This is a genomic window from Flavobacteriales bacterium, from assembly GCA_020635795.1.
GTDB lineage: Bacteria > Bacteroidota > Bacteroidia > Flavobacteriales_E > Vicingaceae > Vicingus.
Window position 1 is genome coordinate 1,347,964 of record JACJZD010000001.1, and the last position, 115,343, is coordinate 1,463,306.

At 33.3% G+C, this 115,343-nt stretch carries 108 protein-coding genes and 1 pseudogene (2 of these 109 only partly in view); 69 read left to right on the forward strand and 40 right to left on the reverse strand.

Going from position 1 to position 115,343, the window contains the following annotated elements; all coding sequences use genetic code 11:
- The 3 genes from H6589_05930 to H6589_05940 form a co-directional block, all read left to right on the forward strand.
- On the forward strand, window positions 1-441 hold the end of the coding sequence (locus H6589_05930; protein MCB9174128.1) for a patatin-like phospholipase family protein. Its footprint begins 1,674 nt before the window's first position; only the last 441 of its 2,115 coding nucleotides appear in the window; its start codon lies off the left edge, out of view; it ends in the stop codon at window positions 439-441.
- 84 nt (window positions 442-525) lie between these two features.
- Window positions 526-1,569, forward strand: a complete 1,044-nt coding sequence (locus H6589_05935) for an iron ABC transporter permease (GenBank protein MCB9174129.1) — start codon at window positions 526-528, stop codon at window positions 1,567-1,569.
- The gene (locus H6589_05940; protein MCB9174130.1) at window positions 1,569-2,336 is read left to right on the forward strand and encodes an ABC transporter ATP-binding protein; all 768 of its coding nucleotides are present in this window, start codon (window positions 1,569-1,571) and stop codon (window positions 2,334-2,336) included. The genes H6589_05935 and H6589_05940 overlap by 1 nt, the downstream gene beginning before the upstream one ends.
- A gap of 6 nt (window positions 2,337-2,342) precedes the next feature.
- Here the strand turns inward: H6589_05940 and H6589_05945 are convergent, their stop codons facing one another.
- On the reverse strand, window positions 2,343-2,993 hold the full coding sequence (locus tag H6589_05945) for a response regulator transcription factor (protein ID MCB9174131.1): 651 nt from the start codon (window positions 2,991-2,993) through the stop codon (window positions 2,343-2,345).
- A 41-nt stretch (window positions 2,994-3,034) separates the two neighbouring features.
- Entirely contained in the window at window positions 3,035-6,679 is a 3,645-nt protein-coding gene (locus H6589_05950; protein ID MCB9174132.1) for a PAS domain S-box protein, read from the reverse strand.
- 231 nt (window positions 6,680-6,910) lie between these two features.
- On the opposite strand from H6589_05950, the gene H6589_05955 reads away from it, so the two are divergent.
- Window positions 6,911-7,864 carry a methionyl-tRNA formyltransferase gene (locus H6589_05955; GenBank protein ID MCB9174133.1) on the forward strand — a complete coding sequence of 318 codons (954 nt, stop codon included), beginning with the start codon at window positions 6,911-6,913 and terminating at the stop codon, window positions 7,862-7,864.
- 9 nt (window positions 7,865-7,873) lie between these two features.
- Window positions 7,874-9,121, forward strand: a complete 1,248-nt coding sequence (locus H6589_05960) for an MFS transporter (protein ID MCB9174134.1) — start codon at window positions 7,874-7,876, stop codon at window positions 9,119-9,121.
- Here the strand turns inward: H6589_05960 and H6589_05965 are convergent.
- Complete coding sequence (locus H6589_05965; GenBank protein MCB9174135.1) at window positions 9,118-10,140, reverse strand: COX15/CtaA family protein; 1,023 nt, start codon at window positions 10,138-10,140, stop codon at window positions 9,118-9,120. The genes H6589_05960 and H6589_05965 overlap by 4 nt on opposite strands.
- Window positions 10,141-10,235: 95 nt before the next feature.
- Here H6589_05965 and H6589_05970 point away from each other — a divergent pair, with 95 nt between their 5' ends.
- Window positions 10,236-10,877, forward strand: coding sequence for a hypothetical protein (locus H6589_05970; GenBank protein ID MCB9174136.1), 642 nt, complete (start codon window positions 10,236-10,238; stop codon window positions 10,875-10,877).
- Entirely contained in the window at window positions 10,871-11,437 is a 567-nt protein-coding gene (locus H6589_05975) for a hypothetical protein (protein ID MCB9174137.1), read from the forward strand. The genes H6589_05970 and H6589_05975 overlap by 7 nt, the downstream gene beginning before the upstream one ends.
- On the opposite strand, the gene H6589_05980 is transcribed toward H6589_05975, so the two are convergent.
- Window positions 11,434-11,913, reverse strand: a complete 480-nt coding sequence (locus H6589_05980) for a heavy-metal-associated domain-containing protein (protein MCB9174138.1) — start codon at window positions 11,911-11,913, stop codon at window positions 11,434-11,436. The genes H6589_05975 and H6589_05980 overlap by 4 nt on opposite strands.
- 1 nt (window position 11,914) lies before the next feature.
- Window positions 11,915-12,118 (reverse strand): heavy-metal-associated domain-containing protein, encoded by a 204-nt coding sequence (locus H6589_05985; GenBank protein ID MCB9174139.1) that lies wholly within the window; start codon window positions 12,116-12,118, stop codon window positions 11,915-11,917.
- A gap of 67 nt (window positions 12,119-12,185) precedes the next feature.
- On the opposite strand from H6589_05985, the gene H6589_05990 reads away from it, so the two are divergent.
- The 8 genes from H6589_05990 (at window position 12,186) to H6589_06025 (ending at window position 22,303) form a co-directional block, all read left to right on the forward strand.
- Window positions 12,186-13,073 (forward strand): DMT family transporter, encoded by an 888-nt coding sequence (locus H6589_05990; protein ID MCB9174140.1) that lies wholly within the window; start codon window positions 12,186-12,188, stop codon window positions 13,071-13,073.
- A gap of 73 nt (window positions 13,074-13,146) precedes the next feature.
- Entirely contained in the window at window positions 13,147-15,105 is a 1,959-nt protein-coding gene (locus H6589_05995; GenBank protein MCB9174141.1) for a gliding motility-associated C-terminal domain-containing protein, read from the forward strand.
- 160 nt (window positions 15,106-15,265) lie between these two features.
- Window positions 15,266-16,930, forward strand: a complete 1,665-nt coding sequence (locus H6589_06000; GenBank protein MCB9174142.1) for a CTP synthase — start codon at window positions 15,266-15,268, stop codon at window positions 16,928-16,930.
- A gap of 52 nt (window positions 16,931-16,982) precedes the next feature.
- Complete coding sequence (gene yidC / locus H6589_06005; protein MCB9174143.1) at window positions 16,983-18,932, forward strand: membrane protein insertase YidC; 1,950 nt, start codon at window positions 16,983-16,985, stop codon at window positions 18,930-18,932.
- Window positions 18,932-19,411 carry a hypothetical protein gene (locus H6589_06010; GenBank protein ID MCB9174144.1) on the forward strand — a complete coding sequence of 160 codons (480 nt, stop codon included), beginning with the start codon at window positions 18,932-18,934 and terminating at the stop codon, window positions 19,409-19,411. Before yidC ends, H6589_06010 begins: the two co-directional genes overlap by 1 nt.
- A gap of 28 nt (window positions 19,412-19,439) precedes the next feature.
- A complete protein-coding gene (locus H6589_06015; GenBank protein ID MCB9174145.1) occupies window positions 19,440-20,561 on the forward strand; it encodes a hypothetical protein in 1,122 nt (373 codons plus the stop codon).
- Between the two features lie 51 nt (window positions 20,562-20,612).
- Window positions 20,613-21,815: an aminopeptidase gene (locus H6589_06020; GenBank protein ID MCB9174146.1), complete on the forward strand. Its 1,203-nt coding sequence runs from the start codon at window positions 20,613-20,615 to the stop codon at window positions 21,813-21,815.
- Between the two features lie 23 nt (window positions 21,816-21,838).
- Window positions 21,839-22,303 carry a hypothetical protein gene (locus H6589_06025; GenBank protein MCB9174147.1) on the forward strand — a complete coding sequence of 155 codons (465 nt, stop codon included), beginning with the start codon at window positions 21,839-21,841 and terminating at the stop codon, window positions 22,301-22,303.
- 67 nt (window positions 22,304-22,370) lie between these two features.
- On the opposite strand, the gene H6589_06030 is transcribed toward H6589_06025, so the two are convergent.
- Window positions 22,371-23,618: an aminotransferase class I/II-fold pyridoxal phosphate-dependent enzyme gene (locus H6589_06030; GenBank protein MCB9174148.1), complete on the reverse strand. Its 1,248-nt coding sequence runs from the start codon at window positions 23,616-23,618 to the stop codon at window positions 22,371-22,373.
- A gap of 142 nt (window positions 23,619-23,760) precedes the next feature.
- Between H6589_06030 and H6589_06035 the strand changes: the two genes are divergently transcribed.
- The 6 genes from H6589_06035 to H6589_06060 all read left to right on the forward strand — a co-directional run bounded on the left by H6589_06035 (window position 23,761) and on the right by H6589_06060 (window position 29,216).
- On the forward strand, window positions 23,761-24,525 hold the full coding sequence (locus tag H6589_06035; protein MCB9174149.1) for a TSUP family transporter: 765 nt from the start codon (window positions 23,761-23,763) through the stop codon (window positions 24,523-24,525).
- A gap of 32 nt (window positions 24,526-24,557) precedes the next feature.
- On the forward strand, window positions 24,558-24,755 hold the full coding sequence (locus H6589_06040) for a YwbE family protein (protein MCB9174150.1): 198 nt from the start codon (window positions 24,558-24,560) through the stop codon (window positions 24,753-24,755).
- Window positions 24,755-25,003: a DUF1456 family protein gene (locus tag H6589_06045; protein ID MCB9174151.1), complete on the forward strand. Its 249-nt coding sequence runs from the start codon at window positions 24,755-24,757 to the stop codon at window positions 25,001-25,003. The genes H6589_06040 and H6589_06045 overlap by 1 nt, the downstream gene beginning before the upstream one ends.
- Window positions 25,003-25,956: a 23S rRNA (adenine(1618)-N(6))-methyltransferase RlmF gene (gene rlmF, locus H6589_06050; GenBank protein ID MCB9174152.1), complete on the forward strand. Its 954-nt coding sequence runs from the start codon at window positions 25,003-25,005 to the stop codon at window positions 25,954-25,956. The genes H6589_06045 and rlmF overlap by 1 nt, the downstream gene beginning before the upstream one ends.
- A gap of 64 nt (window positions 25,957-26,020) precedes the next feature.
- Entirely contained in the window at window positions 26,021-26,911 is an 891-nt protein-coding gene (locus H6589_06055) for a peptidoglycan DD-metalloendopeptidase family protein (protein ID MCB9174153.1), read from the forward strand.
- A 7-nt stretch (window positions 26,912-26,918) separates the two neighbouring features.
- The gene (locus H6589_06060; GenBank protein MCB9174154.1) at window positions 26,919-29,216 is read left to right on the forward strand and encodes a DNA topoisomerase 3; all 2,298 of its coding nucleotides are present in this window, start codon (window positions 26,919-26,921) and stop codon (window positions 29,214-29,216) included.
- A 205-nt stretch (window positions 29,217-29,421) separates the two neighbouring features.
- On the opposite strand, the gene H6589_06065 is transcribed toward H6589_06060, so the two are convergent.
- The 7 genes and pseudogenes from H6589_06065 to H6589_06095 form a co-directional block, all read right to left on the reverse strand.
- A complete protein-coding gene (locus tag H6589_06065) occupies window positions 29,422-31,083 on the reverse strand; it encodes a type I restriction-modification system subunit M (protein ID MCB9174155.1) in 1,662 nt (553 codons plus the stop codon).
- Window positions 31,080-32,285 (reverse strand): AAA family ATPase, encoded by a 1,206-nt coding sequence (locus H6589_06070; protein ID MCB9174156.1) that lies wholly within the window; start codon window positions 32,283-32,285, stop codon window positions 31,080-31,082. The genes H6589_06065 and H6589_06070 overlap by 4 nt, the downstream gene beginning before the upstream one ends.
- Before the next feature lie 3 nt (window positions 32,286-32,288).
- On the reverse strand, window positions 32,289-33,512 hold the full coding sequence (locus H6589_06075) for a restriction endonuclease subunit S (GenBank protein ID MCB9174157.1): 1,224 nt from the start codon (window positions 33,510-33,512) through the stop codon (window positions 32,289-32,291).
- Window positions 33,505-36,507, reverse strand: a pseudogene (locus H6589_06080) (type I restriction endonuclease subunit R). The gene H6589_06075 and the pseudogene H6589_06080 overlap by 8 nt, the downstream one beginning before the upstream one ends.
- Before the next feature lie 33 nt (window positions 36,508-36,540).
- Window positions 36,541-37,932: a tRNA uridine-5-carboxymethylaminomethyl(34) synthesis GTPase MnmE gene (mnmE, locus tag H6589_06085; protein MCB9174158.1), complete on the reverse strand. Its 1,392-nt coding sequence runs from the start codon at window positions 37,930-37,932 to the stop codon at window positions 36,541-36,543.
- A gap of 92 nt (window positions 37,933-38,024) precedes the next feature.
- Window positions 38,025-38,375, reverse strand: a complete 351-nt coding sequence (locus tag H6589_06090) for a DUF3276 family protein (GenBank protein MCB9174159.1) — start codon at window positions 38,373-38,375, stop codon at window positions 38,025-38,027.
- Between the two features lie 99 nt (window positions 38,376-38,474).
- Entirely contained in the window at window positions 38,475-39,488 is a 1,014-nt protein-coding gene (locus tag H6589_06095) for an FAD:protein FMN transferase (GenBank protein ID MCB9174160.1), read from the reverse strand.
- Between the two features lie 55 nt (window positions 39,489-39,543).
- On the opposite strand from H6589_06095, the gene H6589_06100 reads away from it, so the two are divergent.
- Entirely contained in the window at window positions 39,544-40,125 is a 582-nt protein-coding gene (locus H6589_06100) for a peptide deformylase (GenBank protein ID MCB9174161.1), read from the forward strand.
- Window positions 40,126-40,134: 9 nt separating this feature from the next.
- Window positions 40,135-40,704 (forward strand): tetratricopeptide repeat protein, encoded by a 570-nt coding sequence (locus tag H6589_06105; protein MCB9174162.1) that lies wholly within the window; start codon window positions 40,135-40,137, stop codon window positions 40,702-40,704.
- 33 nt (window positions 40,705-40,737) lie between these two features.
- Here H6589_06105 and H6589_06110 read toward each other — a convergent pair whose 3' ends face one another.
- The 3 genes from H6589_06110 to H6589_06120 form a co-directional block, all read right to left on the reverse strand.
- Window positions 40,738-41,574, reverse strand: coding sequence for a GntR family transcriptional regulator (locus tag H6589_06110; GenBank protein MCB9174163.1), 837 nt, complete (start codon window positions 41,572-41,574; stop codon window positions 40,738-40,740).
- Window positions 41,575-41,711: 137 nt separating this feature from the next.
- A complete protein-coding gene (locus H6589_06115) occupies window positions 41,712-43,733 on the reverse strand; it encodes a PD40 domain-containing protein (GenBank protein ID MCB9174164.1) in 2,022 nt (673 codons plus the stop codon).
- Window positions 43,688-44,269 carry a 7-carboxy-7-deazaguanine synthase QueE gene (locus H6589_06120; GenBank protein ID MCB9174165.1) on the reverse strand — a complete coding sequence of 194 codons (582 nt, stop codon included), beginning with the start codon at window positions 44,267-44,269 and terminating at the stop codon, window positions 43,688-43,690. The genes H6589_06115 and H6589_06120 overlap by 46 nt, the downstream gene beginning before the upstream one ends.
- Before the next feature lie 123 nt (window positions 44,270-44,392).
- Between H6589_06120 and H6589_06125 the strand changes: the two genes are divergently transcribed.
- Window positions 44,393-44,938 (forward strand): hypothetical protein, encoded by a 546-nt coding sequence (locus H6589_06125; GenBank protein MCB9174166.1) that lies wholly within the window; start codon window positions 44,393-44,395, stop codon window positions 44,936-44,938.
- Between the two features lies 1 nt (window position 44,939).
- Here the strand turns inward: H6589_06125 and H6589_06130 are convergent, their stop codons facing one another.
- Complete coding sequence (locus H6589_06130) at window positions 44,940-45,815, reverse strand: hypothetical protein (protein ID MCB9174167.1); 876 nt, start codon at window positions 45,813-45,815, stop codon at window positions 44,940-44,942.
- Between the two features lie 108 nt (window positions 45,816-45,923).
- Between H6589_06130 and H6589_06135 the strand changes: the two genes are divergently transcribed.
- Complete coding sequence (locus H6589_06135) at window positions 45,924-46,661, forward strand: shikimate dehydrogenase (GenBank protein ID MCB9174168.1); 738 nt, start codon at window positions 45,924-45,926, stop codon at window positions 46,659-46,661.
- A 6-nt stretch (window positions 46,662-46,667) separates the two neighbouring features.
- Here H6589_06135 and H6589_06140 read toward each other — a convergent pair whose 3' ends face one another.
- On the reverse strand, window positions 46,668-49,133 hold the full coding sequence (locus H6589_06140) for a TonB-dependent receptor (GenBank protein ID MCB9174169.1): 2,466 nt from the start codon (window positions 49,131-49,133) through the stop codon (window positions 46,668-46,670).
- A gap of 169 nt (window positions 49,134-49,302) precedes the next feature.
- Here H6589_06140 and H6589_06145 point away from each other — a divergent pair, with 169 nt between their 5' ends.
- The 8 genes from H6589_06145 (at window position 49,303) to H6589_06180 (ending at window position 56,999) form a co-directional block, all read left to right on the forward strand.
- Entirely contained in the window at window positions 49,303-51,012 is a 1,710-nt protein-coding gene (locus tag H6589_06145) for a M61 family metallopeptidase (GenBank protein ID MCB9174170.1), read from the forward strand.
- Between the two features lie 182 nt (window positions 51,013-51,194).
- The gene (locus H6589_06150; GenBank protein ID MCB9174171.1) at window positions 51,195-51,632 is read left to right on the forward strand and encodes a hypothetical protein; all 438 of its coding nucleotides are present in this window, start codon (window positions 51,195-51,197) and stop codon (window positions 51,630-51,632) included.
- A gap of 61 nt (window positions 51,633-51,693) precedes the next feature.
- Window positions 51,694-52,035, forward strand: coding sequence for a hypothetical protein (locus tag H6589_06155; protein MCB9174172.1), 342 nt, complete (start codon window positions 51,694-51,696; stop codon window positions 52,033-52,035).
- Between the two features lie 11 nt (window positions 52,036-52,046).
- Entirely contained in the window at window positions 52,047-52,403 is a 357-nt protein-coding gene (locus H6589_06160) for a hypothetical protein (GenBank protein ID MCB9174173.1), read from the forward strand.
- A 95-nt stretch (window positions 52,404-52,498) separates the two neighbouring features.
- Window positions 52,499-53,236 carry a tRNA pseudouridine(38-40) synthase TruA gene (truA, locus tag H6589_06165; GenBank protein ID MCB9174174.1) on the forward strand — a complete coding sequence of 246 codons (738 nt, stop codon included), beginning with the start codon at window positions 52,499-52,501 and terminating at the stop codon, window positions 53,234-53,236.
- A gap of 65 nt (window positions 53,237-53,301) precedes the next feature.
- The gene (locus H6589_06170; GenBank protein MCB9174175.1) at window positions 53,302-55,011 is read left to right on the forward strand and encodes an ABC transporter ATP-binding protein; all 1,710 of its coding nucleotides are present in this window, start codon (window positions 53,302-53,304) and stop codon (window positions 55,009-55,011) included.
- Between the two features lie 27 nt (window positions 55,012-55,038).
- On the forward strand, window positions 55,039-56,499 hold the full coding sequence (locus H6589_06175) for a hypothetical protein (protein ID MCB9174176.1): 1,461 nt from the start codon (window positions 55,039-55,041) through the stop codon (window positions 56,497-56,499).
- A 92-nt stretch (window positions 56,500-56,591) separates the two neighbouring features.
- Window positions 56,592-56,999 carry a hypothetical protein gene (locus H6589_06180; protein MCB9174177.1) on the forward strand — a complete coding sequence of 136 codons (408 nt, stop codon included), beginning with the start codon at window positions 56,592-56,594 and terminating at the stop codon, window positions 56,997-56,999.
- Between the two features lie 19 nt (window positions 57,000-57,018).
- Here the strand turns inward: H6589_06180 and H6589_06185 are convergent, their stop codons facing one another.
- Window positions 57,019-58,077 carry an acyl-CoA reductase gene (locus H6589_06185; protein ID MCB9174178.1) on the reverse strand — a complete coding sequence of 353 codons (1,059 nt, stop codon included), beginning with the start codon at window positions 58,075-58,077 and terminating at the stop codon, window positions 57,019-57,021.
- A gap of 45 nt (window positions 58,078-58,122) precedes the next feature.
- On the opposite strand from H6589_06185, the gene H6589_06190 reads away from it, so the two are divergent.
- Together H6589_06190 and H6589_06195 are read left to right on the forward strand one after the other, a co-directional pair.
- Complete coding sequence (locus H6589_06190; protein MCB9174179.1) at window positions 58,123-58,470, forward strand: 4Fe-4S dicluster domain-containing protein; 348 nt, start codon at window positions 58,123-58,125, stop codon at window positions 58,468-58,470.
- 67 nt (window positions 58,471-58,537) lie between these two features.
- Entirely contained in the window at window positions 58,538-59,395 is an 858-nt protein-coding gene (locus tag H6589_06195; GenBank protein MCB9174180.1) for a hypothetical protein, read from the forward strand.
- Here the strand turns inward: H6589_06195 and H6589_06200 are convergent.
- A complete protein-coding gene (locus H6589_06200) occupies window positions 59,384-60,295 on the reverse strand; it encodes a TIGR01777 family protein (GenBank protein MCB9174181.1) in 912 nt (303 codons plus the stop codon). The two genes, H6589_06195 and H6589_06200, sit on opposite strands and share 12 nt — an antisense overlap.
- Window positions 60,285-60,815: an isopentenyl-diphosphate Delta-isomerase gene (gene idi / locus H6589_06205; GenBank protein MCB9174182.1), complete on the reverse strand. Its 531-nt coding sequence runs from the start codon at window positions 60,813-60,815 to the stop codon at window positions 60,285-60,287. The genes H6589_06200 and idi overlap by 11 nt, the downstream gene beginning before the upstream one ends.
- A gap of 208 nt (window positions 60,816-61,023) precedes the next feature.
- Between idi and H6589_06210 the strand changes: the two genes are divergently transcribed.
- The 8 genes from H6589_06210 (at window position 61,024) to H6589_06245 (ending at window position 68,995) form a co-directional block, all read left to right on the forward strand.
- Complete coding sequence (locus H6589_06210) at window positions 61,024-62,790, forward strand: hypothetical protein (protein ID MCB9174183.1); 1,767 nt, start codon at window positions 61,024-61,026, stop codon at window positions 62,788-62,790.
- A gap of 4 nt (window positions 62,791-62,794) precedes the next feature.
- Window positions 62,795-64,357, forward strand: a complete 1,563-nt coding sequence (locus H6589_06215; protein ID MCB9174184.1) for an ABC transporter permease — start codon at window positions 62,795-62,797, stop codon at window positions 64,355-64,357.
- A 9-nt stretch (window positions 64,358-64,366) separates the two neighbouring features.
- Window positions 64,367-65,710 carry an ABC transporter permease gene (locus H6589_06220; GenBank protein ID MCB9174185.1) on the forward strand — a complete coding sequence of 448 codons (1,344 nt, stop codon included), beginning with the start codon at window positions 64,367-64,369 and terminating at the stop codon, window positions 65,708-65,710.
- Window positions 65,711-65,871: 161 nt separating this feature from the next.
- Window positions 65,872-66,846, forward strand: coding sequence for a S9 family peptidase (locus tag H6589_06225; protein MCB9174186.1), 975 nt, complete (start codon window positions 65,872-65,874; stop codon window positions 66,844-66,846).
- 109 nt (window positions 66,847-66,955) lie between these two features.
- Entirely contained in the window at window positions 66,956-67,405 is a 450-nt protein-coding gene (locus tag H6589_06230) for a MarR family transcriptional regulator (GenBank protein MCB9174187.1), read from the forward strand.
- Window positions 67,406-67,458: 53 nt separating this feature from the next.
- Entirely contained in the window at window positions 67,459-68,214 is a 756-nt protein-coding gene (locus H6589_06235) for a pirin family protein (GenBank protein ID MCB9174188.1), read from the forward strand.
- Between the two features lie 55 nt (window positions 68,215-68,269).
- Window positions 68,270-68,503 carry a CDGSH iron-sulfur domain-containing protein gene (locus H6589_06240; protein ID MCB9174189.1) on the forward strand — a complete coding sequence of 78 codons (234 nt, stop codon included), beginning with the start codon at window positions 68,270-68,272 and terminating at the stop codon, window positions 68,501-68,503.
- An 18-nt stretch (window positions 68,504-68,521) separates the two neighbouring features.
- Window positions 68,522-68,995: a DUF4293 domain-containing protein gene (locus tag H6589_06245; protein ID MCB9174190.1), complete on the forward strand. Its 474-nt coding sequence runs from the start codon at window positions 68,522-68,524 to the stop codon at window positions 68,993-68,995.
- On the opposite strand, the gene H6589_06250 is transcribed toward H6589_06245, so the two are convergent.
- Window positions 68,987-69,610: a WbqC family protein gene (locus tag H6589_06250; protein ID MCB9174191.1), complete on the reverse strand. Its 624-nt coding sequence runs from the start codon at window positions 69,608-69,610 to the stop codon at window positions 68,987-68,989. The genes H6589_06245 and H6589_06250 overlap by 9 nt on opposite strands.
- An 81-nt stretch (window positions 69,611-69,691) precedes the next feature.
- On the opposite strand from H6589_06250, the gene H6589_06255 reads away from it, so the two are divergent.
- The gene (locus H6589_06255; protein ID MCB9174192.1) at window positions 69,692-71,035 is read left to right on the forward strand and encodes a hypothetical protein; all 1,344 of its coding nucleotides are present in this window, start codon (window positions 69,692-69,694) and stop codon (window positions 71,033-71,035) included.
- Between the two features lie 400 nt (window positions 71,036-71,435).
- Here H6589_06255 and H6589_06260 read toward each other — a convergent pair whose 3' ends face one another.
- Window positions 71,436-71,606 carry a hypothetical protein gene (locus H6589_06260; protein MCB9174193.1) on the reverse strand — a complete coding sequence of 57 codons (171 nt, stop codon included), beginning with the start codon at window positions 71,604-71,606 and terminating at the stop codon, window positions 71,436-71,438.
- A gap of 259 nt (window positions 71,607-71,865) precedes the next feature.
- On the opposite strand from H6589_06260, the gene H6589_06265 reads away from it, so the two are divergent.
- The 3 genes from H6589_06265 (at window position 71,866) to H6589_06275 (ending at window position 76,286) form a co-directional block, all read left to right on the forward strand.
- Window positions 71,866-72,423, forward strand: a complete 558-nt coding sequence (locus tag H6589_06265) for a cell envelope integrity protein TolA (GenBank protein MCB9174194.1) — start codon at window positions 71,866-71,868, stop codon at window positions 72,421-72,423.
- A 21-nt stretch (window positions 72,424-72,444) separates the two neighbouring features.
- Window positions 72,445-73,668, forward strand: a complete 1,224-nt coding sequence (locus tag H6589_06270; GenBank protein ID MCB9174195.1) for a 4-hydroxy-3-methylbut-2-enyl diphosphate reductase — start codon at window positions 72,445-72,447, stop codon at window positions 73,666-73,668.
- Window positions 73,669-73,802: 134 nt separating this feature from the next.
- Window positions 73,803-76,286: a carboxypeptidase-like regulatory domain-containing protein gene (locus H6589_06275; GenBank protein ID MCB9174196.1), complete on the forward strand. Its 2,484-nt coding sequence runs from the start codon at window positions 73,803-73,805 to the stop codon at window positions 76,284-76,286.
- A 64-nt stretch (window positions 76,287-76,350) separates the two neighbouring features.
- Here the strand turns inward: H6589_06275 and H6589_06280 are convergent, their stop codons facing one another.
- Both H6589_06280 and H6589_06285 read right to left on the reverse strand, forming a co-directional pair.
- Window positions 76,351-78,957 carry a T9SS type A sorting domain-containing protein gene (locus H6589_06280; GenBank protein ID MCB9174197.1) on the reverse strand — a complete coding sequence of 869 codons (2,607 nt, stop codon included), beginning with the start codon at window positions 78,955-78,957 and terminating at the stop codon, window positions 76,351-76,353.
- Between the two features lie 236 nt (window positions 78,958-79,193).
- Window positions 79,194-79,610, reverse strand: coding sequence for a hypothetical protein (locus H6589_06285; protein MCB9174198.1), 417 nt, complete (start codon window positions 79,608-79,610; stop codon window positions 79,194-79,196).
- Between the two features lie 273 nt (window positions 79,611-79,883).
- On the opposite strand from H6589_06285, the gene H6589_06290 reads away from it, so the two are divergent.
- The 8 genes from H6589_06290 (at window position 79,884) to H6589_06325 (ending at window position 87,124) form a co-directional block, all read left to right on the forward strand.
- On the forward strand, window positions 79,884-81,263 hold the full coding sequence (locus H6589_06290; protein ID MCB9174199.1) for a tryptophanase: 1,380 nt from the start codon (window positions 79,884-79,886) through the stop codon (window positions 81,261-81,263).
- A 129-nt stretch (window positions 81,264-81,392) separates the two neighbouring features.
- Window positions 81,393-83,333 carry a threonine--tRNA ligase gene (thrS, locus tag H6589_06295; protein ID MCB9174200.1) on the forward strand — a complete coding sequence of 647 codons (1,941 nt, stop codon included), beginning with the start codon at window positions 81,393-81,395 and terminating at the stop codon, window positions 83,331-83,333.
- 68 nt (window positions 83,334-83,401) lie between these two features.
- On the forward strand, window positions 83,402-83,899 hold the full coding sequence (locus tag H6589_06300) for a translation initiation factor IF-3 (GenBank protein ID MCB9174201.1): 498 nt from the start codon (window positions 83,402-83,404) through the stop codon (window positions 83,897-83,899).
- A gap of 22 nt (window positions 83,900-83,921) precedes the next feature.
- Window positions 83,922-84,116, forward strand: coding sequence for a 50S ribosomal protein L35 (rpmI, locus tag H6589_06305; GenBank protein ID MCB9174202.1), 195 nt, complete (start codon window positions 83,922-83,924; stop codon window positions 84,114-84,116).
- A gap of 126 nt (window positions 84,117-84,242) precedes the next feature.
- Complete coding sequence (gene rplT, locus H6589_06310; GenBank protein MCB9174203.1) at window positions 84,243-84,587, forward strand: 50S ribosomal protein L20; 345 nt, start codon at window positions 84,243-84,245, stop codon at window positions 84,585-84,587.
- A gap of 172 nt (window positions 84,588-84,759) precedes the next feature.
- The gene (locus tag H6589_06315) at window positions 84,760-85,680 is read left to right on the forward strand and encodes a DNA adenine methylase (protein ID MCB9174204.1); all 921 of its coding nucleotides are present in this window, start codon (window positions 84,760-84,762) and stop codon (window positions 85,678-85,680) included.
- Window positions 85,655-86,554: a type II restriction endonuclease gene (locus H6589_06320; GenBank protein MCB9174205.1), complete on the forward strand. Its 900-nt coding sequence runs from the start codon at window positions 85,655-85,657 to the stop codon at window positions 86,552-86,554. Before H6589_06315 ends, H6589_06320 begins: the two co-directional genes overlap by 26 nt.
- 36 nt (window positions 86,555-86,590) lie before the next feature.
- Window positions 86,591-87,124, forward strand: coding sequence for a hypothetical protein (locus tag H6589_06325; protein ID MCB9174206.1), 534 nt, complete (start codon window positions 86,591-86,593; stop codon window positions 87,122-87,124).
- A gap of 27 nt (window positions 87,125-87,151) precedes the next feature.
- Here H6589_06325 and H6589_06330 read toward each other — a convergent pair whose 3' ends face one another.
- Window positions 87,152-87,364 (reverse strand): helix-turn-helix transcriptional regulator, encoded by a 213-nt coding sequence (locus H6589_06330; protein ID MCB9174207.1) that lies wholly within the window; start codon window positions 87,362-87,364, stop codon window positions 87,152-87,154.
- Window positions 87,365-87,438: 74 nt separating this feature from the next.
- Here H6589_06330 and H6589_06335 point away from each other — a divergent pair, with 74 nt between their 5' ends.
- Both H6589_06335 and H6589_06340 read left to right on the forward strand, forming a co-directional pair.
- Complete coding sequence (locus tag H6589_06335) at window positions 87,439-87,693, forward strand: hypothetical protein (GenBank protein ID MCB9174208.1); 255 nt, start codon at window positions 87,439-87,441, stop codon at window positions 87,691-87,693.
- Window positions 87,686-88,567: a site-specific DNA-methyltransferase gene (locus H6589_06340; protein ID MCB9174209.1), complete on the forward strand. Its 882-nt coding sequence runs from the start codon at window positions 87,686-87,688 to the stop codon at window positions 88,565-88,567. Before H6589_06335 ends, H6589_06340 begins: the two co-directional genes overlap by 8 nt.
- Window positions 88,568-88,594: 27 nt before the next feature.
- Here H6589_06340 and H6589_06345 read toward each other — a convergent pair whose 3' ends face one another.
- The 3 genes from H6589_06345 to ruvX are packed head-to-tail and all read right to left on the reverse strand — an operon-like array spanning window position 88,595 to window position 91,147.
- Window positions 88,595-90,232: an ABC-F family ATP-binding cassette domain-containing protein gene (locus tag H6589_06345; protein MCB9174210.1), complete on the reverse strand. Its 1,638-nt coding sequence runs from the start codon at window positions 90,230-90,232 to the stop codon at window positions 88,595-88,597.
- 40 nt (window positions 90,233-90,272) lie between these two features.
- Window positions 90,273-90,713 (reverse strand): DUF4442 domain-containing protein, encoded by a 441-nt coding sequence (locus H6589_06350; protein MCB9174211.1) that lies wholly within the window; start codon window positions 90,711-90,713, stop codon window positions 90,273-90,275.
- A gap of 8 nt (window positions 90,714-90,721) precedes the next feature.
- Window positions 90,722-91,147: a Holliday junction resolvase RuvX gene (gene ruvX, locus H6589_06355; protein MCB9174212.1), complete on the reverse strand. Its 426-nt coding sequence runs from the start codon at window positions 91,145-91,147 to the stop codon at window positions 90,722-90,724.
- A 311-nt stretch (window positions 91,148-91,458) separates the two neighbouring features.
- On the opposite strand from ruvX, the gene H6589_06360 reads away from it, so the two are divergent.
- Together H6589_06360 and H6589_06365 are read left to right on the forward strand one after the other, a co-directional pair.
- Window positions 91,459-92,673 carry a bifunctional 3,4-dihydroxy-2-butanone-4-phosphate synthase/GTP cyclohydrolase II gene (locus tag H6589_06360; protein MCB9174213.1) on the forward strand — a complete coding sequence of 405 codons (1,215 nt, stop codon included), beginning with the start codon at window positions 91,459-91,461 and terminating at the stop codon, window positions 92,671-92,673.
- A gap of 2 nt (window positions 92,674-92,675) precedes the next feature.
- A complete protein-coding gene (locus H6589_06365) occupies window positions 92,676-93,398 on the forward strand; it encodes a YebC/PmpR family DNA-binding transcriptional regulator (GenBank protein ID MCB9174214.1) in 723 nt (240 codons plus the stop codon).
- 100 nt (window positions 93,399-93,498) lie between these two features.
- Here the strand turns inward: H6589_06365 and H6589_06370 are convergent, their stop codons facing one another.
- Entirely contained in the window at window positions 93,499-93,945 is a 447-nt protein-coding gene (locus H6589_06370; protein ID MCB9174215.1) for a 3-oxoacyl-ACP synthase, read from the reverse strand.
- 37 nt (window positions 93,946-93,982) lie between these two features.
- Here H6589_06370 and H6589_06375 point away from each other — a divergent pair, with 37 nt between their 5' ends.
- Window positions 93,983-96,394 carry a TonB-dependent receptor gene (locus H6589_06375; protein ID MCB9174216.1) on the forward strand — a complete coding sequence of 804 codons (2,412 nt, stop codon included), beginning with the start codon at window positions 93,983-93,985 and terminating at the stop codon, window positions 96,392-96,394.
- Here H6589_06375 and H6589_06380 read toward each other — a convergent pair whose 3' ends face one another.
- Complete coding sequence (locus tag H6589_06380) at window positions 96,395-97,348, reverse strand: phosphoribosylaminoimidazolesuccinocarboxamide synthase (GenBank protein ID MCB9174217.1); 954 nt, start codon at window positions 97,346-97,348, stop codon at window positions 96,395-96,397.
- A gap of 135 nt (window positions 97,349-97,483) precedes the next feature.
- Between H6589_06380 and H6589_06385 the strand changes: the two genes are divergently transcribed.
- Window positions 97,484-98,596, forward strand: a complete 1,113-nt coding sequence (locus H6589_06385; protein ID MCB9174218.1) for a DEAD/DEAH box helicase — start codon at window positions 97,484-97,486, stop codon at window positions 98,594-98,596.
- Between the two features lie 8 nt (window positions 98,597-98,604).
- On the opposite strand, the gene H6589_06390 is transcribed toward H6589_06385, so the two are convergent.
- From H6589_06390 to htpG, 7 genes are all read right to left on the reverse strand, one after another.
- Window positions 98,605-98,823 carry a hypothetical protein gene (locus tag H6589_06390; GenBank protein MCB9174219.1) on the reverse strand — a complete coding sequence of 73 codons (219 nt, stop codon included), beginning with the start codon at window positions 98,821-98,823 and terminating at the stop codon, window positions 98,605-98,607.
- A 144-nt stretch (window positions 98,824-98,967) separates the two neighbouring features.
- Complete coding sequence (locus H6589_06395) at window positions 98,968-99,351, reverse strand: DUF302 domain-containing protein (GenBank protein MCB9174220.1); 384 nt, start codon at window positions 99,349-99,351, stop codon at window positions 98,968-98,970.
- 2 nt (window positions 99,352-99,353) lie between these two features.
- Window positions 99,354-99,836, reverse strand: coding sequence for a hypothetical protein (locus H6589_06400; GenBank protein MCB9174221.1), 483 nt, complete (start codon window positions 99,834-99,836; stop codon window positions 99,354-99,356).
- Between the two features lie 38 nt (window positions 99,837-99,874).
- Window positions 99,875-100,663 carry a TPM domain-containing protein gene (locus H6589_06405; GenBank protein ID MCB9174222.1) on the reverse strand — a complete coding sequence of 263 codons (789 nt, stop codon included), beginning with the start codon at window positions 100,661-100,663 and terminating at the stop codon, window positions 99,875-99,877.
- A gap of 87 nt (window positions 100,664-100,750) precedes the next feature.
- Complete coding sequence (locus tag H6589_06410; protein MCB9174223.1) at window positions 100,751-101,188, reverse strand: TPM domain-containing protein; 438 nt, start codon at window positions 101,186-101,188, stop codon at window positions 100,751-100,753.
- A 93-nt stretch (window positions 101,189-101,281) separates the two neighbouring features.
- Window positions 101,282-101,872, reverse strand: a complete 591-nt coding sequence (locus tag H6589_06415) for a LemA family protein (GenBank protein MCB9174224.1) — start codon at window positions 101,870-101,872, stop codon at window positions 101,282-101,284.
- Window positions 101,873-101,983: 111 nt separating this feature from the next.
- On the reverse strand, window positions 101,984-103,876 hold the full coding sequence (htpG, locus tag H6589_06420; protein MCB9174225.1) for a molecular chaperone HtpG: 1,893 nt from the start codon (window positions 103,874-103,876) through the stop codon (window positions 101,984-101,986).
- A gap of 221 nt (window positions 103,877-104,097) precedes the next feature.
- Here htpG and H6589_06425 point away from each other — a divergent pair, with 221 nt between their 5' ends.
- Window positions 104,098-104,703: a hypothetical protein gene (locus tag H6589_06425; GenBank protein ID MCB9174226.1), complete on the forward strand. Its 606-nt coding sequence runs from the start codon at window positions 104,098-104,100 to the stop codon at window positions 104,701-104,703.
- On the opposite strand, the gene H6589_06430 is transcribed toward H6589_06425, so the two are convergent.
- The gene (locus H6589_06430) at window positions 104,660-105,385 is read right to left on the reverse strand and encodes an RNA methyltransferase (GenBank protein MCB9174227.1); all 726 of its coding nucleotides are present in this window, start codon (window positions 105,383-105,385) and stop codon (window positions 104,660-104,662) included. The two genes, H6589_06425 and H6589_06430, sit on opposite strands and share 44 nt — an antisense overlap.
- A complete protein-coding gene (locus H6589_06435; GenBank protein MCB9174228.1) occupies window positions 105,385-107,487 on the reverse strand; it encodes an OmpA family protein in 2,103 nt (700 codons plus the stop codon). The genes H6589_06430 and H6589_06435 overlap by 1 nt, the downstream gene beginning before the upstream one ends.
- Window positions 107,488-107,614: 127 nt before the next feature.
- On the opposite strand from H6589_06435, the gene H6589_06440 reads away from it, so the two are divergent.
- From H6589_06440 to H6589_06470, 7 genes are all read left to right on the forward strand, one after another.
- Complete coding sequence (locus tag H6589_06440; protein MCB9174229.1) at window positions 107,615-109,864, forward strand: BamA/TamA family outer membrane protein; 2,250 nt, start codon at window positions 107,615-107,617, stop codon at window positions 109,862-109,864.
- Window positions 109,865-109,954: 90 nt separating this feature from the next.
- On the forward strand, window positions 109,955-111,022 hold the full coding sequence (gene fbaA / locus H6589_06445) for a class II fructose-bisphosphate aldolase (GenBank protein ID MCB9174230.1): 1,068 nt from the start codon (window positions 109,955-109,957) through the stop codon (window positions 111,020-111,022).
- Window positions 111,023-111,071: 49 nt separating this feature from the next.
- A complete protein-coding gene (locus H6589_06450; protein MCB9174231.1) occupies window positions 111,072-111,431 on the forward strand; it encodes a four helix bundle protein in 360 nt (119 codons plus the stop codon).
- 58 nt (window positions 111,432-111,489) lie between these two features.
- Window positions 111,490-112,335 (forward strand): acetyl-CoA carboxylase carboxyltransferase subunit beta, encoded by an 846-nt coding sequence (locus H6589_06455; GenBank protein ID MCB9174232.1) that lies wholly within the window; start codon window positions 111,490-111,492, stop codon window positions 112,333-112,335.
- Window positions 112,336-112,581: 246 nt separating this feature from the next.
- On the forward strand, window positions 112,582-113,163 hold the full coding sequence (locus H6589_06460) for a hypothetical protein (protein ID MCB9174233.1): 582 nt from the start codon (window positions 112,582-112,584) through the stop codon (window positions 113,161-113,163).
- A complete protein-coding gene (locus H6589_06465; protein MCB9174234.1) occupies window positions 113,160-114,143 on the forward strand; it encodes a nucleotidyl transferase AbiEii/AbiGii toxin family protein in 984 nt (327 codons plus the stop codon). Before H6589_06460 ends, H6589_06465 begins: the two co-directional genes overlap by 4 nt.
- Before the next feature lie 9 nt (window positions 114,144-114,152).
- A protein-coding gene (locus H6589_06470) for an N-6 DNA methylase (protein ID MCB9174235.1) crosses the window boundary here: on the forward strand, window positions 114,153-115,343 show its 5' portion. Its footprint extends 588 nt past the window's final position; only the first 1,191 of its 1,779 coding nucleotides appear in the window; it begins with the start codon at window positions 114,153-114,155; the stop codon falls past the right edge of the window.

Below are 115,343 nucleotides of genomic sequence, written 5' to 3' on the forward strand. Positions count from 1 at the left end.
CAAATAAATGTATTAGATGCAGGTTTACGTGATAATTATGGCTCGTTAACTACTTATAAATACATCCATACTTTTAAAGATTGGATAGATAAAAACACCAGTGGTGTTATCATTTTAACTTTTAGAGATAAACAAAAGGCACATGTTATTGATAACAATCCTCTGCAATCGGTTATTGAATCTATTAGTTTACCAATTGGTAGTCTTTACAGTAACCTGTTTGTTATGCAAGATTATGGTTTAGATGATATGATGCAATACTTGAGTGATGACGTAAATCAATCCATTGACATTATTGATTTTGAACTCGACAATTCAAATGATGTGATTTCGTTAAGTTGGCATTTAACTGCAAAAGAGAAACAAAAAGTAATGAATTCAATGGATTCAAAAAACAACCAAAAATCGACCGTTCGTCTACTTAAATTATTAGAAGAATAAACTTCTTCTTAATCCATTATTACTTCATTATTTTTTCAGTAAAAAATTGAATAATTTGGCTTTTTATTCTTTTTACCTATTTCAATGTTTAAAATCTTAAGTAGAAATAAATTGCTGATGTTTTCTTTATTGATTTCATCGGTTGTTTTGTTTCTGTTAGATTTATTTCTAGGCTCTGTTCAAATCCCATTTCAATCAATTATAAATATTTTAACGAATAGTGGTACTGAAAAAGAAAGTTGGCAAATTATTGTGCTTAATAGCAGACTACCTAAAGCTCTTGCAGCTATTTTGTGTGGTTCGGCATTATCTGTTAGCGGACTACAAATGCAAACATTGTTCAGGAACCCTCTTGCTGGTCCGTACATTTTAGGCATAAGTTCTGGTGCTGGTTTAGGTGTTGCCATATTTATTATGGGTTTGTCAGTTTTAGGAATTTCCGTTTCCTCCCTTCATTTCTTTGGTAGTTATGGGTTAATTGTATTTTCATTTTTAGGCTCTTTAATGGTTTTACTCCTATTACTTGCATCCATATACCGAATTAAAGATATGATGACTGTATTGATACTTGGAATAATGTTAGGAAGTATTATTACTTCATTTATAGCCATTATACAATATTTTAGTTATGATAGTCAGTTAAAATCGTTTGTTATGTGGACTATGGGGGATTTAAGCTCTATCAACCTAAATCAAATTTTAATCATTACACCTATTCTTTTTTTAGGTTTGGGTTGGTCGTATGTAATTTCTAAGCAATTGAATCTCTATCTTTTAGGAGAAGATTACGCTAAAACAATAGGCTTAAATGTTCGGAGATTTCAATTAAACGTGGTAATAATTACGGCATTACTTACTGGTGTTGTAACTGCTTATTGTGGTCCAATTGGTTTTATTGGTATTATCGTTCCTCACTTGGCTCGCTTACTTGGAAAAACTTCTAACCATAAAATTTTAATACCATTCTCCATTTTAATAGGAGTAAATGTGTTGCTTTTTGCAGATATTGTTTCTGTTTTACCTAATTCCGAAATGGTTTTACCAATAAATGCTATTTCATCATTTATTGGTATTCCAATAATTATTTGGATAATTTTTAAAAACAAACGCATAACTAATGTTGGTTGATGAATAAATTAATTCACATACAGAAATTAGCAATTGGTTATAACAAAACGACCATTATTGATGATATTAATGCATCTTTTTCTTCTGGCGAGTTAATCTGTTTAATTGGTAGAAATGGTGAAGGAAAATCGACTTTAATAAAGACCATTTGCAAGTTGATTAATCCTATATCGGGCAACATTTTGATAGATAACAACGATTTGACTAAAACCAACGATAAATTGTTTGCAAACTTAATAAGTGTTGTTTTAACTTCTAAAATAAGCATCTCGAATATAAGTGTTAAAGAATTTATAGCTTTTGGCAGATATCCTTACACCAATTGGATTGGTAAAATCACAAAATCGGATGAAAGCTTAATTGATAAGGCTATAGAAATGTGTGGGGTACAACATTTAATAAATCGTGATTTTGATTCATTAAGTGACGGAGAGAAACAAAAAGTGAACATTGCTAGAGCCATTGCTCAAAATACTCCCATAATAGTTTTAGACGAACCTACCGCCCATTTAGATTTGGTTAATAATATTGAAATATTTAAACTCCTACAACTTTTAGTTAAAAAACACCATAAAACCATTCTCTTTTCTACTCATTATATGGAGTTGGCTTTACAAATGGCTGATAAAATTATGGTAATAAACCACGGTAAATGTTTAACAGATACTCCTAAAAACATTATCGAACAAGGCATTTTAAATCAATTGTTTGACCATAATACTGTTCAATACAATGCTCAACTTAACAAGTTTGAAATTAACTTGTAAACCTTTTTATGCCCATTTATTTTTAATGGCATAGGTAATTAACTCGGCAGTATTTTTCAAATCCAATTTTTGCAATATATTCCTTCTGTGTGATTCAATCGTTCTTGAACTTAAGCACATTGCTGCACCTATTTCTGCATTTGATATACCTTGAGCAACATACTTTATCACCTCTTTTTCTCTATCAGAAATCAAGCTTTTAGTATGATTTTTACCACTTTCATCCATCATATTTCCAATTATAATCGATGAAACATCAGAACTAAAATACAATTTATTATCAGCCACTTTTATAATAGCTTCAATCAATTCTTCTTTACCCGATTCCTTTAAAATATAACCACTTGCGCCAGCCTTCATCATATCAGTGATATACGATTCTTCCAAATGCATTGTAATAGCTAATACATTAATGTTTTTATGGTTACCCTTAATATCTTTGGTTGCTGCAATACCATTTAGTTTAGGCATACTAATGTCCATTAATATTACATCAACAGAAGTAGGATTGTTATCAATATATTTTACTGCATCTAATCCATTTTCTCCTTCGGCAACAACTTTAATTTCAGGATTACCTTTTAACATCAACTTAATCCCATCACGAATCATTTTATGATCATCAACAATCATTATTCTAATTTCCTTATTTTTCATATCATTTAATTTTTAAATGTTAATATTAGTATGAGTTGTTTCTATTCTTTTACAATTGGAACAACTATTATTATCTCAGATCCGTTTTTGTATTCTTGATTAATTGAAAATAAACCTGATAAATAATTTATTCGTGTTTCAATATTTTTTAAACCTATACCTAATTTTGTTGTTGGTTTTGTAATATTATTCATTATTCCAACACCATTATCGGTAACCCTTATATGTAAATTTTTACCTTTTTTAAGTATTTCTATTTTTGCATATGTAGCCTCTGAATGTTTAACAATGTTACTAGTTAGTTCTTGTAACACTCGATACAATCCTTTTTCTAACTCGCCTCCAAATCGTTCTTCATTAATGTTTTGTACATAATCAAACTTAATTTTTCTTTCAGCAATTTCATTATTTTTAAGCATATCCTTAATAGAATAAGCTAACCCAAATTGATTTAACACTCTACTCATTAAGCCATGAGAAACTGTTCTTGCTTCTTGGATAGCTTGTGTTAATAATTTAACAGAATTGTTATAAACACTAATTGTTGAGCCATCAAGTTGTTCAATTTCAGGTTTAATAGCATCTAAATTCATTTTTGAAGCCAGCAACATTTGCCCCATTCCATCATGTAATTCTTTTGCAAAATTTTCTTTCTCTTGTTCTTGTGCATTTATCACTTCTCTAATATTGTTTATTTTCAATATTTTTTCTTGTGTTATATCGTGTCTTATATTAATGTAATATTCAATATTGTTGTCAATATCTTTAATTGGAATAATGGTCATAAACAACCAATACAGTGTTCCATCCTTTTTTTTATTTTGTATTTCACCACTCCAAACTTGACCAGACTGGATGGTTTTCCACATTTGTTTAAAAAAATCTTTTGAATGAAACCCAGAATTAAAAAGCTTAGTACTTCTACCTATTAACTCTTTGATAGAATAACCTGTGTTTATTGCTACTTTTTTTCCTGCATTTATTATTACCCCTTTAGTATTAACAAACAACACATTTGCAGATTGTTCCAGCGCCTTTTCTAAATCTGTGGCACGCTTAATTGCATCCACTCTTTTGGTGATATCGGTAATAAAAGCAATGTAATAATCTATGTGTTTATTTTCATCTAAAATTGGTTTCACATACACTTTACAAACTACTTGTTTTCCATTTTTATGTACAGAACGCTTTTCAATCGAAATTTTTGTCAACTCTCTCTTTGCAAGCTTTTTCATTCTTTGTTTGATAACAGGAATGTCACTTTTTAAGGTAATATCAAAAATGGATTTGGTTAACAATTCCTTTTTAGAATAACCTAGTATTGAAATCATTCTTTTATTACACTCAATAATGTTGAATTTTTTATCAATTCTAATAATACCATCATTGGCATGATTAAAAATGGTACGATAGTTTTCCTGCTGATTAAATAATGCTTCTTGTGATGCTATTAATTTTTTCTGATTATAATGCTTCTCTGTAATATCTTGAGCATTAAAGATAATACCTTTAATTTCTTTATTCTTGAGTTGATTATTTAAGGTGTATTGTATTATCCTAACCCCTTTATCATTAGAGACCAGTTTTACTAAAAAAGGATTATGAAAAGGTTTACCATTAATTACTTTTTCAAATTGACCGATGGCAGATTCATAATATTTTTTTGGAATAAACTCATGAAAACATTTTCCAATAAAAAAATGTGCTGGGTACCCCATTATATTTTTAACCGACTCAGAAATGTAATTAATTTTAGCATCATCACCTACAATTCCTGTAACCTCTAACGAACTTTCAACTAACGAACGGAAATATTTTTCTTTTTCAATTAAACTGCTCTGCCACTGTTCTTTTTCAATAATACTGGATAATTGTGTTGCTATAAAATCAAGTAAATCAATATCATCCAAGGTAAATTGTTGCTCTTTTTTGTACGATTTTACGGTTAAAGCACCAACAACCAACCCTTCACTTTTTAAAGGAAACGAAATAATAATCTTGGGTAAAGTTTTTTTGTAATCAAGTTTATTGTCAATAATTATTTTCTCTAATTCACTTTTTGTTTTTACAAAGCGATTTCTAGTATTAATAATATATTCAAATAATCCATTTGTAATAGGTCTTGAAAACTGTTTGTTATTTTCTACCTTTTCGTCAAAATATATCGGGAAATCAATTTTATTTTCTGTTTGGTTTAATAAAGCTATACTAAAATTTGAATTATCAATAATATTACCTAATACCTTATATATATATTCGGATAACGAATTTATATTAGTTATTCTTCGTTGAGTTTTTTTTGCAATGAGGTAACTAATGTCTTTTCTTATTTCATCATTCCTTCTTTCGGTTACATCTCTAGCCACAACCCTAATTTCAATAGGAATCCCTCCTTCATAAATCAGTTGAGACGTAACCTGGGCATAAATAACATCTCCGTTCTTTTTTTCAAAAGTTAAAGGATAATCTTTAATCTGTTTATCACGAACTAAAATTTTTAACATTTCCTCACGTTGAGAAATATCTCTATAAAAGGATGATGATGGTTTACCTATGAGCTCCGATGGTTTATAACCAGAAAATTTAAAAATTGATGGAGACACCTCTGTTATTATCGATTCTCCATTAGACAATAAAGTTGCTCTAACAAAAACATCCTGAAATTTATCAAAAACATCTTTGTATTTCTTTTCATTTAAAATGAGCTTATCCTCATATTTTTTACGTTCGCATTCACTTACTAATCTTGGTAAAAAAAGGTTTAATATTTCTTTTTTCTCTTGTTCATTATCAATTGTTTTATCGCTCATAAAAGCAATTAATCCAAATGCTCCATCATTTGCCGTATTGAGCAATTTACCGAAATAACTTTCCACTCCTAAACTCACTAAATCCTTATCATCTGGAAACAATTGTTGTACATTTGATGGATAAAAACAGGTATCTTTACCTACTACAGTATGGCAAGGTGTACCTTTTATAGAATACACCAAATTTTTCAATACTTTTTGTCCGTTTACAAAAACTATTGTTTTAACAATTTCGCTTTTAGCATCGTATTGCCCAATAATGCAATACTTCATTCCCAACTCTTTGGTTAAAAATTTTGCTAAAACTTTAAAGTATTCATTACCATAACTCTTATCAAGCCTATTCTTAATAAAATTAAGGTATTTAGCATCCTTTTTTTTGTGAAGTATTAAAGCTAAAGTTTTGGTAATCGTTTCTAAAGCTGTAATTTCTTCATTATTTTTCTTGTGTTGTTCTGTTAAATAAATGGTTAAAACACCTAATAAATCATTATGATATAAAATGGGTAAACTGTAGTGACCATGATTCCCCTCTTTTTCCTTATATTTTTTTTGGTGATCAACACAATTATTATTCGAATATTGGATGGTTTTTGTTAATGCAGCTTTTCCACAAATACATTCGCCAAAAGCAACTTTTTTGCAATTACTAATGGTTTCTAACGATGCATTTTTATGAGCTACTAGTTTTAATTTTTTTCCATTTTCTTCAACCAACATTATCACTCCCCGTTTAAGAAACTTATCCGATATTGGTGATTTTAGTATTATGTTTAATGCTTTTTTAAGAATAACCGAGACGTCATCATACTTTAAATCAAGCTCTAGAAGCTGATTTAAAACAAGTTGTAGATTTAGTTGGTTGTTATTACTCATTAATGTTACGTATTATTCAAGTAATGCTTTACGTTTTTTGATAAAGTTAGACGAAAAATATCACCCAAACATGACATGTAATACTTAATTTTCTCTAAGTATAAATACTTAGTATAAATATTCTTAAATCCTTGGATTCTTTAATAAAATGATACGAATAAAGGTAGAAAAAAGCTTAATCATTATTAATACCTTTGCAACGGTTTAATTTTTTGTAAATTCTACATTTAAATGAAAAAAGATTTAAGGATTGTTTTTATGGGGACTCCTGATTTTGCTGTGGAGTCGTTAAAAATATTAGTTGAAAACAATTACAACATTGTTGGTGTAATTACAGCCCCTGACAAACCAGCAGGTAGAGGTCAAAAACTACAACAATCGGCTGTAAAGCAATTTGCAGAACAACATCAACTAACCATATTACAACCAACCAACTTAAAAGCTGAGGAGTTTATCAATGAATTAAGAGCTTTAAATGCCAACCTACAAATTGTTGTTGCCTTTAGAATGTTGCCAGAAATTGTATGGAACATGCCCGAATTGGGCACTTTTAATTTACACGCCTCACTCCTACCTCAATACCGAGGAGCTGCACCAATAAATTGGGCTATTATAAATGGTGAAAAAGAAACAGGTGTAACTACTTTTTTTCTTCAACATAAAATTGATACTGGCGATGTTATTGAACAAGAAAAAGTAATAATTGGCGAAAATGAAACCGCAGGTGAATTACACGACAAACTAATGGTTATTGGAAGTAATCTTGTTTTAAAAACAGTAAAAGCAATTGAACAAAACAATGTTACGACAACACCTCAAAACAATAATCAAGTTTTAAAAGAGGCGTTTAAAATTTTTAAACCCGATTGTAAAATTGATTGGAGTTTACCACTTGAAGTAATTCAAAATAAAATTAGGGGTTTAAGTCCTTATCCTACCGCTTTTACAGAGTTGAAAAACAAAGAAAACAATGCAATTTTATCATTAAAGATTTTTAAAACTATTAAACAAATAGAGAATCATCATCAAGAAATTGGAACAATTTTAACCACAAAAAATACTATTTCAGTAGCTGTAAGTGGCGGATTTATTCAGCTGATAGAACTTCAATTAGAAGGTAAAAAACGCATGGATGCACAATCACTTTTAAACGGGTTTAATATTAACGACTACCAATTACAGTAAAATATCACGTTGAATTTAATAACCTTCATAAAACACTATCAAAAATTAGAAAAGCACATTGTAATGTTCATTATTGCTGAGTTTTTTCTTCAACTCATCAATTCATCGTTTATGACCATTATGCTTATTTTTATGGCAAAAGTGGGTTTTTTAGATCATGAAAGTGCCTCCTTTGTATCGTTTCGGTTTTTAGGTGTTTTGTTATTTGCTTTCCCTTTAGGGTTGTTTATAAAAGGCAGAAAACTTAAGCCGTTGTTTTACGCTTCATCTATACTTACTCCAATACTTGCACTTCTTATTTTACAAGCCATCGATTTAAAAATTACTGGTTTATTATACGCAAGTTTGTTTTTATGGGGAGTAAGTTTTACAGGTATTCAAATTACTGCTTTACCTTACATTCTTAGAAATGCCAAAAAAGAAACACACACAGCTGCAATAACGTTGAGTTACTCCACCTGGAGTTTTGCTGGTATAATTAGTGGCTTAATGATTTATGGTTTAAGAAACATAAATGCTGATTTGTTCGACGAAAAACTGATTCTTCAAATCATTTCCTTACTTGGTTTTATTGGCGTTGTTTTCATTTTTGGAATTAAAAGCAAAGAACATGTACCTGAGAAAACAAAAAGCCGTTTCGATTTAAAAGATTTTGATTGGAAAATAATCATCAAAGCATTGATTCCTACCATGATAATAGCTATTGGTGCTGGTTTAACCATTCCGTTTATTGGCTTGTTCTTTTATAAAATTCATGGTTTAGATTCTGATAAGTTTGCTGCTTTAAGTGGTTTTGCAACTTTGGTAGTGTTTAGTATTGTACTTTTTGTGCCTATAATCAAAGAAAAATTAGGCTACAAACTTGCTATTCCGTTAACGCAATTAACTGCCATAGTTGCTTTAATAGTGATGGCTTTGACCGAAATTATACCTTATCAATATGCCGTAATTATTGCTATGGTTGCCTATGTAATACGTCAACCATTAATGAATATGGCTGGACCAATGACTTCTGATATTGTAATGAAATATGTTGGAGAAAAAAATCGTGAAATGATGAGCGCACTAACAGCTGCAATTTGGTCAGGAAGTTGGTTTATTAGTTCCATTATTTTCCAAGTACTTCGTAAAATTGGTTTGCAATACGTCTATGTGTTTTTAATTACTGCAGGACTTTATTTTATTGGCGTTTTCCTTTATTATTTACTGATACTAGATTACGAAAAGAAACTAAAATCAGGTGAAATTGAAGATTAGCTTTTTCTAAAAGCATGCAAAGCATTAACAATTGCGGTTAATAATAAAAAAGCCCCTACTTGATGTACCACTCCTAACCAAATAGGTACCGCATAAAGTAAGGTAAAAACTCCCAGCAAAAACTGAATAAAAACCACATAAAGCATCAATCGTGATGCTGATTTTTGTCGTACAGAAAGTTTGAAATTTTGACTTTTTAAAACAAACAATAAAATTAATCCAGCCACTAAATAAGCTAAATATCGATGTACAAACTGCACTCCTGCCAAACCTTCAGTAAAGTTTTTATAAAGTGGAGTTAGTGCAAATACGGCATCGTTTATCCATTGGTTTCCCATTTTAGGGAAAGTATTCATAATAAATCCAGCATTTAATCCTGCCACAAAAGCACCATAAATAATTTGAACTATTGTAACTCCAAAAACAAAAAACAAAATGGTTCTTAACGATTTAAAATTCGCTGTCTTCTCATCATTATACATCAACCCTAGAGCTACCCAAAAGGTGTAGGTAAATGTTAAAAAAGCTGTAATTAAATGCGTTGCTAATCTAAAATGACTAACATCGGGGTCTTTAACTAAGCCACTTTTAACCATCCACCAACCAATAAAACCTTGCAAACCTCCCATTGCAAACAACACTAAGCTTTGTTGTTTTAATTTTTTTGACAGTTTTTTTGTGATGATAAAATAAATGAAAGGAATTAAAAACACCATGCCGATAACACGACCAATTAATCGATGAAAATATTCCCAAAAAAAGATGGATTTAAACTCTGACAAGGTAAAATGGTAGTTTACCATTTGATATTCAGGGTATTGCTTATATTTATCAAAAGCTTCGTTCCAATCTAAGTCACTTAATGGGGGTATAAATCCCATGATTGGATTCCAATCGACCATTGATAAACCTGAATTGGTTAACCGTGTAATACCACCAACAACAACCATCAAAAAGATAAGTAAACAACCACTTAATAGCCAAATAATTACAGGTTTATTGTTTTTGTGCTCCATCATTTATTAAAAAAATCAAAGTTACAAATACTATTTATTTGCTTGTAAGTAAAATGGTATTACTTTTGATAAGCCTATATGTTATAAAACATATTTTTATGATAACCCGATTAATTATATCCAGCATTTTCTTGTTGCTATTTGTTACTACAAATGCTCAAGAAAACAAATTTAAAGACAGTGGTGTACTTGAACTTGGAACTCGTTCTACGTTTAGTACTTTTAGTGGTAGTGGTAATGTTGGTAATGGGTTTGGTGGTCAGTTTAGATTAAGTTTAGGTAAATACCTCAATACCGAATGGTTTGCCGATTATTTTACTGAAGATATGAACAGCCTCGCAAATAGAAAAGATGCTCACATTGGTTGGTCAGTTATGTTTTATCCATTAAAAAGAGAACAACAATTGCTTACTCCATATATTTTAGCAGGACATTGTTTTGATTATACTAAAATAGATTTAATTCAGCCTTCACAAAATAAATACACCGAGTTGTCAAAAGAACGTTGGAGTTCAGCTACTCAAGTTGGAATTGGTACACACATCAATTTATCCGAAGCATTTAATTTATCATTATCAGGTCAGTACATGATTCATTTAGGAAATGACATTCATACCCACTCACACCAAGAAAACGGTAAAGATATTATTCATTTTGATGATAACCACGAAGACATTAGCCTAGAAGGCCATTTGCTATTTACAATTAGTTTAAACTATAAAATTGCTCAGCTATGGTAAAAAGATTTCTATTATTAGCATTTGTTCTACCTATTGTTTTGTTTGCACAAGAAAAAGAACAAATCGTTAAAAAAGGCTTACTTCGAACTACCGGAACCATCAGTTTTGGGCAATTAACCAATCATCAACAAACTAATTTATACTTAACTGGTAATACCGAATATTTTACAAACGAACATATTACTGCGAGAGGTGACATTTATTATTACTTAAAGTCAGGTGATAAACAAATGTTAAATCAAAACCACCAATTGTTTGCTGGTGCATCATACCATATAAATAGTACCAGTAAATTTGTTCCCTATATAGGTATTCAACCTGGTATTGCCATTACTCAATCTAACGAAGTAAGTATTGATATGAAAAATAATGTTACTGTAACTCCTTTAATTTCAAGTGTTACTGGTTTTAATTATTTTGCTTCAAAATGGTTTCATCTTTTTATTGATGGTCGATATGTTGCAGGAAAGCACACATCAAATCACACTCCAATAAGTTTAAACGAATTTCGTTTATCGTTCGGACTAGGGTTTAATTTGAATGTTTTAACGAAAAACTAAACTTGATTAATCAAAAAAGTAAACAAGTTAGGGATTTGAAAACTTGGTAAGTTCACTTTTACTTTTGTTTGGTCTTCAGCTTCGGTGTTGGTATTTTCAGAAGCATCAGGAGATACTGATTCAGTTGACTCTACTTGTTCTTTCCACTCACCTACTTTATATTGTCCATCAGCTAAACTTTCAATTTTTGTAATAATTTCTTTTTCAGATAATTTTGATTTATCATACTCAAAATGTGCTTTTCCACTTTCGTAATCGACAGTACTAACAGCCACGCCAGATAATGCACCAACTTCTTCTTCTATAGTTTTTGCACAACCTACGGCACACACCATACCTTCAATAGCATAATCTGCAACTACTAGATTTTCAGCGCTTATCTCTGTTTTATCGGTAGTAACATCGGTAGTTGAATTACTACAAGCAGCTAAAAACAATACAGATGATAAAACGATATAAGATATTTTTTTATTCATTTTAAATGGCTTTATAGATTTCAGAATCGTTTATTTCTTGTTTAATTTTTTCTAAAGATACTTTGTTTTCGTTAAACTCTATTAGAGCTACATCTGGCAGTGAAACTTGATAATGCTCAACTCCCTCAATGTTTTTTAAAATAGTAGAAACAGCATTAACACAATGCCCACAACTCAACCCTTCAATTTTAATTTCAGTTTTCATAATTATAGCCCAAAGTTACTAAAAAATCAAATTAAATGTACATACATTTGTCGCACATAAAAATTAAATGAAATTCTTCGACTTATCTAAACCTCTTTGGCAAATTATTGCTTTACTTTTACTTGCATTTGTTTGGGGAAGCTCTTTTATTTTAATGAAGAGAGGCTTGGTAGCTTATTCTCACAATGAAGTAGCAACGCTGAGAATGGTTATTGCTTTTTTATGCTTTCTGCCCTTTATTTTAAGTAACATAAAAAAAGTTGATCGAAAATATTGGAAACACCTTGTAATTGTGGGTTTATTTGGCAACGGAATTCCTGCATTTTTATTTACAAAAGCAGAAACTGGGCTTTCAAGTTCGCTAACAGGAATGCTAAACTCATTAGTTCCATTATTTACTATAATTTTAGGTGTGTTAATTTATAAAGTCCCCACCAATAAGCTAAAGTTTATTGGTGTTTTTATTGGTTTATGTGGTGCAGCCATGCTAATTGGAGGAAATGGATTGGATATTGAAAACTCTAAAACCTCATACAGCATTTATGTAATTATGGCAACCCTTTGTTATGCCATAAGTGTAAACAGTATTAAAAAATATTTACAAGATGTAAACTCCATTGTAGTTTCATCATTCGCCTTTTTGTTTATTGGACCACCGTTATTGGTGTATTTATTTACTACCGACTTTGTATATACAACCATTAATAATCCAGTTGCACCTACAGCATTAATGTTTATAGTTATCCTTTCAGTTTTTGGAACTGCTTTATCATTAATAATTTTTAACATGTTGGTAAAACAAACATCAGCGCTATTTGCATCAACAGTAACCTACCTAATTCCCATCTTTGCTATTATGTGGGGAATTATAGACGGAGAGGTTATTAATCTTATTCAAATACTTGGTATAGTGGTAATTTTAATAGGTATTTATTTTGTAAATAAGTTTAAATAACTCCTCAGGTAGAATCCTATTTTTTCATGATTTTTTGTTTGTTATTTAATTATTTTTTTTATTTCTTTAGCAAATGAAAAAATTCCTTCTTGTAACATTTGTATTAATTAATACAATTAACTTGTTTGCTAGCCATGTCATTGGTGGTGACATATCTGTAATTGGTTTAGGCTCTAATCAATTTAAAATAAAAGCCAATATTTATAGGGATGATATTAATGGTCAAGTAGGAATGCCTGCGAGCTTAACTGTTGGTGTTTATGAAAAAGGAACAAATAATTTAGTTACTACTGTAAATGTTCCTAGAATCAATTTATCTATTGTTGCCTTAGGAGATTTATGTTATGTTCCCGATCCCAATTCTATTAAAATAGAAGAAGGAATTTTTGAATCAGCTTCATTTTTTCTTCCAAATTATGTGAGTGGTTATTACGTTCATACCCAAATATATGCACGAAACACTCTTGCAATAAATGTAAATACTGGTACTGCAGGCATGTCATTTTATTGTGAAATTCCTAACCCTGTTATGGGTTTAAATTCAAATCCACAATTCACTAACTATCCTGCCGATGCTTATTTCTGTTTAAGCTCTAGTAAAGTTTTTAATTTTGAAGTTGTTGATCCTGATGGAGATTCATTAGTTTATTCATTAGTTACACCTTTAAATTCATCTGGAACTAATAATGGAACTGTAGCTGGTGCTGGAGCCTATCCTTACTATCCAGAAGTACCTTGGAATACTGGTTCGGGATTTAATTTAAGTAATATTGTTGGTGGAGCAATACCAATGAGTATTAATGCTACAACGGGTGATATTACTGCTGCTCCAAGTCTTCAAGGTGTTTTTACATTTGCTGTCAGAGTCGAGGAATTCAGAAACGGTGTTAAAATTGGTGAAACCAGAAGAGATGTTCAATATAACTCCTTGAATTGTACTGGTGGAAATCCTCCAACCTTTTTAAATAATTCTCCAGTAATGGGAGAAACCATCCCAATTATGTACAACAAATTGTATTGTAAAGATTTAGTTTTTGATGACATTAATACTTCTGATACTTTGTATATTGAAACCATTTCAGAAATTTTTGATTCTGGAGCATATCTACCCACTATAACTCCTGATGCTATGGGAAATCATCATTATTATTACAATTACAATGGTACCTCATGGAGCGACTCTGTAGTCATCCCACCTAATCAATTTGAAGCATCTACTGGTTACTACTGGAATATAGGAACAGTTGCTCTTCGTTTCTGCTGGACTCCAAGCTGTAACGATTTATATAAAAGCTACCCTGTTCAAGTAAATGCTTTTTCGCTTGGATGTGATGGTAAGTCTCAAGATAGCATCATATTTAATTTAGATGTCATCCCTCCTCCAGTAAACTTTGCTCCTTTAAATGATGTTTTTACACCTTACGGAACAGATTATTGTCAAGACATATCATTCAAAGACACCAGTTTAGTCGACCTGATAAAAATTGATATTTCTTCCTCAATATTTGCAGAAGGTGCAACTTTCCCTTCACTACCCAATAACTATACATATAGTGATAGTATTATTACGAATGTTGCAAATACTTCTTCAAACACTCAAGCTTTAGGCTCTAGATATTGTTGGACACCAGATTGTGAACACATTGGAAATGTTTATGGGTTACGGGCTATTCTTTCTTCTATCGATTGTCCACAAGCAATTCAAGATACTATATCATTTGATATTACTGTAACTCCACCTTTCGATACACTAGAATTTGTTCCTAATGTTTTTACTCCTAATGGAGATGGAATGAATGACGTATTTCAAATAGCGGGTGTATCAAACCCTTGTAACGATGAGGTTAATGTAAAAATCTATAACCGATGGGGAATACAAGTTTTTGAAAGTACTGATCCTATTTTTGAATGGGATGGAAAAAACAATAGTGGTAATGAGGTTCCTTCTGGAACTTACTATTTAATAGTAACTGGCACGTTTGGTAGTGAAACAATTCCTATTAAAAAACGAACGATTAGTTTATTAAGGTAGATTTAAGCTTCATTTTTTTACTTACTCAATTTCAATTTAGGCTATTAATTTAGTAAAGTGGTTGACTTTATTTTCTTTAAAATTATTATCCAAAATATTGGTTTAAACCGTAGGATTATTTTTACCTTTGCACCTTTATTTTAAAAGCCAAATTGATACTATGTCATCATCGTCTAAATATGTTTTTGTAACAGGAGGAGTAACTTCATCGCTCGGAAAAGGAATTATAGCTGCTTCTTTAGCTAAACTTTTGCAAGCACGAGGCTATTCTGTTACCATTCAGAAATTAGACCCATACATTAACGTTGACCCTGGCACCTTAAATCCTTATGAGCATGGTGAATGTTTCGTTACTGAAGATGGTGCTGAAACCGATTTAGATTTAGGTCATTACGAACGTTTTTTAAATGTTCCCACCTCTCAAGCTAATAATGTAACAACTGGAAGAATATACCAGTATGTAATAAACAAAGAACGTGAAGGTGCTTATTTAGGAAAAACAGTTCAAGTAATCCCTCATATTACTGATGAAATAAAACGAAGAATAAAATTATTAGGCAATACTGGGCAATACGACATAATTATCACCGAAATAGGTGGCACTGTTGGAGATATTGAATCACTACCATATATTGAAGCTGTTCGACAATTAAAATGGGAACCAAATTTTGACTGTATTGTACTACATTTAACTTTAGTTCCTTATTTAGCTACCTCTGGTGAGTTAAAAACAAAACCAACACAACATTCGGTTAAACAACTATTAGAATCGGGTGTTCAACCAGACATCTTAGCATTAAGAACGGAACATAAACTTACAGAAGGTGTAAAAGAAAAAGTTGCTTTATTCTGTAATATAGCACCAAAAGCAGTTATTCAAGCTATAGATGCTGAAACCATATATGATGTTCCCCTTTTAATGCAAGAAGAAGAATTGGATAAAGTGGTATTAGATAAATTAAATCTTGATTACAAAAAAGAGCCGGAACTAGATAAATGGAAAGACTTTTTATTCAAGCTTAAAAATCCAAAACAAACTGTTAAAATTGGTTTAATTGGAAAATACATCGAACTTAAAGATTCATACAAATCAATCACCGAAAGTATAATTCATGCTGGAACAGTTAATCAAATTCATGTTGAATTGGTTTGGATTCATTCTGAAGATATTGAGAATAAAAATGTGGCTTCTTTCCTATCTGATTTAGATGGAGTTTTGGTTGCACCAGGATTTGGAGAACGAGGCATTGAAGGCAAAATTACTGCTGTTAAGTATGCTCGTGAACATAAAATTCCGTTTTTAGGAATTTGTTTGGGTATGCAATGTGCAGTTATCGAATTTGGAAGAAATGTTCTTGGATATACTGATGCACATTCAACAGAGATGTATCCTGAAACTCCTTATCCAGTAATTTATTTAATGGAAGATCAACGAACCATTACTAAAAAAGGTGGAACCATGCGTTTAGGAGCGTACCCATGTAAAATAGCATCCAATTCTAAAGCTTTTGAAGCTTATGGAAACAATAATATTTCTGAAAGACACAGACATCGTTACGAGTTTAATAACAAATATTTAAGCGATTACGAAAAAAATGGAATGAAAGCGACAGGAATAAATCCTGACAATAATTTGGTAGAAATTGTTGAAGTAGAGAATCACCCGTGGTTTGTAGCTGTTCAGTTTCACCCAGAATACAAAAGCACAGTTACAGAACCACATCCGTTGTTTATCAATTTTGTAAAAGCAGCAGCAGATTCGCAATCTTCGATTTATAATTCACCATCAACAAATTTAAAATCTCAAACAACAAATCTCAAATAATTATTTTTCGGTTCCCCCCTTCGGATTTCCGTTAATATTTTAAACACAATAAATGAGCAAACAAGGTTTAGACAAAAATTCAATAATAGGATTAGTACTTATAGGTGTTATTTTATTAATTTTTAGTTATGTAACACGTCCAACTGATGAAGAAATAGCTGCAGTTGAAAAAGCAAAGCAAGCAAAAGAAAAAGCAAAAATTGAACAGATTGATACCAATCAAATTGTTGAAGAAAAACCTGAGCTAGTTATTGATACTACAATAACAGACTCTACTTCGGTACTTGTTAACGACTCATTAAAAACAATTGAACAATTTGCCACTTTTGGTCCATTTACCAATGCTTCAAATGGCGAACAAAAGCATTTTGTTATCGAAAACGACAAAATGAAGATGACCATTTCTAATCAAGGTGGTCGAATTACATCTATTGAATTGAAAGAATTTCAAACCTATCAAAAAACTCCTTTAATTTTATTTAACGAAGATTCATCTCGTTTTAATATTGAATTAACCATTCCTGGTATTACAAGCGGAAATTCAATTCGTTCCATCAATACCGAAGACTTATTTTTTGAAACTAACGACAAAGAATTTAATGTTACAGGAGATCATGCTAAAACATTTACCTTAAAGCTTTATGGTAACTCTAAAAAAGAATATTTAGCCTTTAAATATACCCTACACGGAAGTTCTTATCTAGTAGATTTTGATATTGAAACGGTTGGTTTTAACGATATTTTAGCTCCACATTCTAATTTATTTGTAAACTGGAGCATGTTTACCCCTAATCAGGAAAAAACAATACAGAACCAAAAACAAATAAGCACCATTTATTACAAATACAACAACGGCGATGTAGATTACATCAACGAAATGAAGTATGAAAAAGAAAACTTGGTAGCCTCAGTCGATTGGGTAATGTTTAAACAACAATATTTTAATGCTACCTTAATTTCAAAATCACAACCTTTTGATAAAACTGACGCAACAATTGAAACGATTGACATTCCTGAATTCCAAACAACAAACTATGTGCAAGGAATGGCTACCAATCTTACTATTCCAATTACTGATGGTGCTAAACAGAAATATGAGTTACAATATTATTTTGGTCCAAATCAATACGAAGGCTTTAAAGAAATTGGGTATGATTTAGACAAAACCATGAATTATGGTTGGGGAATTTTTGGCTGGGTAAATGCCATTTTAATTAGACCTGTGTTTAATGTTTTAAACATGACAGGTTTGCAAATTGGTATCATCATTTTACTTTTAACTCTTATCATTAAATTGGTGCTTTTCCCTATTACTTGGAAAACTTATTTGAGCAGTGCAAAAATGAGGGTTTTAAAACCTCAGATTGATGCTTTAAAAGAAAAGATTGGTAGCGATAAAATGAAATTGCAACAAGCTACCATGTCGTTGTACCGACAAACTGGAGTTAATCCACTAGCAGGATGTATTCCTATGCTTATTCAAATGCCAATTTTATTCGCCTTATTCCGCTTTTTCCCTGCAACTTTTGAATTACGTCAAAAAAGTTTCCTTTGGGCAGAAGATTTATCTACTTACGATTCCATTTATCAATTACCATTTAACATTCCTTTTTATGGCGACCACGTAAGTTTATTCACCTTATTAATGGCTATATCTATGATATTTTATACCAAAGCAAATAGTCAAATGACCGCTGGTGCTGGTATGGACGGGATGATGGCATCGCAAATGAAAATAATGACTTACTTGATGCCCGTTATGATGTTATTCTTTTTTAATAGCTACGCTGCAGGTTTAAGTTTTTATTATCTAATCGCAAACGTTATTACAATTGCACAACAATGGATTATCCGTAAATGGATTGTTGACGAGAAAAAAATATTATCGAAACTTGAAGCCAATAAAGCAAAACCAGTAAAAAAATCAGGTTTTGCAGCTAAACTTGAGCAAAAAATGAAAGATGCTCAAGCTTTACAACAAAATAAAAACAAAAGAAAATAATGATGTTGAAAAACAAAATAACCCTTCTTTTTACACTCTTATTTTTTATCACATTTTTTGCTTGTAAAACACAAGAAAAAAAGACTCCTACTAACACTCCCGTTTCTTCGTTTATTAAAATGCAGAAAACACCATGTTATGGCCCTTGCCCAAGTTACAACTTAGAGATTTTATCAGATGGAAGTGTTACTTTTATTGGTAAAAGTTTTGTTGATTATCTTGGTACTTATAGTTCTAAAATATCTGAAGTTGAACTTGAAAATATCAAAACTAAAATTGAAGAAGTTCAATTTTTTGAGCTAGAAGATAATTATGATAGTCCTGCAACTGACATTCCTTCTTGTATAACTGAAGTGTTTTTAAATTCCAAATCAAAAAAAATAACAAACCGTAGATACGGACCTGAAGAATTAAAAGATTTGGAAAAATTAATTGAACAGACAGTATTAAAAAGTAATCTTCAAAAAGTTCAGGAATAATTTCCATTTGATTTTTAAACATTACAAAATGGCTATAGAAATAAAAGAAGTAATATCCGACAAAGAACACAAAGATTTTGTGAATGTTCAGTTTAGCATCTACAAAGGCAACAACTTCTGGATACCACCTATTATTAAAGATGAAATAAAAGCCTTGAAAGCGGAGTTTAATCCTGCTTTTAGATTTTGTGAGGCAAAATTTTGGAATGCTTATAAAGATGGTAAAGTTGTTGGCAGAATTGGATCCATCATAAATCACAAATACATTGAGAAGACTGGTGAAAAAACGGGGCGATTTACAAGAGCCGAATTTATTAACGACAATGGTGTTGTTGATGCATTGTTTTCTGTTGCTGAAAAATGGATGAAAGAAAAAGGTATGACAGAAATTGAAGGTCCTCTAGGTTTTACCAATTTAGACCATCAAGGCATGTTAGTCGAAGGTTTTGAGCACCTACCCTCTGCTGCATCTGAATACCATTTACCATATTATCAGGAACAATTGGTTAGATTGGGTTACGATAAAAAAATCGACTGGATTGAATTTCGTTTATTTTTTGATGGGATGCCTGAAAAAGCAAAAAGAGGCGCCGAGATTGTAAAACAACGAAGTAAAGTAACCGTTAAAAGTTTTACCAAAAGTTCTGAACTAAAAGTTTATGCCGTTCAATTGTTTGAAATTTTAAACGAAGCTTTCAGAGATTTACATAGTGTTGTTGCCCTCGATAAGGAAATGATTGATTACTATGTGAAAAGATACTTAATGATGTTAAATCCGAGATTCGTTAAGTTAGTATTTGATGAAGATGAAAACTTAATCGCATTTATTATTGGTCTACCTTCACTTTCAGAAGCATTACAAAAGGCAAATGGACGACTATTTCCATTTGGATGGTACCACATTAACAAAGCACTAAAACATCCAAAAGTTATTGACTTAATGTTAACTGGTATTTTACCACAATATCAAGCCAAAGGAGTAACTGCAGTTTTGTTTTACGAATTACATGCTGTAATGGAAGAATTTGGAGTAAAAGAAATGGAAACTACTGGAATTTTTGAAACCAATCAAAAAGTGATTCAAAACTGGAAAAACTACGACAATATCCAACACAAAAGAAAAAGATGTTGGAAAAAAACGATACAATAACCAGTATTAAAAATGTTATTCTTTAAATTTGAAATACAAAATTAAAACATGATGATAAAAAACATAATAATTACTACCCTATCAATTTCAATACTTTCGTTAACTTCTTTAGCTCAAACCGATACCTTAAAAAACAAAAAAGACGGACATTACTTTTTCTCTTTGGTAAAGGACATCGAAGCTTTAGATGTGCAAAGTCAGGGACGGACAGGTACTTGTTGGTCGTTTTCTTCTCTTTCATTTTTAGAATCTGAAATTATTAGAAAAGGTAAAAAACCTGTCTCTTTATCAGAAATGTTTATTGTAAGAAACGCATACTTAGATAAAGCTATAAATTATGTTAGAATGCACGGTACCATTAATTTTGCAGCTGGTGGAGCTTTTCACGATATACCTCATACCATAAAAAAATACGGTATTGTACCAGAAGAAATTTACAAAGGTTTAAACTACGGCGAAGAAAAACATAACCATGCTGAATTGGACGCTATTTTAAAAGCAACAGTTGAACAAATTGTTAAAAATCCACAACGTAAGCTTACTCCATCATGGCAAAATGCTATCAATGGAATTTTAGACGCTTACTTTGGTAAAGTACCAACCGAATTTGAATATCAAGGTAAAAAATATACACCAAAAACTTATGCAGCTAGCTTAGGCTTAAACATGGACGATTATGTCGTTATTGGTTCATACACTCATCACCCATTTTACGAAACTTTTGCTATTGAGGTGCCAGATAACTGGAATTTTGGTACTATTTATAATGTTCCGTTAAATGAAATGGAACAAATTATGAATGATGCTGTAATGAAAGGTTACTCAATCGCATGGGGTAGCGATGTTTCTGAAAAAGGTTTTTCGTTCAGTAATGGCTTAGCTATAGTTCCTGAGGATGAAGCAACTATTTCGGTATCAGGTAGAGATAACAAACACTTTAGTGATGCTGGCGCAGAAAAAGTAAGCAATGCCTTTGATGAGCCCGTAAAGGAATTAGAAATTACTCAAGAAATGCGTCAAGTAGCTTTTGATAATTACGAAACACAAGACGACCACGGTATGCACATTACTGGAATTGTAAAAGACCAAAAAGGAACGAAATATTACATCGTAAAAAACTCTTGGGGTAAAGAGAATTATACGAGTGGTTACTTTTACGCGTCAGAAGCTTATGTAAAATATAAAACCATTGATTTTATGGTTCATAAAGATGCTTTATCACCAGAAATGAAGAAAAAATTAAACATTAAATAAAATCTATTATTCTTAAAATTAAAATGGAAAACTCACAAGAAATTAAAATCGGAAGAGGTTTAAACAATATTTTGTTTGGTATTTCAAGAGGCACATTTAAAAAACAATTGGGCGAACCTACCGAAATTGACAACTACAATGCTGGAGATGATGATGAATATCTAACTGAAGCTTGGCATTATGATAATTTTGAAATCTCTGCATCTTTTGATGAAGAAGATGACTGGAAACTTACAACATTATCAACTAGTTCGCCAATTGCCACTTTAGAAGGTAAAAAAGTAATTGGAATGACAGTTGCTCAAGTGGAAGAACTTATTGCACCATTACAATTGGGTGATGTTGAAATGGAAGAAATGGAAGACGACCAAGTATTAATGAGCATTGTTGCTTCGAGTATTAATTTTTGGTTTGAACATGGTAAACTTTCTGAAGTTCAATGGGGCGTTTTATGGAAAGATGAAGATACTCCAAAATGGCCTTTATAAAAAATTAATAGTATAAATAAAAAAGCGGGAAGATATCTTCCCGCTTTTTTATTTATACTTGATTCTATTACTTAGAAACTGCAGCAATATGTTCAGAACGATATTCGCCTTTTTCTAATTTTTCTTTAACTGTTTTAAAAGTATCAATCGTATATTTTACATCTTCCATAGAATGGACAGCTGTTGGTATAATTCTCAACATAATAACACCTTTAGGAACAACAGGGTAAACTACAATAGAACAGAATAAGTTATAGTTTTCTCTTAAATCCAAAATTAAGTTGGTTGCCTCTGGAATATCTCCATTTAAAATTACCGGAGTTACTTGAGTATTGGTTGTTCCAATATTAAAACCATTATCTTTAAATCCTTTCTGAACAGCATTAGCTACTGTCCAAAGTTTTTCTCTTAACTCAGGCATGGTTCTTAACATTTCCAACCTTTTCAAATTACCAACCACTAAAGGCATAGGCATTGATTTAGCGTAAATTTGTGAACGCATGTTGTAACGCATAAACTCAATAACTTGTTCATCGGCAGCTATAAAACCACCAATACTAGCCATCGCTTTAGCAAATGTTCCAAAATATACATCAATTCCAGCTTGGCAATCTTGAGCCTCACCTGTACCCATTCCTGTTTTACCCATAGTACCAAAACCATGAGCATCATCAACAAACAATCTAAAATTGTATTTCGATTTTAAAGCAACGATGTCTTTTAAATTACCTTGATTACCCGACATTCCAAACACACCTTCAGTAATAACCAAAATACCACCATTTGTTTTTTCAACTATACGAGTAGCTTTATCAAGCATACTAGCTAGGCTTTCCATGTTGTTGTGTTGGTAAACAAACCGCTTACCTTGATGTAAACGAACACCATCTAATATACAAGCATGTGATTCAGCATCGTAAACAATCACATCGTTTCTATCTACTAAACAATCGATTGCCGATACCATACCTTGATAACCAAAGTTTAATAAAATTGCATCTTGTTTTTGTTCAAATGCAGCCAATTCAGCTTCTAATTGTTCGTGTAAGTTTGAGTTACCCGACATCATTCTAGCTCCCATTGGGTAAGCTAACCCCCATTGTGCAGAAGCTTCTGCATCCGTTTTTCTAATTTCAGGGTGATTTCCTAAACCTAAATAATTATTTAAACTCCATTGTAAAACTTGTTTTCCTCTAAATGTCATTCTACTGTTTAACTCACCTTCTAACTTTGGAAAAGCAAAGTAACCATGTGCTTCTTTTGAGTATTTACCTAATGGGCCTCTATTGTTTTTGATTTTTTCAAAAATATCTATCATAATTTGTGTTTTTAAAACAAGGCACAAATGTAACGATAATATCATATTTTTTTATTGATAGAGTATTTACTTTTCAATAAATATTAACTTTATTTGTTGCTTCATTCTTTAGAATTAACACAATACTTTTAACATTACTTTGATTTTTCAAGACCTTATTGTTGTGCTTTTACTGGCTTTTGTAGCAGGGTTTACCGATGCAGTTGTAGGTGGAGGTGGATTAATACAATTACCTGCTTTAATTTTATTTATGCCTCAGTATGCCATTCCAAGTTTAATGGGTACCAACAAGTTTTCTGGTTTTAGCGGAACTGTCGTCGCCACTTTTAAATACATGAAACTTGTAAAAATTAATTACCAACTTTTATTACCGGGCATTATTACCGCTGTTTTATCATCAATGCTTGGTGCTTGGCTCATTACATTTTTAAGTAACGACTTGATAAAACCAATTATTTTCGGGTTATTGGTAATGGTGTTTATTTATACCTTGGTTAAAAAAGAACTAGGGCAATACGAAACAAAAAAAGTATTAAATACCAACAGCTATTTTTATTCGGCATTAGTGGGCTTATTTCTAGGTTTTTATGATGGCTTTTTTGGACCTGGAACAGGTAGTTTTCTAATTTTAATTTTTATTACTTTGTTTGGAATGGAATTTTTAATGGCTTCTGCTCATGCAAAAATGATAAATATAGCTACCAACATTTCTGCCTTAATCTATTTTGTTATTTCTGGCAACATTGTTTATAAAATAGCCATACCATTAGCTATGAGCAATATGTTAGGCTCTTATTTAGGGGCTAAAATGGCATTTAAAAAGGGTAACAAATTTATTAGACGATTTTATTTACTGATTGTTTTTTTACTCATCTTAAAATTTGTTTACGACTGGGCAAAGTAATTGACTAACTTTGTTAAACTAGATTATCATTTATGTCAGCAGGAAACTTTCGCAAAAACGTACAAATAGGAATAAGTGTTGAAGTGGTTCAAAAACAAGACCAACGAACTGGAAATTTAACGTCTGGCATAGTTAAAAAAATATTAACCAACTCACCTACTCATCCACACGGCATTAAAGTAATACTAGAAAACGGTGTTGTAGGTAGGGTTAAAACAATTCTAGAATAATGGCTTTATCCAACAACGACATCTTAAAAAAATTACGTGTAGCTCATAAATTAAGAGATACCGACATTGTTGACATTTGCAAATTGGTTGATTTTAATATAACTACTAGCGAGTTAGGGGCTATTTTTAGAAGCGAAGACCATCCTAAATACATGGAATGTGGCGACCAATTGTTACGTAATTTTTTAAATGGTTTAATTATTCATTTACGTGGACCAATGCCTCCAAAAAATCCTGCATCAAAATAATGACTCATAAAAAGGTTCATCCTAAAGAGAAATTAGCATTACACCCGAGAAACAAACATCGAGAACGATACAATTTTTCGCTTTTAGTTAAAACTTGTCCTGAATTAAAACCTTTTGTATTAATCAATAAATTAAATGACGAATCGATTGATTTTTTTAATCCAGATGCCGTAAAAACCTTAAATCAAGCACTTTTAAAACATTACTACGACATTAAATTTTGGGATATTCCTAAAGATTTTTTGTGTCCGCCTATACCAGGAAGAGCAGATTACATCCATTACATTGCTGATTTATTAAGCAAAAGCCATCAAAGTAAAATACCCACAGGTAACGCTGTTAAAATATTAGATATTGGCGTAGGTGCTAATTGTGTTTATCCAATAATTGGAAATAGTGAATACGGTTGGAGTTTTGTAGGTGCTGAAATAAATCCGCTTTCTTTAGAATCAGCAAAAACAATCGTAAAACAAAACAGTCGTTTAGCGAAAAATGTAACCCTTCGTTTACAAACCAACCCAAAAGAATTGTTCAATAACATTATACAAACAGGCGAAAAATTTGATGTAAGCATTTGTAACCCTCCTTTTCATTCATCGGAAATTGAGGCAAAAGAAGGAACTTCAAGAAAACTGAAAAATTTAAAAGGAACAAAAACACCCAAACTGGTGTTGAATTTTGGTGGGCAACATAATGAATTATGGACTGAAGATGGTGAAATTGGATTTGTTAAAAGAATGATTAACGAAAGCAAACAATTTGGCAACTCATGCTGCTGGTTTTCTACACTTATATCAAAAGAATCGAATTTAACGGCGGTATATCAAGAACTGAAAAATTGTAATGCTCTTGAAACAATGACCATCCCTATGCAGCAAGGCAATAAAATGAGCCGAATTGTGGCATGGGCTTTTTTAACTTCAAAAGAAAGAGCTTTGTTTAAATCTGTATAAAGACCTATTTAATTCTAATAATTTCGTTTCTCCAACTTAGCTTATTTACCTACTTTTGTGGTCTATGAAAAAAATCATCATTTCATTTGTAACATTAGTACTTCTCAGCCTTCAGTCAAGAGCCTACACCCTAGAAAGTGATTCATCAGGCACTAAAAAAAATAGCGTACATACCACTTCCATTGATACCACAAAAGATGGCATTTTATTAATACATCGTTTTGATGAGTTTTTAGATATCATAAACGAAACTTCTGATTCAACTGATTTTTACGATTGGGTTACTGATGACATTCACAACAGAAAATTCGATTTTTCAAAAGTTAAAGACTCGTTAATTGTGGTATTAAATGATAGTAACGATTTTTATACACATCCTGTTAAAGGTAATGTTACCTCAGAATTTGGACGAAGAAGATGGCGTTACCATTACGGAACAGATATTGATTTAAACACGGGCGATACTGTTGTAAGTGCTTTTAACGGAAAAGTTAGAATTTCAACGTACAGCAAATCTTACGGGAATGTTATTGTTATTCGTCACAACAACGGATTAGAAACCATTTACGGTCACCTTTCAAAACGTTTTGTTGATGTTGATTCAACCGTTTCTTCGGGAACCGTAATTGGATTGGGTGGAAATACTGGTCGGTCTTACGGAAGCCATTTACATTTTGAAATCCGTTATTTTGACGAAGCCATAGACCCTCGAGATATTATTGCTTTTGAAAATTTTACAACACATTACGATACCTTAAGCATCTCTAAATGCACTTTTGCTTACAGAAAGGAACTTAAATTACTCAAAGAAATTCAGTACCATACCGTGAGAAGCGGTAATACCTTAGGTCAGATTGCCAGAAAATATGGTACTTCCATAAATACCATTTGTCGATTAAATAGAATTTCTAGAAACAAAATATTACAAATTGGTGAAAAATTAAGGGTAAGATAATTAAACCATGAAAGTTTGTATAGCCGAAAAACCCAGCGTAGCTCGCGAAATTGCATCTGTTTTAGGTGCAAACACTAAACGAGATGGCTATTTTGAAGGCAATGGCTATTATGTGACTTATACCTTTGGTCATTTATGCACTTTGTTTGAACCCAACGATTATTATAGCAACTGGAAAAGTTGGAACCTGAACAGCTTACCCATGTTGCCCGATAAGTTTAAAACCAAAGTAGTTGACAATGGAGGTATTCAAAAGCAATTCAGCATTGTAAAAAGTTTATTTGATAAAGCTACATTGGTGATTAACTGTGGTGATGCTGGGCAAGAAGGAGAATTGATTCAACGATGGGTAATTGAACAAGCAGGTTACAAAGGTGAAGTAAAACGATTATGGATATCATCGTTAACCACCGAAGCCATTAAAGAAGGTTTTGAAAAACTAAAACCATCGCAACAATACGACAATTTGTATTACGCAGGTTTTTCTCGTGCCATTGGCGATTGGCTATTGGGCATGAACGCCACACGTTTGTACACCTTAAAACACGGAGGACACAAACAAATATTATCTATTGGAAGAGTTCAAACACCAACATTAGCAATGGTGGTAAACCGCTTTAAAGAAATTGAAAATTTTAAACCTACCCCCTTTTGGGAATTACAAACCGTTTATAGAGAAACCATTTTTAATTGCGAAGAAGGGCGTTTTACCACTAAAGAAGAAGGACAAAAATTTGCCGACAAAGTAAAAGCTGCTGATTTTGAAATTGTATCGGTTACCAAGAAAGCAGGAAACGAATACGCACCTAAATTATTTGATTTAACGGGCTTGCAAGTGTATTGCAACAATAGGTTTGGTTTCTCTGCCGATGACACCTTAAAAACTGTTCAGAAGCTATACGAATTAAAAGTAGTTACCTACCCTAGAGTTGATACCACGTTTTTACCCAACGACATTTACCCAAAAGTAAACGACATCCTTAAAAACCTTTCCAATTACAGCGTTTTAACGCAGCCTTTATTGGGTAAGAAAATACGTAAATCGACCAAAGTATTTAACGATAAAAAAGTAACTGACCACCACGCTATTATTCCTACAGGAGTTGAAACTCAGTTAAACTTAAACGAACAAAAGGTTTACGACATTATAGCCAAACGTTTTATTGCTGTTTTTTACGACGATTGTTCAGTTAGCAACACCGCAGTTATTGGCACTGCCGACGAAGTAAGTTTTAAAACCACGGGTAAAGAAATTATTGAAAAAGGCTGGAGAGTGGTTTTTGATGGCATTGAAGAAACCGAAGAGGAAAAAGAGAGCAACCTCCTACCCAATTTCGTTGAAGGCGAAAAAGGACCTCACGAACCATCGTTTTTAGAAAAAGAAACCAAACCACCCAACATGTTTACCGAAGCAACCTTATTGCGTGCCATGGAAACTGCTGGCAAACAAGTTGACGATGAAGAATTGCGTGAATTGATGAAAGACAATGGTATTGGGCGACCTTCTACTCGAGCCAACATTATTGAAACCCTGTTTAAACGCAAGTATATTGAGCGAAACAAAAAACAATTGGTACCAACTTCAACTGGCATACAGTTGATTGACACCATACAAAACAAATTGTTGACTTCGGCTGAATTGACGGGTAGTTGGGAAAAACAATTGAAAGAAATTGAGCAGGGAAAATACAATGCGGGTACGTTTATTAAAAACATGAAACAAATGGTGGATCATTTGGTGTACGAAGTACGTATGGAAAAAGACCGCGCTCAAATTTCGGCTATTACCGATAATAAGCCTGCAAAAACAAGCAAAGACAAAAACAAGCTTAGCGAACAAACTTGTCCAAAGTGCAAAAAAGGCTCATTGTTAAAAGGTAAAAACGCTTACGGTTGTAGCGATTATGCTAACGGCTGCAAATTTGTGTTGCCTTTTAGTTTTATGGGTAAAAAATTAACCGAAAAACAACTGTTACAATTACTACAAAAAGGTAAAACCAGTACCATAAAAGGATTTAAAACTGATGTTGGAAAAACTGATGGCACGGTGGGTTTTAACGAACATTTTGAATTGCAATTAACCGAAACAACAACTGCAAGTAAAAAGCCAAAAAAACCTGAGAATGAATTACTTTGTCCTAAATGTGGTAAAGGAAAAATAGTAAAAGGTAAAACTGCTTATGGTTGTAGTAATTTTGCTACTGAGTGCGATTTTAGGTTTTTGTTTAACGACATTAGAACCAAAGCCAACGGAGCTGAATTAACCAAAACATTGGTCTATTCGATAATTAAAGGGGATATTTAATTATGACCAAACAGAAAAATACCAAAAACAAGGCAAAACACTCCAAGTTAATGGATCAGAAAAAGAATAAGCTCAAAGAAACCACAGCGCAACGAAAACTAAGACTGACAGAGATTTTGAATAAGTCGAAAGAAGAGTAAATTTTATATTTCTTCAATTAGAACTCATTTCATCTTTAAAAAATAATTGGTTTAGAATTTCATCCTCAAATTGTTTTTAACCCCAACTCCTTTAAAAATCCATTGTGTTTTTCGGTGTTTGTTTTAATACGCTCATTAATAGCAGTCAGCTTTTCATTTACCTCTCCTAAGTCAATTTGCACTTCATCCTCAGCCGTACTCACATATCTTGAAATGTTCAGGTTGTAGCCATTGTTTTTAATCTCTTCCATGGAGACTTTTCGAGAATAGCGTTCAGCTTCTTTTCTGTACTTGTAAGTTTCTACAATACTTGCAATGTTCTTTTTTGAAAGTTCATTTTGCCTTTTTCCTTTCAGAAAATGCTCACTGGCATTGATGAATAGCACGTCATCTTCTTTTTTGCATTTTTTTAGTACCAAAATACAAACTGGAATTCCTGTTGAATAAAATAGGTTAGAAGGCAAGCCAATTACCGTGTCAATATTGTTGTCTTTCAACAGCTTTTCACGAATTCGTTCTTCTGCGCCACCACGGAATAATACACCATGAGGTAAAATAATAGCCATTGTTCCTTCTTTTCCTAAGAAATGAAAACCGTGTAAAAGGAATGCAAAATCCGCTGCTGATTTTGGGGCTAAACCATAGCTTTTAAAACGGAAATCTTCTGCCAAAGTATCATTCGGTTCCCAACGTAAACTGAAAGGTGGATTGGCAACTATCGCATCAAATTCTGTTTTTTTGGAAGGATTCATTTCATTCAAAATGTCCCACTGATTTTTTAAAGTGTCACCATGATAGATTTCAAATTCCGTGTCCTTCATACCATGTAAAAGCATGTTCATTCGTGCCAAGTTGTAGGTAGTGATGTTGTTCTCTTGTCCGTAAATTTTGCCTACTGTACCGCCATTGTCTTTGATACGTTTGCGTATGTTCAACAATAAGGAACCTGAACCGCAGGCAAAGTCCAATACTTTGTCCAACTTACTTTTCTTGCCTGTGGATGGGTCTTGACTGTCTAAGGTGACAATCTCAGAAAGGATGGTTGAGATTTGTTGTGGCGTATAAAACTCGCCTGCTTTTTTTCCCGAACCTGCTGCAAACTGACCAATCAAATATTCATACGCATTCCCTAAATCATCGGCATCAGATGACATCCTCTTGATACCATCGGCTATTTTGCTGATTATCTTACATAATTTATCATTTCGCTCTTTATACGTTTTACCGAGTTTTTCAGAGTCAAGGTTAATTTCTGAAAACAGCCCTTGAAACGAATTTTCAAAAGACTCATTTTCTATGTAGCGAAAACCCTCAGAAAGATTCATTAATAAATCTTCGCTATGTGTTCGTGCGAGTTCGGAAATATTACTCCAAAGATGTTTTGGTTCTATTACATAATGCACCTTCCTGCGCATCTGCTTTTCAAATTCTGGAGCATCTTTCTCATTGTTACGATACCATATAGTTAAGGGCGAAACTTCAATGGTGATTTCTTCTTCTTTGCCCGATTCATCATCAACGACCTTTATTTTTTTCTCCTCAGCGTTCGGATAATCAGAACCCAACTCCTTTTTTGCAGATTCTTCGTAGTTGTGCGATAGGTAGCGTAGAAATAAAAACGAAAGCATGTAATCACGGAAATCATCTGCATTCATGGCACCTCTTAAATCATTTGCAATGCCCCAAAGGGTATCGCCTAGTTTTTTATGTTGTTCTTTTTGTGTCATTGTTCAGCTGTTGTTTGTTCTTGTGCAAAGATTTCTGGCAAATTAAATTTGTACTTGTCCAGAAATCCTTGAAGAATTTTTTTGAATAAATCTTTTGTGTCATCTGTCATTGGAGATGGAGCAAAAATTGAATACTTTCCATGACTAAGGAGCTGCACGGCTCTATGAAATAGTACTTCATCCTCCAATCCATGTATTACTTTATCAATTTTGTCATAGCCGAAAAAGCTCACTGCTTTTTCCATAACTGTTCTTAATCCATTAAAATGGTAAGTATGAATCACCTCAGATTTGGAAACCTTATCCAATTCACTCAACAAGGCTATGTGATGAAAAAATGGGGTATCATCTGTGTCCTGTAACTTATAAGCCAGAGAGCCATTTGAATGAAGGAAAAATGTTTTCCGTTTCATCTTTATTTCATTGTACATAACATTAAAGAAAAGACTATGGTGTGTTGACAAGACTACTTTGACCTTTCTTTCTCTTTCAACTTTCTTTTTCTCCCCAGCCTCTTCGATTTCCTCATATATACCACTTTCCATTATTGAAGCTAAACCACATGCTAATGCGATCGCATTATTTTCGTCTAGCGAAGAAATAGGGTCATCAATGTAGATGTATTTTACCCAGTCATAGCCTTCAGCACCATCAATTGCCAGTTGATAGATTGCCAGGAAAAAACACCAGATAAAGAGATTTTCTTCACCTCGGGATATTTTAATGTTTTCAACGTTCTGTGAAGTTCCTTCAACCAATTCTTCTCTAATAAATCTGATAGCCCAGAATGTTTCAGGATTCTCTTTACCAGCATCAGATGGTTTCACATAATTAAAGTCGGTCACAAAATTGAAGTCGCTATAATTATGCAGTATGGGGCGAATTTTATTGTCTATATCTAAATTCTCAATCCCTCCAAAAAACTGAGAATTCTTGTTTAGTAATAGAACTCTATGTTCATCACTATCTAGGTCATTATCCCAATAGAATAAATCTTCAGTGAAAGCATTGAAGTACAAAGTGTCTCTTGGCGGATTAATCGATTTGCCCAATTCCTTGAATTCCATGGATAATCTCGTCTTACCAGTTCCGTTGTATGCATAGAAAAGAATCACATCCTTTAGCGTTCTATGATCTCCTGTGAGATATTTTCGGAATTCGGAAACTACTTCCGTAAGGTTATTGAAGTTTGTTGTTGCCATATCTTAATTTTCAATTTTTGGAAACAAGCCCTGCATTAAACCTTTTTTATACTGCTGCAATTGCTCTATTTTTTCTGTTTGTGCAGTGATTAATGCGTCTAATGCCGAAAGACAGGAAGCTATTTTTTGTTGTTCTTGAGGTTCAGGAATTAGAAAAGAAAATTCCTTGATTTGCTTTTGAGAAAGCATAGGAATTGCACCGTTTGACCTGTTTTTTCGAACTTCCTCTTGAATGCAATCTCCAATTAAAATGTAATAGAGAAATCGAGCATCACAAGTTATATTTTTAATTAAAACCATACTTGGGTTTATAGTTGCTGGTCCTATTTCTCTGTCAATTATTGCACAATCTCCTAATGTTCCTCTTTGAGAAAAAATAATGTGCCCAACTTCGACCATAATTTCTGGAGATTCGTAATACTTATCCCAACTAAGATATGTTGGGTCTTTTAATTCAAGTAGTTGATTTTGGATATGCTTTCCGCCAAGTACTAACGCTCCTTCTCCCTGACCTACTATATCTTGAGTTGTATATCCTCTATATCCAATTCGACCCTTAACAAGACAGTTGTCTTCGACAGTTGTCGGGAGCCAATCCCCATCACCTTCAAACTCCGAAAAACGAACCTTAGGCACAGTTTCACCATCTTGCGGGAAAAGATTTTGCATCAAGCCTTTTTTGTGGTCTTTGAGAGCGTCCAGCTTATCGCTGTGGGCGGCAATCAGCTCATCTAAAGAAGAAAGGCAAGAGGCGATTTTTTGTTGTTCTTGGGGTTTTTGAGGTGTTGGAACAGGAATCTCTTTTAATTTCCCTAAAGTTAACTTGGGCGGTGCAGCGCCAGTGATATAAGGTTGTAAGTCAAGTTTGACAAGATAGCTTTCAAGTAACTTATCATCAATTCCAATTGGTTTCAGAACGTGGGCATGATTATTAACCCAATATTTTCCCTTTACCAAAAATGCAGTGTTTTCAAAAGAACCCCATTTTGCTCCGTCTTCGCCAACTAGCAAAAGTTGCTCTTCAAAAAGATAGTCATCTATGAAATCAATTATTCCGCTTGCACCATAATATGGATACTCACCTGATTTCCTGTCGCTACTTGTAACAGGCTTTCGGATATTGTTTAATATCTCGCACAAATCATTTATTGATTCGATTTTCCATTCTCCTTCCTTTTCAAACTCTGGAAAACGCAATTCAGGTATTAATTTCATCTCCTTACTCATAAGCTGCTAATCCTGAAATTTCACGCCCTTGGGCTAGTTTTTTTAATTGGGGTGCCAAGTCCTGCATCAAGGCTATTTCTGCTTTGCTGCGCTATTTCCAACCCAATTCCAAGGGTTCCATCAGGTCAGTGAGCTTTTCTCCGTCAAAAATCATTCGGTTCATAACCTGCTCTACAAAGGTTTTTAAGGCTGCTGTTTGCAATCCATGGTCGTTGGCAATCTTAGCCAGTTCTTTGTCGTATTTCTCTACTCTAAAGGTTTCATATCCTTGGCGGAGTGCATCAACATCTTTTCCGCTTTCCCAGTCCAAACTGTTGATGTAGTCTGTCAAATCTTCCTCTTCTTCCATTAGGTTGGAGTTGGATTTCAGCAAACTAATTACCTGAGTCTTGGACATTTTCTGCTTAGAGGGTTTTTGCTGTGTACTATCGGCAATCAGGCTCATGATGTAATCGTAATCAATCACCGCAGAGGCGAAGAGAACAAACTCAAAATCTAATTGTTGAATGTCTTCGGGTGCATCACCACCTTCTTTTTGTTGTATTTCTCGTAGTTGTTTGGCCGTTTCTAAATACGAGCTTCTAAACTCTTGCAAGTTATCTTTGGGTAGAATGGCTTCAATAGTTTCTTGCTGCTTTTCATCCAAATCAGTGTATTGGTCGAGTTGGGTTTTTAATCGCTGCACTTCCTTAAAGTTTTTTACAAAAGCAATCTTCGCAGCATCTCCACGAAGGTTGTAAACTTCTTGTGGTTCATTTACCAAGTTGTGTTCTTTCATAAAATCGCCCAAAGCTTCCACTGCCTTTTGGTATTGGTCAATCACCACTGGAGCAGGATCCACCATCCAAATTTCTTTGGCTTTACTTCCATCTTCACCAGAGAAGAGGGTTATGGCTTGGTTTACGGCTTCTTGTTGCGAACGGAAATCGAGTACATTCCCATAAGGCTTGGTATCGTTCAATACCCGATTGGTTCGTGAAAATGCCTGAATCAATCCATGATATTTCAGGTTTTTGTCCACGTACAGCGTATTCAAGTATTTGGAATCAAAACCTGTGAGCAACATATCTACCACTATGGTAATATCAATTTTGTTTTTATGCGGATAGTCCTTATTGGTGAATTTCTGGTCTTTGATGCGTCTTTGAATATCCTGATAGTAGATATCAAAATTGTTGATGTCGTGATTAGTGCCAAACTGTTTGTTGTAATCGGCAATGATTTCTATCAGTGCTTGTTTCTTCTCTTCAGGATTTTGCTTGTTGTCTTCTTTCTCCTGTGCTAAATCTTCCTGAAGCTGCTTAATATCAGCTGCATTCTTTTGGCTTTGTTGGTCGCCATTTTGAGCAATCAGTTGGGCTGGCGGAGAAAATACGCAAGCGATATTGAGCGGAACATAATCTTCATCCTCACTTTTCTTTTGTTCCTGAATGGCTTTGAACAAACGGAAGTATTCAATGGCATTATTGATAGAGGCCGTTGCCAACACCGCATTGAATTTTCGTTGATTTGTGGCTGCATTGTGTTTGTCGATAATCGCTTCTGCAACGGCTTGTTGGGCAATTGCTTCTCCTGGTTTAGCATTTACAGTTCCTTCACCTTTAAAATAGTCAATATGAAACTTAAGAACGTTTCTATCATCTATTGCATGCGTAATGGTATAAGCGTGCAACTGCTTTTCAAAAATGGCGTCTGTGGTTTTTAATGTTTCTTCTTCACCTGTTATTTGTCTATAAGTGGCATTTTGCTCAAAAATGGGCGTTCCTGTAAATCCAAACAACTGTGCATTGGGGAAGAACTCTTTAATCGCTTTATGATTTTCACCAAACTGCGAGCGATGGCACTCGTCAAAAATGAAAACGATTCGTTTGTCGCTCAACGGCTCTAAACGCTCTTTGTAGTTTTTCTTGTAGGTACTATCTAATGCAATGCCTAATTTTTGAATGGTGGTAACAATTACTTTGTCAGCATAGTCGGTAGACAGTAAACGTCTTACCAAGGTTTCTGTATTGGTATTTTCTTCTACACTACCTTCCTGAAATTTATTGAACTCTTCACGGGTTTGTCGGTCAAGGTCTTTTCGGTCAACTACAAACAAACATTTTTCAATATCTGCATTGTCTTTTAGTAGAGTAGAGGCTTTAAATGAAGTTAGGGTTTTACCACTACCTGTGGTGTGCCAGATATAACCGTTTCCGCGGTTCTGGTGAATGCAATCCACAATAGCCTTTACCGCATAAACTTGGTATGGTCGCATCACGAGCAGTTTCTTCTCGCTTTCCACCAATACCATGTACTTGCTAATCATTTCCCCAAGTGTGCACTTGGACAAGAATTTCTCGGCAAATAAGTCCAGTCTATTAATCTTTTGATTATTTACATCTGCCAATTCATACACAGGCAAGAATTGTTCGTCAGCGTTGAATTGAAAGTGTTGGTTCTTATTGTTGGAGAAGTAAATTGTTCTTGACCCATTACTTACAATAAACAACTGCATGTAACACATCAAAGTATTTGTATAGCCATTGCCAGGATCATTTTTGTAATCCACAATTTGTTGCATGGCTTTACGGTGTGAAACATCTAGCTTCTTCAATTCAATTTGCACAACAGGCAATCCATTAATCAGCAAAATGATGTCGTATCGTTGATGACTGTTTTCTGTATTGATGCGTAACTGACTGATTACTTCAAAGTCATTTTTACACCAATCTTTGATGTTGACCAACGTATAATGAAGTGGAGTCCCGTCTTCTCTTTGAAAATACTGTCTTTCTCTAAGTTTTTTAGAAGCTGAAAAAACATCAGGTTCTATGATTTCTTCTCGTAAGCGTAAAAATTCACTCTCCGATAAGCGCACACGGTTCAATGCCTCAAATTTCGTTTTGAAATTTTGTTCTAGCGCCTTCCTGTCCTTAATATCAGAACGGTAGGTGTATTTGAGCTCTTTGAGTTGCTCAATAAAATTTTCTTCTATTTGATATTCTTTAGTCACTAAATTAGTTATATTTTGAAGTTTCTAAATTAGTTATTTTCCGATACAAAACTTGGAGAAAATATTATCTAAAAGGTCATCAGTAGAAATATCGCCTGTAATTAGGCCTAAATAGTGTAAAGATTGACGAATGTCCATGGCTAAGAAATCACCAGTAATGTTAACATCCAAGCCGTCCAATACCTTGCTTAAAAACTCGTTAGCTTGTGTTAGCGCTTCGTAATGTCGTGCATTGGTAACAATTACATCGTTTTGGTTTAATGCACCAGAATTCACATAATTAAACAATTGTTCTTTTATCGCTTCAATGTTTAGTTTTTCTTTGGCAGATACAAACAACACGTTGGCAATACCGTCAAATTTTTCGTCAATTATTGCTTTTTCTGCTTTATCTACTTTATTGGCAATAACCACCAAACGCTTGTTTTTACCTTCAATACGATTTTCAATGTTTTTAATGTCGGTTAATAATTGTGCCTTGGGTATTGCCGCAGCATCCACCAACAACAATACAATCGAAGCTTCATCAATTTTTTCAAACGATTTTTTAATCCCCAACGATTCTATTTCATCTTTGGTATCGCGTATTCCAGCGGTATCAATAAATCGGAAACCTATTCCGTTAATTACTATTTCATCCTCAATGGTATCTCGCGTTGTTCCAGCAATATCAGAAACAATGGCTCTTTCCTCATTCAACAAAGCGTTCAATAAAGTAGATTTACCCACATTAGGTTCACCAACAATAGCCACAGGAACGCCATTTTTAATAACATTACCGTAATTGAACGAACGTATTAATTTAACTAAGGTGTCTTGAAGTTTTACCACCAATTGCTTTAAATCATCTCTATCAGCAAATTCTACATCTTCTTCACTAAAATCAAGCTCTAACTCTATCAACGAAGCAAAATGTATCAATTCTTCTCGTAATTTTTGAATTTCTTGGCTAAAGCCACCACGCATTTGTTGCATAGCCAATTGGTGGGATGCTTCGGAATTGGATGCAATCACATCTGCAACCGCTTCGGCTTGCGATAAGTCTAATTTTCCGTTTAAAAATGCCCGTAAAGTAAATTCACCAGGTCCTGCTGCTTTTGCTCCATTCTTTACCAACAATTGTAACACTTGTTGCTGTATATAAGGCGAACCGTGCGTAGAAATTTCTACTGCATTTTCGCCTGTAAACGATTTTTTATCTTTAAACACACTCACCAATACTTCATCCACTATTTTATCGCCATCGCGTAACGTTCCAAAATGTATGGTATGCGAATCAACTGTAGTTAAATCTTTTCCATAAAAACACTTGTTGCAAATGGTAATGGCATCGGCTCCCGATAAACGTATAACTGCAATTGCACCTATGCCAGAAGCTGTTGCTAAAGCACAAATGGTGTCGCTAATATGGTTTTTGGTTTGCATAGGAGCAAATTTAGTCAATAGATTTGTATTGCTTAAAATAAAAAAGCCAGCAATTAAATTGCTGGCTCTCTCATACCTATAATTGATTAATATTATTTATCGCCTAAATCATCAAAATCCACATCGGTATAGTCTGAAGCAACTTTTTCAACCACTTCTTCACCTTGTTCTAATTTCAACGCTTTAATTTTGTTGATGGCTTCTTCTAAGCCTTCAGTAAATTTTCCAAAATCTTCTTTGTATAAAAACAACTTGTGTTTTTCGAAGAAAAATTTACCGTTATCGGCATTAAATCTTCTTTTACTTTCGGTAACTGTTAAATAATAATCGTCGCCTTTGGTCGATTTAACATCAAAAAAATAAGTTCTCTTCCCTGCTCTTACTGATTTAGAAAATACTTCATCTCTTCTGTTGTCGCTGTCATGGTTTTCTGTTCCTTCCATCTCTTTTTCTTTTTATAATTTTATTAAACTTATTGTATATACAAATCTGATATTTTTTTTGTTAAAAAACAAATTGAAAGATAAAAATAAGCTGTTTATCTATAAATTACTGTCATTCAACTCTATAAACTCCTTTAACCCCTCCGAAACAAAGGTTTCCAATTTTTTGTTTTCGTTCTCAAAAATTAAAATGGCTTGCAGCTTGTTGTTTTTACTCAATATTTCTTTGGCTTTATCGATGCCAACCACCATAAAAACAGTGGCATAGGCATCAGCCACAGCACAATTATCGGTTACTACAGTAGCACTCAATAAGGTATGCGTAACAGGGTAACCCGTTTTTGGATTAATGGTGTGTGAATATTTAATTCCATCTTTTTCGTAAAACTTGCGGTAGTTACCTGATGTTGCCAGGGCTTTGTTTTTCAGGTTTACAATAGCCTCAATGGTTCGTGCTGTTTCGTTTTCAACTGGCTTATCAATACCAATTCGCCATAATTTTTGATTTCGATTTTTGCCAACTGCTTTTACCTCCCCACCAATTTCAACCATGTAATTATCAATGCCATTATTGGCTAAAAAATCTGCAATTACATCAACCGAATAACCTTGAGCAATGGCGTTAAAATCCAACATTAATTCTTTTTTATTTTTGATAACTTTGTTTCCTTCAAAAATCTCAATTGATTCAAAATCAACAAATTTAAGCAGGCTATCTATAGTATTACTATCAGCATTGTTTAAATTTTGAAAACCAAAACCCCAAGCGTTCACCAAATGCGTTACCGTTGGGTCAAAAGCACCTTCTGATGCTGCATAAATTTCTTTTGAACGCTTAAATACATCCAAAAACATCTTATCCACTTCCAAAATAGAATCTGCCTGATTGAATTTTGTAATAATGGATTTTTTGTTGTAAGTAGATAAGGAGTTATCTATTTCAATGAGCAAAGAATCTATCGATCTCTGATAATTATCGCCATTACTGTTGATGTAAACAATATGATACGTGGTACCTTGTGCAAAACCATTCAATTCAATAGTATCTATTTTAGGTTGGTTTGAACACCCAAACACACCTAGTAAAAATAGTACTCCAACAAGCTTTTTCATGTTTGATTATTTTTTGAAGTGCAAAGGAACAAAAAATTAATGTTAATTTTGTTGCATGATACGACCAATAATAGCTTACGGCGACCCTGTTTTAAGAAAAAAAGCCGTTGAAATAGATGAAGATTATCCAGATTTAAACTTATTGCTGGAAGACATGTTTGAAACCATGTACAATTCGCAAGGTGTAGGTTTAGCAGCTCCTCAAATAGGATTATCTATCCGTATTTTTATTGTTGATGCAGCTCCTTTTGTAGATGAAGACAAAGAAGATGTTGAAGGCTTACGCGATTTTAAACGTGTTTTTATCAACCCCATAATTATTGAAGAAACAGGTAAGGAATGGAAGTTTGAAGAAGGATGCTTGAGCATACCTGGCATTAGAGAGGATGTTAGTCGTCAACCCGACTTGATAGTTGAATACTACAATGAAAAATTTGAATTGATAGAAGAGAAACTAACTGGATTACCTGCCAGAATAATACAACACGAATACGACCATATTGAAGGAGTTTTGTTTACCGACAAAATAAACCCATTAAAAAAACAGTTATTAAAAGGTAAACTTAACGATATTGCCAAAGGAAATGTTAAAGTAAATTATAGAATGAAATTCCCTTTAGTAAAGGGTAAACAATAAAATTAAGCCATGAAAAATTACATTTATTTAAGCATTATTTTATTTACGTTATTAAGCTGTGAAACAAACAACGAAGGAAAAGTTGAAGTTACTCCACCTGAAAACGAAGAAGTAGATTTGAACAATTATGAAGGTAGAGTAAGTGAAATTGAAAAATACACCAAACTTATTTATAGCGACAGTCTTGTGTTCCATAAAGAATATGCTGAAAAATTATTAACTGCTTACGATAATTTCATACAACATGACAGTTATTACGATATATCGAAAGAATACATGTTTAAAGCAGGAGAACTTTGCAAAGCATTAGACCGACCTTACGATGCCATTAAATACTTTAACATGCTTTTAGAACGCGACCCAAAAGATAAACATGCTGGTGCTGCCTTATTTTACAAAGCCATGATTATTGGTGATGTGCTTAAAGATGATGCTTTAGCCAAAGAAACCTATCAAGAATTTATCGACAAGTACCCAGATCACCCATTGGTTGAAGGTGCAAAAGCTTCTATTCAATTACAAGGAAAAACCTTAGAAGAAATTGTAAAAGGATTTAAAGAGAAAGAAAAAACCTCCTAGAAACATTTCTAAAGTTTTAAAACTTTAGAAATATTAGTTTTCAACTAAAACAATACTTGCTGGATTTATTTTTATTTTTCGTTCACTGTACAATACACCTATTGCACGTTTAAAGGCTTTTTTACTTACCTGAAACATGTTGTAAATTTCATCGGGATTGCTTTTATCAGAAATATTTATAATCCCTTTTTCTTTCAGCAATTTCTCATAAATTTTGTTCGACAAAATTTCAATTTCATCGATAGCAGTACTATTCATGCTTACATCAATTTTTAAATCTTCACGGATATTTCTAACGTAGCCAACAAACTCATCACCCAATCGAATATCTTTAAACACTTCATTTTTGTAAATCATACCCAAATGTTTTTGCTCAACAACAATGGTATAACCTATGTCGGTTTGCCCGCTAACAATAAAGTTAACTTTATCGCCCACCTTAAGCTCTATTGGATTTTTTCTTAAAAACTTGCTAAACTTGGTTGTACCAACCATTCTATTTGTAACATCATCTTTATACAAGTAAATCAAATAACTTTTATCCTTTTCTACTTTTACAAATTGTTCCGAAAAAGGCACCAACAAATGTTTTTCAACACCCCAATCAAAGAAAGCTCCAAAATCGGTTACATCAACAGCTTTTAGTAATGCTATTTCATTAATCTTTACTTTAGGAATAAGCGTTGTAGCAATAGGTCTATCTTCCGAATCGGTATAAACAAATACCTCAATTTTATCGCCAATTTCCAACCATTTTGGAATGTATTTGTTGGGCAACAAAATCTCGTTTTGCTCGTCAGTAATTAAATAAATTCCTTGAGGAGTGGTTTTAAGTGCTTCTAATTCTACAAAATGTCCGATTTCTTTCATTTTTTTGTTTGTGGATTAAAGGTTAATTAAGTTTTTCAGTGTTTCAAAAACACACCCCTTCCCCCTCTCAAGAGGGGAAGTCTTCGCTCAATACCAACTTCCGTCTTCTGTCTTCCAACTTCCAACTAATTTTCAAATTAATTCGCTGTAATTTTAAACTCTGTTCTACGATTTTCTGCTCGACCTTCGTCTGTTCCATTATCTGCAATTGGCATCGTATCACCATAACCTTTGGTACTCAATCGGTCAGCATTAATACCTTTTTTAACCAAATATTCAAACACGGCTTTTGCTCTGTTTTCTGACAAAACTTGATTCATTTTTTTATCGCCCACGTTATCGGTATGACCGCCCAACTCAATTTTCATTTTTGGATTTTTCACTAAAAACGCCACCAATTTATCCAACTCTACTCTCGACCTATCTTTTAAATCAAATTTAGCCGTTTCAAAAAACACATTTTTAAGCACCACACTCTCTCCAACTTTAATTTTCTTCATCCCAACATTTTTTTCAAATGGTTGAGTAACTGTTCCTCCTGTTAAAGTAAAGTTTTCAGAATGGAACATATATCCTTCTTGAGAAACATTCAATGCATAATCTTGATTAATTGGTAAACAAACCAAATAAGCACCCGTTTTTTCATCAGCATACGATTGAATAGCCACTTTTCCAGTTTTTAAATCTATCAATTCAAAACGAGCTGGCAACACTTCTTTTGTTTCTGCATCGTAAACCTTACCCGCTAAATACGTTACCATGTTTGGTTTTATATTATCTGGCAACTTAAACTTATACAAATCTAAACTACCAAAACCGCCCTCTCTGTCACTTGCAAAATAAGCAAAATTACCTTCAGCATCTACCAACAAGCTATTCTCATCATTAAAGGTATTGATTGGATAACCCAAATTTACAGGGGTTGACCAAACTCCATTTTCATCTTTTTGTGTCATGTAAATATCCAAACCACCCATTCCAACATGCCCGTCAGATGAAAAATAAAGCGTTTTACCATCAGGATGTATAAAAACAGACTCTTCTCTACCAACAGTATTTACCACCTCGCTTAAACGCTCTGGAATCGACCAAGTACCTTCTTCACTTAATTCAGAAGTATAAATGTCTTGATTTTTGATTCCACCCCGAGTTTTCAAGCCACGAACAAAATACAAGGTTTTTCCATCAGAAGAAAAAGAAGGCTGGGTTTCCCAATGCATGGTGTTTATTGGATTGTTTAGGTTTTTAGGATTGGTCCATTTACCCCCAATATTATACGCATAAAACAAATCACAACTGCCTAAACCTGTTCTACCTTGCCCATAACCTTCAAATGGGTCTTCACAAGAAGTAAAAATTAAAAATTGTCCGTTTGGCGATATGGTTGGAGCACCTTCATTGTTTAAGCTATTTATACCTTGTAAAGGCTGTGCCATCATCCAGTTATTATCATCAAACTTGCTGATAAAAAAATCTTCGTTATATCCAGAATAAGTGCTTTTATCATTTAATCGTCTTGTAAAAAGTAAGTATTTATTATCTGCTGAAAGGGCTGGAAAATATTCTGGAAGCTCTGTATTTACACCTTTTCCAAGATTTATTGGTTCAAACGGAACTGGTTTTTTAATCGCTTCCAATGCAAATTCGCAGTTTTTAATCGCACTAATCGCATAAGGCTTCATCATTAAAGGCGAATCTTTAAAGGTCAAATATTTCTCTAAATTTTGTTTGGCCTCCTTATACTTACCCAAATCAAACTGCAACAAACCTAACGAAGCATGTGCTTCTGGAAATAAATTTGGATTAATGTTTATTGATTTCTGATAATGTTCAATCGCTTTTTCTGTATTGTTGTTTTCAGTGTAAACATACGCTAACAACAACTCTGCTTCCGCAAAATTCGGGTCTTTTTCTATTGCCTGAAGCAAACTTAATTCGGCTAAATCGTTTTTTCGCGAATCGTAATACCCCTTACCTTCTTCATAAAATTTAATAGCCTTTTTATTCTCAGTTCCATACTTTTTTTCTTGTGCTTTACACGATAAAACAGTTAAAAAAATAAAAAATATAGCAAGGAAATAGGATTGTTTGATCATGTTGTTCAATTTAACTGTTATGGTATTCTCATGTATTTGTGCGTTTGTAAAGAAATGTTCCATTTCGGATTATTTTTTACATACTCAATTATTGTTGGCAACATTTGTTCCATTTTACTCCATTCGGGCTGCAAATACAATTTACAATCGTTATTTACATGTTTAGACTGCTCTTCAGCCCACTTAAAATCATCCTTGTTAAAGATAATAACTTTTAGTTCATGAGCCAATTTGTAATTCTCTTCTAATGGTTTTATGGTCTTTTTTGGCGACAAACAAATCCAATCCCAAACTCCAGTCAACGGATATGCTCCTGAAGTTTCAATAAATAATTCAACTTGCTCTTTTTTAAGTTTTTGAGAAAGTTCAGTTAAATTATAAATAGAAGGCTCACCACCCGTTACCACAATACTTTTTGCCGGGAATTTTTTCATGTTCTCTACCACTACATCAATATCTGTAAGCGGATGTAAATTCGGGTTCCAGCTTTCTTTTACATCACACCAATGGCAACCCACATCACAACCACCCACACGAATAAAATAAGCAGCCTTACCCGTATTAAACCCTTCCCCTTGAATGGTATAAAATTCTTCCATGATGGGAAGTTTTAAGCCTTTTTCAAGCAATGTTTTATCTTGTTCAGTAATTGTTTCTATTGTATTAATCATAAAATGTAAAAGTAATAATACCTATCTTTATATTTTTAAATAGTTAAGATTATGAAAAGATTCATTTTTCTATTTCTTCTTACGTCTTTTTTTTACTCTTGTATTTCGGTTGAGTTTAAGAAGCCTCAACCAATTAAAGGAAAAAAAATAATTCAATTCCCAAATGAATTAATTGGTACTTATTTAAATAGTGATAATGACACTATAACCATTGCCAACACTTATTTTAAAGCAACTTCATTAACAATTGAATTGAATAATAATTCAAAACCATCTAATAAAATAGACCTTTCTGACAATATATTTCTTAAACAAATGGATAAGAAATATATCCTAAACATGAAAGATGAGAAGAATAAAAGCAATTGGAGCATTATTATCATCAACAAAACGCCAAACGGATTACTAATAAATACATTTAATGTTGACGACAAGGATTTTTTAACTACTCTAAAAACCATTACAAAAACCGAAGAGCTAAGAGATGAAGACGGTAAATTAGAAAAAATAATTATAGACCCTTCTGAAAATGAGTTTAAGAAAATTTTAGCTACACCGTCTCTATTTAATAAAAGTGAGATGATAAAGATTAATTAGATTAAATACTAAAAACCTTTTCATCAAGCCTACCTCCAAGCGTGAAAAACCCAATATGATAACGTCCTTTGGGTAAAGATTGAACGTTTACACTAAATGGATGTTTATTGTCTTGTTCTCGAGTAATTGTTTCTGTGCGTATTTGAGCAATGTTAAACTTATCAAAAACCACAATCTTTACCACCACATTTTTAGGTAATCTTTTTTCAATATTACCGTGAATTGATTTTGCGACATCAGAAACCAACCCTGAATCGGGCTGAACATACTCAATAGAATACCAAGGCGACATGGTTTTAGTAAATTGTGCAACAAAATCTTGTAAACGCTCTATAGAATCTCTATTTTCATGAAAAATAGAAGCAATATCACGGTTATTGGTCATTGTCCAAATGGCTTGTTGCATTGCCGATATAGGGTATTTATTAACCGCCAAATGCTGAGTTAATGCCACGATGTTTTTATCTTTCATTTCTCCAACAATATAACCTTCTCCACTTGATGGTGAACTTTTGTGCGATTGAGAACAAAAACCAAAAACTTCTTTTTGCTGTTTTTGAGATGGATTTAACACAAACAATTCTTCTTTAACCACCAAAATATCTTGCGAATTCGAGTCTAACGACACTAAATTTCTGCCCGATTCTAATTTTAACACCAATCGATTAGGCGATTTATTTTCTACAAGCATATCAATACAATTGCCTTGATGCCCACCTTTACTGGTTATAACACAATTTACCATATTACGCTCTAAAGCATCAAAAACAGATAATGCAAATTGATTAGTTGAATTAAATTTGGGGCTAAACGATGAAAATATTAGGCAAACAATTAGCAGGGTGCTTTTAAAGCACAGGTCTTTTAAAGGTTTCATAATAAAGGATTTAGATAGGTCGGTTTAAACGAATAACGCCGTTTGTTTTCATTTTATTGTAAACCGAGTTTTAAATTTTAATTTTGACAACTAAATATATTCTGCCAAATGAAGAAATACGGACTAATCGGACACCCGCTCACCCACTCTTTTTCGAAGAAGTTTTTTACTGAAAAATTTGAAAAAGAACAATTCAACGATTGTCAGTACGATTTGTTTGATATTTCTTCTATAAACGAACTAGCTATTGTTTTAAAAAACAACCCTGATTTAAGAGGTTTAAACGTAACCATTCCATACAAAGAAGTTGTAATGGATGTTTTAGATGAGATAGATGAAGAGGCTAAAAAAATAGGTGCTGTAAACACGATAAAAATAAAAAACAACAAATTAATTGGTTATAACACCGATTATTTCGGTTTTAAACAATCTTTAAAACCGTTTTTAGAAATATCGCAAGAACGTGCTTTAATTTTAGGAACAGGAGGTGCTTCTAAGGCTGTTTATCATGCTTTAACTTCATTAAACATCAACTGTTTGTTTGTTTCTCGAAATCCTAAAAACGAAAATGAAATTAGTTATGAAGATGTGAACGAATATGTTATTAGAAATCATCAAATAATAGTAAACACTACTCCTGTGGGTACTTACCCAAACATCAACGAAAAACCAAACATTGATTACACGCAAATTACCGCCAAACATTTGTTGTACGATTTGGTGTACAACCCAACTGAAACCCAATTTTTAAAAGAAGGCAAACAGCAAGGTGCCATTGTTTTAAATGGAATGCAAATGCTTCAATTACAAGCCGAAAAAGCTTGGGAAATTTGGAACGAAAAATAAGACTAATTATTTCCCTTGACCAGCACCGCCACCACCGATGTTTAAATTATCACCGGCATCATTATTTTTAACATCACGTTTTTGAGAATCGTAATTGATTTTACCAAAATTATAGTTAAAACTAATGTTAATTGATTGTGAAGCCCATCTCCTGTCGTTTCTGTATGAAAAACCACCAAGGTTAACACTCTCGTTTGCCCAACGCTGAGTTTTAAAAATATCATTAACCCTCAAGGTTATTCTACCTTTTTCTTTCATTACTGTTTTACTAATAGAAGCATTTAAACTATACCTCGCTTCGGTCTTGTTTTGGTAAGTAACTTGTGCTCCAGAATACTGTCCTCTCAATTGAAACGACCACGATTTGTTATAAGTGAAATTAGCTGTTAATTGTGATGACCAACCATAGGTTTGCGATGTAGAATTGGTATTAGCACCATTAATATTCGCTGTCCAAATATTATTGGTATTGTTAATTTTTAACCACTTGTAAGCTTTGTAATCTATAGAAGCTTCGCCACCATAGATAAAAGTGGTGGATAAGTTTTGATTACTCGTAACAAAAATGTTGTTTTCGTTTAAGTAAGTAATCGATTGCTTTTGACCGTTTACTTGTCGGAAATAAACACTCGAATTAAAATTTATTTTATCTCCAAAACGTAAATAGCCCAATTCATAAACATCAATAAATTCAGGTTTTAAGTTCGGGTTTCCTTGCCACAAGTTATAAGGGTCGGTGTACGATGCAAATGGATTTACCTCCCAAGTGTTTGGTCTGTTTATTCTTCTACTGTAGCTAAGCTGTAATTCGTTTTTTTCGTTTGCTTTATATGATAAGTGTGCAGATGGAAATAGGCTTAAATAGTTCTGATTTGATTTTTGCTTGGTATTTTGAAGTTCTGTATTAATTATCGTATTCTCTAACCTTGAACCCAATTTAATTCCAAATTTCTTAAATTGTTTACCCAAGGTTGCATAAAGAGCATAAACACTTTGCTCATAAAAAAACACATTACTTAAATTGGTATCATTCTTAAATACATTAAAGCTATTTAACGATTCGGAATAAAAATCATTATCAATATTTTCAATGGTAGTTCTAGTTCCCAATTCTAATGTTAATGAATCATTTATGGGCAAAACATAATCCACTTTCATGTCTAATTCCGTGTTTTTGTTTTTCGTAACGGTATTTTGTGCTCTCGGATTTTTGTATTCCATTCCATTACTCAAGTAAAAATGTTCGTTATTATCATTATCCCCATCACTAGTATTAATTTCATAATCAATATCCACATCCAAGGTATGCTCTTCACTGTCGAATTGTGTTTGCCAACCAACATTCATGTCGTTTCCACGATAATAATCACCTGTATTTGCTAGCCTATCGGAGTACGATTGTCTTACTTTGCCCTCATCATAATAATCGTAATGGTTGTTATCAAAACGATCTCCCATTCCATTCCAACCACTAATTTCCATATACAAGGTGTTCTTTTTATTTACATAATAATCCAATCCTCCTGAATACCATAAATTAAGGTTTTTGCTAGCCCCAAAATCTGTCATGGTTTGCGTATAAGTAGTATCGCTAAAATAATTTCTATCAGAAACACCACTATAACTCCAAACCCCTTGATGATAACCAAAATTGGTGTTTACATTTATTTTATTTTTTCTGAAACTCAGCCCTAAATTACCGTTGTATCCTGGGTCGCCATTATAACTAGCCCCTAAACCAACATTACCATTCATTCCTCGAGCATTTTCTTTTTTCATGATTACATTCAAAATACCTGACATGCCTTCGGGGTTATATTTAGCAGACGGATTGGTTACCACCTCTATCCTATCAATTGAACTTGCAGGGATTTGCTTTAACAACTGTGCTGCATCAATGGTTGATGGTCGCCCATCTATTAAAATCTGAACACTTTGATCACCCCTTAAACTCACTTTATCTTGGTCATCCACATCTACCGAAGGCATGTTTTTTAACACATCCAAACCAGTCCCTCCTTGTACGCCAATATCTTTCGATACATTATATACTTTTTTATCAATCTTCACCTCCATCAATTCTTTCTCATCCACAAACTCAAACTGCGACATGTTTTTAGCAAATGAAGCTAAATTGATTTCGCCCAAATCAATTAAAGTATTTTCATCTGTGATATTGATATTATGAAAAAAGCTTGGTTCGTAACCAATAAAATCTACCTTAACATAAAAATTACCAACTGGTACTTTAATGATTTCAAAAGTCCCAGTAACTGATGTAATTCCACCTGTAACCAACGTAGAATCGCTGGTTTTAAACAAGGAAACCGTAGCAAATTCAATACTTGATTGAAGTGATTTATCTTTTACAACACCGCTCACCACACCTTTATTTTCTTCACTTTGTGCAAACAATATAGTGTCTCCACAAACGAAGAATAAAGAAAAAATGAAGAATTGAATGTATTTCATGAAATTTACTTTCTTTTTTAGATACTCCAAATGTATAAACCTTACCGGGTAACAACTAACGAATTGTGATTAGCGGTCATAAAAAATGTTAAAAACTTAAACAAACATCATTTTATTGCTCAATTAGTTTGTAATAACATGAAATACTACATTTGTAAAAAACACTATTATGAAATACAAAGTCTTTCATCAACAGCCCAACAGTAGATATATTGATATTGAATTTACTATTGACAACGTGAATTCTAACATGCTTCAAATACAACTCCCTGCTTGGCGACCAGGAAGGTATGAATTAGGAAATTTTGCCAAAAACATCCAAAAATGGGCGGCTTTTGATGAGAAAGGCAAAAGTTTAAAAAGCGAAAAAGTATCGAAAGACTTGTGGGAAGTGCAGACCAAAGGAGTTAAATCTGTTACCCTAAAATATAATTATTTTGCGAACGAACTCAATGCTGGTTCTTCTTTTATTGATGATAGTCAATTGTACGTAAATGGTGTAAACTGCTTTTTATATGTTCCTGAACGAATTAACGAACCATGTGAATTGGAATTAAATATCCCTAAAAACTTTTCGGTAGCAACGGGGTTAACACCAAAAAGCAAAAACAAATTTGTAACAAAAGACTTTCACGAGTTAGTTGATTGTCCTTTTATTGCTAGCAACAACCTAAAACACCATTCATTTACTGAGCAAAAAGTGAATTTTAATATTTGGTTTAATGGAGAGTGCAAACCCTACTTTAAAAAGCTGGAAACCGATTTTAAAAAATTCTGTAAAGCTCAAATTCAAGCCTTTGGAGGTTTTCCTGCTAAAGACTACCATTTTTTAATTCAGGTATTGCCTTACAAAGCTTACCACGGAGTTGAACACAGCAATTCTACAGTTATTACAATTGGTCCATCATACGATGTTTTTAACAACCCTGATTGGTATAATGAACTATTGGGTGTGAGTTCTCATGAATTGTATCATACATGGAACGTAAAACAAATTCGTCCCATCGAAATGTTTCCCTACAATTATACCAAGGAAAACTATTCGCCAATGGGTTATTTATGTGAAGGAGTTACTACTTACATGGGCGATAAGTTTTTGTTTACTTCTGGTGTTTTTAACTGGGAACAATATGCTAAAACGTTTAACGAGTTGTTGTTACGTCATTACCACAATACTGCAATCGACAATTATTCTGTTGTTCAATCATCGTTAGACACTTGGCTGGATGGTTATGTAAAAGGTGTTCCTGGCAGAAAAACATCTATTTATACCGAAGGAGCGTTAATTGCATTTATAACGGATGTTTTTATTTTAAAAAGCACTAAAAATGCCAAATCTTTACACGATGTAATGAAAATGCTTTATACCGAGTTTGCAAAAAAAGGAAAAGGCGTTTCTGATGCTGATTACAAAAATACTGTAGAAAAAATTGCAGGAAAATCGTTTGACAACATTTACAAAAACCTTATTCACGACAAAAAAGATTTTACCCCTTTAATAAAAAATAACTTAGATTATTTAGGAATTGAATTAACAATAACTCCTACCAACAATTTTAACGAGAGTTATTTAGGTTTTAAAACGCGTTACGAAAATGGAAAATGCTTCATCGACAACATTTACCCTAATTCTATTGCAGAACAACAAGGTTTAACCATTAATGATGAAGTTATTGCTATAAACGGATATAAAATAGTTAACGATTTAGAGTTGTGGAGCAATTATTTCAATAAAGATGAACAATTTTTAATCGTTAAAAAAGAATTAGGATTAACCGAACCCATTACATTAAAATCGGGAAAAGAGTTGTTTTTCAAAACTTACCGTATTTCAACCCCAAAAACTACCAATAAAAATTTTGTTAGTTGGAAAAAATAACATTTTTTTCAACTTATTAACATTTTAAAATTCCCCAATTTTATTGCTCGTTTTGTGATAAAAACATTCATTTTACGTTTTTTTGTTCAAAACATTTATCGTAAAAAAAGTTGCGTTTATCGAATAATGTTCTAAATTAGTTTCATCTAACTAATAAATTATTAATCAAAAATTAAAAAATTATGACAGAAGAAACTACACAATCAACTGGTAAAAGACCAGTATTCTTAACAGTATTATGTATTTTATCATTTATTGCAGCAGGTTTTGCTGTTTTTGGATACATAACTGTAATCACATTAATGGGTGCTGCCAGCGCTATAACTTCAGGTATGGAATCATTGGAAGGAATGGAAGGAATGTCAGCTCTTTCTGCAGCAACTCCTAGTGCTGGAATGACTTGGGCATATGTAATTGTAGGCTTTTTAACTACTATTGGTGCATTACTTGGCGTTCTTAAAATGTGGAAATTAAAAAAACAAGGTTTCATGATTTATACAGGATCAAGTGTTGTGTCTTTAATCATGGGTATTGTTTATAGTGGGTTTAGTGTATTTGGAGCAGTAATTACAATTGCTTTTATAGTAATGTATTATCTGAACGTTAAACACATGAACTAATTTTAAAAAAATTATTCGAAAAAGGCTGTTTATAACAGCCTTTTTTTTATACATTTACTTTATGGAAAATCAACAAATAAACACACAACAAAATTTACCAAATTCAACGGGAGTGTTGGTATTAGGTATTCTATCTATCGTATTCTGTTTTTGCTATGGTTTAGTAGGAATGGTTTTAGGTATTATTGCTATTGTTCTTGGTAACAAAGCTAACAAACTGTATAACGACAATCCAAACACCTATTCGGAAAGCTCATACAAAAACATGAAAGCTGGAAAAGTATGTGGTATTATTGGCCTTTGTCTATCTAGTCTTTACTTAATTGTAATTATCATTTACATTAGTATTGTTGGAGCTGCTTTAACTGCTATGCCTTGGGCTGAAATGATGAATCAGTATTAAAATAAACTATTATGAAAAATTTATCGCTTTTAGTAATTGGCTTAATTGTTTCGTTTTCTGCATTTTCGCAAGAAAAAATGAACATTACCGTTTGTGAAAAACCAGCAAATACCATTCACTTAAACCATTTACTTGAATGTAAAATGTTAACTGTTGATAACCCAAACTACAAGGTAAACTCTTTTACTCTTGGATTTAAATCTGGCAACGATTACATAGAAGTAAAAATGACTGACAATGTTGTTTCTGATAAAATTATTGATAAAATAAAAGAAGTTAACCCTGAGTATATTTATATTGAACAAATTGTTTTGGTTAATAAAAAAGGTGAAAAACTGAACCTTGAACCTTTCAAGGTAAAAAAATAATTTAAAAATTGATTCTTAAAAAGGCTGATAATATTTATCAGCCTTTTTTATTTTGATTTCATTCTAACCTATTATCCTTAATTTTGCTGCTCGTTATGAGCAGATTTTTTTTAGAAATACAGTACCACGGAGCAAACTACCACGGTTGGCAGATACAAGAGAATGCCCATACTGTTCAAGCTGAAATAAACGCTGCTTTATCTACTTTTTTGCAAGAAGAAATAATAGTAATGGGTTGCGGTAGAACCGACACTGGAGTTCACGCCAAAAACTATTATGCTCATTTTGAAACCGAAAAAACAGTTGATACTCAACAACTCACTTATAAACTCAACTGTATTTTGCCAAAAGACATTGCTTGTTCAAATACCATTTTGGTAAACGACGACCATCATGCACGATTTTCGGCAACATCACGTACTTACGAATATTGGATTATTCATACCAAAAACCCGTTTTACACCGATTTTGCCTATTATCACCCTGCAAAACTAAATGTAGAGTTAATGAACAAAGCCGCAAAATTGCTTATTCAACATGCCGATTTTTCGTGTTTTAGTAAAAGTAATACCGATACCTTAACCAACAATTGCACAATTACTTTTGCTCAGTGGGAAATAAAAAATAACATTCTGGTATTTACCATTACAGCCGACCGTTTTTTGCGAAACATGGTTAGAGCAATTGTAGGCACTTTGATTGATGTTGGTTTAGAAAAACTAGAAGCAAATGAAATCAATAAAATAATAGCATCAAAAAACCGTTCAAATGCTGGGACAAGTGTTCCTGCTCACGGATTATATTTAACCAAAGTAACTTATCCATTTATATAAAGTAAATAAAATTGTCAAACAGCGTATCAGGTAAAGCATTCGATTTTTTGTTATTTAAACGCATAATGAAATACACCAATCCCTACAAAGGTGTGTTTTATTTCACTGCTTTATTAAGCGTTGTATTGGCTTTTGTGGCTTTGGTTCGCCCAGTCTTAATACAACAAACCATTGATGAAAACATAAAAAACTTTGATGGCGAAGGTTTACTTACCATGACCATAATTTTGATTGGTTTTTTATTGTTGGAATCTGTTTTTGAGTATTTATTCAATTATTTGGGCAACTTGTTGGGACAAAACGTAATTCGTGATTTACGAAACCAAGTGTTTAAACACGTTTTGGAATTCCGTTTAAAACACTTCGACAATACCCCTATTGGTCAGTTGGTTACACGAACAGTTTCTGACATTGAAACCATTGCCGAAATGTTTTCGGGCGGTATTTTAGTCATAATTGGTGATTTACTAAAAATCGTAACCATAATTTGCTACATGCTTTACAAACAATGGGATTTAGCTTTAATGACCTTAATACCAATTCCATTATTGTTTTTAGCCACATCGGTATTTAAAAAAGTGATAAAAAAAGCTTTCCAAGAAGTACGTGAAGAAGTAGCTAAACTCAACACTTTTGTTCAAGAACACATTACAGGGATGTCAATTGTACAGATTTTTAACCGTGAAGAAGTTGAAATGAATAAATTCTCGAACATCAACAAAAACCATAGAGACGCTCACATCAAAACCGTTTGGGCTTATTCCGTTTTCTTTCCAATTGTAGAAATTTTATCAGCGGCATCCATTGCATTAATGGTTTGGTATGGGTTTAAAGAAGTAGCAGCACTTCATACCACACCAGGAACTATTTTCTCTTTTATCTTGTTTATATACATGTTGTATCGCCCAATTCGTCAATTGGCAGATAGATTCAATACCCTACAAATGGGAATGGTAAGTTCTGAACGTGTTTTTAAATTGTTAGACACCAATTCTACCATTGAAAATAGTGGTACGCTTACAGCTAAGGAATTAAATGGGAACATTGAATTTAAAAACGTTTGGTTTGCCTACAACGATGAAGAATGGGTATTAAAAGACATTTCGTTTAAAATTAAAAAAGGCGAGGCTCTGGCTTTGGTAGGTGCTACTGGTGCTGGAAAATCATCTATCATCAACTTAATTGGCAGGTATTACGAAATTAATAAAGGCGAAATTTTAATTGACGAAATTAACATCAAAGACATTGAACTTAACTTGTTACGTAAACACATTTCAGTAGTGTTACAAGATGTGTTTTTGTTTTCCGACACCATTTACAACAACATTACACTTTATAGCCCCGATATTACCGAACAAAAAGTAATTGAAGCTGCACAAAAAGTAGGTGCTCACGATTTTATCAGTAAACTTCCTGGAGGCTACCAATACAATGTTAAAGAACGTGGTGCGTTATTATCTGCTGGGCAACGACAATTAATCTCGTTTATTCGGGCTTATGTTCACCAACCAGAAATTTTAATTTTAGACGAAGCAACATCATCCATAGATAGCGAATCGGAAGCATTGATACAACATGCCACCGAAGTATTAACTAAAGACAGAACATCAATAATTGTTGCACATCGTTTATCAACCATAAAAAACGCTACCAAAATTTTGGTAATTGACAAAGGGTTAATTGTAGAAGAAGGTAGCCATAACGAGTTAATAAATACTGCAGGTTACTACAAAAAACTGTACGATTATCAATTTAAAAATGAACCTGTAAACTAACGAACATTTACTATCTTTACCAGACCAATGCTAAAATACACTTCCATATTATCGCTTCTAGTGGTTGTTTTTACCACCTTTTCGTGTCGGAAAGATGAAATTACTACCGATAGTTCTGCTCGTATTTCATTTTCTACTGACACCTTGATTGTAGATACTGTTTTTGCAACCATTGGCTCTACCACTCGTAGGTTTACCGTTTACAACAGAAACAACAAAGCGGTAAATATTGCAAGTATTTCTGTTGGAGGAGGTACAGGTTCTCAATTTAGAATTAATGTAGATGGTGTATCGGGCAATGTGCATACCGATGTTGAAATTGAAGCCAACGACAGTTTGTTTGTTTTTGTTGAAGTAACCATTGACCCCAACAATGTGCTTTCTCCATTTGTGGTAGAAGACGACATTATTTTTATTACAAACGGAAACCAACAAAAAGTACACTTGGCTGCTTGGGGACAAAATGCTCATTATTTTACACCTAAAGTTTTCCCTACTAATGGATTACCAAAATACTCTTGTTTAGATGGTGATTGTGATGGCAGCTTACCTCCTATTAACCAAACATGGATAAACGACAAACCTTATGTAATATATGGCTACTTGGTAATTGACTCGGCTGATGTATTGAACATTAACCCTGGCGTAAGAGTGCATTTGTACAACCAATCGGGTATATGGGTGTATAAAGGTGGTAACTTAAACATTAACGGAACAAAAGACGACCCCGTAACTTTCCAAGGAACACGATTAGATTATAGTTTTAAAGATGTACCAGGACAATGGGACAGAATTTGGGTAAACGAAGGCAGTGTTAACAATGTGTTTAATTACGCCATCGTTAAAAATGCTTATATTGGCATACAAGCCGAAACTTTACCTTTTGAACCCAACACCGCAATAAGTTCAAATAAATTGATTTTGAACAACTGCGAAATTCATAATTCTTCTGCCGTAGGTTTAATGGCTACCAATTTCATTATTGAAAGCGAAAACACCTTAATTACCAATTGCGGACAATACAACTTTTTGGTTACAGGTGGTGGGCGATACATTTTTAACCACGCTACCATTGCCAACTATTGGCCCGATGGGGTTCGACAAACACCTGCAGTTTTTGCTCAAAACTATTACCAAGATATTAACGGAAATATACAAGTACGAAACATTGATTCGCTAAATTTTAAAAATTCCATTATTTATGGGAATATCGACAATGAATTTACCACTGAAATAATTGCTCCTGGCACATTAAACTATGCTATTTACTACAGCTTATTAAAAACTACATCTGGTTTATCAGGCAATGTGGGCAACAACATACAAAACCCTGGTAATACGAGTATTTTTGCTGATTACACTATACACAATTACCGTTTAGCATGGAATTCTCCTGCTCAAAATGCTGGAGTTGCTAGTAGTGTTATTTTTGATAGAGATGGTGTTACTCGTAACAACCCTCCCGATATTGGTGCTTACGAGTATTGATTTATTAATCCTGATTAATTATATTTGAGTTAAATATATAGGCTAATAAATACAGAGGTGTATTTATTTGGATGTTAGTAGCCGATAGAAAAATGAGACCATTTCAAATAAAATATAAAAACATAGGCGAAATCAGACATGGTTCTCCTTACAATCTGGCAGATATAGTAATTATTGGAACAATTAAATTTTCTATTGAGAAAAATAATAGCTGGCAGGACAAGTGTTCATGGTCAAGAGATGGAAATAATGTGGCACTTGTAAAATGGAAACACATTAAATCAGAGCCAGGGTTTATAATTATTGTAATTAATTCACACACCGGAAAACAATTACATTCTAATTGGATACAGGGATGCTGTCATAAAGTAAGACTTCGAAATGACCTTACGATTTACTATGAAACGTTCACCCTAATTTCAGAACAGAATGGGAAAAAGGTTTACGGATTGAAAAGCAATGAAATAAAAATGGCTACATCAAAAAATAAAACCCTTTGAAAACGGTTTTCATTAAAAGTTACAACCTCAACAAAAACTCTACCGTATCAACACCATCAGCGTAATCCCATAAAGTGGGTTGTTGAGCTTGTCCTAATTTAAAAACGTTTGGTAGGTTGGCTTCAGTAACCACACATTGTATTTCTTCTTTTTTATTTTCTAATAATGTTGTTACTTCGTTTAAACTATTATAATACTCGTAATGTACTACTGCAACTGGAGATGATAAAGATTCTGCTTCTTTTAACAACACAAAATTATTGTCTAACAATTGGTTGCTGCCCAACAAATAAACAGCTTTGTTGTAATCGTAATTATTAGCATATTTATTATTCTCCACCACATGCTTGTAATCGTTTACAATAGATTCGAAAAACAAGTTAAAACTATAATTTTTAGGTACATACAGCTTAGAAACATTACGGCAACCCAAGCCAAAATATTGGAAAATATCTTTGCCTAAATTCATCATATCGGCGGCAGTTTCGTTACCTGTTAGCACGGCTACCGAGTTTCTATTTTTACGAATAATGTTGGGGTATTTTCCAAAATAATATTCAAAGTAACGTGCCGTATTGTTGCTTCCGGTAGCGATAACAGCATCAAAATTTTCAAGTTTATCAGTAAAAACAATCTTGCTTTTAAAATCAGGTTCAATGGCTATTAAAATTTCCGCAATTTTTTTAATCAACAAATTATCTTCTTTCGAGGCTTTAGCTACCAAAACATTACCTGTAATCAAGACCGTTAAAAAATCGTGAAAACCAACCAACGGAATATTTCCAGCCATTACCACTCCTACTCTTTTAGGTTTTGTATGATCATTAATGGTATAGTTACTTAACCATTGATGTAATTCTTCCTTTCTTAACATCTTGGCAATAGACTCAACTGCAAAAGCAACATTATCCGGTGTAAACCAGCCGTTAAAAGGTTTTTGGTTGTTCATTAAAATATCAAAATCGCTAAAAAATTGCTGGTTCAAACTTTCTAATGCCTCATGCTGATGTTTTGAACTGTATTGTGTTAAAAAACTTCCTAATTCTACAAAAGCATTTATTCTTTTTTCTAAACTCATTTTGTTACATTTGCGGTAAAATTACAAACATTAAACTGAAATACGATGGCAATTAAAATAACCGACGAATGTATTAATTGTGGAGCTTGCGAGCCAGAATGTCCTAATAACGCTATTTACGAAGGCGGAGATGAATGGAGAGTGAGCGATGGAACTTCTGTAAGCGGAAGTTTTAAGTTAAGAAACGGACAAGAAATTGATGCTGATACTACTCAAGAACCAGTAAGTACTGATTTTTATTATATCGTATCTGATAAATGTACGGAATGTAAAGGTTTTCATGATGAACCTCAATGTGCTGCTGTTTGTCCTGTTGATTGCTGTGTTGACGATGAAGACATAAGAGAAACTGAAGAAGAATTACTGGCTAAAAAAGATTTATTACACGCTTAATCAAGTATGGTACAATATTAGATTAGAAAAACCGTGTTTATTGCACGGTTTTTTTTATTTTTAGTTTATGCTTAAATCATTATACCTTATTCTTTTTTTACTGAGTTCGTCTTTTTTGTTTTCACAAGAAAAGAGTTTGGATTATTACGAAAAAGAACTAAACCAACTAAGTATTGATTTGGTTAGCGAAGCCAATGATGAAACGAAACAAAAAGTAAACCTTGAATTTCAATCCCTTTTAAAAGAAGCTTTAGAGCTTAATGGCTCATTTGACTTCCCTTTTAAGAATATTAGAGCCATCAGTATTTTAAAATCGAACGATAAAATTAAAATATACAATTGGGCTTTACCTTTTGAGGATGAAACTTATCAATACTTTGCGTTTGTTCAAGTTAAAATCAATAAAGACGAATACAAAGTTGTTGAACTCTTTGATAAATCGTCCGACTTAAATAAATCTGAATTTCAAACCCTCACCGACAAAACGTGGTATGGAGCCCTGTATTACGAAATTATTCATGATAAAAAATTAGGCAACGACACCTATACACTGCTAGGCTGGGATGGCGATTACAACCTTACCAACAAAAAAATTATTGATGTAATGACGGTGAGTAAAAACGGTGCAATCAAATTTGGTTCTTCTGTTTTTAAAATGGAGAAAAAAGTACAAAAAAGAGTGATTTTTACTTATTCAGAAACAGCAGTTATGTCACTAAAATTCGATGTAAAACAACAACTCATCGTATTTGACTATTTGGTTCCTACAAGCTCTAACTTAGAAGGTGTTTTTGAATATTACGGCCCGGCATTAAATCGTTTTGATGGATTTGTGTTAAATAAAAACAAGTGGTTGTATCAAAAAGATGTTGATATACAACAACGTAAAAACCTAAAAGACAGGTTTTACAACTCACCGAATTAAGTCTGATAAGGCTTTTTCTAAATTTTCAAACTGAAAAGAAAAACCTGAATCTTTAATTTTTTTATTACTTACTCTACTACCTTTTAAAAGCAAAACAGCCATTTTACCTAACATTATTTTTAATACAAAGCTTGGCACATTTGGTAATACAATTCTTTTACCCAATACTTTTGATAAACTTTTAGTAAAAATAGAATTGGTAGTAGCATCATCAACCACAGCATTATAGGCTCCATTCATGTTATTATCTTGAATAGCTTTTAAATACATCGAACATAAATCGTTGATGTGTATCCAAGGCATAAATTGATTGCCAGAACCCAAAGCACTTCCTAAACCAAATTTAAAAGGTAAAATCATTTTTGGCAATGCTCCACCATCTTTAGCTAAAACAATACCTGTACGTAATTTAACGGTTCTAATGCCTATAACATTAAATTTATCTATAGCATTTTCCCATAACATACACGTTTCTCCCAAAAAATCTGAATGATTGATATGCTCTTCAGTAAAAACAACGTCTGTAGTTATTGCACCATAATACCCAATTCCTGAAGCAGAAATAAAAGCCTTTAATTGATTTTTATGATTAGATAATACATCAAAGAGAAAAGAAGTTAGTTCTACTCTGCTTTGTAAAATTTTTTGCTGTTGTTTGTTTGTCCATCGTTTCTCAGCAATACCTTCACCAGCCAAATGAATGATATAATCAGCATTTGTAATTACATCTATATCTACCAATTGATTTTCAATGTCCCAAAAACTATACTTAAGCTTATTAGAACTTTTTCTATTACCTCTAGTTAATATTGTTACACTATAATTATTATTAATAAGCAGTTGGGTTAACTGCGAACCAATCAATCCTGAACCTCCTGTTATAACAACATTAATCATTATTATTTTTCAAATAATTTGTGTTGATTTTTTCAAACAACAGCTTAAACCATTCCGTATAATTTTCAGGGTTTTCGCTTAACTCTTCTTTAATGGACAAATATGTTGATTTTTTCCAAGTGTAAACTTCTAATTCATTCGGTGTAGGAATTTTATCTGTAATTCCAATAAACACATGGTCTAATTCATGTTCAATCAACCCATTAGTTAAGTTTGCTTTGTACAAAAATTTAAAAACAAAATTCAATTCACAATCAATTCCCATCTCTTCTTTTAGCCTTCTGTTAGCTGCACCTTTTGTATCCTCGTTAATATATGGATGAGTACAACAAGTATTTGTCCATAATCCAGCAGAATGATACTTTGTCTTTGCTCTTTGTTGCAAAATCCAATTACCATCATAATCAAATAAAAAAACTGAAATTGCTCGATGTAAAACACCATTAACATGAGTTTCCATTTTATCACCATACCCTATCTGGTTATCATTTTCATCTACTAATATTAGCTGGTTTTCAATCATCCTATTAAAAAATTAAAAGAAAAATACATTTTTAAAAGTTAACAATATAATCTTTTTTACCAAAAATGAAGTTTTCCTAATTTGTTAATTAACTAATAAATATCCAATATTGGTTTCAATAATCAACTTTGTAATATTATATTTGTAGCTATCTAAAAAAAAGCGAACGTTGTGAGTTCAGAATACTTATTTAAAAAGGGTAACATTAATGAGTAATATTTTCAAAACAGTACTATTTATTATTAGTTTAATTTTTCTAAACTCTTGTGTTGATAAAAGAGATTTATCTCAAAATACCGTTATAGCTCACATTTCTTCAAATCCTGACGGGTTGCATCCATTTAACGACAACTCATCAAATAGATCGTATATTTTTCAATATACTCAAAAGACCCTTGTAAAAATGGATTTAAAAACGCTTAAAACTATTCCATTTTTAATTAAAGAAATGCCAATTCCATCAGAGGACGGATTAGAGTACACTTACGAATTAATTGATAATGTTAAATGGGATGATGGTAGTTCTCTAACTGTAGATGATGTTATTTTTACAACTAAAGTCCAATTAGCACCACTTACAAACAATACACAGATAAAAGGTATTTATACTTCAGTAATCGAAAGTGTAAGAAAACATCCTGAAAATCCCAATAAATTTATTGTTAGAACTAAAATTCTCCATGTTGAGAATCTAAACATCTATAGTGAAATATATATCCAACAACAAAAATATTGGGATCCTAAAGGCATTTTGAATGATCTTTCTTTTGAAAATATTCATGACCCAAATTACAAGCCAAATGAAGAAATGGTTAAATGGTTTAACGAATTTAATAGTGGTGATAACAGTTACAAACCTGAAAAACTTGTAGGACTTGGCCCCTACCAAATAACAGAATTTGTTGTAGGGAGTTACATTACTTTAGAAAAGAAAAACAACTGGTATGGAGCAAACTCTTCGGCTATTTACGACAAGGCTTATCCCGATAAAATTATTTTTAAAATTATTTCGGATGATGCCGCTGCATATTTGGCTATTAAAAACCAACAAATAGATGTTTCAACTTATGTTGGTACAACCAAACTATTAAAATTAAAATCACTAGATTACTTTAATAAGAATTACAATGCAGAATTTATGCCAGAATATTCCTATGGATATATTGGATTAAATATGAAACCGGATGGCGTAGAATTCAAACCATTTTTTACTGACGTAAATGTAAGAAGAGCAATGGCTTATCTTGTTCCTGTCGATGAAATAATAAAAGTTATTGTTAAAGGCAAAGCCAATCGTCAAACTTCACATGTTTCTCCACTCCACTCGGTTTACAATAAAGACTTAAAAGAAATTCCTTTAGATATTGAAAAAGCAAAAAAATTACTTGATGAAGCTGGATGGAAAGACACTGATGGGGATAATATTAGAGATAAAGTAATAAATGGTGTAAAACTTAATTTTTCATTTAAACTAAGTTATATGAGTGGAAATGCTTCCACAAAAGAAACTGTTTTAATGATAAAAGAATCTATGTATAAAGCTGGTATTGAGGCTATACCTACTCCAATGGACTTTACTTTATTCTACAAAAATGCTTACGACCATAAATTTGACGCTATGATGGGAGCTTGGGGAGGTTCTGCAGGTTATTCAGATCCTGTTCAAATATGGCATACTGAATCTTGGGCTAATAAAGGTTCCAACTTTACAGGTTTTGGAGATGCAATGAGCGATTCGTTAATATTTGTTGCAAATACTTCTTTAGATAAAGAAAAACACGAAGCTGCAACTAAAGCTTTACAAACAAAAATTTACAACGATCAACCTTACATTTTTCTTTATAGCTACATGAGAAAAATTGCAATTCACAAGCGATTTGATAATGCGAACATGTACAATGAACGACCTGGTGTTATTCTAGGTAATCTTTCGTTAAAACCTGAATTTAGTGGTTCAACATTAAAACCTGAATAACAAAATGATTAAATATTTAATAAAAAGAGTTTTAGTTTTTATTCCCACGTTAATAATCATTTCATTATTAGCGTTTGTTATTAGTATTAATGCTCCTGGAGATCCTGTTGAACGTTTATTAAAATCTGCAAATAAAGAAGGTACAGCCAATGAGCAATCTAACTCCGCTAAAAAGGATAAAGAAGCTATTCGTGCAAAACTTGGTTTGGATTTACCTATCTTTTACTTAAGCTTAAGTACCTTAGCTGATTGCGATACACTATACAAAATTGCTGATAAAGCCCAACAAGACAATCTACTTAAGCTTTCTCGAAAATATGGTAACTGGGAAGCCGTTTCTAACTACTACCACGCCACACTCTCTTTATTAGAAGAATACGACTCGTTAAATGTGGATAAAATTTACATGGATAATACTATTGTTAACTATGTTGAGAACAACGACGGAAAAAACATTACCATTGATACTGTTTATGAATCAAAATACTCGAAAAACGAAATTAACGACGCAAAAAACAACACCAGTTTCGATATTTTAAGTTTACTAGAAACTTATACAGAAGAAACCATTGAATCAAAATTAGTTGCACTTGAAGATGCTTATAAAAAAGCAGCTTATTTAGCACCATTAGCACCAAAATTTGAACTAGTAAAAATTGCCTTTAATAACCTTAAAGCTAATGCTACCAAATGGAAAACCTATGTTCCAAAAATTATTTTTTATGGTAACAATCAATACCACCGTTGGTTGTTTGGTAATGCACCTTGGTTTGCCGAAGCTCAACCAGGGCAACTAAAAGGAGTATTGCGTGGAGATTTTGGTATTTCTTACATCGACAACCAACCTGTCTCAGACAAAATCTGGACTAAATTTAAGGTATCGTTCGTATTCATCTTTTTCTCTATCATCTTCGCTTATTTAGTAAGTATTCCTATTGGAATTTATTCAGCTTACAAAAAAGGCTCTAAATTCGATAGAATATCATCCATTGTATTGTTTGTAATGTATTCCATGCCTTCGTTCTTTATTGGAACATTATTGCTTTATACCTTTGCAAACCCCGATGTATTGGTTTGGTTTCCAGAATCTGGATTTGAAGACCCCTCAACTTTTGATGAGAACTGGGGTATCTTTACCAAAATGGCACATCACTGGCCATACATGGTTTTACCATTAATTGCATACACCTATAGTTCCTTTGCTTTTTTAAGTAGAATAATGCGTGTTGGTATGATTGACGTAATGGGTCAAGATTTTGTTAGAACAGCTCGTGCAAAAGGATTAAACGAAAAAACTGTGGTAATTAAGCATGCTTTACGTAATTCATTATTACCCATCATAACCGTTTTTGCTAACATTTTCCCTGTAGCAATTGGTGGTTCGGTTATTATTGAAGTAATTTTCTCGTTACCGGGTATGGGGTTAGAAACATTTAATGCCATATTAAATTACGATTACCCAATGATTGTTGCCATATTTACTATTTCAGGATTTTTAACTGTAATTGGCTACTTGGTTGCCGATATTTTATACGCAGTTGTTGATCCACGTATTTCTTACAATTAATTAATGATGATGTCAGAAGAAAAAAAAGAAAAAGATTTTTCGTTTAAAAAATATGCTTGGAAGCAGTTTAAAAAGAACAAAGCTGCCATGGTTTCCATGTACATCTTGTTATTTTTAGTTTTTACAGCTTTATCTGCTCACTTTATTGCTAACGACCAACCTCTTTATGCAAAATACAGAGGCAATTCATATTATCCAGCATTTCAAACTTATTTTAATTCAGCTAAAACCGATTCAACCATAAATCCTTTAACAGGAAACTGGGAAAAATTACAATTTGACATTACCGATTGGAAACAATTAGAACTTGAAAGTGTTGTTTGGTGTCCAATCCCCTACTCGCCCGAAAAACCTGATAGATACAACAGAGAATATGTTGCTCCAACCGACCAACAATATTATAAAAACACTAATGGAGAAATTGTTCCTGCTCCAAAAAAATTCCGTCACCACATGGGTACCGATGCTATTGGTCGTGATGTTGCTGCTGGTTTAATACATGGTACAAAAGTTTCGCTTTTAGTAGGTATTTTATCCATGGGTATTGCGGCTTCCATTGGTATTATTTTAGGTGCTTTGGCTGGTTTTTATGGCGATAAAAATTTAATTGCTACTCGTTTCCGTTATTATATGACCATTTTGGGTGTTATTATGGGTTTCTTTTATGCGTTTATTGCAAGAAACATTGCCTTAACAGAAGGTTTTAACGAAGGGATGGGTGCTGGTATTTTAGCTTTATTGGTAAGTATGCTATTGTTTTTTGTGGTAGTATTTATTTTTAATACCATTGGTAGAATCAACTTACCAGGTTTTTTAAACAAGCAAGTAACCGTTCCTGTCGATTCTATTGTATCGAGAGGAATAGAAATTTTAAACTCTATGCCTAACCTATTGTTGATTATTACCATTTCTGCTATTATGAAAGAACGTAGCTTGGTTATTTTAATGGTTATTATTGGTATTACATCATGGACGGGTATAGCCAGATTTACCAGAGCAGAATTTTTAAAAATTAGAGAATTAGAGTTTTTACAAGCTGCAAAAGCTTTGGGTTATTCTGACAGAAGAACCATGCTAAAACACGCTTTACCAAACGGTTTAGCTCCAGTATTTGTTTCTATCGCTTTTGGTATCGCTTCAGCCATTTTGGTAGAAAGCGGTTTATCATTCTTGGGTATTGGTGTGCCCGACGAATCAGTAACATGGGGTTCGTTATTAAGCCTTGGACGACAAGAATTTGAGGCATGGTGGTTGGTAATGTTTCCTGGTATTGCTATATTTATTACCATTACCGTTTACAACCTTATTGGTGAAGGTTTACGTGATGCCTTAGACCCGAAATTGAAACAGTAACTTTAAAAAAAAGTTGTAAAGCCCATAAACAAATTTGTTTATGGGCTTTTTTATATTTGGTTATATTTGAAAATGTATATCAATACCAAAAAGTAACTTATACTTTAAAAAAATCGAATAGGTACAAAAGACACTCATATATACACAATTAAAAAAAACTCATGAAATTAATTACTTCTGTTATTCTATTTCTTTTCACTTTAACAATTCAAGCTCAAGATTCTAATCTTCTTATAAAAAAGGAATTAATTTCTGATTGGTCAAAATATCCAATATTCCCTTATTTAACAGATTCGATAAATGGCAAAACACAATGGAAACCAGAGTACGAATATCTAGACAGCATAGAAGTTTATGGAATAACTTATTTAAGTGATGGACTGAAAATTCGTGGGCTATTGGCAAAACCAAAAAAAATAGGAAAATATCCTTGTGTAATCTATAATAGAGGAGGCAATAGGGAGTTTGGATCGTTAAAAATATATGATGGTGCGCTAACACTAGGACAAATTGCAAAAGAAGGATATGTTGTAATTGCAAGTCAGTATAGAGGAAATGGTGGTAGTGAAGGAAAAGAGGAATTTGGTGGTAACGATATTAATGACATAACTATACTTCCTAAAATTTTAGAAGAGGTAAAAGGAGCTGATATTGAAAAAATTGGAATGTTTGGTTGGAGTCGAGGAGGAATGATGACTTACATAGCTCTTACAAAAACTAATAAAATTAAAACTGCTGTAGTTGGGGGTGCACTCTCAGACCTTTTTAGTAATATAAAAGATAGACCTGAAATAGAATCAAGAGTTTTAGCAGAATTGATTCCAAATTACGATGAACAAAAAGAAGAAGAGTTAAACAAAAGATCTGCAATTAAATGGGTAAATAATTTCCCTAAAAATGTTCCTATACTATTATTACATGGTAATGCTGATTGGCGTGTAAAACCTGATCAAAGTTTAAATTTAGCTACAGAATTCGAAAAATATAGAATTCCATACAGATTAATTATGTTTGAAGGTGGAGATCACGAAATTACTGAGCACAAAAAAGAAGTTGACGAACAAGTTGTAAATTGGTTTGATAAGTATCTAAAAAATAATGAACCTTTACCAAAGATGGAATATCACGGAAGATAAAAAATACTCGATATCTTGATGATTATTTTCATAACCTAACTAGCAAAATGTTTTTTACTTTTTCAAATTAAATGTACCTACATTAAATGTTTTTGTATAAATTTGCAAGATGAAAATAGAGGACGCAATAAAACAAAAAGAATTTAAGTCGGAACACCAAAAGTTGCTTATCAACATTTTGTATACCGCCAACTGGCTGAACAACGAAACCTTGAAAGCCTTAAAACCTTTTGGCTTAAGTCCTCAACAATACAATGTATTACGTATTTTAAAAGGTCAACATCCCAACTCCATTAGCGTAAACAATATCATTGATCGTATGCTCGACAAAAACTCAAACGCTAGTAGATTGGTTGACAAACTAAAACAAAAAGACTTGGTAGAACGTGAGGTTTGCACTAACGACAGACGACAAGTGGACATAAAAATTACTGCTAAAGGTTTAAGCCTTTTGAACGAAATTGGTGAAAAACTTGACGATTTAAATGGTTTCAAACAAAAAACAACAATCGAAGAAGCTAAAAAAATAAATAACCTTTTAGACAACTTGAGAGATTAAAAAAATTTACTAAAAAACATGTATATACATTAAGTGTTAAAACATAAAATATTATGGCAATAACAATATTTAATAAAAACGAACAAGCTTTTGGTTCGTTTAACAACGGAGCAATTTTAGAAAATAAGCCCATTGGTTTTCCTCAAGATGGAGGTTCGTTAAAATCGTATTCTAACCTGTTTTATTGGGCAAATGCTTGGAGCGATAACGGTGGTTTAATTGGCGAACATCCCCACAAATGGTTCGAAATTTTATCGTTTGTAATTGAAGGCGAAATAGAGCACTACGACAACAAATACCAACGTTGGTTAAAACTATCAAAAGGCGATGTACAAATTATTCGAGCAGGAAATGGAATAACTCATGCCGAAAAAATAATGCCCAACTCCAGAATGTTTCAAATTTGGTTCGACCCTAACATTACAAAAACGCAATATAAAGAAGCTAGTTACAACGACTACAAAAGCAATGAATTTATTGCTACAAAAACCAACAATTTAACCATTACCAACTATGCTGGAAACGGTGGTGCTGTTCAAATGGATTCAGAAAATGTCATCATCAGCAAAATTGAAGTACCAACAGGCACACACATTTTACCATTAAATAACACATCAGTTTACAGCATTTATGCCTTAAAATCAAATCAGTTAACACTTAATCAGCAATTGATAAACAACGACGACTTTATTAAAATTGAAAATGAAACCGAACTAACCCTATCGGCGGGCAATACTTCAACCTTGTTTGTTATAGAAACGCCAATAACACTTAGTTATTTAACTTACAAAGAAATGGCAAAATTCTAAAAAAAACATTGCGAGTCATCAAGTTTAAATTTAACTTTATAACCAAAATAAAATTATGGAACAACCAAAAAGAGCTGGAGATTCTCCAATAGCAGTAAATTTAGAAGAAGGAAAAAGATACGCATGGTGTACATGTGGATTATCGGCAAAACAACCTTTTTGCGACGGACAACATAAAGGTGGAGAATTTGTTCCTCACGTTTTTACTGCCGAAAAAAATGAAACAAAACATTTTTGTGCTTGTAAAGCAACTAAAAATGGTCCTTTTTGCGATGGTTCACATAAATAACCCTCTATTCTAATTGTTATGATTCAGCGAATACAATCCGTTTTTTTACTCTTGGTGTTTATTTTAGGAGCATTAATGTTTGTGTCTCCCGTTTTAAATTTCAACTCTTATGAGGCATCATTTACCATGAATGCTTACACCACTTTTAATGCATCCGACCACATGGTGGTTTCTAAAAACATTGGTATTGGTGCTATGCAAGGATTAATTGCATTATTAGCCTTAACAACCATTTTTTTATTCAAAAAACGACAACTTCAAATTAAATTGTGTAAACTAAATTTATTACTTATTGCAGTGCAAATAGCAGCATTGGTACTTTACATTGATGTTGCCAAAGAAGCCATTTCCCCTCAAAACCCAGGTGATGTAGTTTTAGGCTTGGCTTTTGGATTTTTTATTCCAATTTTATCCTTTTTGCTAACTTACTTAGCCATTTGGTTTATTAAAAAAGACGAAAAACTAATTCGTTCAGCTGACAGGTTAAGGTAATTGTTGAAGATAAGCCAAAGCATTTGGTCCTTCGTTAAACAGTAAATCAATAATACTCAGGTTTTTCTGAAACCCCAATTTATCGCCAAAAACCTGTATATATGCAGGTTGATTAATTTCATTTAGACTTTTATTTTTGGGCGATATTTCTGTTCTATAATCCAAAACACCATCCGTTTGTTCAATATAACTTGATGATACATTAAACTCACTTGCCGTTTTTAATAACTTCAACATCAATTTCATCAAATCCATGTTAAAATCAATTAACAAATGGTGTTCTTTATCATGATAAAAGGCATAAAACTCATCCTCATAAAACTCAAAATAAGGCGACCTTCTATAAGCAGACTCAATAGATTTCCAATGGTTTTTTTTCCAGTTGTCATCATAAGAAATTTTCACCTCTCTCATCAACTGTTTACTATTTCTTTTATGAATAGGAACCACCAAATCAAGTTTCCCATCAGCGCCCAAAATTGTACAACGATTTCTAAAAGTCTGTTTTACAAAAAACTCATTTACATCTATAACACACTCATTTGCAGTAACCAACCATTTAAAATATACAATTGGAGGTAAATAACTTGAAGAAAAAACGCTTTTGATTATCATTTGATAAAGTTGTAATTTAACGCCCACAAAATTGGTAAGATTTATGTTATAAACCTACAAATATTAAATAGCATTTAATTTATGAAAAAAATTATAGTCTTTTTTCTCTTTTTGGTAACGTGGAATTCTTTGTTTTCGCAAGATCCTAACGAAAACAAACTTCAGGTTTCTGGCGATGTTTCGGAATATTTTAGTAACGAAAAAATGAGTGGTGTAAGTATTAAAGCCATGGAAAATGGTAACTACATCACCAATGTTGTAACCGATGGAAAAGGTAAATACGAGCTGTACATCGATTTCGAAAAAGAAATTACCATTTTGTATGAAAAAGCAGGTTTTGTTGCAAAAAAAATTATTGTTAACACCAAAGGAGTTCATCCTGATAAAAGAAATAAAGTAAACGATTTATTTGTTGAAATGACTTTATTTAAAGAGGACAAGAATCTTGATGTTGCCTTTTTAAATCAACCTATAGGAAGAGCAAGTTACATTCCTCAAAGCAACGAAATTGATTGGGATATGGGGTACACTGGACCCATTGCTCAAAAATTAACTCAAACTTTAGAAACATTTAAAGCTAAAAAAGCACAATTTGAAGCTGAAGAAAAATTAAAAATTCAGCAATACAATGCAGCGATGAAAGATGGCGACAATGCCTTTTTCAAAAAAGATTTTGAAAGTGCAAAAGCTTCGTACCAAAAAGCTGTTGGTATAGACCCAACCAAACCAGAACCCAAAGACAGGCTATTGCTTATTGATACTGCTATAAAAAAGAAAGAAGAAGCTGATAAAGCCGAAGCTGAGGCAAAAGCTAAAGCAGAGGCGGAAGCTAAAGCAAAAGCTGAAGCAGAAGCTGCTGCTAAAAAACAAGAAGAAGAGCGTTTAGCCAAAGAAAAAGCGGAGGCAGAAGCAAAAGCTAAGGCAGAAGCAGAAGCCAAAGCTAAAGCAGAGGCTGAAGCAGCTGCAAAAAAACAAGAGCAAGAACGTTTAGCCAAAGAAAAAGCAGAAGCGGAAGCTAAAGCAAAAGCTGAAGCAGAGGCTAAAGCAAAAGCTGATGCAGAAGCAGCCGCTAAAAAACAAGAAGAAGAGCGTTTAGCCAAAGAAAAAGCCGAAGCTGAAGCCAAAGCTAAAGCAGAGGCGGAAGCTAAAGCTAAAGCAGAAGCCGAAGCTGCTGCGAAAAAGCAAGAAGAAGAACGTTTAGCCAAAGAAAAAGCTGAAGCCGAGGCAAAAGCTAAAGCAGAGGCGGAAGCCAAAGCTAAAGCTGAAGCAGAAGCTGCTGCTAAAAAACAAGAAGAAGAACGTTTAGCCAAAGAAAAGCAGCTGCTAAAAAACAAGAAGCGGAAGCTAAAGCTAAAGCAGAGGCGGAAGCCAAAGCTAAAGCTGAAGCAGAAGCTGCTGCTAAAAAACAAGAAGAAGAACGTTTAGCCAAAGAAAAAGCTGAAGCCGAGGCAAAAGCTAAAGCAGAGGCGGAAGCCAAAGCTAAAGCAGAAGCGGAAGCAGCCGCTAAAAAACAAGAAGAAGAGCGTTTAGCCAAAGAAAAAGCTGAAGCGGAAGCTAAAGCTAAAGCAGAGGCGGAAGCTAAAGCTAAAGCTGAAGCTGAAGCTGCTGCTAAAAAACAAGAAGAAGAGCGTTTAGCTAAAGAAAAAGCCGAAGCGGAAGCTAAAGCTAAAGCAGAAGCGGAAGCCAAAGCTAAAGCAGAAGCAGAAGCTGCTGCTAAAAAACAAGAAGAAGAGCGTTTAGCCAAAGAAAAAGCCGAAGCGGAAGCTAAAGCAAAAGCTGAAGCAGAAGCTAAAGCAAAAGCTGAAGCTGAAGCAGCTGCGAAACGTCAAGAAGAAGAACGTATCGCTAAAGAAAAAGCCGAAGCTGAGGCGAGAGCTAAAGCAGAGGCGGAAGCTAAAGCTAAAGCAGCAGAACAAAAGCAAAAGGAAGAGGAAGAACGACTAGCCAAAGAAAAAGCAGAAGCCGAAGCCAAAAAACAAGCTGAGTTAGAAGCCAAATCGAAAGCTGAACAAGAAGCTGCGGCTAAACGTCAAGAGGAAGAACGACTAGCAAAAGAAAAAGCAGAAGCGGAAGCCAAGAAACAAGCTGAACTGGAAGCCAAATCGAAAGCTGAGCAAGAAGCTGCTGCTAAACGTCAAGAGGAAGAACGACTAGCCAAAGAAAAAGCAGAAGCGGAAGCCAAGAAACAAGCTGAATTAGAAGCTAAATCGAAAGCTGAGCAAGAAGCTGCGGCTAAACGTCAAGAGGAAGAGCGTTTGGCCAAAGAAAAAGCAGAAGCGGAAGCCAAGAAACAAGCTGAACTGGAAGCTAAATCGAAAGCTGAACAAGAAGCTGCTACTAAACGTCAAGAAGAAGAACGACTAGCCAAAGAAAAAGCAGAAGCAGAAGCCAAAAAACAAGCTGAGTTAGAAGCCAAATCGAAAGCTGAGCAAGAAGCTGCGGCTAAACGTCAAGAAGAAGAACGCTTAGCCAAAGAAAAAGCAGAAACTGAAGCTAAAAAAGCAAGGGAAGAGCAACTAGCAAGAGAAAAAGAAATGGAAGAAATCAATGCAAAAATGGCAGAAGCTCAAGTGAAACGAGAAGCAGAACTAAAAGCACTTGAAGAAGCTCAGGCAAAAGCCAAAGCATTAGCTGAGCAAGAGCGTTTAGCAAGAGAAAAAGAAGAACAAGAAAAAGCTAAAGAAATTCAAGAAAATGCAAAAGCATCTGGTTTTACTGTTAAATCATCAGCAAAAGTTGAGACCAATAAAAAAGGGAAATTATCAGATGCTGCAAAACAATTTTCTAAAGGTTCAAAACGTATTAAGTTTTAATAAAACGGTATAAAATTTACAATGAGAACATTCGATATTCCAGATTATTACAAGAGTTCTTTTATTTCTACTATAAAAAATTCACGTAAGGATAGTGATCCTAGAAAAAAAGATTTTACCCCTACCCTATTAGATTTTGGACCAGTTCAATTTATTATTGCTCGTCATTTTGGATTCTGTTATGGTGTTGAAAATGCCATCGAAATAGCTTATAAAGCTGTTGATGAAAATCCTAATAAAAACATTTATTTGTTGAGTCAAATGATTCACAACCCCATTGTAAATGAGGACTTAGAAAAAAAAGGCATTCAATTTATTATGGATACTGAAGGAAATCAGTTTATTCCATGGGAAAATATTACAAAAAATGATATTGTTATTATTCCTGCTTTTGGAACTACTCTTGAAATTGAACATCTATTGCAAGAAAAAGGAATCGAGATTCAAACATACAACACTACTTGTCCTTTTGTTGAACGCGTATGGAAACAATCTGAAAAACTTGGGATAAAAGATTACACCATTGTTATTCATGGAAAACACAATCACGAGGAAACTCGAGCAACATTTTCTCACAGTAACAAAAATGCACATTCAATAGTTATTAAAGACTTATCTGAAGCAAAAAAAATTGAAGATTATATTTTTGGTAATATATCCGAAACAGCATTTTATCAACTATTTGAGGGGAGATTATCTGAAGGGTTTAATCCAACACTCCATTTAAACAAAATTGGTGTGGTTAACCAAACCACTATGCTGGCTACCGAAACCCAAGAAATTGCAGATTATTTAAAAAACAGTATGATAAAAAAGTACGGGTTAGCTCCAATAAAAGAACACTTTGCAGATTCGAGAGATACATTATGCTACGCAACCAACGACAACCAACAAGCAACCATTGGTTTACTCAACGAAGAAGCAGATATTGCCATCGTAGTTGGAGGGTATAACAGTTCAAACACCTCTCATATTGTTGAATTATGTGAGGAAAAATTACCTACTTATTTTATTAACAACTCCAACGAGATAGAAGATAAGAACACTATCAACCATTTTATTTATCACGACAAAAAACGTATTAAGACAACTGATTACTTACCTGATAAAAAATCCCTAAAAATAGTTCTAACCAGTGGCGCTTCATGTCCTGACACCATTGTTGATGCCGTTCTTGACAAAATATTAAGTTTTTACCCTAATTCAAAATCAAAACAAGAAGTTTTATTGAACTTAAACAAATAAGCAATAATATGGGCTTAAAACTGTTTTAACGTTACTTTTTGCTACTTTTGAAATCCTCCAATTTATAACAGTTTTATTGAGTGAGTCTTAAATTTTTTATAAATACCGTCTTTATTTTACTAAGCCTTACGGTGATGTCGCAAAACGTTGCCACCATTAAAGGAGTAATTGTGAATCAAGACAATGAACCTGTTGAGGGTGCAACCATTGCTATTATTGGTAATACCAAAGGAACCGTTTCCAAAAAAGATGGCTCTTTTACCCTCAATATTCCAGCAAATAAGGAAGTAGAGATAGGTATAACATTTATTGGTTATTTCCCTATTATTGAAAACTTTAATCTAGCAGATGGAGAAGTTTTTGAATACAACCCTAAAATAAACAAATCAACTACCAACATCTCTGAATTTGAGCTTAAAGAAGAGAAAGACAGAATCAACACCATGGTTAAAATCCAACCCAATTTAGCTAGTGGTTTCACCAGCTCATCAGGTAGTTTTGAGGCTATTTTAAAAACCTTACCTGGCGTTTCTTCAAACAATGAGTTGAGTTCTCAATATTCGGTTAGAGGTGGGAACTATGATGAAAACCTTATCTATGTGAATGATATTGAAATTTTTAGGCCATTTTTAATTCGTAGCGGACAACAAGAAGGGTTGAGCTTTATCAATTCTGAAATGGTTTCTGACATCTCTTTCTCGGCAGGTGGTTTTGATGCCAAATATGGCGATAAAATGTCGTCGGTTTTAGACATCACTTATAAAGAGCCTGAAGATTTCTCAGGTTCTGCAACCATAAGTTTACAAGGTGCACAAGTAAATGTAGGTGGTGCTAGTAAAAATCATCGGTTTACGTATTTAAACGGAGTTCGATACAAAACCAATCGTTATGTTTTACAAAGTTTAGATACTGATGGTGATTACCAACCATCTTTTTACGATATTCAAACTTATTTAACTTATGATATTTCTGAAAAATGGGAAATTGGTTTTTTGGGAAACTTTGCTCAAAACAAATACAAATTTATACCCGCAACACGTAAAACAGAGTTCGGAACAATTAACGAAGCCCTACAGTTAACCGTGTTTTTCGAAGGTCAGGAAGTTGACCAATACACCACTTATTTTGGAGCAATCAGTAACACTTTTAAACCAAAAGAGAATATCGAATTAAAGTTAATTAGTTCATTTTACACTTCTTTAGAAGATGAAAAATATGATATTGAAGGTGCTTACCGAATTGATGAACTTGAGCGTGATTTAAGCAAAGAAACGTTTGGTGATGTTAAATTTAATAGAGGAGTTGGTTCATTTTTAGACCATGCAAGAAATCGATTAGATGCAACAGTTTTCAATCTTGAACACAAAGGAAAAAAGATTGAGAAAAAACACATTACCTATTGGGGTATAAAGTATCAACGAGAAATGATTATTGATAAAATTAGTGAATGGGGAACTATTGACTCCACCGGTTACTCTACTCCTCACCCATCAGATTCTGTTGGATATACTGACCCAACTGTACAATCAAACCAATTACTTGAACTTAATGAAGTTTTAAAATCAAGGATTGATTTGCAAAGTAACAGGTATAGTACTTATTTACAACGTACATGGAAATGGGAAATCGATTCTATAAAATTCTCAACTTCTTTGGGTGCTAGAGCAAATTATTGGGATTATAACAACGAGTTGATTGTTAGTCCACGTGGCTCTTTTTCAATGAAACCCAACTGGAAACACGATTATTTATTCAGGCTCTCAGGAGGTGTTTATTACCAACCACCTTTTTACCGAGAAATGAGAAATTTTGATGGAACAATTAATCCAAACATTAAATCTCAAGTTTCTTATCAAGGAGTATTTGGTATCGACCACAACTTTAAAGCTTGGGGAAGACCTTTCAAATTTGTTACCGAACTGTATTATAAATATTTGCAAAATGTAATTCCTTATGAATTGGAAAATGTTCGTATTCGCTATTATGCAAAAAATAATGCCAATGCTTATGCTTATGGAACCGATTTTAAAGTAAATGGCGAGTTTGTTAAAGGTGTTGAATCGTGGTTCAGTTTATCGGTTATGAAAACTCAAGAAGACTTAACTGATGATTTTTATTACGATTATTACAACAGCGATGGCGAAAAAATAATTTCTGGTTATACCGTAAACAATAAAGTTACCGACAGTATTAGAATTGAGCCGGGTTTTATTCCTCGTCCAACCGATCAAAGAGTTAATGCATCAATCTTTTTTCAAGATTACATACCAAAACTACCCAGCTTTAAAATGCATATTGCGTTGTATTATGGTATGGGATTACCGTTTGGGCCGACCAATACACACGAAAGGTACAAATCAACTTTTAGAATGCCTGATTACCGAAGAGTTGATATTGGGTTTTCTTACCACTTAAAAAGCGATAAAAAAGAACAAAAATCAAGCAACATCTTAAAGCATTTAAAGAATGTATGGATAAGTGCTGAAGTATTTAATTTACTCCAAATCAACAACGTCATTTCTTATCTTTGGATTGAAGATGTTTCAGGTAGAAACTATGCTGTTCCAAATTACTTGACTTCAAGACAACTTAATGTGAAGTTGCATGTTGATTTTTAATGAAAAAATGTTGTTTAAAAGAAAAAACCTTACTGTGTAAGTTTTTTCTTTTAATATTTATTTTTTATTTTCTGATTAACTTGGTTTGGTAGTAATGAACCTCTCCTTTAATATTTAACAAATAAATTCCCGAATTAATATCAACATGAGACAAGTCTATTTTATTATTACCTTGAATTAATTGATAGTTCGACTCTAGTATTAGCCTCCCTTGTAAATCATACAAATAAATGACGATATTCTCATCTTCAAAACTATTTACAATTAAGTTTAAATTATTACTTGATAATTGGTGATTCACCACTTCAAATTCGGTCTTATAGCAATTAGAGGCAACAACTCTATGATACGTATGTTCTCCGTTATAATCTACTTGTTTAATACGATAATATGTTGTTTTATTATTTAATATAGGATCAGTAAATGAATAGTAATTAGATACATTAGAATTACCTGACCCAAGAACTCTACCTATTTCATAAAACTGAAATTTTTCATCACTTTTTTCTATAGAAAAATAATCGTTATTAATCTCACTTGCCGTAGTCCACTCCAACAGAGTCTTTCCATTTTTACACGTATTGTTAAAACTCGTCATTGTTACGGGTAAAGCGGGTGTACAATCTAAAGTTGCCCCATTGGTCAATGTCCAATTTAATGAAAAATTAGTAGTATTCGCTGACCAATTGTCTAACATCATCACATAAACCTGACCAGCTAAAACATCTAAAGGTTTTAATTTTCCATTCTCATTAGCCCCTCCACCATATTCTCCATTTTGCTCAATCACATCCATCGCAGGAGCAATTAATCCTGTGGTTCCTCCTCCCCCAGTATTTGCTAAGCTAGTAGATGAACAACGAATTGGAACATCATTCGTATAAGCTGGACATGCAAGTTGAGTATATGGTCCCCAGATTGCCCAATCATAATCACAAGCCGATGTTGGTGTAATTGCAAAACCTATAGTACCACTAGTTGCTGGAGAAAACACTGCCCAAGTAGATTCATACTCACCAGGATCGTAATCAATACCTAGACATGAATTCCATTGATAAGGTAATTCTTGTAATCCATAATTATTAGTTCCTCCGCTAAAAGTTCCATTAGAACAAATCGTATAGGCTCCTTGACAATCCTCTGGATTACTCGAAGGAACTGTTGCTGAAGGTGTAGAGTTACAGGTTACTGTTGCCTGCCAACCAGAAGCAACCGTTCCTCCATCAGAAGCAAAACGGAACGACAAACATCCTGAAGTATTAGAAGCAGTAGCTCTAACATTTCCACTTAACCCCCCATTACCAGAATAAACACCTAAAAGTGGTGCACCAGCCCAATCACCATCAAAGACATACACAAAATCAAAACCACTTTCTGTATTAAAAGATGAAAAATTAACATTTACATATCTTCCAGCAATTGAAGGACATATAGTAATTAAACCATTTTGATTATTACTATAATTACCTGTATTTCCAGGATCTCGATAGATATAACTACCTCCGCATTGTATCGTTGTTGAACTAAATCCAGAAGCTGGATGTATTATATCTGGGCAAGATGCTGTATAAGAAGAAGTTGTAGAATAAGAAGTACATCCATTGGTTACAGCTGCTCTAAACAACCTTGTTACCGATGTTGAATAAACATAAGGGTCAGTAGTTGCTCCTGCAATGTTATTCCAAGTCGCCCCTCCATCTGTAGATTGTTGCCATTGAATAGTTCCTGGTCCTTCTCCTGCTAATGATAATGTAGTATTTGTGCTACCACAACCCGTAGTTACTGAAGCAGATGATGTGCCAGCAACAGTAGCGCAAGGACTAAAGCAAGTAACATTAGCTACCCATCCAGAACCAACAGTATTTCCGTCAGAATCAAAAACTATCGTCAAAGGTCCTGTAGAGGACGTTATCACGCCCGGAACATTTGAATTACAATAAGTGCCTAATAGTGGAGAACCTGTAGTTGGGCCATCATAAATTCTTATCCAATCATAACAACCACCACCATTCGGTTCTATATTGAATGCTCCAGCACCAAAATTTATTTGTACCATTTGACCAGCAGTATTTGGGTAAATTGTATACGTCCCTAATTGATTATTTCCATAATTACCAGTACCTCCTGGATCATAATAGGTATATGTTGCTCCACAACCTATGTAAGTAGAACTAGTTCCAGATGCAGGGTGTGTTATAGGTCTGGGGGTACCTTGGGTTGATGTACATGTTACACTTCCTACCCACCCAGAAGCTACCGTATTACCATCAGAATCAAAAACAATAGTTAAACTACCAGAAGAAGAGGTAATTACACCTGGAACATTTGAAGAGCAATATGTTCCAATTAATGGTGACCCTGTTGAAGGTCCGTCATATATTTGAATCCAATCATAACAACCACCTCCATTAGGCTCAATACTAAACGCTCCAGCCCCAAAATTAATACTAACATATTGACCTGAAGTAGAAGGATTTAATACTAATGTTCCTAATTGATTATTACCATAATTACCTGTACCTCCTGGATCATAATAAGTATAAGTTGTTCCACAAGTTATTGTTGAAGAGCTCGACCCAGAAGCTGGATGTGTTATTGTTTGACCAAAATAAAAAAATGGGCATAAAATAAAAATTAATAATAATTTTATCTTAAAAAAATTGGTATTCATACGTGAAAAATTAATACTCATGGCTAATTTTCGTTTGTACGAAGATAATTAAAAAAGAAAGGATAGAGACTAGAATACTACTTATACAACCATGAAAACTTAATAGCTCAACCACCTATTACAATGTACAATATGCTGATTTACAGATTTTTATAAGTCAATTTAATTAATAGTCTAAACGAATTAGTTAAAGAAAAATCAAACTACAAAATTGTAAAGTGTTAAGAATATAACTTTTATTTACTCCAAATGGTCTTTTTTCCGAAACCTAAAGTATTGTCCGTCATTTTAATAGCTGACAGTTCAACACCCCATATTGGCGATGGTTTTGCTCGTGCAAAAGGAAATTTTTCGTAATAAATTTTGTAAAAATCATCAGCTTGCTCTTTCGATGGATTTACAAAAACACCTTCAAATTGTATGCCCTGAATTTTAGCAACTGAAGTTACCTCTGTAGTTATAGTGCCTGCAACAAAACCATTTTTTAAGGCATCACTAATATGTTTGGTTGTATCATCCGACAAAAAAATCAACGTATTACGTGCCTTATCAAATACATAAAAACAAATAGCACAATATGGCTTTTCGTTAACAGATGTTGCTATAGTTAGCACCTTGTTTGAAGTAATGTATTCTATAATTTTTTTGTCCATGTTGCTATTTTGAAACACAAAGTACCGATTTTAATTTTTTCTGTAATACCTTTTGAAAATGATATTTATCATATTATGAATAGGCTTAAATCACCAACTTTGTTGCATGACAACAGTAAATTTAAATCAAATGCTGTACCGAGTTAAGTCTAACTCTTACCTACGTAATATTAAACGTAGAGACTCTTTTTAGTAATTGTTGAATTGGAAAAAATCCAAGTCAACATCTACTATTTTTAAATCATCCAATTAGTAATTTTTCAACTTAAAAAAATGAAACATAAAACCATTATAGAGCCATTTAAAATTAAATCGGTTGAACCAATTTTTATGAGCACTGAAGCTCAACGAAATGAATTTCTAAAAAAAGCACACAACAATCCATTTCTTTTACAATCCGACCAAGTAATTATCGATTTTTTAACCGATAGCGGAACTTCTGCTATGAGTGCTGAACAATGGGCTGGAGTAATGCGTGGAGATGAATCTTATGCAGGTTCAAAATCATGGCAACGTATGGAAGCATCCATTAAACATTTAACGGGAATGGAGTATATCTTACCCACACACCAAGGTAGAGCTGCCGAGCGTATCATTTATGGTCATTTAGGTGGTCCTGGTAAAACATTTATTAGTAACACCCATTTTGATACCACTCGTGCAAACATAGAGTTTTCAGGAGCGGAAGCACTTGATATTGCTATCGACGAATCGAACGATCCCGCTTTAATTCACCCTTTTAAAGGAAACATTAATGTTGAGCGATTGGAAAAAATTATTCAAGAAAAAGGTGCGAAAAATATTGGTGCTGTTATTTTAACAGTAACCAACAACAGTGGTGGCGGACAACCTGTTAGTATGAAAAATGCAAAAGAGGTTAGTGCTATTTGTAAAAAACACGGTATTTTATTGCTGTTAGACTGTTGTAGAGTTGCTGAAAACGCTTATTTCATTAAACACCGCGAAGCAGGTTATGAAAACAAAACGTACGAGGAAATTGCTCAAGAAATGTTTGCTTTAACCGATGGTGCTGCCATGAGCTCTAAAAAAGATGCCTTGGTAAACATGGGTGGATTTTTAGCTTTAAGAAGCAAGGAAATTGCAGAAGCTTGTACCATGTTGCTAATTATTACCGAAGGCTTTAGTACTTACGGAGGTTTATCGGGAAGAGATATGGAAGCCCTTGCTATTGGTTTAAAAGAAGTTTTTGAACCCGCTTATTTGGAATACCGAATTAAAAGCACAGCCTATTTAGGCGAACATTTACACAAAATGGGCGTTCCGGTAATGATGCCTATTGGTGGTCATGCAGTATACATTGACGCTAAAAAATTGTATTCGCATATACCAGTCGAACAATACCCAGGACAAGCACTAGCATGCGAACTGTATAAAAAAGCAGGTATCAGAACAGTTGAAATTGGCTCTGTTATGTTTGGAAAATATGATGATAAAGGCAAACTTGTTCCTGCTCCAATGGAGTTGGTACGTTTAGCCATTCCTCGTAGAGTTTACACACAAAGCCATATCGAATACGTGATTGAAACTTTTGATGAAATTTTGAAAGAAAAAGATGCTGTAAAAGGTTATAAAATAACGAAAGAGCCAAAATTTTTACGTCACTTTACAGCACATTTTGAGGAGATGAAGTAGAAGTGGGAAGACCGAAGTCAGAAACAACTTCCAACTTCGGTCTTTTTACTTCCAACTATTTCAGGTTAAACGTCTAACTGATAAGACTTTTTTCATTAACTTCGCAACCTTATAAATTTTAATAAAAAGATGATAAAAGTAACTTTACCCGATGGAGCAGTAAAAGAGCTACCAAAAGGAAGCAGTCCGATGGACGTTGCACTAAGTATTAGCGAAGGTTTAGCTAGAAATGTAATTTCAGCAAAAGTAAACGGCACAACCGTTGAAGTTACCACGCCTATTACCACAGATGCAAAAGTTACCTTATTTACTTTCGATAGTGAGGATGGAAAAAAAGCGTTTTGGCATTCGTCAGCTCATATTTTAGCTCAGGCTTTAGAAAAATTATACCCGGGTATTAAATTAACTATTGGTCCTGCTATCGAAAATGGTTTTTATTACGATGTTGACTCTCCTACCCCCATTAGAGAAGAAGATTTTAAAAAAATTGAAGACAAATTTTTGGAATTGGCTCGCGAAAAAGCCGATTTTAAAATGCGACCAGTAAGCAAAGCTGATGCTTTAGCAAAATACAAAAAAGAAGGCAACGAATACAAAGTTGAGCTTATTGAAAACCTAAACGATGGCGAAATAACATTTTGCGACCACTCAGATTTTACCGATTTATGTAGAGGTGGGCATATTCCTAATACTGGAATAGTAAAAGCTTTTAAAGTAATGAATGTTGCTGGAGCATATTGGAGAGCCGACCAAACTAAAAATCAATTGACTCGTGTTTATGGAATATCGTTCCCAAAACAAAAGTTGTTGGAAGAATATTTAGAATTGTTGGAGCAAGCCAAACAACGCGACCACAGAAAGTTGGGTAAAGAATTGGAGTTGTTTACTTTTTCTGATAATGTTGGACAAGGTTTACCATTATGGCTACCTAAAGGAGCAATGTTGCGTGAGCGATTAGAAAACTTCTTGAAAAAAGCTCAATTAAAAGCTGGTTACCTACCTGTTATTACTCCTCATATCGGTCATAAAAACTTATATGTAACTTCTGGACATTACGAGAAATACGGTGAAGATTCGTTTCAACCCATATTAACACCACACGAAGGTGAAGTGTTTTTATTAAAACCAATGAACTGCCCTCACCACTGCGAAATTTACAAAACCTCACCACGTTCTTACAAAGATTTACCTGTAAGATATGCTGAGTTTGGTACAGTTTATCGTTACGAACAAAGTGGTGAATTACATGGTTTAACTCGTGTTAGAAGTTTTACTCAAGACGATGCTCACTTGTTTTGCCGACCTGACCAAGTAGAAGATGAATTTAAAAAAGTAATTGATTTGGTGCTTTATGTATTTAAAGCATTAGGTTTCGAAAATTATACCGCTCAAGTATCGTTACGCGACCCAGAAAACAAAACCAAATACATTGGTAGCGATGAAAATTGGGAGAAAGCAGAAAGAGCAATTATTAACGCGGCTAACGAAAAAGGTTTAAAAACGGTTGTTGAAACTGGCGAAGCAGCTTTTTATGGTCCAAAACTGGATTTTATGGTTAAGGATGCATTAGGTAGAAGCTGGCAATTAGGAACTATTCAAGTAGATTATAACCTACCTGAACGTTTTGAATTGGAATACAAAGGCAGCGACAACGAAATGCACCGACCAGTAATGATACATCGTGCACCATTTGGTTCTATGGAACGATTTGTTGCTGTATTGATTGAACACTGCGGTGGAAACTTCCCACTTTGGTTAACACCCGACCAAGTGGCAATTTTACCAATTAGCGAAAAATACAACGAAAACGCAGAAAATATTTTAAATCTGCTAAATAATTACGATATTCGCGGCTTCGTTGACGACAGAAACGAGAAAATTGGTCGAAAAATTAGAGATGCGGAAGTTTCAAAAGTTCCGTTTATGCTGGTTTTAGGCGAGAAAGAGATAGAAACAGGGATGCTTTCTGTGCGTAAACATGGTGCTGGTGATTTGGGTACTTTTAGTATAAAAGACTTTGCCGAAATCATCAATAATGATATAAAAAAAGATTTAGTAGTTAATAATTAATTTAAAACTTGGCAGAAAACAGATTTAAAGGGCGATTCGATAGAGGAGCCAAACAAGATGCACACAAAATTAACGATCGAATTTATGCGAAAGAAGTTCGTGTAATTGCCGATGGAGTTGAACCAGCAGTTTATCCAATTGCAAAAGCGTTGGAAATGGCTCGTGAGTTAGAGTTGGACTTGGTAGAAATATCGCCAAATGCTGTGCCGCCAGTTTGTAAAATTATTGATTACAAAAAGTTTTTGTACGACCAAAAAAAGAAACAAAAAGAAATTAAAGCAAATGCTCAAAAAATTGTTTTAAAGGAAATTCGTTTCGGTCCGAACACTGATGAGCATGATTTTGAGTTTAAATGCAAACATGCCGAAAAATTTATCAAAGAAGGCTCAAAAGTAAAAGCTTTTGTGTTTTTTAAAGGTAGATCAATTGTATTTAAAGATAGAGGAGAAATTTTGTTGTTAAGAATGGCTCAAGCTCTTGAAGAAATAGCGGTAGTAGAAAGTATGCCAAAACTGGAAGGTAAAAAAATGTTTATGTTTTTAGCTCCAAAAAAGAAAAGTAAGTAATAAACCATTTAAATAAAGTAGTATGCCTAAAATGAAAACTGGCTCCAGTGCTAAGAAAAGATTCCGATTGACTGGAACGGGAAAAATTAAAAGAAAACATGCTTTTAAAAGTCATATTTTAACTAAAAAAACGACTAAACAAAAGCGTAATTTAACTAAATTCGGTGTAGTTGATTCTACTGACGAAAAAAACATTAAATTACAATTGTGTATCTGATAAACTCAGCAGCACAGTAAATGTTAACTAAAATCGGTTATCGTAAATTAAAAAAAGTTTAAAACCAGGTAATTAGTTTAAAGCACCGATAAAACGGACACTAACTACCAAAAAACGTAAGAAATTATGCCAAGATCAGTAAACGCAGTAGCTTCAAGAGCTAGAAGAAAAAAAATCTTAAAAAGAGCCAAAGGTTATTTTGGAAGAAGAAAAAATGTATGGACAGTAGCCAAAAACGCAGTAGAGAAAGCTGGTGTTTATGCTTATACAGGTAGAAAACAAAAGAAAAGAAATTACAGAGCATTGTGGATTCAAAGAATTAATGCTGGAGCAAGATTACATGGTTTGTCTTACTCTAAATTAATGGGACAATTAGCTAAAAAAGACATCGAATTAAATCGTAAAGTTTTAGCTGATTTAGCAATGAACCACCCAGAAGCTTTTAAAGCTGTGATTGATTCTGTAAAATAATTTTCTATTTTATACAATACTCAAAAAAGCCCGACCAATGGTCGGGCTTTTTTATTGCTCTTTTTTAACATCAACATTTTAAAGGTTAATAACTTGAAATAAGATTCTATAAACAAATAAGGATTAAAATCGTAAACTTGCTATAAGAGACATTTTAAAATGCTAAAAGTTAATGAAGGAGCAAAATGCAAAACCATTTTTGAAATGGGCTGGTGGTAAAACTCAGCTCATTAATGAGATTGAGAAATCGTTGCCTTATAAAATAACTGATAAAAGATTTACTTACATTGAACCTTTTGTAGGAAGTGGTGCTGTGTTGTTTTGGATGCTAAACAACTTTCCGAAAATGGAAAAAGCAGTAATTAACGATATTAACGAAGATTTGATAAACGTTTATAAAACAATTACCAAGAAACCAAAAGAGTTGATTTCTATTCTTCAAATTTTACAAAATGAATTTCACGGATTAGAAAATAAACAAGCAGAAAAAAAAGCATATTATTACCAAAAAAGAGAACTCTACAATACCAGAAATACGGATAAAACTACTCAAGCCTCATTATTTATTTTTCTAAATCGCACTTGCTTTAATGGATTGTACAGAGTAAACAAAAGCAACAGATTTAATGTACCCATGGGAAGTTATAAAAACCCAACCATTTGTGATGATAAAAATATTTTGGCAGTAAGTGAAGCTTTGCAAAAAGTAGAAATATTATGTGGAGACTATGAAGCTACGTTAAAAGGTGCTACAGACAATTCTTTTTTTTATTTCGATCCACCCTACAAGCCTTTACACAATACTTCAAGTTTTAACTCATATGCAAAAGACGAATTTAATGATGCTGAACAAATACGATTACGTAATTTTTGTAATGTATTAGAGCAGAAAGGACACAAATGGATGTTGAGCAATTCGGATGTAAAAGATAAAATTTCTAACAACAATTTCTTTGACGATATTTATGCTGATTTTTCAATTGCAAGAGTAAAAGCAAGAAGAAGTATTAATGCAAACCCAGAGAAAAGAGGTGTATTAAATGAGCTATTAATTACAAACTATAATTATGAACAAGCTTTGCAGTCTGCTTAAATTGAAAAACGAAGATTTGCTGTTTGATAAAATCACACAGAGCTTTAAAGAGAAAATCACTAAATGGGATTACTTCGTTAATTGGACTAAAGTATTCAGCAATATTAAACCAATTGAAAAAGAATTAAATCTTTTAAACTTCTTGATTGGGAAAGAGGATATTGAAACGGAAGCATACAATCTTATAAAACAATACCCTCAAGTAATTAAAGCCTTTCCTACTCTCATAGCTATTAGAGAAAAATCAATTGATATTTTGATTGATGCCAAAAATTTTATTTACAAAAACTACTCTTTTAGTAAAGGTAAACTGACCGATAGTGAGTGTAAAGAATTGGCAAATTTTGTAGTTAATTCGGGCATAGGTGCGATTTTGAAAGACAAAAAAGTAAAAAACTTAGTTGATTACGCAACAGGAGTTGAAGTTGGTTTAGATAGCAATGGTAGAAAAAACAGAGGCGGAACGCTAATGGAAAGTTTAGTTGAGGAATTTGTTTCTGATACTTGCCAAAACCTAGGAATTCAATATATGACACAGGCAACTGCAAAAAAAATAAAAGAACAATGGGGCTTAGATGTAGTAGTTGACAAATCTTCTCGTCAATTGGATTTTGCGATTAATAAAAAAGGGAAATTGTATTTTATAGAATGTAATTTTTATGGAGGTGGAGGCTCTAAATTAAAATCGACCGCAACCGAATACATAGAAATGAATCGTTATTGGAACAAACAAGGAATTGAATTTATTTGGATTACTGATGGTGCTGGTTGGAAATCTACCTTAAAACCATTGAGAGAGTTTTTTGATAAAGCAGATTATTTATTGAATTTGGAAATGTTGAAGGAGGATGTTCTAAAAACTATTATCCAATGAACTTAAAGGAAATAATAAATGAAACAAACACCCCATATGATTGTTAAAGGCACGTCGCCTTTAGCCGTAATTCAAGTTAACGATTCTTATATCTTAGGGATTTATCAAGGTAGTCTGTCAAAATTTGATTTGTTGCTTAAATATCGACAAATAGATAATTCTACCAAATCAGGATGGAGTAGAATTAGAACTCCAAAACATATGCATTGGGCAGTCGATGCCTTAATTAAAATGCAACATCAAAAAACAGAAACTAAAAAATTCATTTCTTTTCTTATAAACATGTGGGACAATAATATAGAACCAATAAAGTCAAAAAAACATAGAGATGAAATATTAAATATTGACAAACTAAAAAAAGAAATAAACAAAGAAGCTAAGAAATATCCAAAACTAGCTGGAAAAGGAGAATATAGCATTAAATTTTTGTACCTTATTGCTAAACTTTTGATGGTTCAAGAAAAAACAAACCTATCTACTGCCTTTATGTTTAGGCAACTTCTTGAAGCATTAAAAGACAATAAAGATATTTTTAAAATAGTTAGTCTGGCAACCCATAATGGTAGATAAACAACTTGTTCGGAAATCCCGAACAACTTAAAACTTCATCAAATCTGATATAGAAATTTCTAATCCTCTTGCGATAACTTCAATGTTTACTAAAGAAGGATTTCGTTCTCCTCTTTCTATCATTCCAATGTAATTTTTATGTAAACCACACTTTCTGGCAAACTGCTCCTGAGTTAAGTTTTTTTCAACCCTTAACTTTTTTAATTGTTGTCCGAAATTTTCTAATATGGAATTGCTCATAAAATAAAAAGACACTTATTGTGTGTTTTAATAAAAATTCATTACTTTTGAGCAAAGGTATAAAAACAAATGCTATGAAAATAGATGCTCACGGAACCAAACAAATAAATGGAAAAATTAACCCTTTGGTAGAATTTTTAGAAAAAGCAGATGGAAAACAGCAATGGAAATACATGGGTTTAATAGTTGAAATAGACCCTACAGTAGATAATCATTTTCAAAACGTTTTAGTTAGATGGACAGATCTACAAGAAGGTTTTAATGACCGAATTATTGTTGAAGATTTAAACGAATTTAACTTTAACTTTACCCAAATAAACCATGATTAAACCCTATTTCAAATCTGACGACAAGAACTTTTATCTCTTAAAAGGAGATACAATGGAGTTGTTGCCGCAATTTGAGCACAAGTTTGATATGGTTTTTGCCGACCCTCCTTACTTTTTATCCAACAATGGCTTATCCATACAAAGTGGTAAAATCGTTTCTGTAAACAAAGGCAATTGGGATAAATCGAGAGGTTTTGAACAGGTAAATAATTTCAATAGAAAATGGCTTAGTTTGGTTCGTGAAAAAATGAAAGATGACGCTACCATCTGGATAAGCGGAACCATGCACAACATTTTTTCGGTAGGGCAAATCCTTACCGAATTAGGTTTTAAAATTTTAAATGTGGTTACTTGGGAGAAAAATAATCCACCACCCAATTTTTCGTGTCGTTTTTTCACACATTCTACCGAACAAATTATATGGGCTCGAAAACACGAAAAAGTGCCACATTATTTTAACTATGAATTAATGAAGCAATTGAACGGCGACAAACAAATGAAAGATGTTTGGAAATTACCCGCCATTGCCCCTTGGGAAAAATCGTGTGGTAAACACCCCACACAAAAGCCGTTGGCGGTGTTAACTCGTTTAATTTTAGCTTCCACCAAACCCAATGCTTGGATTTTAGACCCATTTACTGGAAGCAGCACCACAGGTATTGCTGCCAATTTAGCTAACCGTCGTTTTTTAGGAATTGACCAAGAGGAGGAATTTTTAAACATCAGCAAAAACAGAAAACTAGAAATAGAGAACTATCTAGTTTCTACTACTTATCGTAAAAAAATAAACGGATTTAACAACAAGAAAGAATTAGAGCTTTTCTTGTTAGCAGAGCCTAATGTTGAATATGGAACAGAATTAATTTTGAAATAACAATCATCCTTTTAAAATAGATAACCCCTACCCCTTCAACTGAATTTCTTTTAAGCTTTCCATACGGTTACGTGCCAAAAAGTCGTCGATGGTTTCAAAGTGTTCAATTACGCGTTGGTCTTTAAACTCAAATACTTTTTGAGCCAAGCCTTGTAAAAAATCTCTATCATGAGAAACCAAAATCAATGTCCCATCAAAAGCCAACAAGGCTTCTTTTAACACATCTTTCGATTTTAAATCCAAATGGTTGGTAGGCTCATCGAGTATCAACACGTTTACTGGTTCTAACAGTAGTTTAACCATTGCCAAACGGGTACGTTCACCACCCGAAAGCACACTCACTTTTTTATCAATATCGTCGCCACTAAACATAAAACGCCCCAATATGTTTTTAATTTGGGTACGGATATCGCCATCAGCCACTTCGTCAACTGTTTGAAAAACGGTTAAATCGCCATCTAACAAAGCCGCTTGGTTTTGAGCAAAATAACCCACTTTGGCATTGTGTCCCAATTCGCATTTTCCTTCAAAATCAATTTCGCCCATAATTGCTTTAATCATGGTTGATTTACCTTCGCCATTACGCCCAACAAAACAAACCTTCTGCCCTCTTTCTATGCTCATGTTGGCGTTTTTAAACACCACCTTATCGCCATAACTTTTACACAAATCGGTAGCCACCACAGGGTAATCGCCCGAACGGATAGACGGAGGAAAACGCAATTTTAATGCTGAAGTATCTATTTCGTCAATTTCTATAATTTGTAGTTTTTCCAACATTCGCTCACGAGAGTTAACTTGGTTGGTTTTGGAATAGGTTCCTTTAAACCGTTCAATAAATGCCATGTTTTCGGCAATCATTTTCTGTTGTTCGTTGTAGGCTTTTATTTGGTGTGAACGTCGGTCGGCACGCAATTGCAAATATTGGGTGTAATTGGCTTTGTAATCGTAAATTCTCCCCATGGTTACTTCTATGGTTCGGTTGGTTACGTTATCAATAAAGGCTTTATCGTGCGAAATAACAATAACCGCTTTGGCTTTGTTTATTAAAAAATCTTCCAACCAAATTACCGACTCAATATCTACGTGGTTGGTAGGCTCATCGAGTAAAATTAAGTCGGGTTTTTGTAACAGTATTTTGGCTAATTCAATACGCATACGCCATCCACCACTAAACTCGCTGGTTGGCCGTATAAAATCAGCACGTTTAAAACCCAATCCCATCAAGGCTTTTTCTACTTCAGCATCGTAATTGATTTCTTCTATGGCGTAAAACTTCTCACCCAGCTCCGTTACTTTTTCAATAATTTTCATGTACTCATCCGATTCGTAATCGGTACGTGTTTCCAACTGCTTGTTTAAAAAATCAATTTCATCACGCATAGCAAAAATATGGCAAAATGCTTTGGCTGTTTCTTCAAAAACGGTACAGTTATCGTCGGTTAACAAATGTTGTGGCAAATACGCAATAACAGCTTCTTTAGGACAACGAACATTACCACTTGTAGGCTTTTGTTCGCCAGCAATAATTTTCATCATGGTAGATTTACCTGCACCGTTTTTTCCCATTAGGGCAATTTTGTCGTTCTCGTTTATGGCAAACGAAACATTGGCAAACAAGGTTTCTCCATTAAATTCAACAGCTAAAGCATCTACAGAAATCATCGTATCGTGGGTTTAGAAAAGTGCGAAATTATTAAAAAAATCACTTCTTTCTGATATAAAGTTCCTTCTCTACTTCAGCGATAACTTCACCTTTTTTGTTTTTAATTAAAACATTAAAAACAGGCTCGTATTTATGCTGATTATCAGTTATTTGTTTTATTTCTTCAATTTGTTTTTTTGGCAAATGAAATTCAGCATAAACGGTTTCTTTACCAGGTTTTAAAAATTTTATGTTTGCCGATTTATCCCAAACAATATAACCCTTACCCAATAAATGCAACAACATGAGCATATAAAAAGGGTCGGTCATGGCATACAACGAACCTCCAAAATGACTACCCACATAGTTTTTGTTCCAAGGTCGTAACTTCATTTCAACCCTAATATAGCTGTAATCAGGAGTAATTTCTTTAATCCAAATCCCTGTACCAATAAAAGGTGGCCAAAGGTTTAATACAATTTTTAATAGGTGTCTGTTCATTGAACGGTTTAGAGATTAAATCCATTCTTTTGTTCCAAAAAAGATTGTAGAATAATGGTAGCACTAATCTCATCAACCAACGCTTTATTTTGACGAGCTTTTTTCTTTAAACCACTATCAATCATGGTTTGAAATGCCATTTTTGAAGTAAAACGTTCATCTACTCGCTCAATTTTAATGTGAGGAAACTTACGAGAAAGGTGTTTTACAAACGGTTCTATAAAACGAGCCGATTCGGCAGGATTGTTTTTTAAGTCTTTTGGATCTCCCACCACAATACATTCCACATTGTTCTTAGCCAAATAATCTTCCAAAAAAGCAATAACATCTTTAGAATGAACCGTAGTTAATCCACTTGCGATAATCTGCAAATCATCGGTAACAGCAATCCCTACTCTTTTCTGACCGTAATCTATGGCTAATACTTTTGGCATTTATTATTTTGTTTAAAAGTTTAAAGTTATATATATTTCTTTTAAACCACATAGACACATAGAATTGTTTTTATAACAACCAATCAATAGCAATTTACAGTAGAAAATCAATAGTTTATCCCGATATATCGGGATAACTATGTTTTAATTATGTTGCCTTTGGGTAAATTTTAAAACTATGTTTCTATGTGGTAAAATTGTTTTCGTTTTAGCTTTGATAAGGATTATTAATAGTGTAAAACAAGTCGTTGATTATAGAATCATTCGCGATGATATACCGAAGAAATTACTAAATTTGCAAAAAAATAATGATGGAAACAAAGTTACACAAAATTGAGGAAGCCATAGCCGATATTAAAGCCGGCAAAGTGGTTATAGTTGTTGATGATGAGGATAGAGAAAATGAGGGGGACTTTGTTGCTGCTGCTCGTTCGGTGACTCCCGAAATGATAAACTTTATGGCTACACACGGTAGAGGCTTAATTTGTGCTCCACTAGTTGAAAGCCGTTGCGAAGAATTGGGTTTAGATTTAATGGTACAATCGAACAATGCTGCTTACGAAACTCCGTTTACTGTTTCAGTTGATTTAATTGGACACGGTTGTACAACAGGTATTTCGGCAAGCGATAGAGCAAAAACCATCAAAGCTTTAATTGACCCAAAAACTAGAAAGGAAGAATTGGGTAAACCTGGTCATATTTTTCCATTAAAAGCGAAGTCAGGTGGAGTATTACGTAGAGCAGGACACACCGAAGCTTCTATTGATTTAGCTCGGTTGGCAGGTTTTGAACCAGCAGGAGTTATCGTTGAAATAATGAACGAAGACGGATCAATGGCACGCCTGCCCGACTTGTTGATTATTGCTAAAAAATTCGATTTAAAAATTGTTTCTATTAAAGATTTAATCGCTTACCGATTACAACAAGAAACCCTTATAACCAGAATAGTTCAAGTTGATTTACCAACTGATTTTGGAGATTTTGAAATGGTGGCATACAAACAAACTACCAACGACATGGACCATTTAGCCTTAGTTAAAGGTACTTGGAAAAAAGACGAGCCAGTTTTAGTTCGTGTACACTCTTCGTGTATGACAGGTGATATTTTTGGTTCTTGCCGTTGCGATTGCGGTCCTCAATTGCATCAATCCATGCAAATGATTGAAAAAGCTGGGAAAGGCGTAATTGTTTACATGAACCAAGAAGGAAGAGGTATAGGTTTAATCAACAAATTAAAAGCATATAAATTACAAGAACAAGGTAGAGATACGGTTGAAGCTAATTTGGAACTGGGTTTCCAACCCGACCAACGAGACTATGGTGTGGGTGCACAAATTTTAAGAGATTTAGGTGTATCGAAAATTAAATTAATGAGTAACAATCCTAAAAAACGTACTGGTTTAATCAGTTTTGGGTTAGAGATTGTTGAAAATGTATCTATTGAAATAAAATCAAACAAACACAATAAAAATTATTTGCAAACTAAGAAAGACAAACTAGGTCATTCTTTAAAAATGGATAAGTAAAAATGGGAAGAGCATTTGAATTTAGAAAAGCCCGTAAGTTTAAACGTTGGGGGCAAATGGCAAAAACCTTTACCAGAATTGGTAAAGACATTGTAATGGCTATTAAAGAAGGTGGTCCTGACCCAGAATCGAATTCGAGATTGCGTGCAGTAATGCAAAATGCCAAAGCTGCTAACATGCCCAAAGACAACGTTGAACGTGCTATTAAACGTGCAACCGATAAAGACACTAGTAACTACAAAGAAGTATTGTTTGAAGGTTACGCTCCTCACGGTATTGCTATATTAGTAGAAACTGCCACCGACAATAACAACAGAACAGTAGCTAACTTGCGTAGTTATTTTAACAAATGTGAAGGAACTCTAGGCACTTCTGGTTCAGTGGTATTTATGTTCGACCACACGTGTAACTTTAGAATTAAAAACGATGGAACAGATGTTGAAGAGTTAGAATTGGAATTGATTGATTTTGGAGCTGAAGAAGTTTTTGTGGATGAAGATGGTATCATCATTTATGCTCCGTTCGAAAGTTTTGGTTCTATCCAAAAGTATTTAGAGGAAAACAAAAAAGAAATTCTATCATCTGGGTTTGAACGTATTGCTCAAATCACCAAAAAACTTACTCCAGAGCAAGAAGCTGATGTAAACAAATTATTGGAAAAAATTGAAGAAGATGATGATGTACAAAACGTATATCATACCATGGAAGCTACTTTAGAGGATTAATCTACTCCATTGTAATTCCGCCTAAAATGGAGAAATCTACTAAATCACTAAGAAGATTTTTCGACTACTCTTCGTTTCGCTCAAAATGACAAAAAAGTGATTAAAAAATCTCTTCTATCACATACTTTTTACCATTTAAAGAGAAGGAGTCCTTCTCTTTTTTTGTTAGCATTATTTTACCAATCGGAGAAACAGGTGAAATACAAAAACACTCCGTACCATCCAATTCAACCCTACCTAAGCTTACCGATAAATAAAAATTACCAAAATTGGTTTTTACTAAACTACCAAAAGCAATTGGTTTAGTTTTTTGATTAGGATTGATTTGATGTATGGTTTGAATTAATTTTAGCGCTTCATTCAATTGAGTACTTAACTTTTCTGTTTCAAGTTGAGCCATTGCTCGTCCAGTTTCATGCTTATCACCTGCTGTACTTTTGGTTTCATTATTTGCGGCATCTTGTGCTTCTTGTAAAGCCAATTTTATAGCAGAAACATTACTTTCAGCCATAGCTAAACATTTTTGATGCACCTTTAATTTATCCATTATTTTTAAATCTTATCCGTAATTTCGCACACTTAACATGAAACAGAACTTATTTTTATTTCTTGCAGTATTACTTTGTTTAAATGGTTTTACACAAACTGGCAAACAACAAGTTTTGTCGGGCAAAGTTATGGATAATAAAGGCGAACTGTTGCCTTATGTGGCTATTGGAATTTTTAACAGTAAAGATTCTAGCTATGTTAACGGTGCTGCATCCGATATGGACGGAAACTTCAGCCTTAAACTAGCCAATGGAAAATACTATGCAAAAGTTTCTTTTTTAAGTTTTGAAACCAAAACCATATCAAACATCATTATTAATAATGCTGATGTTAGTTTACCAGCTATAAAACTTGCTCCTTCTTCATTAAAATTAGATGAGTTTGAGTTTGTTGACGAGAAAAAACTCATGGAAATTGACCTCGACAAAAAAGTATTTAATGTGGATAAAGACATTACCTCACAAGGAAGTAATGCAGCAGAAGTGCTTAATAATGTTCCTTCTGTTTCGGTTGATGTGGAGGGAAATGTAAACTTACGAGGAAGTGGAAATGTTCGGGTTTTAATTAATGGCAAACCTTCGGGTTTAACTGGAACGAGTACTGCCGATGCATTGCGTCAGCTACAAGGAAGTCAAATAGAAAAAGTGGAAGTAATTACCAATCCATCAGCACGATACGATGCCGAAGGTGAAGTAGGAATCATCAATATTGTATTAAAAAAAGACAAACGTCAAGGCATTAACGGTACCGTTAATATGGATTTAGGCTATCCAAACAATTATGGAGCAGGTTTTGGGTTGTCGTACAAAAAAAATGCGTTAACAATCTTTTCTGGTTATAATGCAAGCTATCGCGAGTCGCCTGGTTTTAGTAATTCGTACCAAACTTTTACATACAGCGACACCAGTTTTAGTTATTCAAACAATGCAATAAGAGGTCGAGAAAACATCAACCATGGTTTTAATTTAGGTACCGAAATTTATTTGAATGAATTTAATTCGATTACCCTTTCTGGAAATGGAAATGTTGGGACTGCATACAATATTGTTGATGTTGAATACACCGATTACGACAATCAAAAAAATCCTGTGCAAGTAGTTACTAGAAATGAGGATGAAGATAAAATATTATCATCCTATGATTTGGCATTTAACTATAGGAAAACATTTACAAAACCCGATCAACTGCTAACTTTCGATGCACAATACTCTACAAACAGAGATGATGAAGAATCGATAATTGTACAAAACAATAGTGTTAATAGTACTGATAATACCTACACCAGCGTATATAATTACGAAGGCTCTAAAAACATTTTGTTACAGTCTGATTACATTCATCCACTACCCAATAAAGCCAAGTTTGAAATGGGTTTTAGAGGCAACTATAAAACTGTTGACGATGATTATCAAGTAAGTTTAATGAATAAAAGTACCAATCAATTTGAGGTTGACCTAGGTTTAAAAAACCTATTACTATACACTGAAAACATTTCGGCAGGTTACGCCATGTTTGGACAAAAGCTTAACAAGTTTTCTTACCAGCTGGGTTTAAGAACTGAATTTTCGGATGTTACTACCGAATTTGTTGCCACTAACGAAGTAAATCGTCGCACCTATTTAAACTTTTTTTCAAGCTCACACATTTCATACATTATCAAAAATGAGAACTCGGTACAATTAAGTTATAGCCGCAGATTAAAACGACCACAACATTGGTGGTTGTTGCCTTTTTACAGCATTAGTGACTCAAGAAATAATTTTTACGGAAATCCAAATCTTAACCCAGAATATACCGACGCTTTTGAATTGGGCTACCTCAACTATTTCAAAAAAGGTTCTTTACTTTCGAGTGTTTATTACCGATATAGTACTGGAGTTACTGAGCGTATTTTGGTATCGGATATTACTGGAACAACCAAAAGAATACCTGCAAACATTGGTTTTAGAAATGCTTATGGTGTAGAGTTTTCAGGTTCTTACCAAATAAAAAAATGGTGGGACATTAGGGGCGATTTTAACTTTTTTAGAGAAATAACGGATGGAAATTATCAAGGGAAAGTATATTTCAGTGACACCTACACATGGAATTCAAAACTAAACTCAAAATGGACGATAAAGAAGAAATTAGGCTTTCAATCGTCGTTTGATTACAATGCACCACAAAAAACTACACAAGGCGAGCAACTAGCTCGTTATGCGTTAAATTTAGGTGCATCTGTTGATATCCTAAAAGGAAATGGAACATTGAGTTTTAATGCCAGCGATGTATTTAACACACGAAAAAGAAGAAGTATTGATTATGGAACCAATTTCTACTCAGAAGGAGAGTTCCAATGGCGTTCACGATTTTTTAGATTAAGCTTTACTTATCGTATCAATCAAACCAAGAAACAAGCCGACAAAAATCGAAAAAACAATGAGTTTGATGATGGTGGTGGGATGTAATTAAGCCAATTGAGAAATTGCCTTGGTAACGTTCTCTTCTACCCTTTTCAATACGTCGCTCACATCAGATTTTACAAATTTATCTCCTGTAATGTTTTCGTAAAGTTCAATGTACCTGTTTGAGATTTCTTCTACAAATTCATCAGTCATTTCTGGAACAGTTTGCCCGTCTTTACCCTGAAAATTGTTGGCAATTAACCATTCACGAACAAACTCTTTCGATAACTGTTTTTGTTTTTCTCCTTTAGCTTGTCGTTCTTCATACCCTTCTTTGTAAAAGTATCGAGAAGAATCTGGTGTATGAATTTCGTCAATCAAATAAATGGTATTTCCAATTTTTCCGAATTCGTATTTGGTATCTACCAAAATCAATCCCATTTTAGCAGCTATTTCAGTACCTCGTTGAAAAATTTTACGGGTATAATCTTCCAATTTTACATAATCAGCTTCACTTACTATTCCTTTTTTAATAATGTCTTCGCGAGAAATATCTTCATCGTGCCCAACACTTGCTTTTGTGCTTGGTGTAATAATTGGTTCTGGAAATTTGTCGTTTTCTTTCATTCCCTCTGGCATGGTTACTCCACACAACACTCTTCTACCCGCACTATATTCCCTCCATGCATGTCCCGACAAATAGCCTCTTATAACCATTTCTACTTTAAACGTCTCACATTTTCTTCCAATGGTTACACATGGGTCAGGCACATCAATTACCCAGTTTGGCAAAATATCCTCGGTAGCTTTTAAAAACTTAGCTGCAATTTGATTCAACACTTGTCCTTTAAAAGGAATAGCTTTAGGTAGTACTACGTCAAAAGCAGAAATTCGGTCTGAAACTACCATTACCATTAACTCATCGTTAATGTTATATACGTCTCTTACTTTTCCTTTATACAAACTTTTTTGTCCTGGAAAATTGAATTTGGTCTCTTTTATCGCTTTTGATTGCATACCTAATTGTTTTATGATGCAAAAGTAAAAAAGGGATTCTGTAATACTCTATACCCAACTAAAAAGTAATTATTATTTTTCAACAACATCAATGATTTGTTTACCTACCTTTGTTTCCAATAAACACACTATATTTTGGACAATTTTAAAGACTTAGGCATAAAACCCGATTATATTAAAGGATTAAACGAACTAGGAATTACTAAACCTACTCAAATTCAGCAAGAAGCTATTCCTTTGTTATTAACTACAACTACCGATTTGGTTGCTCAAGCTCAAACTGGCACCGGTAAAACTGCTGCTTATGGCTTACCTTTGTTGCACAATATTGACCCAAAACAAAAGGTTGTACAAGGGTTAATTCTTTGTCCTACACGTGAATTGGGGCAACAAGTTGCCAAACAACTTTTTAAGTTTACCAAATACACCGACAAAATATTTGCTGAAGCCGTTTATGGCGGACAACCCATCGATATTCAAATAGGTGCTTTAAAACGACCTACACACATTATTGTAGCTACTCCAGGCAGACTAATTGATTTAATTAATAGAAAAGCGGTGGACATTAGAAATGTAAAAACCATTATTTTGGATGAAGCCGATGAAATGTTGAGCATGGGTTTTAAAAAAGAGTTAGACGAAATTTTAGGAACCATAAAAAATGCTGAACAAAAATGGTTGTTTTCTGCTACCATGCCTCATGGCATAAAACAAATTATTAATGAACACATGGCTGAAGATGCTCACAGAATTGAGGTAAGCAGCAAAAATGTAGTCAACAAGAGTATTGAACACCAATATGTAATTTGTGATGAAGCGGAGAAACTACAAATGTTGCTTCAGTTTTTAAAATCGCAAGGAAAAAACAGAGGTATCGTGTTTTGCAAAACCAAAGCTGCGGTGCAAAAATTAGTTAAACAATTACAAGCAAAAAATGTTGCTGCCGATGCCATTCACGGTGATTTATTGCAAAAAGAGCGTGATAAAGCCATGAGAGCTTTTAAAAACGAAACCGTTCAATTATTAGTAGCTACCGATATTGCTGCTCGTGGTATTGATGTAGAAGGGTTGGCTTATGTGGTGCATTATCAGTTACCTGACCAAGAAGAGTATTATACACACCGAAGTGGAAGAACTGCTAGAGCTGGAAAACAAGGTGTCTCGTTAAGTATTGTAACAACTTTTGAAATGAAACAAATTCGGTTTTTTGAAAAGAATTTGAATATTAGCTTTAATCAGGTTAGATGATTTGTTTTTTAATAGCTAACCGTCCTACTCCGTTTATCAATATAACGTTGTAATCCATAACCTTGTTGCGCTAAACTTTTCATGATTTCTATGCGGTCTAAGCCTTCAGATTCAACAGTAAAATTTGTAGGATTAGTCTCATTTTTCATCCAAACTTTAATATAATCCGATCCTAATTCGTAACCAATTATTTTAGAGCCTTTTTTTAGATTTGAATACTTTTCCATATACTTAATATGTTTAATCAAATCTAGATAATTCTTATAAAAAATAAATCAGCAGATTTACCTAATTTTTAACATTGTATTGTTAAGCATTAATACTTACAAAAAACACAAGAAAAATAAGAAGTAAGATGAACTAACTCCTATTTAAATGGATTCTAAAGCAGCTTCTAGAATGGCTTTTACTTCTTTTGCAAAAGGCTCAACAGTTTTGTTTTTTACTACTTCAAATGCAGCAATAGGGTCAACAATAGAAACATCAACTGTACCGTTTTTGTTTTCAATTATGGTAACATTACAAGGCAACATAATACCTATTTTTTCTTCTTGCTGTAACGCTTGATAAGCAAAATTCGGATTACATGCTCCCAATATTTTATACTGCTGAATGTCTTTATCCAACTTTGTTTTTAACGTGGCTTTTAAATCAATTTCGGTTAAAATACCAAAACCTTTTTCTTTTAATGCCTCTCTAATTTTTTGTTCAGCTTCGGCAAAACTATAAGTGGTGGTTTTGTTTAAATAATACATGTTTAATGACTACTGGTTAGTTTACCTTTAAAATCTAAAAATACATTGCTTTTATTAACTCCCTTGTACAATACTCTATAATATAAACTATCGTTATTGTAAAATCCGTTAAGCACTCCTTGATTAAAAATGCCTGTACCTGTAACAAAAGTGGAAAAATAATTATTGGTTATTGTAACTGGAATTACATTGTCAGTTTGTCCCTTAAGAGCTGTGGCATTAAAACTAGTTGAAAGTGAATAATTTGGACTTGTTCCAAATACTGTAGAAATTACATTAGTAGCGGTATAATTGGTTACAGGAGCCCACAACGAATCACTTTTGTCAACCAACATGGTACCAGTAAAAATAAACGTTGTATGAGGTGCTGGAGTGGTAACAGTATTGTCTGAAGCAGATGAAACGGGTATTGACTTATCTTCTTTTGAGCAAGAATAACCTAACAATAACATCAACCCAAGTGGTAATAAAAGAAAATTTCTCATAATTCAAATTTTAAGCTAAAGGTAAGCATTTATTTAAATCACCAACTCCCTCCTGCACCACCACCACCAAAACTACCGCCACCGAAACCACCAAAGCCTCCACCGCCAAAACTACCACCACCTGAGTTAAAATTACCCCAAGAACCGCCATGACTTCTACCTGAGTTGTTCATCAGCATAAAAGCAGTCCAGAATGGAATATTATGACCTATTGAATAATCTCTTGCTTTTTTGGCAGTAGTAAAAAATATGAGTAGCATGATTACAATGATAAAAGCAAAAGGAATAATAAATTTACTCCAATCTGTTTTAGCATATTGGTCGGCAGTAAATTCTCCTGAGGTTAAACTCATCAACACATTTACTGCCTCATGAATTCCATAATAATACTCTTTCGATTTAAAATATGGTATCATTTCATTCTCTTCAATTCGTTTGGCTATTGCATCAGGCACAACTCCTTCTAAACCATAACCTGGAGCAATAAAGGCATCTCCTCTTCCATCAATTTCTTTGGGTTTAACCATGATAACAATACCATTGTTTTTTCCTTGCTGACCCACGCCCCATTTTTCGCCCAAGGTATAAGTAAAACTGGCTTTATCATAACCACACAAATCGGTAACTGTAACCACCAAAATTTGAGTGGAAGTGGTATCGTTAAATGCTTGTAATTTCTGACGCAAAAATGATTCTTCTTCATCACTAATAATATTAGCATAATCTTGTACCAAATCTTGTGTTGGTTTTTGGTCTAGCAAACAATCTTGAGCATTCGATTGCTTATAAGTTAAAAGGGTAAGAAGTATAAATAGATATTTTTTCATTGCTTTGTTTTTTTTGACATTCCTAACAACATAAAGAACCTCATTATTTTTTATAAAGATTTCTGCTTTCGCAGGAATGACGAATTACTATTGTTTACCAAACGAAATATCGTCAGCTAATTCGTTTTTATCGTTGCTTTGGTAAGGAAAATGCTTTTTTAATTGTTCTCCAGCTAATTTTATTCCTTCCGATAGGCCTTCGGTAAATTTTCCTTGCTTAAAGTTTGAAATCATCAAATCTCTCACTCCATCCCAAAAGCCAACAGGCACTTTTTGATTGATACCAGCATCTCCCAAAATAGCAAACTGTCTATCTTCAGTAGCTAAATAAATTAAAACGCCATTACGTAAAGCCGTTTTTTGCATGTCCAATGCATCAAACATGTAAGCAGCTCTATCTAACACGTCTTCTTTACATTTTTTGTCGATGTGTACACGAATTTCGCCTGAAGTGTTTTTCTCTGCCTCACGAATAGCTGCAACAATTTGTTGTTTTTGCTCTGCTGTAAATAAATCTTTTGCCATAAATGTATTTTTTCGTCATTGCGGATGTAATGAAACGAAATAAAGCAATCCTACCAAGGGTAAGATTGCTTCGTTCCTCGCAATGACGTATTATTAAAATTGTACTTCTGGTGCTTTTTCAGAACCTGCAGCAGCTTCGAAATAATCTTTTTTCTCGAAACCAAACATTCCTGCCCAAATGTTTTTTGGGAACTTTCTAATGAATGTGTTGTAATCTTTAGCACTTTCATTAAACTTCTGACGCTCAACTGTAATTCTGTTTTCAGTACCTTCTAATTGCGATTGCAGTTCCAAAAAGTTTTGGTTTGCTTTTAAATCAGGATAACGCTCTACTACAACCATTAATTTAGATAATGCAGAACTTAACCCATCTTGAGCAGCAGCAAACTGTTTAATTGACTCTGCATTTAATTTAGAAGGGTCAATAGTTGTTGAAGTAGCTTTAGCTCTTGCATTTACAACGCCTTCTAAAGTTTCTCTTTCGTGAGCAGCATAACCTTTAACCGTGTTAACCAAGTTTGGAATAAGGTCGGCTCTACGTTGGTAAACGTTTTCTACTTGTGACCACTGACCTGTTACTGCTTCGTCTTTTGTTACCATACTGTTGTATGAACCCATTACTGAGAACACCATAAGAAGGATTAGCAAGCCCACTACTCCTAATATTATCCATGTTTTTTTCATTTTCTTTTTTTGTTTTTAAGTTTAATTTTTAATAAAGTTATACTTTTAAATTGTCACACACCAACCTTGTCTAAAGTTTTAAACTTTAGACAAGGTGATGTAGAAATTAATTTAAATAAGTTCAATACTTCGTTTGATAAAATTAGTTAATTCTTCGCCTTTTAGCATATTTTGTGATAACAATGCTAAATCGGCAGTTTGTTTGGCAATTTCTTTTTGTTTAGCACCATCTTTTTCTTTTAGCATTTTTGAAATAACCGGATGATTTACATTAACCACCAAATTGTACATTTCAGGAAAATTACCCATTCCCATCATTCCGCCTCCGCCCATTTTGCTCATTTCTTTCATTCTTCGCATAAATTCTGGCTGAACAATTGTCATGGGCTGGTCGGTTTCATTCATGCTCTCAAACTGAATGGTAAATTTTTCTTTCGAAATCACTTCCTCTAAAACAGGTTTTAACACATCTTTATCTGCATCAGTTAATTTAGAAGGAATTTCTTCGTTTTTGTTGATGATTTTATCAATCGTATCCGCATCAATTCGAGTAAAGGTTGTTTTTTCGATGGTTTGCTCTAACTTTCCTACCAAGTGTGGACTCAAAGGTGAATCTAAAATAATTACTTCATAGCCTTTATCTTTTGCCGACTGAATGTAGGTGTATTGAGTATCCAAATCACTTGCGTAAAGCACAACAAGTTTGTCATCTTTATCGGTTTGTAACGGTTTAATTTTTTCAATTAACTCATCTTGAGTGTAATATTTTCCATCGGTATTTTTATATAAAGCAAACTTTTGAGCTCTTTCAAAAAACTTTTCGTCCGATAACATCCCATATTCAATAAAGATTTTAATATCGTCCCATTTCTTTTCAAAATCTGCACGGTCTTTCTTAAACAATTCCTCTAATTTATCAGCTACTTTTTTTGTGATGTGGTTAGAGATTTTCTTCACATTACCATCGCTTTGTAAATAAGAACGAGAAACGTTTAACGGAATATCAGGCGAATCAATCACCCCATGTAAAAGCGTTAAGAAATCTGGTACAATCCCTTCAACCGAATCGGTAATAAAAACTTGGCGAGAGTACAATTGGATTTTGTCCTTTTGTACTTCCATGTTTGGTTTTATTTTAGGGAAGTATAAAATACCTGTTAAATTAAACGGGTAATCTACATTTAAATGAATGTGGAATAAGGATTCTTCGAAGTTAAACGGATACAACTCTCTGTAAAAACCAGCGTAATCTTCGTCGGTTAATGTAGAAGGCGTTTTTGTCCATGCTGGAGAAGGATTGTTGATGATATTGTCTACCTGTATAGCCTCTTTTTCTACGTTGCCATCTTTATCTTTTTTGCCTTTTTTGTTATCTATATACTCGGTTTTAGTACCGAATTTAATGGATACAGGCATAAATTTACAATACTTCTCAAGTAACGTTTTGATTCTACTTTCTTCTAAAAACTCCGTTGAATCTTCGGCAATGTGTAGAATAATATCAGTACCTCTATCTTCTTTTTTCCCTTCTTTTAACGAATACTCTGGGCTTCCATCACATTCCCAATGCGCAGCAGGTTCGTCTTTATAATTTTTCGATAAAATCTCCACTCGCTCTGCCACCATAAACGATGAATAAAACCCTAAACCAAACTTACCAATGATGTTGCCTGTTTCGGTTTTATCTTTAAACTTGTTTACAAATTCTTCTGCTCCAGAAAAAGCAATTTGGTTGATATACTTTTTAATTTCTTCCTCGCTCATACCAATACCTCTATCTCTAACGGTAAGGGTTTTTGCTTTTTTATCTAAAATAATTTCGATGGTATCGTTACCCACATCACCTTTAAACTCACCCATTGAGGCTAAAGCATGAAGTTTTTTAGTTGCATCGGTTGCATTAGCAATAAGTTCTCTCAGGAAAATCTCATGGTCAGAGTATAAAAATTTCTTAATGATTGGGAAAATGTTCTCGGTTTGTACTTTAATTTTTCCTTTTGCCATTTTTTAATCTATTTTAAAGGTTAATATTTTTTAATTCGTGTTTTCTGAATAGTCAAAGCACATACCATTTAGCATAAAATGACATTTTGACTGAAAATAGTAAAATAAATAAGTTTTATCTGACAAATGTGATACTTAATCGAATTCAGTATATATACGCTTTTAACTTTCAGTTTGATTAGCTATATTCGTTGTATTAATTGATTTTCATTATCTAAAAAGTGCGATTATTTGTTTTATTTTCTTTGTTATTATTTTTTTTGTGCAAAACTGCTCAAGGACAATTATCGGCATTATACATTGCCGACAGGGTAGAAATTGTATGGAGTTATGAAAATTGTAATGCAGTAGATTATTATATAATTGAAAAATCAAAAAATGGCACTGCTTTTCGAGAGTTTTTAAGGGTGAAAAATGTTAAAAATTATCATTCTACTTTTTTAGAAACCGACAATACTCCTTACAACAATACTTCTTTTTATCGAATTAGGTATGTTTACAACAATGGCAATTATTTTTATAGTGAAACAGTTGCTGTTAAAAAATTTGATTTTAAAAAAGATTTAAGTAAAAAACTGAAAGGGTTTAATAGTTTAAATCTGTTGGTGGTTATTAAAGATAAGTCGAACAACGAGTTTTATGTAAAATTAAATATTCAAGAAAACAACAACGAATTAGTTTGCGAAACGCTTAACGAAAAAATAAAAAGTGGAATTTACACCATTATTGCTTCCGAAAATGACGAGCTAGTTGGTTATTCACTAAATGTACTCAACAGAAACCCTAGTGGTTTAACCGTTGATACTCTGAACACAAAATCCCGGTAGCAACAGCCACATTTAATGATTCTGCTTGACCAAACTTTGGAATCATTATTTTATCCGTTACAAAAGGTAATAATGTTGGATTAATTCCAAAGGATTCGCTTCCCATTAACAGAATTGCATTTTTACTAGCTACACCCTTTTTGTAAACATTATCTCCTTCCAACAACGCACCATAAACAGGTAATTCTTTATTTTCAGTAAAAAATTGATTTAAACCTGTATAAACAATATTGATTCTAAATATAGAACCCATCGTTGCCTGAATTACTTTTGGATTGAACACATCAACACATTCGTTAGAACAAACTATTTGGCTTACTCCAAACCAATCTACAATACGAATAATGGTTCCTAAATTACCAGGATCTTTGATGTTGTCTAAAGCAAGTGTTAAGCCTTTTAAATGCAGTTTTTCGGTTGTAATTTTTTGTCTAGCTACTGCTAAATAATTGCTTGGAGTTGCTAACGACGATATGGATTTCATTTCATCAACATTCAACTCAATTGCCGATGAGTAATTGATTGGAGCTCCTTTTACGACAAACAACAACTCAATTTCAAATTCAGATGAAATTAACTCATTAACCATTTTCTCGCCTTCAACAACAAAGGTTTGATGTTGATTACGATACTTTTTTTGCTTTAATGAATTAATGTACTTTCGTTGATTGATGCTAAGCATTAATTCGATAATACTTTAAATTCTGTTCTTCTGTTCTTTTGGTGACAAGGACAATCGTCATTTCTAGTTTCACCACATTCAGTATACTTAGAGCAATCGTCAACTGGTTTAGTTTCGCCAGCACCCAAAGCTTTAAAACGGTCTTTTTTAATGCCTTTATTGGTTAAATATGTTACTACCGAATTAGCTCTTTTTTGAGATAAGTTTTGATTGTAAACATCGCTACCTCTTGTATCGGTATGACTAGAAATTTCAACTTTTACTGTTGGGTTTTCATTTAAAATAACTACTAACCTATCTAACTCTTGAGTAGATTCTGCTCTTAAAGTTGCTTTATCCCAATCGTAATAAATGTTGTTTAACACAAATGCTCTACCTGGCTCCAAACCTTTAACATCTTTTGGTTTTCCAACATTCGCAGTAAATAAAGTGTCAATGGTTTTAGGCTCACCACTCAATGTTCTGTTTAACACCTCTTGCAAGCCTACATTGTTTTTAACAATTAGGTTTGAATCGCTATAAATTCTAAAGTCTTTATACAACTCTACATATTCTTTTATTTCTTCTAAATTGATAGAATCTCTAACAATTTCTCCTGAAGCCAATTCCACTTCAATTTCGTACCTACCTGGTGTTAGTGCCATCACATACTTACCTGTCTCATCGTTCGATTTAAAAGTACCTTCCAATTCGGCATCATCGCCTTTAAACAAGTTCATGAAAGAACCAATTGGTGCATCGTTAAAATAAACGTTACCCAACAAAAGTGCTAATACAGGCTTTCCTACTTTACCAGTAATGATTCTAAAAATATCCTGTTCGCCAATGCTTTTTTCTCCACCACCTGAATAATATCCTGTTTTACCATCTGCAGCTAAAACAAAATACCTATCGTCGTTGATGGTGTTAATTGGGTAACCAATATTTTCAGGAGTTTCAAACGAACCATATTCGTCCATTTTGGTGTAAAAAATATCGTACCCACCAATACTTGTTAAACCTTCAGAACTAAAATACAAGGTTTTGTTATCAGGATGAATAAACGGTGCATCTTCATTAAAAGTGGTATTGATTTTCATTCCTAAATTTTGAACATTTCCCCAAGTATCGTCACTTTGTAATTCTGCTTTGTATAAATCTCTACCACCATAACCTCCTGCTCTATCACTAGCAAAATACAACACTTTACCATTAGCAGACAAACTTACACTACCTTCCCAGCTTTCTTTTTTGTTTACATCACCTTTTAAAGGCGTTGGTTTCGACCAATTTTTACCTTGTAATTTACTTACATAAATATCGCCATTATTGTTGTTTTCACTTTTGTAAATAAACAAAGTTTGACCATCAACAGACAAAGCTATTGCCGCATCATGTCCTTCACTGTTAATATTATCTCCTATACTTTCAGGCTCTGTCCATTCGCCATTTTTGTTGTAAGAAATAAATACATCTTCGGTATAACTTTCAGAATTCATTGATACAGGTAACTTATCTGCACCTTTACTTCTAATCCCTCTGTAGGTGTAAATCATAACAGATTCATCAGCCGAAATAACCGGAACATACTCAGAATACTGAGAATTGATAGGTGCTTGAATATTTTCAACCACGTTTTCTTTAATCGTATCTCTTAAAATTTCAATGGCATTTTTACAGTTCTGAATCATTTTTTGAGCTGTTGCTTGTTCTTCTTCTTCACCTGACTCGCTTCTACTCAAAAACATGTTGAACAATTCCAATGCTTTATCAAATTGATAGTTAACAGCATAAGCTTTGGCTAAATAAAAGTTAACCAAATTGTATTCAGGGTTGGTTATTTTTACTTGTTCTATAATTTCTATCGATTTCGATTTCTCGTTCGGGCTGTATCCATAACATATTCCCATCATTAACTTATAATATACGTCCGATGGTTTGTATTCGTACAATTGTTGGAATTTATCCAACGCATCCAAATACTTTTTATCTTCAAAATCGAGTTCTGCTCTACTTAAAAGTTCTTTGGCAGTTTTATTGGTAAGAGGTTGATTATCTTGAGAAAAAGAGTTTAATGTAAGTAATACAAACAATATGGTTAATATTCTAAAATATTTTTTCATCTTCGTTCAGTTAATAATAGTTATTTTGCATTTTCATTAATGCAAACATAATCAATTCTATACAATATTAAAATTGATTTTACACAACTGTAAAATATCATCAAAAAAATTTAATTCACTCCTGTTTTTGGGGTTAACATTAATTTTTATAGGATGTAATCCAACAAAAACACTAAAAGAACACGAGGAAATCTTGTTAACCAATAAGATTAAAGTTGATAATAGTAAAATAGATAAAGATGAAATCTATAGCATTATTAAACAAAAACCCAACAAAAAAATATTAGGCGTGTTTCGTTTTCATTTAGGTGTTTACAATTTATTTAGCAATAAAAAAGAAAGCAAGTTTAGAGACAATGTGGGTGAGGCTCCAGTTATTTACGATTCGCTTTTAACCGAAAGGAGTATAAAACAATTGGAATTGTACCTTGACAACAAAGGTTTTTTTCAAAATCAGGTTACGGTAGAAAAAACCGTTAAAAAGCAAAAAGTTACCCAATCGTACATTATTAAAGCAGGCGAACCTTACCTAATTAACAAGATTAGCTACAAATTTAACGACCCTAGCTTGGGTGGATATGTTTTATCCAAGAAAGATTATTCACTGATAAAAAAAGGAAGAAATTTTGATGTAGATGTTTTAGATAAAGAACGTGAACGAATTAAAAATACCCTAAAAAATTATGGTTATTATTATTTTACCAATAATTCCATTAAGTATTTGGTAGATACTACTATGGGAAATCAAAAAGTAGATATTTTAATCGAATTGTTAGAAGACAAAGTTGAAATACCCGACAGTGATTCCTCTTTTTATGCTCCTCATAAAAAATACACCATTAACAACATTAATATGTATATAGGCAATAAATCTACTATTGAACGAACACCAATATTAGATACAATTGAATTTAAAGGGGCTACCATTTTATATAAAGACAAATTGAAATTTAAGCCAAAAATGTTAACACATACGCTAAATTTCAAACCAAAAGAAGAATATTCGTTAAGAGACCAAAACAATACCTACAAACAATTAACTGGTTTAAAATTATTTAAAAACGTTTCTATTATTTACGAAGAAATAGACTCTAATCAGCTAAACGCAAACATTTACCTTGCTCCTTTAGTTTTTAACTCTTACACTCTTGAAGGCGTTGGAACAAATACAGGTGGCGACTTAGGTGTTGAGGGTAACATCATTTACCAAAATAAAAATTTATTTAGAGGGGGAGAATTGTTTAACGTAAAGTTAAAAGGAGGATTACAAATTCAGCGAGTTGTTGGTGTATCAAATAGTGCCAACGAAATTTTCGGAACACCTTTTAACACCTTAGAGTTTGGTCCTGAGGCATCGTTAGAATTTCCTCGATTTTTGTTGCCTGTTAATTTAGAAAACTTTTCGAAACGCTCTAATCCTAAAACCATTATCAACACTGCATTAAATTTTCAGCAGCGACCAGAATATGCTCGTAATTTAATACAAGGAGCTTTCAGTTATTCGTGGAGCGAAACGCAATTTAAAAACCATTACATCACACCATTCAATATTTCGTTTGTTAAACTGGACTTAACAGATGATTTTAAAAATACCATTATTGCTGAAAACAACCCTTTTTTATTAAACTCTTATACCGATCATTTTATTAGCGCTATACAGTACAGTTTTATGTTTAACAACCAAGAGTTGAACAGAATAAAAAACTACGAGTACTTTAAATTTAACGTGGAAACATCGGGAAATATGCTTTCCACTTATAATCGAGTAGCCAACAACCCGAAAGACCCTATTACCAATAGTTACAAATTTGCTGGAATTAGGTATGCCGAATATGTTAAATCGGAAATTGATGTACGATTTTACCAAAACAATCACGGTTCTAATTTGGTAGAACGTTTTAACCTTGGTATTGGAGTACCTTACGGAAATTTAGATGTTTTACCCTTCGAAAAAAGTTTCTTTGGTGGTGGTTCAAATGGTATTAGAGCATGGCCCGCTCGACGATTAGGTCCAGGTTCATTATCAGATTCGTTGCAAAATGCAGCCAATCAAATTGGAGAATTAAAAATAGAGGCCAACATTGAGTATCGTTTTGATATTACCAAATTGTTTAAAGGTGCTTTTTTTGTTGATGCTGGTAACATTTGGATTTTAAAAGAAGATGCGAAACGGCCAAATGCTGAAATTAACTACAAACGATTTTATGATGATTTAGCCATTGGTGTTGGTTTTGGTTTACGTTTAGATTTCAGCTTCTTCATTTTCCGTTTTGATATTGCATCCCCGCTAAAAGACCCATCGAAGGATGATCCTAAAAAATATCAAATAGAAATTAAAAAAACCACCTTAAATCTTGGTATTGGATATCCATTCTAATTCCTTTTTGGGTTTTTTCACATTTTCAAATTTTCAGAATCATTTTACCCTTTTTTATAGTAAATTTGCTATCCAAAAATTATAATTTTTATGGTTAAAACGATTAAAGCAGGTGTAATTACCGGTGACCAAGTTCAAGAAGTTTTTAAATTAGCTAAAGCGAAAAAATTTGCTTTACCTGCTGTAAATGTTACAGGTTCAAGTACTGTTAATACCGTAATGGAAACGGCTAAAGAAATGAATGGTCCAGTTATCATTCAGTTTTCTAACGGTGGTTGTATTTTTAACGCAGGTAAAGGCTTGAGTAATGAAAACGAACAAGCTGCCATTGCTGGTGGTGTTGCTGGTGCAAAACACGTTCACGAATTAGCCAAACTTTACAACGTAGCGGTTATTTTACATACCGACCATTGTGCAAAAAAATTATTGCCTTGGATTGATGGTTTATTAGATGCTGGAGAAAAGTTTTATAAAGAAAATGGTGTGCCATTGTACAGCTCTCACATGATAGATTTGTCGGAAGAACCATTACACGAAAACATAGAAATTTGTAAAAAATACCTTGAGCGAATGAGCAAAATAGGCATGACTTTAGAAATTGAATTAGGAATAACAGGTGGAGAAGAAGATGGTGTGGACAATTCGGATGTGGACAACAACAAATTATACACTCAACCAGAAGAAGTAGCTTATGCTTACGAAGAATTATTAAAGGTGAGTGATAAATTTACCATTGCTGCTGCTTTTGGTAATGTGCATGGAGTTTATAAGCCAGGAAACGTACACTTAACTCCAAAAATTTTAAAAAACTCACAAGATTACATCCAAAAGAAATACAACACTGGTCACAACCCTGTTGATTTTGTATTCCACGGTGGTTCAGGCTCTTCGGTTGAAGAAATTAGAGAAGCTATTGGTTATGGTGTTATAAAAATGAATATCGATACCGATTTACAGTACGCTTTTACTGAAGGTGTTAGAGATTACATGAAAGACAAATCGGCTTACTTACAATCTCAAATTGGTAACCCAGAGGGTGACGACAAACCAAATAAAAAATATTACGACCCACGTGTGTGGATGAGAGAAGGTGAAAAAACGTTTAAAGCACGTTTGAAAAAAGCTTTTGAAGATTTAAACAATGTTAATACTTTGTGAAAAAGTGCCTAAAGTATAAAATACTTAAAGTTTTAAGTTAAAATAATACATGGAGAATAAAGAGTTTGCAAAAGAATTAGAATTAAGAACAAAAACATTTGCCATTCGTATTATAAAATTATCAAGTTTGCTACCAAATACAACTGAAAGTAACGTTATAAGAAATCAAATCACAAAATCAGGAACAAGTATTGGTGCAAATTATAGAGAAGCAAATAGATCGAGAAGTAAGGCTGATTTTAAAAATAAAATAAAAATAAGCGAAAGTGAAGCCAGTGAAACAGTTTATTGGATTGAAATAATTAACAGTTTAGGTTGGATTGAGAAAGCAAATGGAGAAATTTTAATGAAAGAAGCAGGTGAATTACTTGCAATTTTTACCTCTATTAGTAAAAAATTAAAAGAATAACTATTTTAACTCAAGGCAATTTAAACTTTAGCTCACTTTAGACACTAAATTAGAAAATATGGGATGGTTTAAAAGAAAGATTAAAGGAGTGATTACTCCAACAACAGAGAAGAAAGAAACCCCAGAAGGTTTATGGTATAAATGCCCAAAATGTAGCCACGTAGTTTCTACCGAAGACCATAGTGCATCGCTACATGTTTGTACAGGTTGTGGACACCACGAAAAAATTGGCTCAAAAGAGTATTTTGCTATTCTTTTTGACGATAACAAATTCAAAGAATTGGATGCCAACTTGGTTTCGGGCGACCCTTTAAATTTTGAAGACACCAAAAAATACAAAGACCGTTTGATTGCTACGCAAAAAAAATCGCAATTAAAAGACGCTTGTAGAACAGCTGCAGGTAAAATAAACAACCAAAACTTGGTTGTGGCTTGTATGGATTTCGATTTTATTGGTGGTTCTATGGGTTCGGTAGTAGGAGAAAAAATAGCTCGTGCTATTGATTATTCTATAAAACACAACACACCGTTTTTAATGATTTCGAAATCGGGTGGAGCAAGAATGATGGAAGCCGCATTTTCGTTAATGCAAATGGCTAAAACTTCGGCTAAACTTTCGTTGTTGGCAAAAGCTAAAATACCTTACATATCGTTGTTAACCGACCCAACAACTGGTGGAGTTACCGCATCGTATGCCATGTTGGGCGATTTAAACATTGCTGAGCCCAATGCCTTAATTGGTTTTGCTGGACCACGCGTGGTAAAAGAAACCATTGGTAAAGATTTACCAGAAGGTTTCCAAACTTCGGAGTTTGTGTTAGAACACGGTTTCTTGGATTTAATTGTTGAACGTAAAGAGTTGAAAGAAAAACTCTCTCAAATTATTAGCATGTTTAATAATTGATAATAAAACATAAAAAAATGAAAGCCAAACAAACTGTTTGGCTTTTTTATTTTTTGTACATTTAGTGTGTACAAATAATTACAATTATTTACAAATGGACTAACACATACCCTGATGTTGTATGCCATTGAAAAAAAAAGAAAAGCCACCTCACAAAAGAATTTGTCCCAATATTCGTTGATTTTCGGGACAAATAAATTACAAAAAATAATGCGATTGTCCCATTTATTTACTAGTTTTGGGACAATGTTAGATTTAAAAGTCATAAAAAAGAAGGTTGATACAGGTGAAATATTCTTTATCTCAGACTTTACGGAACTCGATAACTATGAGGCTGTACGTAAGTCTTTACAACGGCTGACCAAAGACGGAAAAATTGAACGAATTGCTAAAGGGATATATTTTTTACCTAAAAAACATGAGCGATTAGGTGTAATCTACCCACATGCAGAACAAATTGCAAAAGCTATTGCAAAACGTGATAAAGCCAGAATAATCGCTACAGGGTCGACAGCTCTAAATTTATTGGGTTTATCAACTCAAATACCTATGAAGGTAGTTTTCTTAACAGATGGCTCAGCTAGAAATATAAAAGTGGGAAAACAAACTATTCAGTTTAAAAAGACAAATACAAAAAATCTCAGCATTGAACATCGATTGACCAATCTTATCATTCAAGCATTTAAAGCTATTGGGGAAAAAAATGTTACAGAAGAACAAATTGATAAAATACAGACAGTAATTGACCATAGTAATGAACGAGAGTTAATCCATCAAAATTTGAAAAACGCACCAGTTTGGATGCAAAAAATACTAGTGAGCAAATGAATAACTGGCTAACCTTATCGAAAGAAGAACAAATAGAGCTGTTTACTCAAATTGGAGTAAAAACTAACCTTCTTCCACAAGCTGTTGAAAAAGATGCCTGGGTTAGTCTAATTCTGCGAATGATATTTACTTCAGAATTAGCAAGTCATTTAATATTTAAAGGAGGAACTTCATTAAGTAAGGCTTTTAACTTAATTCAACGATTTTCAGAAGATATTGATTTAGGTATTGACAGAAAGTATTTAGGGTTTGAAGGAAAATTATCAAACGGAGAAATTCGCAAATTGAGAAGAGCTTGTCACGCATTCGTTTCTAACGATTTAGCTGAATTACTTCGAAAACAATTAGTAGAATACGGGGTTGATGAAAGCCTCTTTGAACTGATGGTAGAAAACACACAAGTATCTGACCAAGACCCTGAAACTATTAAAGTCAATTATCAATCTGTGTTTGGTGAAATATCCTATCTCCCAAAAAGAGTTTTGATAGAAGTTAGTGCTAGATCTTTAATCGAACCTAATCAAGAGGTTGGTATTAAATCACTTATTGATAAACACTACCCTGAAACCGATTTTGTAGAAGGAGAATTTGTGGTTAATGCGACCAATCCTCAAAAAACATTTTTGGAGAAGCTAATTCTGTTGCATGAAGAATTTGAAAAGCCCGCTGAAAAAATCAAGTATTTAAGAATGTCTAGGCATTTCTACGATATTGGGCAAATACTAGACTCTGAATTTGGGCGAAAAGCAATAAAGAATAAGGAGCTTTTCGAAAGTATAATTAACCATAGAAAAGTATTCACTCCAATAAAAACTACTAATTATGAAACGCTGACTTTACAAAGTCTTCGCATCATTCCTCCTGATGAGCATTTGGGTAACTATAAATCAGATTACAAAGAAATGCAAAGCAGCATGATACATGGTGAATCACTTGATTTTGATACACTACTTAAAAAAATAATAAACGAATTGAAATAATAGCAAACAATGAAGCTAACAGAAATATTAAGAGACTCAAATTACAAGTTAACACAGTTCTCACAAGAGCAAATTGAAAAATTAGAACGTGAAGTTTTTCTAAAAGACATTAGAGGAACTCAAACGCCTTATTTCAATTGTTTGGTGCGTAGAAAAGAAATTAAACTGACACCAGAAGAAACGGTTAGACAATTATATTTAATGGTTTTAAATGAAGAATATGGTTATCCATTTGAGCGAATGGAAATTGAATATTCGGTGAGTTTTGGTCGTGAAAAGAAAAGAGCCGACATTGTAATTTTTGATAAGCAAGATACCCGTGCTGTTTACATAATGGTAGAATTAAAAAAGCCAAAACTAAAAGACGGAAAAGAACAACTTAAATCTTACTGTAATGCAACTGGAGCTCCAATTGGAATTTGGAGTAATGGAGATTCAATTTCATTTTATAATCGAAAAGACCCAAATTATTTTGAGGACATACCAGATATTCCAAAAGCAACTGAAAAACTTTCTGACGTATTAACTGAACGTTGGACAATTGAAGACCTTATTGCTAAAGACAAATTAGTTACCGAAAAAAAATCGTTGAAAGATTTGATTTTGGAAATGGAAGATGAAGTTTTGGCAAATGCAGGGGTTGACGTATTTGAGGAACTTTTCAAACTGATTTTCACAAAATTATTTGACGAAATGGAAAGTGGACGAAATAAAACTCGTCACTTGGCATTTAGAAATTATGGAGATACGGAGAACGAATTAAAAGAGAAAATCCAAGCTCTTTTTGAAAAAGCAAAAGGTAAATGGGAAGGCGTTTTTTCTGATGATTCAAAAATTATGCTAACTCCTTCTCATCTTTCTGTTTGTGTTTCTTCATTGCAAGATGTTAAACTTTTCAACTCTAATTTAGATGTTGTAGATGAAGCGTTTGAATATTTAATAAACAAAAGTAGCAAAGGAGAAAAAGGGCAATATTTTACACCTAGATATGTAATTGATATGTGTGTAAAAATGATGAATCCACAAGTAGAAGAAAAAGTAATTGATACAGCTGCTGGAAGTTGTGGTTTTCCTGTTCATTCCATTTTTCACGTTTGGGAACAAATTCTTAAAGAAAAAGGAATACCTAAAAGTCACTTATTTACAACAGAAGAAAAACCAACCGAATGTATTGATTATGTGCAAAACAATGTTTTTGCC

Bases quoted from the DNA above. Each gene is read 5' to 3' on its own strand.
- H6589_05935 (MCB9174129.1), top strand. From the start codon at position 526: ATGTTTAAAATCTTAAGTAGAAATAAATTGCTGATGTTTTCTTTATTG.
- H6589_05940 (MCB9174130.1), top strand. From the start codon at position 1,569: ATGAATAAATTAATTCACATACAGAAATTAGCAATTGGTTATAACAAA.
- H6589_05945 (MCB9174131.1), bottom strand. From the start codon at position 2,993: ATGAAAAATAAGGAAATTAGAATAATGATTGTTGATGATCATAAAATG.
- H6589_05950 (MCB9174132.1), bottom strand. From the start codon at position 6,679: ATGAGTAATAACAACCAACTAAATCTACAACTTGTTTTAAATCAGCTT.
- H6589_05955 (MCB9174133.1), top strand. From the start codon at position 6,911: ATGAAAAAAGATTTAAGGATTGTTTTTATGGGGACTCCTGATTTTGCT.
- H6589_05965 (MCB9174135.1), bottom strand. From the start codon at position 10,140: ATGATGGAGCACAAAAACAATAAACCTGTAATTATTTGGCTATTAAGT.
- H6589_05970 (MCB9174136.1), top strand. From the start codon at position 10,236: ATGATAACCCGATTAATTATATCCAGCATTTTCTTGTTGCTATTTGTT.
- H6589_05975 (MCB9174137.1), top strand. From the start codon at position 10,871: ATGGTAAAAAGATTTCTATTATTAGCATTTGTTCTACCTATTGTTTTG.
- H6589_05980 (MCB9174138.1), bottom strand. From the start codon at position 11,913: ATGAATAAAAAAATATCTTATATCGTTTTATCATCTGTATTGTTTTTA.
- H6589_05985 (MCB9174139.1), bottom strand. From the start codon at position 12,118: ATGAAAACTGAAATTAAAATTGAAGGGTTGAGTTGTGGGCATTGTGTT.
- H6589_05990 (MCB9174140.1), top strand. From the start codon at position 12,186: ATGAAATTCTTCGACTTATCTAAACCTCTTTGGCAAATTATTGCTTTA.
- H6589_05995 (MCB9174141.1), top strand. From the start codon at position 13,147: ATGAAAAAATTCCTTCTTGTAACATTTGTATTAATTAATACAATTAAC.
- H6589_06000 (MCB9174142.1), top strand. From the start codon at position 15,266: ATGTCATCATCGTCTAAATATGTTTTTGTAACAGGAGGAGTAACTTCA.
- yidC (MCB9174143.1), top strand. From the start codon at position 16,983: ATGAGCAAACAAGGTTTAGACAAAAATTCAATAATAGGATTAGTACTT.
- H6589_06010 (MCB9174144.1), top strand. From the start codon at position 18,932: ATGATGTTGAAAAACAAAATAACCCTTCTTTTTACACTCTTATTTTTT.
- H6589_06015 (MCB9174145.1), top strand. From the start codon at position 19,440: ATGGCTATAGAAATAAAAGAAGTAATATCCGACAAAGAACACAAAGAT.
- H6589_06020 (MCB9174146.1), top strand. From the start codon at position 20,613: ATGATAAAAAACATAATAATTACTACCCTATCAATTTCAATACTTTCG.
- H6589_06025 (MCB9174147.1), top strand. From the start codon at position 21,839: ATGGAAAACTCACAAGAAATTAAAATCGGAAGAGGTTTAAACAATATT.
- H6589_06040 (MCB9174150.1), top strand. From the start codon at position 24,558: ATGTCAGCAGGAAACTTTCGCAAAAACGTACAAATAGGAATAAGTGTT.
- H6589_06045 (MCB9174151.1), top strand. From the start codon at position 24,755: ATGGCTTTATCCAACAACGACATCTTAAAAAAATTACGTGTAGCTCAT.
- rlmF (MCB9174152.1), top strand. From the start codon at position 25,003: ATGACTCATAAAAAGGTTCATCCTAAAGAGAAATTAGCATTACACCCG.
- H6589_06055 (MCB9174153.1), top strand. From the start codon at position 26,021: ATGAAAAAAATCATCATTTCATTTGTAACATTAGTACTTCTCAGCCTT.
- H6589_06060 (MCB9174154.1), top strand. From the start codon at position 26,919: ATGAAAGTTTGTATAGCCGAAAAACCCAGCGTAGCTCGCGAAATTGCA.
- H6589_06065 (MCB9174155.1), bottom strand. From the start codon at position 31,083: ATGACACAAAAAGAACAACATAAAAAACTAGGCGATACCCTTTGGGGC.
- H6589_06070 (MCB9174156.1), bottom strand. From the start codon at position 32,285: ATGGCAACAACAAACTTCAATAACCTTACGGAAGTAGTTTCCGAATTC.
- H6589_06075 (MCB9174157.1), bottom strand. From the start codon at position 33,512: ATGAGTAAGGAGATGAAATTAATACCTGAATTGCGTTTTCCAGAGTTT.
- mnmE (MCB9174158.1), bottom strand. From the start codon at position 37,932: ATGCAAACCAAAAACCATATTAGCGACACCATTTGTGCTTTAGCAACA.
- H6589_06090 (MCB9174159.1), bottom strand. From the start codon at position 38,375: ATGGAAGGAACAGAAAACCATGACAGCGACAACAGAAGAGATGAAGTA.
- H6589_06095 (MCB9174160.1), bottom strand. From the start codon at position 39,488: ATGAAAAAGCTTGTTGGAGTACTATTTTTACTAGGTGTGTTTGGGTGT.
- H6589_06100 (MCB9174161.1), top strand. From the start codon at position 39,544: ATGATACGACCAATAATAGCTTACGGCGACCCTGTTTTAAGAAAAAAA.
- H6589_06105 (MCB9174162.1), top strand. From the start codon at position 40,135: ATGAAAAATTACATTTATTTAAGCATTATTTTATTTACGTTATTAAGC.
- H6589_06110 (MCB9174163.1), bottom strand. From the start codon at position 41,574: ATGAAAGAAATCGGACATTTTGTAGAATTAGAAGCACTTAAAACCACT.
- H6589_06115 (MCB9174164.1), bottom strand. From the start codon at position 43,733: ATGGAACATTTCTTTACAAACGCACAAATACATGAGAATACCATAACA.
- H6589_06120 (MCB9174165.1), bottom strand. From the start codon at position 44,269: ATGGAAGAATTTTATACCATTCAAGGGGAAGGGTTTAATACGGGTAAG.
- H6589_06125 (MCB9174166.1), top strand. From the start codon at position 44,393: ATGAAAAGATTCATTTTTCTATTTCTTCTTACGTCTTTTTTTTACTCT.
- H6589_06130 (MCB9174167.1), bottom strand. From the start codon at position 45,815: ATGAAACCTTTAAAAGACCTGTGCTTTAAAAGCACCCTGCTAATTGTT.
- H6589_06135 (MCB9174168.1), top strand. From the start codon at position 45,924: ATGAAGAAATACGGACTAATCGGACACCCGCTCACCCACTCTTTTTCG.
- H6589_06140 (MCB9174169.1), bottom strand. From the start codon at position 49,133: ATGAAATACATTCAATTCTTCATTTTTTCTTTATTCTTCGTTTGTGGA.
- H6589_06145 (MCB9174170.1), top strand. From the start codon at position 49,303: ATGAAATACAAAGTCTTTCATCAACAGCCCAACAGTAGATATATTGAT.
- H6589_06150 (MCB9174171.1), top strand. From the start codon at position 51,195: ATGACAGAAGAAACTACACAATCAACTGGTAAAAGACCAGTATTCTTA.
- H6589_06155 (MCB9174172.1), top strand. From the start codon at position 51,694: ATGGAAAATCAACAAATAAACACACAACAAAATTTACCAAATTCAACG.
- H6589_06160 (MCB9174173.1), top strand. From the start codon at position 52,047: ATGAAAAATTTATCGCTTTTAGTAATTGGCTTAATTGTTTCGTTTTCT.
- truA (MCB9174174.1), top strand. From the start codon at position 52,499: ATGAGCAGATTTTTTTTAGAAATACAGTACCACGGAGCAAACTACCAC.
- H6589_06170 (MCB9174175.1), top strand. From the start codon at position 53,302: ATGAAATACACCAATCCCTACAAAGGTGTGTTTTATTTCACTGCTTTA.
- H6589_06175 (MCB9174176.1), top strand. From the start codon at position 55,039: ATGCTAAAATACACTTCCATATTATCGCTTCTAGTGGTTGTTTTTACC.
- H6589_06180 (MCB9174177.1), top strand. From the start codon at position 56,592: ATGAGACCATTTCAAATAAAATATAAAAACATAGGCGAAATCAGACAT.
- H6589_06185 (MCB9174178.1), bottom strand. From the start codon at position 58,077: ATGAGTTTAGAAAAAAGAATAAATGCTTTTGTAGAATTAGGAAGTTTT.
- H6589_06190 (MCB9174179.1), top strand. From the start codon at position 58,123: ATGGCAATTAAAATAACCGACGAATGTATTAATTGTGGAGCTTGCGAG.
- H6589_06195 (MCB9174180.1), top strand. From the start codon at position 58,538: ATGCTTAAATCATTATACCTTATTCTTTTTTTACTGAGTTCGTCTTTT.
- idi (MCB9174182.1), bottom strand. From the start codon at position 60,815: ATGATTGAAAACCAGCTAATATTAGTAGATGAAAATGATAACCAGATA.
- H6589_06210 (MCB9174183.1), top strand. From the start codon at position 61,024: ATGAGTAATATTTTCAAAACAGTACTATTTATTATTAGTTTAATTTTT.
- H6589_06215 (MCB9174184.1), top strand. From the start codon at position 62,795: ATGATTAAATATTTAATAAAAAGAGTTTTAGTTTTTATTCCCACGTTA.
- H6589_06220 (MCB9174185.1), top strand. From the start codon at position 64,367: ATGTCAGAAGAAAAAAAAGAAAAAGATTTTTCGTTTAAAAAATATGCT.
- H6589_06225 (MCB9174186.1), top strand. From the start codon at position 65,872: ATGAAATTAATTACTTCTGTTATTCTATTTCTTTTCACTTTAACAATT.
- H6589_06230 (MCB9174187.1), top strand. From the start codon at position 66,956: ATGAAAATAGAGGACGCAATAAAACAAAAAGAATTTAAGTCGGAACAC.
- H6589_06235 (MCB9174188.1), top strand. From the start codon at position 67,459: ATGGCAATAACAATATTTAATAAAAACGAACAAGCTTTTGGTTCGTTT.
- H6589_06240 (MCB9174189.1), top strand. From the start codon at position 68,270: ATGGAACAACCAAAAAGAGCTGGAGATTCTCCAATAGCAGTAAATTTA.
- H6589_06245 (MCB9174190.1), top strand. From the start codon at position 68,522: ATGATTCAGCGAATACAATCCGTTTTTTTACTCTTGGTGTTTATTTTA.
- H6589_06250 (MCB9174191.1), bottom strand. From the start codon at position 69,610: ATGATAATCAAAAGCGTTTTTTCTTCAAGTTATTTACCTCCAATTGTA.
- H6589_06255 (MCB9174192.1), top strand. From the start codon at position 69,692: ATGAAAAAAATTATAGTCTTTTTTCTCTTTTTGGTAACGTGGAATTCT.
- H6589_06270 (MCB9174195.1), top strand. From the start codon at position 72,445: ATGAGAACATTCGATATTCCAGATTATTACAAGAGTTCTTTTATTTCT.
- H6589_06275 (MCB9174196.1), top strand. From the start codon at position 73,803: ATGTCGCAAAACGTTGCCACCATTAAAGGAGTAATTGTGAATCAAGAC.
- H6589_06280 (MCB9174197.1), bottom strand. From the start codon at position 78,957: ATGAATACCAATTTTTTTAAGATAAAATTATTATTAATTTTTATTTTA.
- H6589_06285 (MCB9174198.1), bottom strand. From the start codon at position 79,610: ATGGACAAAAAAATTATAGAATACATTACTTCAAACAAGGTGCTAACT.
- H6589_06290 (MCB9174199.1), top strand. From the start codon at position 79,884: ATGAAACATAAAACCATTATAGAGCCATTTAAAATTAAATCGGTTGAA.
- thrS (MCB9174200.1), top strand. From the start codon at position 81,393: ATGATAAAAGTAACTTTACCCGATGGAGCAGTAAAAGAGCTACCAAAA.
- rpmI (MCB9174202.1), top strand. From the start codon at position 83,922: ATGCCTAAAATGAAAACTGGCTCCAGTGCTAAGAAAAGATTCCGATTG.
- rplT (MCB9174203.1), top strand. From the start codon at position 84,243: ATGCCAAGATCAGTAAACGCAGTAGCTTCAAGAGCTAGAAGAAAAAAA.
- H6589_06315 (MCB9174204.1), top strand. From the start codon at position 84,760: ATGAAGGAGCAAAATGCAAAACCATTTTTGAAATGGGCTGGTGGTAAA.
- H6589_06320 (MCB9174205.1), top strand. From the start codon at position 85,655: ATGAACAAGCTTTGCAGTCTGCTTAAATTGAAAAACGAAGATTTGCTG.
- H6589_06325 (MCB9174206.1), top strand. From the start codon at position 86,591: ATGATTGTTAAAGGCACGTCGCCTTTAGCCGTAATTCAAGTTAACGAT.
- H6589_06330 (MCB9174207.1), bottom strand. From the start codon at position 87,364: ATGAGCAATTCCATATTAGAAAATTTCGGACAACAATTAAAAAAGTTA.
- H6589_06335 (MCB9174208.1), top strand. From the start codon at position 87,439: ATGAAAATAGATGCTCACGGAACCAAACAAATAAATGGAAAAATTAAC.
- H6589_06340 (MCB9174209.1), top strand. From the start codon at position 87,686: ATGATTAAACCCTATTTCAAATCTGACGACAAGAACTTTTATCTCTTA.
- H6589_06345 (MCB9174210.1), bottom strand. From the start codon at position 90,232: ATGATTTCTGTAGATGCTTTAGCTGTTGAATTTAATGGAGAAACCTTG.
- H6589_06350 (MCB9174211.1), bottom strand. From the start codon at position 90,713: ATGAACAGACACCTATTAAAAATTGTATTAAACCTTTGGCCACCTTTT.
- ruvX (MCB9174212.1), bottom strand. From the start codon at position 91,147: ATGCCAAAAGTATTAGCCATAGATTACGGTCAGAAAAGAGTAGGGATT.
- H6589_06360 (MCB9174213.1), top strand. From the start codon at position 91,459: ATGGAAACAAAGTTACACAAAATTGAGGAAGCCATAGCCGATATTAAA.
- H6589_06365 (MCB9174214.1), top strand. From the start codon at position 92,676: ATGGGAAGAGCATTTGAATTTAGAAAAGCCCGTAAGTTTAAACGTTGG.
- H6589_06370 (MCB9174215.1), bottom strand. From the start codon at position 93,945: ATGGATAAATTAAAGGTGCATCAAAAATGTTTAGCTATGGCTGAAAGT.
- H6589_06375 (MCB9174216.1), top strand. From the start codon at position 93,983: ATGAAACAGAACTTATTTTTATTTCTTGCAGTATTACTTTGTTTAAAT.
- H6589_06380 (MCB9174217.1), bottom strand. From the start codon at position 97,348: ATGCAATCAAAAGCGATAAAAGAGACCAAATTCAATTTTCCAGGACAA.
- H6589_06390 (MCB9174219.1), bottom strand. From the start codon at position 98,823: ATGGAAAAGTATTCAAATCTAAAAAAAGGCTCTAAAATAATTGGTTAC.
- H6589_06395 (MCB9174220.1), bottom strand. From the start codon at position 99,351: ATGTATTATTTAAACAAAACCACCACTTATAGTTTTGCCGAAGCTGAA.
- H6589_06400 (MCB9174221.1), bottom strand. From the start codon at position 99,836: ATGAGAAATTTTCTTTTATTACCACTTGGGTTGATGTTATTGTTAGGT.
- H6589_06405 (MCB9174222.1), bottom strand. From the start codon at position 100,663: ATGAAAAAATATCTATTTATACTTCTTACCCTTTTAACTTATAAGCAA.
- H6589_06410 (MCB9174223.1), bottom strand. From the start codon at position 101,188: ATGGCAAAAGATTTATTTACAGCAGAGCAAAAACAACAAATTGTTGCA.
- H6589_06415 (MCB9174224.1), bottom strand. From the start codon at position 101,872: ATGAAAAAAACATGGATAATATTAGGAGTAGTGGGCTTGCTAATCCTT.
- htpG (MCB9174225.1), bottom strand. From the start codon at position 103,876: ATGGCAAAAGGAAAAATTAAAGTACAAACCGAGAACATTTTCCCAATC.
- H6589_06430 (MCB9174227.1), bottom strand. From the start codon at position 105,385: ATGCTTAGCATCAATCAACGAAAGTACATTAATTCATTAAAGCAAAAA.
- H6589_06435 (MCB9174228.1), bottom strand. From the start codon at position 107,487: ATGAAAAAATATTTTAGAATATTAACCATATTGTTTGTATTACTTACA.
- fbaA (MCB9174230.1), top strand. From the start codon at position 109,955: ATGGTTAAAACGATTAAAGCAGGTGTAATTACCGGTGACCAAGTTCAA.
- H6589_06450 (MCB9174231.1), top strand. From the start codon at position 111,072: ATGGAGAATAAAGAGTTTGCAAAAGAATTAGAATTAAGAACAAAAACA.
- H6589_06455 (MCB9174232.1), top strand. From the start codon at position 111,490: ATGGGATGGTTTAAAAGAAAGATTAAAGGAGTGATTACTCCAACAACA.
- H6589_06460 (MCB9174233.1), top strand. From the start codon at position 112,582: ATGTTAGATTTAAAAGTCATAAAAAAGAAGGTTGATACAGGTGAAATA.
- H6589_06465 (MCB9174234.1), top strand. From the start codon at position 113,160: ATGAATAACTGGCTAACCTTATCGAAAGAAGAACAAATAGAGCTGTTT.